The sequence below is a fragment of the Nonomuraea sp. GTA35 genome (genome assembly GCF_041950525.1).
In the GTDB taxonomy this organism is placed as follows: Bacteria; Actinomycetota; Actinomycetes; order Streptosporangiales; family Streptosporangiaceae; genus Nonomuraea.
Genome location: NZ_JBGNUV010000002.1, coordinates 1,077,890 through 1,189,023 on the forward strand (window position 1 = coordinate 1,077,890; position 111,134 = coordinate 1,189,023).

Annotated in this window: 114 protein-coding genes and 2 riboswitches (1 of these 116 cut by a window edge); of the genes, 35 read left to right on the forward strand and 79 right to left on the reverse strand. The window is 72.4% G+C overall.

Features of this window, described 5'->3' with window-relative positions; all coding sequences use genetic code 11:
• On the forward strand, positions 1-29 hold the 3' end of the coding sequence (locus ACBJ32_RS11560; protein WP_357865984.1) for a helix-turn-helix transcriptional regulator. It extends 181 nt beyond the left edge of the window; only the last 29 of its 210 coding nucleotides appear in the window; the start codon falls outside the window, past its left edge; its stop codon occupies positions 27-29.
• 74 nt (positions 30-103) lie between these two features.
• On the opposite strand, the gene ACBJ32_RS11565 is transcribed toward ACBJ32_RS11560, so the two are convergent.
• From ACBJ32_RS11565 to ACBJ32_RS11575, 3 genes are all read right to left on the reverse strand, one after another.
• Entirely contained in the window at positions 104-1,384 is a 1,281-nt protein-coding gene (locus ACBJ32_RS11565) for a dicarboxylate/amino acid:cation symporter (protein ID WP_375126689.1), read from the reverse strand.
• A 75-nt stretch (positions 1,385-1,459) separates the two neighbouring features.
• Positions 1,460-1,543, reverse strand: a complete 84-nt coding sequence (locus ACBJ32_RS11570) for a putative leader peptide (RefSeq protein ID WP_375126954.1) — start codon at positions 1,541-1,543, stop codon at positions 1,460-1,462.
• Positions 1,544-1,602: 59 nt separating this feature from the next.
• Positions 1,603-2,643: an LLM class F420-dependent oxidoreductase gene (locus ACBJ32_RS11575; RefSeq protein WP_375126690.1), complete on the reverse strand. Its 1,041-nt coding sequence runs from the start codon at positions 2,641-2,643 to the stop codon at positions 1,603-1,605.
• A 93-nt stretch (positions 2,644-2,736) separates the two neighbouring features.
• Between ACBJ32_RS11575 and ACBJ32_RS11580 the strand changes: the two genes are divergently transcribed.
• Positions 2,737-3,624 (forward strand): endonuclease/exonuclease/phosphatase family protein, encoded by an 888-nt coding sequence (locus tag ACBJ32_RS11580; RefSeq protein WP_357865979.1) that lies wholly within the window; start codon positions 2,737-2,739, stop codon positions 3,622-3,624.
• Between the two features lie 125 nt (positions 3,625-3,749).
• On the opposite strand, the gene ACBJ32_RS11585 is transcribed toward ACBJ32_RS11580, so the two are convergent.
• Genes ACBJ32_RS11585 through ACBJ32_RS11600 form a run of 4 tightly spaced genes read right to left on the reverse strand, consistent with a single transcriptional unit; the run spans position 3,750 to position 7,338 of the window.
• Entirely contained in the window at positions 3,750-4,322 is a 573-nt protein-coding gene (locus ACBJ32_RS11585; RefSeq protein WP_375126691.1) for an NTP transferase domain-containing protein, read from the reverse strand.
• On the reverse strand, positions 4,319-5,410 hold the full coding sequence (locus ACBJ32_RS11590; protein ID WP_357865975.1) for an XdhC/CoxI family protein: 1,092 nt from the start codon (positions 5,408-5,410) through the stop codon (positions 4,319-4,321). The genes ACBJ32_RS11585 and ACBJ32_RS11590 overlap by 4 nt, the downstream gene beginning before the upstream one ends.
• Positions 5,403-6,479: a VWA domain-containing protein gene (locus ACBJ32_RS11595; protein ID WP_375126692.1), complete on the reverse strand. Its 1,077-nt coding sequence runs from the start codon at positions 6,477-6,479 to the stop codon at positions 5,403-5,405. The genes ACBJ32_RS11590 and ACBJ32_RS11595 overlap by 8 nt, the downstream gene beginning before the upstream one ends.
• The gene (locus tag ACBJ32_RS11600; RefSeq protein WP_375126693.1) at positions 6,472-7,338 is read right to left on the reverse strand and encodes an AAA family ATPase; all 867 of its coding nucleotides are present in this window, start codon (positions 7,336-7,338) and stop codon (positions 6,472-6,474) included. Before ACBJ32_RS11600 ends, ACBJ32_RS11595 begins: the two co-directional genes overlap by 8 nt.
• 202 nt (positions 7,339-7,540) lie before the next feature.
• On the opposite strand from ACBJ32_RS11600, the gene ACBJ32_RS11605 reads away from it, so the two are divergent.
• Entirely contained in the window at positions 7,541-7,789 is a 249-nt protein-coding gene (locus tag ACBJ32_RS11605; protein WP_357865970.1) for a hypothetical protein, read from the forward strand.
• On the opposite strand, the gene ACBJ32_RS11610 is transcribed toward ACBJ32_RS11605, so the two are convergent.
• The 29 genes from ACBJ32_RS11610 to pyrR all read right to left on the reverse strand — a co-directional run bounded on the left by ACBJ32_RS11610 (position 7,786) and on the right by pyrR (position 38,795).
• Positions 7,786-8,238, reverse strand: a complete 453-nt coding sequence (locus tag ACBJ32_RS11610; RefSeq protein WP_375126694.1) for a PH domain-containing protein — start codon at positions 8,236-8,238, stop codon at positions 7,786-7,788. The genes ACBJ32_RS11605 and ACBJ32_RS11610 overlap by 4 nt on opposite strands.
• A gap of 19 nt (positions 8,239-8,257) precedes the next feature.
• Positions 8,258-8,725, reverse strand: a complete 468-nt coding sequence (ribH, locus tag ACBJ32_RS11615) for a 6,7-dimethyl-8-ribityllumazine synthase (protein ID WP_357865966.1) — start codon at positions 8,723-8,725, stop codon at positions 8,258-8,260.
• Between the two features lie 13 nt (positions 8,726-8,738).
• Positions 8,739-9,956, reverse strand: coding sequence for a bifunctional 3,4-dihydroxy-2-butanone-4-phosphate synthase/GTP cyclohydrolase II (locus ACBJ32_RS11620; protein WP_375126695.1), 1,218 nt, complete (start codon positions 9,954-9,956; stop codon positions 8,739-8,741).
• A complete protein-coding gene (locus tag ACBJ32_RS11625) occupies positions 9,953-10,615 on the reverse strand; it encodes a nicotinamide riboside transporter PnuC (RefSeq protein WP_375126696.1) in 663 nt (220 codons plus the stop codon). Before ACBJ32_RS11625 ends, ACBJ32_RS11620 begins: the two co-directional genes overlap by 4 nt.
• A complete protein-coding gene (locus tag ACBJ32_RS11630; RefSeq protein WP_357865960.1) occupies positions 10,612-11,202 on the reverse strand; it encodes a riboflavin synthase in 591 nt (196 codons plus the stop codon). Before ACBJ32_RS11630 ends, ACBJ32_RS11625 begins: the two co-directional genes overlap by 4 nt.
• A gap of 2 nt (positions 11,203-11,204) precedes the next feature.
• A complete protein-coding gene (gene ribD, locus ACBJ32_RS11635) occupies positions 11,205-12,542 on the reverse strand; it encodes a bifunctional diaminohydroxyphosphoribosylaminopyrimidine deaminase/5-amino-6-(5-phosphoribosylamino)uracil reductase RibD (RefSeq protein WP_375126697.1) in 1,338 nt (445 codons plus the stop codon).
• 112 nt (positions 12,543-12,654) lie between these two features.
• Positions 12,655-12,785, reverse strand: a riboswitch (FMN riboswitch).
• Positions 12,786-12,862: 77 nt separating this feature from the next.
• Positions 12,863-13,672: an oxygenase MpaB family protein gene (locus ACBJ32_RS11640; protein ID WP_375126698.1), complete on the reverse strand. Its 810-nt coding sequence runs from the start codon at positions 13,670-13,672 to the stop codon at positions 12,863-12,865.
• Between the two features lie 35 nt (positions 13,673-13,707).
• A complete protein-coding gene (gene rpe, locus ACBJ32_RS11645; protein WP_375126699.1) occupies positions 13,708-14,370 on the reverse strand; it encodes a ribulose-phosphate 3-epimerase in 663 nt (220 codons plus the stop codon).
• A 12-nt stretch (positions 14,371-14,382) separates the two neighbouring features.
• Positions 14,383-15,387, reverse strand: a complete 1,005-nt coding sequence (locus ACBJ32_RS11650) for a phosphatase PAP2 family protein (protein ID WP_375126700.1) — start codon at positions 15,385-15,387, stop codon at positions 14,383-14,385.
• 117 nt (positions 15,388-15,504) lie between these two features.
• Positions 15,505-17,076, reverse strand: a complete 1,572-nt coding sequence (locus ACBJ32_RS11655; RefSeq protein ID WP_375126701.1) for an RsmB/NOP family class I SAM-dependent RNA methyltransferase — start codon at positions 17,074-17,076, stop codon at positions 15,505-15,507.
• Between the two features lie 63 nt (positions 17,077-17,139).
• Positions 17,140-18,066, reverse strand: coding sequence for a methionyl-tRNA formyltransferase (gene fmt / locus ACBJ32_RS11660; RefSeq protein WP_375126702.1), 927 nt, complete (start codon positions 18,064-18,066; stop codon positions 17,140-17,142).
• A 4-nt stretch (positions 18,067-18,070) separates the two neighbouring features.
• Positions 18,071-18,619: a peptide deformylase gene (gene def / locus ACBJ32_RS11665; protein WP_357865948.1), complete on the reverse strand. Its 549-nt coding sequence runs from the start codon at positions 18,617-18,619 to the stop codon at positions 18,071-18,073.
• Positions 18,620-18,691: 72 nt separating this feature from the next.
• The gene (locus ACBJ32_RS11670) at positions 18,692-20,029 is read right to left on the reverse strand and encodes a hypothetical protein (RefSeq protein WP_375126703.1); all 1,338 of its coding nucleotides are present in this window, start codon (positions 20,027-20,029) and stop codon (positions 18,692-18,694) included.
• A gap of 37 nt (positions 20,030-20,066) precedes the next feature.
• Positions 20,067-21,536: a hypothetical protein gene (locus tag ACBJ32_RS11675; protein ID WP_375126704.1), complete on the reverse strand. Its 1,470-nt coding sequence runs from the start codon at positions 21,534-21,536 to the stop codon at positions 20,067-20,069.
• 49 nt (positions 21,537-21,585) lie between these two features.
• Entirely contained in the window at positions 21,586-24,000 is a 2,415-nt protein-coding gene (locus tag ACBJ32_RS11680) for a primosomal protein N' (RefSeq protein WP_375126705.1), read from the reverse strand.
• Positions 24,001-24,344: 344 nt separating this feature from the next.
• Entirely contained in the window at positions 24,345-25,532 is a 1,188-nt protein-coding gene (gene metK, locus ACBJ32_RS11685; RefSeq protein ID WP_375126706.1) for a methionine adenosyltransferase, read from the reverse strand.
• Positions 25,533-25,660: 128 nt separating this feature from the next.
• Positions 25,661-25,984, reverse strand: a complete 324-nt coding sequence (locus tag ACBJ32_RS11690; RefSeq protein ID WP_357865941.1) for a hypothetical protein — start codon at positions 25,982-25,984, stop codon at positions 25,661-25,663.
• 138 nt (positions 25,985-26,122) lie between these two features.
• On the reverse strand, positions 26,123-27,313 hold the full coding sequence (gene coaBC, locus ACBJ32_RS11695; protein ID WP_375126707.1) for a bifunctional phosphopantothenoylcysteine decarboxylase/phosphopantothenate--cysteine ligase CoaBC: 1,191 nt from the start codon (positions 27,311-27,313) through the stop codon (positions 26,123-26,125).
• A gap of 8 nt (positions 27,314-27,321) precedes the next feature.
• Entirely contained in the window at positions 27,322-27,591 is a 270-nt protein-coding gene (rpoZ, locus tag ACBJ32_RS11700) for a DNA-directed RNA polymerase subunit omega (RefSeq protein WP_080041099.1), read from the reverse strand.
• Between the two features lie 4 nt (positions 27,592-27,595).
• Positions 27,596-28,204, reverse strand: coding sequence for a guanylate kinase (gene gmk, locus ACBJ32_RS11705; RefSeq protein WP_357865938.1), 609 nt, complete (start codon positions 28,202-28,204; stop codon positions 27,596-27,598).
• Positions 28,205-28,304: 100 nt separating this feature from the next.
• Positions 28,305-28,628 carry an integration host factor, actinobacterial type gene (mihF, locus tag ACBJ32_RS11710; RefSeq protein WP_020541698.1) on the reverse strand — a complete coding sequence of 108 codons (324 nt, stop codon included), beginning with the start codon at positions 28,626-28,628 and terminating at the stop codon, positions 28,305-28,307.
• Between the two features lie 460 nt (positions 28,629-29,088).
• Entirely contained in the window at positions 29,089-29,781 is a 693-nt protein-coding gene (pyrF, locus tag ACBJ32_RS11715) for an orotidine-5'-phosphate decarboxylase (RefSeq protein WP_357865936.1), read from the reverse strand.
• Between the two features lie 25 nt (positions 29,782-29,806).
• Positions 29,807-30,784 (reverse strand): dihydroorotate dehydrogenase, encoded by a 978-nt coding sequence (locus ACBJ32_RS11720; protein ID WP_052424271.1) that lies wholly within the window; start codon positions 30,782-30,784, stop codon positions 29,807-29,809.
• Positions 30,774-31,625, reverse strand: coding sequence for a dihydroorotate dehydrogenase electron transfer subunit (locus ACBJ32_RS11725; RefSeq protein ID WP_357865935.1), 852 nt, complete (start codon positions 31,623-31,625; stop codon positions 30,774-30,776). The genes ACBJ32_RS11720 and ACBJ32_RS11725 overlap by 11 nt, the downstream gene beginning before the upstream one ends.
• A 38-nt stretch (positions 31,626-31,663) precedes the next feature.
• A complete protein-coding gene (gene carB / locus ACBJ32_RS11730) occupies positions 31,664-34,951 on the reverse strand; it encodes a carbamoyl-phosphate synthase large subunit (RefSeq protein ID WP_375126708.1) in 3,288 nt (1,095 codons plus the stop codon).
• Positions 34,938-36,044 (reverse strand): glutamine-hydrolyzing carbamoyl-phosphate synthase small subunit, encoded by a 1,107-nt coding sequence (carA, locus tag ACBJ32_RS11735; RefSeq protein WP_375126709.1) that lies wholly within the window; start codon positions 36,042-36,044, stop codon positions 34,938-34,940. Before carA ends, carB begins: the two co-directional genes overlap by 14 nt.
• Positions 36,041-37,327, reverse strand: a complete 1,287-nt coding sequence (locus ACBJ32_RS11740; protein ID WP_375126710.1) for a dihydroorotase — start codon at positions 37,325-37,327, stop codon at positions 36,041-36,043. The genes carA and ACBJ32_RS11740 overlap by 4 nt, the downstream gene beginning before the upstream one ends.
• A complete protein-coding gene (locus ACBJ32_RS11745; RefSeq protein ID WP_375126711.1) occupies positions 37,324-38,241 on the reverse strand; it encodes an aspartate carbamoyltransferase catalytic subunit in 918 nt (305 codons plus the stop codon). Before ACBJ32_RS11745 ends, ACBJ32_RS11740 begins: the two co-directional genes overlap by 4 nt.
• Positions 38,238-38,795, reverse strand: a complete 558-nt coding sequence (gene pyrR, locus ACBJ32_RS11750) for a bifunctional pyr operon transcriptional regulator/uracil phosphoribosyltransferase PyrR (RefSeq protein WP_375126712.1) — start codon at positions 38,793-38,795, stop codon at positions 38,238-38,240. Before pyrR ends, ACBJ32_RS11745 begins: the two co-directional genes overlap by 4 nt.
• A 275-nt stretch (positions 38,796-39,070) precedes the next feature.
• Here pyrR and ACBJ32_RS11755 point away from each other — a divergent pair, with 275 nt between their 5' ends.
• The 6 genes from ACBJ32_RS11755 (at position 39,071) to ACBJ32_RS11780 (ending at position 45,378) form a co-directional block, all read left to right on the forward strand.
• Complete coding sequence (locus ACBJ32_RS11755) at positions 39,071-40,315, forward strand: arginine deiminase (protein ID WP_375126713.1); 1,245 nt, start codon at positions 39,071-39,073, stop codon at positions 40,313-40,315.
• Between the two features lie 11 nt (positions 40,316-40,326).
• Positions 40,327-41,331, forward strand: a complete 1,005-nt coding sequence (argF, locus tag ACBJ32_RS11760; RefSeq protein WP_375126714.1) for an ornithine carbamoyltransferase — start codon at positions 40,327-40,329, stop codon at positions 41,329-41,331.
• Position 41,332: 1 nt separating this feature from the next.
• Positions 41,333-42,268 (forward strand): carbamate kinase, encoded by a 936-nt coding sequence (arcC, locus tag ACBJ32_RS11765; protein ID WP_357865922.1) that lies wholly within the window; start codon positions 41,333-41,335, stop codon positions 42,266-42,268.
• Between the two features lie 10 nt (positions 42,269-42,278).
• The gene (locus ACBJ32_RS11770; protein ID WP_375126715.1) at positions 42,279-43,700 is read left to right on the forward strand and encodes an amino acid permease; all 1,422 of its coding nucleotides are present in this window, start codon (positions 42,279-42,281) and stop codon (positions 43,698-43,700) included.
• The gene (locus ACBJ32_RS11775; RefSeq protein ID WP_375126716.1) at positions 43,701-44,582 is read left to right on the forward strand and encodes a universal stress protein; all 882 of its coding nucleotides are present in this window, start codon (positions 43,701-43,703) and stop codon (positions 44,580-44,582) included.
• Between the two features lie 301 nt (positions 44,583-44,883).
• A complete protein-coding gene (locus tag ACBJ32_RS11780; protein ID WP_026214021.1) occupies positions 44,884-45,378 on the forward strand; it encodes a transcriptional regulator in 495 nt (164 codons plus the stop codon).
• 551 nt (positions 45,379-45,929) lie between these two features.
• On the opposite strand, the gene ACBJ32_RS11785 is transcribed toward ACBJ32_RS11780, so the two are convergent.
• From ACBJ32_RS11785 to ACBJ32_RS11795, 3 genes are all read right to left on the reverse strand, one after another.
• Positions 45,930-46,253: an SAV_6107 family HEPN domain-containing protein gene (locus tag ACBJ32_RS11785; protein ID WP_375126717.1), complete on the reverse strand. Its 324-nt coding sequence runs from the start codon at positions 46,251-46,253 to the stop codon at positions 45,930-45,932.
• A gap of 585 nt (positions 46,254-46,838) precedes the next feature.
• Positions 46,839-47,030 (reverse strand): ferredoxin, encoded by a 192-nt coding sequence (locus tag ACBJ32_RS11790; protein ID WP_148434761.1) that lies wholly within the window; start codon positions 47,028-47,030, stop codon positions 46,839-46,841.
• A 6-nt stretch (positions 47,031-47,036) separates the two neighbouring features.
• The gene (locus ACBJ32_RS11795) at positions 47,037-48,233 is read right to left on the reverse strand and encodes a cytochrome P450 (RefSeq protein ID WP_375126718.1); all 1,197 of its coding nucleotides are present in this window, start codon (positions 48,231-48,233) and stop codon (positions 47,037-47,039) included.
• A 96-nt stretch (positions 48,234-48,329) separates the two neighbouring features.
• Between ACBJ32_RS11795 and ACBJ32_RS11800 the strand changes: the two genes are divergently transcribed.
• Both ACBJ32_RS11800 and ACBJ32_RS11805 read left to right on the forward strand, forming a co-directional pair.
• Positions 48,330-48,935: a TetR/AcrR family transcriptional regulator gene (locus tag ACBJ32_RS11800; protein WP_375126719.1), complete on the forward strand. Its 606-nt coding sequence runs from the start codon at positions 48,330-48,332 to the stop codon at positions 48,933-48,935.
• 166 nt (positions 48,936-49,101) lie between these two features.
• Entirely contained in the window at positions 49,102-49,647 is a 546-nt protein-coding gene (locus tag ACBJ32_RS11805) for a hypothetical protein (RefSeq protein WP_375126720.1), read from the forward strand.
• Positions 49,648-49,659: 12 nt separating this feature from the next.
• Here ACBJ32_RS11805 and ACBJ32_RS11810 read toward each other — a convergent pair whose 3' ends face one another.
• Positions 49,660-50,541 (reverse strand): NmrA family NAD(P)-binding protein, encoded by an 882-nt coding sequence (locus ACBJ32_RS11810; protein WP_375126721.1) that lies wholly within the window; start codon positions 50,539-50,541, stop codon positions 49,660-49,662.
• Between the two features lie 81 nt (positions 50,542-50,622).
• On the opposite strand from ACBJ32_RS11810, the gene ACBJ32_RS11815 reads away from it, so the two are divergent.
• Complete coding sequence (locus ACBJ32_RS11815) at positions 50,623-51,024, forward strand: helix-turn-helix domain-containing protein (protein ID WP_357865907.1); 402 nt, start codon at positions 50,623-50,625, stop codon at positions 51,022-51,024.
• Here ACBJ32_RS11815 and ACBJ32_RS11820 read toward each other — a convergent pair.
• Positions 51,021-52,814 (reverse strand): hypothetical protein, encoded by a 1,794-nt coding sequence (locus tag ACBJ32_RS11820; protein ID WP_375126722.1) that lies wholly within the window; start codon positions 52,812-52,814, stop codon positions 51,021-51,023. The genes ACBJ32_RS11815 and ACBJ32_RS11820 overlap by 4 nt on opposite strands.
• An 87-nt stretch (positions 52,815-52,901) precedes the next feature.
• Positions 52,902-53,732, reverse strand: coding sequence for a L,D-transpeptidase family protein (locus ACBJ32_RS11825; protein ID WP_375126723.1), 831 nt, complete (start codon positions 53,730-53,732; stop codon positions 52,902-52,904).
• A gap of 92 nt (positions 53,733-53,824) precedes the next feature.
• Here ACBJ32_RS11825 and ACBJ32_RS11830 point away from each other — a divergent pair, with 92 nt between their 5' ends.
• Together ACBJ32_RS11830 and ACBJ32_RS11835 are read left to right on the forward strand one after the other, a co-directional pair.
• A complete protein-coding gene (locus ACBJ32_RS11830; protein ID WP_357865902.1) occupies positions 53,825-54,301 on the forward strand; it encodes a YbaK/EbsC family protein in 477 nt (158 codons plus the stop codon).
• A 10-nt stretch (positions 54,302-54,311) separates the two neighbouring features.
• Positions 54,312-54,884 (forward strand): GNAT family N-acetyltransferase, encoded by a 573-nt coding sequence (locus ACBJ32_RS11835; protein ID WP_375126724.1) that lies wholly within the window; start codon positions 54,312-54,314, stop codon positions 54,882-54,884.
• A gap of 148 nt (positions 54,885-55,032) precedes the next feature.
• On the opposite strand, the gene metF is transcribed toward ACBJ32_RS11835, so the two are convergent.
• On the reverse strand, positions 55,033-55,953 hold the full coding sequence (gene metF, locus ACBJ32_RS11840; protein WP_375126725.1) for a methylenetetrahydrofolate reductase [NAD(P)H]: 921 nt from the start codon (positions 55,951-55,953) through the stop codon (positions 55,033-55,035).
• 92 nt (positions 55,954-56,045) lie between these two features.
• On the opposite strand from metF, the gene ACBJ32_RS11845 reads away from it, so the two are divergent.
• Positions 56,046-57,113 (forward strand): polyprenyl synthetase family protein, encoded by a 1,068-nt coding sequence (locus ACBJ32_RS11845; protein WP_375126726.1) that lies wholly within the window; start codon positions 56,046-56,048, stop codon positions 57,111-57,113.
• Positions 57,114-57,363: 250 nt separating this feature from the next.
• On the opposite strand, the gene thiE is transcribed toward ACBJ32_RS11845, so the two are convergent.
• Genes thiE through ACBJ32_RS11860 form a run of 3 tightly spaced genes read right to left on the reverse strand, consistent with a single transcriptional unit; the run spans position 57,364 to position 59,548 of the window.
• The gene (gene thiE, locus ACBJ32_RS11850) at positions 57,364-58,002 is read right to left on the reverse strand and encodes a thiamine phosphate synthase (RefSeq protein ID WP_357865896.1); all 639 of its coding nucleotides are present in this window, start codon (positions 58,000-58,002) and stop codon (positions 57,364-57,366) included.
• Positions 57,980-58,354: an Rv2175c family DNA-binding protein gene (locus ACBJ32_RS11855; RefSeq protein WP_225273880.1), complete on the reverse strand. Its 375-nt coding sequence runs from the start codon at positions 58,352-58,354 to the stop codon at positions 57,980-57,982. The genes thiE and ACBJ32_RS11855 overlap by 23 nt, the downstream gene beginning before the upstream one ends.
• Before the next feature lie 30 nt (positions 58,355-58,384).
• Positions 58,385-59,548: an FAD-dependent oxidoreductase gene (locus ACBJ32_RS11860; RefSeq protein ID WP_357865895.1), complete on the reverse strand. Its 1,164-nt coding sequence runs from the start codon at positions 59,546-59,548 to the stop codon at positions 58,385-58,387.
• 58 nt (positions 59,549-59,606) lie between these two features.
• Positions 59,607-59,723: riboswitch (TPP riboswitch) on the forward strand.
• Here ACBJ32_RS11860 and ACBJ32_RS11865 point away from each other — a divergent pair.
• From ACBJ32_RS11865 to pknB, 4 genes are all read left to right on the forward strand, one after another.
• A complete protein-coding gene (locus tag ACBJ32_RS11865; protein WP_375126727.1) occupies positions 59,713-61,125 on the forward strand; it encodes an FAD-dependent oxidoreductase in 1,413 nt (470 codons plus the stop codon). It overlaps the preceding riboswitch by 11 nt.
• Positions 61,122-61,322: a sulfur carrier protein ThiS gene (gene thiS / locus ACBJ32_RS11870; RefSeq protein ID WP_357865892.1), complete on the forward strand. Its 201-nt coding sequence runs from the start codon at positions 61,122-61,124 to the stop codon at positions 61,320-61,322. Before ACBJ32_RS11865 ends, thiS begins: the two co-directional genes overlap by 4 nt.
• Positions 61,315-62,070, forward strand: coding sequence for a thiazole synthase (locus ACBJ32_RS11875; RefSeq protein ID WP_375126728.1), 756 nt, complete (start codon positions 61,315-61,317; stop codon positions 62,068-62,070). The genes thiS and ACBJ32_RS11875 overlap by 8 nt, the downstream gene beginning before the upstream one ends.
• Before the next feature lie 209 nt (positions 62,071-62,279).
• Positions 62,280-64,205 carry a Stk1 family PASTA domain-containing Ser/Thr kinase gene (gene pknB, locus ACBJ32_RS11880; RefSeq protein WP_375126729.1) on the forward strand — a complete coding sequence of 642 codons (1,926 nt, stop codon included), beginning with the start codon at positions 62,280-62,282 and terminating at the stop codon, positions 64,203-64,205.
• Between the two features lie 12 nt (positions 64,206-64,217).
• Here pknB and alc read toward each other — a convergent pair whose 3' ends face one another.
• From alc to ACBJ32_RS11895, 3 genes are read right to left on the reverse strand one after another with little or no spacing between them, the layout of a single operon-like run.
• Entirely contained in the window at positions 64,218-65,162 is a 945-nt protein-coding gene (gene alc, locus ACBJ32_RS11885) for an allantoicase (RefSeq protein ID WP_375126730.1), read from the reverse strand.
• Positions 65,163-66,485, reverse strand: coding sequence for an allantoinase AllB (gene allB, locus ACBJ32_RS11890; RefSeq protein WP_357865888.1), 1,323 nt, complete (start codon positions 66,483-66,485; stop codon positions 65,163-65,165). It lies immediately after the preceding gene.
• Complete coding sequence (locus ACBJ32_RS11895; protein ID WP_375126731.1) at positions 66,482-67,639, reverse strand: glycerate kinase; 1,158 nt, start codon at positions 67,637-67,639, stop codon at positions 66,482-66,484. Before ACBJ32_RS11895 ends, allB begins: the two co-directional genes overlap by 4 nt.
• 216 nt (positions 67,640-67,855) lie before the next feature.
• On the opposite strand from ACBJ32_RS11895, the gene ACBJ32_RS11900 reads away from it, so the two are divergent.
• The gene (locus ACBJ32_RS11900; RefSeq protein WP_375126732.1) at positions 67,856-69,025 is read left to right on the forward strand and encodes a winged helix DNA-binding domain-containing protein; all 1,170 of its coding nucleotides are present in this window, start codon (positions 67,856-67,858) and stop codon (positions 69,023-69,025) included.
• A gap of 70 nt (positions 69,026-69,095) precedes the next feature.
• Here ACBJ32_RS11900 and ACBJ32_RS11905 read toward each other — a convergent pair whose 3' ends face one another.
• From ACBJ32_RS11905 to uraD, 7 genes are all read right to left on the reverse strand, one after another.
• Positions 69,096-69,308, reverse strand: a complete 213-nt coding sequence (locus ACBJ32_RS11905; protein ID WP_253746971.1) for an EF-hand domain-containing protein — start codon at positions 69,306-69,308, stop codon at positions 69,096-69,098.
• 78 nt (positions 69,309-69,386) lie between these two features.
• Positions 69,387-70,754, reverse strand: coding sequence for an 8-oxoguanine deaminase (locus ACBJ32_RS11910; RefSeq protein ID WP_375126955.1), 1,368 nt, complete (start codon positions 70,752-70,754; stop codon positions 69,387-69,389).
• A gap of 2 nt (positions 70,755-70,756) precedes the next feature.
• Complete coding sequence (locus tag ACBJ32_RS11915; protein WP_375126733.1) at positions 70,757-71,227, reverse strand: (2Fe-2S)-binding protein; 471 nt, start codon at positions 71,225-71,227, stop codon at positions 70,757-70,759.
• Between the two features lie 34 nt (positions 71,228-71,261).
• A complete protein-coding gene (locus tag ACBJ32_RS11920) occupies positions 71,262-72,122 on the reverse strand; it encodes an FAD binding domain-containing protein (protein ID WP_375126734.1) in 861 nt (286 codons plus the stop codon).
• Between the two features lie 5 nt (positions 72,123-72,127).
• Positions 72,128-72,991, reverse strand: a complete 864-nt coding sequence (gene pucL / locus ACBJ32_RS11925) for a factor-independent urate hydroxylase (protein ID WP_375126735.1) — start codon at positions 72,989-72,991, stop codon at positions 72,128-72,130.
• A complete protein-coding gene (gene uraH / locus ACBJ32_RS11930) occupies positions 72,992-73,291 on the reverse strand; it encodes a hydroxyisourate hydrolase (RefSeq protein ID WP_357865876.1) in 300 nt (99 codons plus the stop codon).
• Entirely contained in the window at positions 73,288-73,779 is a 492-nt protein-coding gene (uraD, locus tag ACBJ32_RS11935) for a 2-oxo-4-hydroxy-4-carboxy-5-ureidoimidazoline decarboxylase (RefSeq protein WP_375126736.1), read from the reverse strand. The genes uraH and uraD overlap by 4 nt, the downstream gene beginning before the upstream one ends.
• Positions 73,780-73,942: 163 nt before the next feature.
• On the opposite strand from uraD, the gene ACBJ32_RS11940 reads away from it, so the two are divergent.
• The gene (locus ACBJ32_RS11940) at positions 73,943-74,782 is read left to right on the forward strand and encodes a deoxyribonuclease IV (RefSeq protein WP_375126737.1); all 840 of its coding nucleotides are present in this window, start codon (positions 73,943-73,945) and stop codon (positions 74,780-74,782) included.
• A gap of 410 nt (positions 74,783-75,192) precedes the next feature.
• Here ACBJ32_RS11940 and ACBJ32_RS11945 read toward each other — a convergent pair whose 3' ends face one another.
• From ACBJ32_RS11945 to ACBJ32_RS11965, 5 genes are all read right to left on the reverse strand, one after another.
• Positions 75,193-76,695 (reverse strand): cation acetate symporter, encoded by a 1,503-nt coding sequence (locus ACBJ32_RS11945; protein ID WP_375126738.1) that lies wholly within the window; start codon positions 76,693-76,695, stop codon positions 75,193-75,195.
• Positions 76,692-77,018: a hypothetical protein gene (locus ACBJ32_RS11950; RefSeq protein ID WP_375126739.1), complete on the reverse strand. Its 327-nt coding sequence runs from the start codon at positions 77,016-77,018 to the stop codon at positions 76,692-76,694. The genes ACBJ32_RS11945 and ACBJ32_RS11950 overlap by 4 nt, the downstream gene beginning before the upstream one ends.
• Complete coding sequence (locus ACBJ32_RS11955) at positions 77,015-77,755, reverse strand: LytTR family DNA-binding domain-containing protein (protein ID WP_168010174.1); 741 nt, start codon at positions 77,753-77,755, stop codon at positions 77,015-77,017. Before ACBJ32_RS11955 ends, ACBJ32_RS11950 begins: the two co-directional genes overlap by 4 nt.
• 66 nt (positions 77,756-77,821) lie before the next feature.
• On the reverse strand, positions 77,822-78,982 hold the full coding sequence (locus tag ACBJ32_RS11960; protein WP_375126740.1) for a sensor histidine kinase: 1,161 nt from the start codon (positions 78,980-78,982) through the stop codon (positions 77,822-77,824).
• Positions 78,983-79,036: 54 nt separating this feature from the next.
• The gene (locus ACBJ32_RS11965; protein WP_375126741.1) at positions 79,037-79,633 is read right to left on the reverse strand and encodes a molybdopterin-dependent oxidoreductase; all 597 of its coding nucleotides are present in this window, start codon (positions 79,631-79,633) and stop codon (positions 79,037-79,039) included.
• Between the two features lie 297 nt (positions 79,634-79,930).
• Here ACBJ32_RS11965 and aroF point away from each other — a divergent pair, with 297 nt between their 5' ends.
• Entirely contained in the window at positions 79,931-80,953 is a 1,023-nt protein-coding gene (gene aroF, locus ACBJ32_RS11970) for a 3-deoxy-7-phosphoheptulonate synthase (protein WP_375126742.1), read from the forward strand.
• Positions 80,954-81,064: 111 nt separating this feature from the next.
• Positions 81,065-81,352: a YiaA/YiaB family inner membrane protein gene (locus tag ACBJ32_RS11975; RefSeq protein ID WP_375126743.1), complete on the forward strand. Its 288-nt coding sequence runs from the start codon at positions 81,065-81,067 to the stop codon at positions 81,350-81,352.
• 14 nt (positions 81,353-81,366) lie between these two features.
• On the opposite strand, the gene thiI is transcribed toward ACBJ32_RS11975, so the two are convergent.
• From thiI to macS, 3 genes are all read right to left on the reverse strand, one after another.
• Complete coding sequence (gene thiI / locus ACBJ32_RS11980; protein WP_357865861.1) at positions 81,367-82,563, reverse strand: tRNA uracil 4-sulfurtransferase ThiI; 1,197 nt, start codon at positions 82,561-82,563, stop codon at positions 81,367-81,369.
• A gap of 68 nt (positions 82,564-82,631) precedes the next feature.
• Entirely contained in the window at positions 82,632-83,273 is a 642-nt protein-coding gene (locus ACBJ32_RS11985) for a response regulator (RefSeq protein WP_375126744.1), read from the reverse strand.
• A 20-nt stretch (positions 83,274-83,293) separates the two neighbouring features.
• Positions 83,294-84,394 carry a MacS family sensor histidine kinase gene (gene macS / locus ACBJ32_RS11990; protein ID WP_375126745.1) on the reverse strand — a complete coding sequence of 367 codons (1,101 nt, stop codon included), beginning with the start codon at positions 84,392-84,394 and terminating at the stop codon, positions 83,294-83,296.
• 111 nt (positions 84,395-84,505) lie between these two features.
• On the opposite strand from macS, the gene ACBJ32_RS11995 reads away from it, so the two are divergent.
• Together ACBJ32_RS11995 and ACBJ32_RS12000 are read left to right on the forward strand one after the other, a co-directional pair.
• A complete protein-coding gene (locus ACBJ32_RS11995; RefSeq protein WP_357865855.1) occupies positions 84,506-85,357 on the forward strand; it encodes an MHYT domain-containing protein in 852 nt (283 codons plus the stop codon).
• A gap of 61 nt (positions 85,358-85,418) precedes the next feature.
• Complete coding sequence (locus tag ACBJ32_RS12000) at positions 85,419-86,234, forward strand: MHYT domain-containing protein (RefSeq protein ID WP_375126746.1); 816 nt, start codon at positions 85,419-85,421, stop codon at positions 86,232-86,234.
• Between the two features lie 140 nt (positions 86,235-86,374).
• Here the strand turns inward: ACBJ32_RS12000 and ACBJ32_RS12005 are convergent, their stop codons facing one another.
• Positions 86,375-87,400, reverse strand: coding sequence for a 6-phosphofructokinase (locus tag ACBJ32_RS12005; protein ID WP_375126747.1), 1,026 nt, complete (start codon positions 87,398-87,400; stop codon positions 86,375-86,377).
• 132 nt (positions 87,401-87,532) lie between these two features.
• Between ACBJ32_RS12005 and glpK the strand changes: the two genes are divergently transcribed.
• Positions 87,533-89,002: a glycerol kinase GlpK gene (glpK, locus tag ACBJ32_RS12010; protein WP_375126748.1), complete on the forward strand. Its 1,470-nt coding sequence runs from the start codon at positions 87,533-87,535 to the stop codon at positions 89,000-89,002.
• A 48-nt stretch (positions 89,003-89,050) separates the two neighbouring features.
• On the opposite strand, the gene ACBJ32_RS12015 is transcribed toward glpK, so the two are convergent.
• Together ACBJ32_RS12015 and ACBJ32_RS12020 are read right to left on the reverse strand one after the other, a co-directional pair.
• The gene (locus ACBJ32_RS12015; RefSeq protein ID WP_375126749.1) at positions 89,051-90,445 is read right to left on the reverse strand and encodes a N,N-dimethylformamidase beta subunit family domain-containing protein; all 1,395 of its coding nucleotides are present in this window, start codon (positions 90,443-90,445) and stop codon (positions 89,051-89,053) included.
• Between the two features lie 52 nt (positions 90,446-90,497).
• Positions 90,498-91,403: a lactonase family protein gene (locus ACBJ32_RS12020; RefSeq protein ID WP_375126750.1), complete on the reverse strand. Its 906-nt coding sequence runs from the start codon at positions 91,401-91,403 to the stop codon at positions 90,498-90,500.
• A gap of 94 nt (positions 91,404-91,497) precedes the next feature.
• Here ACBJ32_RS12020 and ACBJ32_RS12025 point away from each other — a divergent pair, with 94 nt between their 5' ends.
• Positions 91,498-92,346, forward strand: a complete 849-nt coding sequence (locus ACBJ32_RS12025; RefSeq protein WP_375126751.1) for a GNAT family N-acetyltransferase — start codon at positions 91,498-91,500, stop codon at positions 92,344-92,346.
• Here the strand turns inward: ACBJ32_RS12025 and ACBJ32_RS12030 are convergent.
• The gene (locus ACBJ32_RS12030; protein WP_375126752.1) at positions 92,315-94,501 is read right to left on the reverse strand and encodes an MMPL family transporter; all 2,187 of its coding nucleotides are present in this window, start codon (positions 94,499-94,501) and stop codon (positions 92,315-92,317) included. The genes ACBJ32_RS12025 and ACBJ32_RS12030 overlap by 32 nt on opposite strands.
• Positions 94,502-94,593: 92 nt before the next feature.
• Between ACBJ32_RS12030 and ACBJ32_RS12035 the strand changes: the two genes are divergently transcribed.
• Positions 94,594-95,187, forward strand: coding sequence for a TetR/AcrR family transcriptional regulator (locus ACBJ32_RS12035; protein WP_375126753.1), 594 nt, complete (start codon positions 94,594-94,596; stop codon positions 95,185-95,187).
• Positions 95,188-95,348: 161 nt separating this feature from the next.
• On the opposite strand, the gene ACBJ32_RS12040 is transcribed toward ACBJ32_RS12035, so the two are convergent.
• Complete coding sequence (locus ACBJ32_RS12040) at positions 95,349-96,371, reverse strand: alkaline phosphatase PhoX (protein ID WP_375126754.1); 1,023 nt, start codon at positions 96,369-96,371, stop codon at positions 95,349-95,351.
• 507 nt (positions 96,372-96,878) lie between these two features.
• Positions 96,879-97,346, reverse strand: a complete 468-nt coding sequence (locus ACBJ32_RS12045) for a Dps family protein (protein ID WP_375126755.1) — start codon at positions 97,344-97,346, stop codon at positions 96,879-96,881.
• A gap of 116 nt (positions 97,347-97,462) precedes the next feature.
• On the opposite strand from ACBJ32_RS12045, the gene ACBJ32_RS12050 reads away from it, so the two are divergent.
• Together ACBJ32_RS12050 and ACBJ32_RS12055 are read left to right on the forward strand one after the other, a co-directional pair.
• Complete coding sequence (locus ACBJ32_RS12050) at positions 97,463-98,455, forward strand: MerR family transcriptional regulator (protein ID WP_375126756.1); 993 nt, start codon at positions 97,463-97,465, stop codon at positions 98,453-98,455.
• A complete protein-coding gene (locus tag ACBJ32_RS12055) occupies positions 98,452-100,881 on the forward strand; it encodes a VIT domain-containing protein (RefSeq protein WP_375126757.1) in 2,430 nt (809 codons plus the stop codon). The genes ACBJ32_RS12050 and ACBJ32_RS12055 overlap by 4 nt, the downstream gene beginning before the upstream one ends.
• A 59-nt stretch (positions 100,882-100,940) precedes the next feature.
• Here the strand turns inward: ACBJ32_RS12055 and ACBJ32_RS12060 are convergent, their stop codons facing one another.
• Positions 100,941-101,204, reverse strand: coding sequence for a YciI family protein (locus tag ACBJ32_RS12060; RefSeq protein ID WP_375126758.1), 264 nt, complete (start codon positions 101,202-101,204; stop codon positions 100,941-100,943).
• Positions 101,205-101,278: 74 nt separating this feature from the next.
• Here ACBJ32_RS12060 and ACBJ32_RS12065 point away from each other — a divergent pair, with 74 nt between their 5' ends.
• Together ACBJ32_RS12065 and mmuM are read left to right on the forward strand one after the other, a co-directional pair.
• The gene (locus ACBJ32_RS12065) at positions 101,279-101,947 is read left to right on the forward strand and encodes a Crp/Fnr family transcriptional regulator (protein ID WP_375126759.1); all 669 of its coding nucleotides are present in this window, start codon (positions 101,279-101,281) and stop codon (positions 101,945-101,947) included.
• A gap of 117 nt (positions 101,948-102,064) precedes the next feature.
• Positions 102,065-102,931: a homocysteine S-methyltransferase gene (mmuM, locus tag ACBJ32_RS12070; protein WP_375126760.1), complete on the forward strand. Its 867-nt coding sequence runs from the start codon at positions 102,065-102,067 to the stop codon at positions 102,929-102,931.
• A 99-nt stretch (positions 102,932-103,030) separates the two neighbouring features.
• Here mmuM and ACBJ32_RS12075 read toward each other — a convergent pair whose 3' ends face one another.
• Positions 103,031-103,456, reverse strand: a complete 426-nt coding sequence (locus tag ACBJ32_RS12075) for a DoxX family protein (protein ID WP_357865831.1) — start codon at positions 103,454-103,456, stop codon at positions 103,031-103,033.
• 83 nt (positions 103,457-103,539) lie between these two features.
• Here ACBJ32_RS12075 and ACBJ32_RS12080 point away from each other — a divergent pair, with 83 nt between their 5' ends.
• Positions 103,540-104,001, forward strand: coding sequence for a MarR family transcriptional regulator (locus ACBJ32_RS12080; protein ID WP_357865830.1), 462 nt, complete (start codon positions 103,540-103,542; stop codon positions 103,999-104,001).
• Between the two features lie 12 nt (positions 104,002-104,013).
• Here ACBJ32_RS12080 and ACBJ32_RS12085 read toward each other — a convergent pair whose 3' ends face one another.
• Complete coding sequence (locus ACBJ32_RS12085; protein WP_357865828.1) at positions 104,014-104,733, reverse strand: lysophospholipid acyltransferase family protein; 720 nt, start codon at positions 104,731-104,733, stop codon at positions 104,014-104,016.
• 178 nt (positions 104,734-104,911) lie between these two features.
• On the opposite strand from ACBJ32_RS12085, the gene ACBJ32_RS12090 reads away from it, so the two are divergent.
• Both ACBJ32_RS12090 and ACBJ32_RS12095 read left to right on the forward strand, forming a co-directional pair.
• On the forward strand, positions 104,912-105,670 hold the full coding sequence (locus ACBJ32_RS12090) for an alpha/beta fold hydrolase (protein ID WP_357865826.1): 759 nt from the start codon (positions 104,912-104,914) through the stop codon (positions 105,668-105,670).
• A 46-nt stretch (positions 105,671-105,716) separates the two neighbouring features.
• Positions 105,717-106,187, forward strand: a complete 471-nt coding sequence (locus ACBJ32_RS12095; RefSeq protein ID WP_375126761.1) for a hypothetical protein — start codon at positions 105,717-105,719, stop codon at positions 106,185-106,187.
• Between the two features lie 3 nt (positions 106,188-106,190).
• Here ACBJ32_RS12095 and ACBJ32_RS12100 read toward each other — a convergent pair whose 3' ends face one another.
• Genes ACBJ32_RS12100 through ACBJ32_RS12125 form a run of 6 tightly spaced genes read right to left on the reverse strand, consistent with a single transcriptional unit; the run spans position 106,191 to position 111,088 of the window.
• Complete coding sequence (locus ACBJ32_RS12100) at positions 106,191-107,300, reverse strand: hypothetical protein (RefSeq protein ID WP_375126762.1); 1,110 nt, start codon at positions 107,298-107,300, stop codon at positions 106,191-106,193.
• Positions 107,301-107,338: 38 nt separating this feature from the next.
• The gene (locus tag ACBJ32_RS12105) at positions 107,339-108,034 is read right to left on the reverse strand and encodes an endonuclease/exonuclease/phosphatase family protein (protein WP_357865823.1); all 696 of its coding nucleotides are present in this window, start codon (positions 108,032-108,034) and stop codon (positions 107,339-107,341) included.
• Between the two features lie 9 nt (positions 108,035-108,043).
• On the reverse strand, positions 108,044-108,976 hold the full coding sequence (locus ACBJ32_RS12110; protein WP_375126763.1) for an ROK family glucokinase: 933 nt from the start codon (positions 108,974-108,976) through the stop codon (positions 108,044-108,046).
• A gap of 13 nt (positions 108,977-108,989) precedes the next feature.
• On the reverse strand, positions 108,990-109,397 hold the full coding sequence (locus ACBJ32_RS12115) for a hypothetical protein (RefSeq protein ID WP_375126764.1): 408 nt from the start codon (positions 109,395-109,397) through the stop codon (positions 108,990-108,992).
• 46 nt (positions 109,398-109,443) lie between these two features.
• Positions 109,444-110,652, reverse strand: coding sequence for an ArsA family ATPase (locus ACBJ32_RS12120; protein ID WP_375126765.1), 1,209 nt, complete (start codon positions 110,650-110,652; stop codon positions 109,444-109,446).
• 1 nt (position 110,653) lies between these two features.
• Positions 110,654-111,088: an SRPBCC family protein gene (locus ACBJ32_RS12125; protein WP_357865815.1), complete on the reverse strand. Its 435-nt coding sequence runs from the start codon at positions 111,086-111,088 to the stop codon at positions 110,654-110,656.
• Positions 111,089-111,134 lie beyond the last annotated feature (46 nt).

Genomic DNA, 111,134 nt, shown 5'->3' on the forward strand with positions numbered 1-111,134 from the left:
AGCCCGGAGACCTGCTGACATACGAATGAGGGGGGGCGGCCGGAGCCCCCCCCCCTCAAGGTCGAGCCGGATCAACCGGCGGCCGGATCAGGCAGCGGCCGGATCAGGCAGCGGCCGGCTCGGGCACGCGCGGCGCGGGCGCGCGGTCGAGCGACTGCGGCGGCGCGTTGAAGACCGCCGTGTCCAGGCGCCCCTCGGAGCGCGCCACGAGCACCGGCACCACCATCTGGCCGGTCACGTTGGTCGCGGTGCGGATCATGTCGAGGATGGGGTCGATCGCCAGCAGCAGCCCGACGCCCTCCAGCGGCAGCCCCAGGGTGCTGAGCGTGAGCGTCAGCATCACCGTGGCGCCGGTCAGGCCCGCCGTGGCGGCCGAGCCGACCACCGAGACGAACGCGATCAGCAGGTAGTCGCCGAACCCGAGCGGCACCCCGAACACCTGGGCCACGAAGATCGCGGCCAGCGCCGGGTACACCGAGGCGCAGCCGTCCATCTTGGTGGTGGCCCCGAACGGAACCGCGAACGAGGCGTAGTCGCGGTCCACCCCGTTGCGCTCGACCGTGACCCGCTGCGTCAGCGGCAGCGTGCCGACCGAGGAGCGCGAGACGAAGGCCAGCTCGATGGCGGGCCAGGCGTTGCGGAAGAACGTGACGGGGCTGACCTTGCCCCACACGGCCAGCAGCGTCGGGTACACGGCCAGCAGCACGACGAAGCAGCCGACGTAGACGCCGGCGCTGAACTTGGCCAGCGGCGCCAGCAGCTCCCAGCCGTACGTGGACACGGCCTTGCCGATCAGGCCCGCCGTACCGATCGGCGCCAGGCGGATGACCCACCACAGCGCCTTCTGCACCAGCTCCAGCACGGAACGGGCGAGGTTCAGGAACGGCTCGGCCTTCTCGCCGACGGCCATCGCCGCCGCACCGAGGACGACTCCCAGAAACACGATCTGGAGGACGTTCACCTCGGTGAAGGCGGTCACGACGTTGGTCGGCAGGATGCCGGTGACGAAGTCGAGCCAGGTGCCCTGGGTGTCGGAGGGCTTGGCCCCGGCGGTGTCGAGGGTGACGCCCTGGCCGGGGTTGATGAGCAGGCCCAGCCCGATCGCCAGCGAGACCGAGACGAACGCCGTGATCAGGAACCACAGCAGCGTCTTGGAGGCGAGCCGGGCCGCGCCGTTGACGTTGCGCAGGTTGGCCACGCTGACCAGCACGGCGGTGAAGACGAGCGGCGGCACGGCAAGCTTGAGGAGCTGGACGAAGATCTGACCGACCTGCTTCAGCGTCTCAGCGAGCCAGGCCACGTCCCAGATCTTGGCGGCGAAGCCGAGCGCCACGCCGACGAGGAGGCCCAGCAGGAGCTGCAGGGAAAAGGAGAATCTCTTCACGGATGAGGAAGCCTTCGCGAGAAGGGCATGCCGAAGGGGCACGCCTGGTGAGGGGTGTGGACGGACGGGCAGCCGTCAGCTACAGAGCGAGCCGTGCAAGCGGCACAGATCGATGTGCAGCCGCTCTACGAGCCACACGAACACCAGGGAAAACCTCACGAGCTGCTACAACAGCCGCGAAAAAGGGAGCATTCCCCCAATCCGGGTGATCTACCTCACTATGCGGCAAACTCCTTGATCGTCTCGATCAGCCGGAGCCGCTCCTCGTGCGTCCTGCCGAGCGGCGTCACGTTCAGGGTCGTCACGCCCGACTCCTTCATCGCCTGCACCCGATCGCGCACGTAGCCCTCGCTGCCGACCAGCGACATCTTCTCCAGCAGCTCGGCCGGCACCTGCGCGGCGGCCTCCTCCTTCTTGCCCTCCAGGTAGAGGTCCTGGATCAGCTCGGCCTCCTTCTCGTAGCCGTAGCGCCTGGCCAGGTCGTTGTAGAAGTTCCTGCCCTTGGCGCCCATGCCGCCGATGTAGAGGGCCGCCACCGGCCGCCCGAACTCCAGCAACCCGGCCACGTCGTCACCGATCGCCAGGCTGGCCTGGGCGATCACGTCGAGCTCGCCCAGCTCGGGATCGCGCTTGGCCTTGCCCGCGGCCAGCGCGGGGCCCCAGACCTCGGCGGCCTTCTCGGGCACGTAGAAGATCGGCTCCCAGCCCTCGGCCAGCTCTGCGGTCAGCTCGACGTTCTTGGGCCCGATGGCGGCCACCACGATCGGGATGCGGGGGCGTACCGGGTGGTTGATGATCTTGAGGGGCTTGCCCAGGCCGGTGCCCTGGCCTGCCGGGAGCGGCACGGTGTAGTGCCTGCCCTCGTACTGGACGCGCTCGCGCCGCCAGACCTGGCGGCAGATCTCGATGACCTCCCTGGTACGCCCCAGCGGCGCGGTGTACGGCACCCCGTGGAAGCCCTCGATCACCTGCGGCCCCGAGGCGCCGATGCCCAGCGTGAAACGCCCGTCGGAGACGTAGTCGAGGCCCGCGGCCGTCATGGCCATCAGCGTCGGCGTGCGCGAGTAGATCGGCAGGATGCCCGAGGCGATCTCCAGCCGCTCGGTCTTGGCCGCGATGTAGCCCATCTGGCTGACCGCGTCGAAGGAGTAGGCCTCGGCCACGAACACGATGTCGAGCCCGGCCTTCTCGTAGTCGGCCAGCTCTGCCACCGACTCCTTGAAACCACCCGAGTACTTGAGTGCCATACCGATGCGCATGCCGGGCTCCCGCTGGACCGAATGATGTTCTGTTACGACTCGGACATGTTATCGCGTCGGCGATGCGGGGTGGGAGCCGCTAGCCTGGTTCGGGTGCTGAGTCGGCTCGTCATCGTCGTGTCCGTCGTGGTGGCCGCGGCCCTGGCGGGGCACGGGTTGATCCCCGCTCTCGGCGGGTTCACGCCCGTCCTCGAGAGCCTGCTGCCCTGGATCGGGCTCGCCGTTCCCGTGCTGCTCGCCGCCGCCGCGGTGGCACGTTCCACCGCTGCCGCCGCCGCGGCGCTGGTGCCGGGGCTGGTGTGGGCCGTCATGTTCGGCTCCACGCTCTTCCGCACGCCGCCGGGCGGGCCCAGCGACCTGGCCGTCGGCACCGTCAACGTGGGCGTGCGCAACAGCGCGTCCGGCGAGGCCGTACGCGTGATCGCCAAGGACCTCGACGTACTGGCCGCGCAGGAGCTGACCAAGGGCGGGCCCGCGGCCAAGCAGCTCAACAAGATGTTCAAGTACCACTACCCGGTCAGCACGGTCGGCCTGTGGAGCCGCTACCCGATCAGCGAGACCGAGCCGCTCGACATCGGCCTCGGCTGGCCGCGCGCGCTGCGCGCGGTCGTCACCACCCCCAAGGGCAAGGTGACCGTCTACGTCATGCACCTGGCCTCGGCCAGGCCCGGCCAGACCACCTCGCGTGACGCCTCGCTGGCGCACGCGCGCAAGCTCATCGACGCCGACCGCAGCAAGCGCATCCTGCTGCTCGGCGACCTCAACACCGCCACCACCGACCGCGGCATGCGCGGCCTGACGCCGCCGCTGACCGACGCGCAGGTCGCGGCGGGCGACGGGTTCGGCTTCACCTGGCCGGCCGAGTTCCCCGTCACCCGGCCCGACCACATCCTGTTCAAGGGGATGACCGCGACCAAGGCGGGCGTGGCCCCGGCGACCGGCAGCGACCACCGGGCCGCGATCGCCTCACTGCGCCTCTAGACGAACGGCCCAGAACGGCTCGGAACGGCTCGGACGAACGGCCCGGACGGACAGCCCTGGGCTGACGGCCCGGGACGGACCTGCCTGGACGAGCCTGCCTGGACGGACCCGCCTGGACGGACGGCCTACGCGGACGGCTCCAGGCGAGCGAGGTCCTCCGGCGTGTCGATGTCGGCCGGGTCGCCGTGCTCGTCGCACGGCACCTCGGTGACCAACCCCGGATGCGCCTTCATGAACGGCCGCGCCCCGACGTCGCCCACGGCCAGCTCGGCCACGCCGGCGAAGTGCGGGCGGGCGATCAGCACGGGATTCCTGCGCCGGCCCCCGTAGGTCGCGACCGCCAGCCCGGTGGCGCCCGCGGCGATCAGCGCGCGTACCGCGCCCGGCCCGATCAGCGGCTGGTCGATCAGCGCGACCACCACCGACTCGGCCTCCTCGGGCAGCGCGGCCAGCCCGACCCGCAGCGACGACCCCATGCCGGAGGCCCAGTCCGGATTGCGTACGGTGACGGCCCCGCGCACCTGCACCGTGGCCGCGCCCAGCACGACCACGACCGGGTGGCAGCCGCCCTCCTCCAGCATCCGCACACCCCGGTCCACCAGCCGCTCGCCCGCGAACTCGACCAGCGCCTTGGGCCTGCCCAGCCGCGTACCCTCGCCGGCCGCGAGCAGCAGCCCGGCCGTCCTGGACGCCCTCATGGCGCCTCGTGGTGGATGCGGCCCCGCGTCGTGGACAGCGGGCGGCCGGAGCCGCCCCACCGGAGCTGGATCAGTTCGGCGGCGATCGACACGGCCGTCTCCTCGGGCGTGCGCGCGCCCAGGTCGAGGCCGATCGGCGATCTCAGCCTGGCCAGTTCGGCCTCGGTGAGCCCGGCCTCGCGCAGGCGGGCCAGGCGGTCGTCGTGGGTGCGGCGCGAGCCCATCGCGCCGACGTACCCGGCTCCGGTACGCAGCGCCACCTCCAGCAGCGGCACGTCGAACTTGGGGTCGTGGGTCAGCACGCAGATCACCGTACGCTCGTCCACCTGCACGGAGGCCAGGTAGTCGTGCGGCCACTTGACCACCACCTCGTCGGCGTCGGGGAAACGCTTGGCGGTGGCGAAGATCGGCCGCGCGTCGCACACCGTGACGTGGTAGCCGAGGAACTTGCCCACCCTGGCCACCGCCGCGGCGAAGTCGATCGCCCCGAACACCAGCATCCGCGGCGGCGGCGCGAACGAGTGCACGAACACCGCCAGGTCGTCCAGCCGCCGCTCCCCCTGCCCGCCGTAGTGCCGCAGGCCGGTCAGGCCCTGGGCGAGCATGCCGCGGGCGTCGTCGTCCACGGCGTCGTCGAGGCGTTCGAGGCCGAGCGTGCCCTTGGTGCGGTCCGGCCAGATGATGCGGCGGGCGCCGGCCTGGCCGGGACCGGAGACGATGGTGGCCACGGCGACCGGCTCGTGCGCCTCCACCGACGCCGCGATCTCGCCCAGCTCGGGGAAGGTCTCGATGGAGACGGGCTCCACCAGGATGTCGATGATGCCCCCGCAGGTGAGCCCGACGGCGAAGGCGTCGTCGTCGCTCACGCCGTACCGCTGCAGGACGGGCGTCTCGATCCCGGCGGCCAGCTCGAACACCGCGCCCTCGACGCAGCCGCCCGAGACGCTGCCGACCACCTCGTCCCCGCGCACCGCCATCGCCGCGCCCGGCGGCCTGGGCGCGCTGCTCCAGGTGCCGACCACCGTGGCCAGCCCGAACCTGAGCCCCGACCGCCACCACTTCATGATCTCCGGCAGCACGTCACGCATGCGCGAGCCTTTCGCTGAGTTGCTCGAAGGCGGCCAGGCTGTGCCCGGCCACCAGGTCGTCGAGGTACGGCAGGGCGGCCCGCATGCCACCGGTGAGCGGCTGGTAGTCCTCGTACCCCTTGTGCGGGTTGACCCAGATCACCCGGTACGCCTGCCTGGCCAGCCTCGCCAGCTGCGTACCCAGCAGCTCCGGGTCACCTCGTTCCCACCCGTCCGATGCGATCAACGCGATCGCGCCCCTTGCGCTGAAACGGGCGAGATATTCCTTGAGTTCCTCCCCCAGCCGGGTGCCGCCGCTCCAGTCGGGGATGACCTTGGACACCTCGTTCAGCGCGGTGCCGGGGTCGCGGTGGCGCAGCTCGGCGGTGATCGGGGTGAGCCGGGTGCCGACCGAGTAGACCCTGGTGGCCCTCGGCTCGCTCCTGACCAGCGCGTGGGCGAAGCGCAGCAGGGTCTCGGCGTACGGGGCCATCGAGCCGCTCACGTCCACGAACATCACCACCGTGCGCGGCCTGGTGGTGTGCCTGCGGTGCCGGAGCCTGGCGACCTCGCCCTTCCTGAGCGCGTCGCGGATGGTGCGGCGCTGGTCCAGGCTGCCCCGGTGGGCGCTCTCGAAGCGCCGTGACCGCCGCCGCGCCCGGCCGCCCTTCAGCAGCGCCATCATGCGGTGCACCTCGGCCCGCTCGGCCTCGGTGAGCCTGGCGACGTCCCGGTGCCGCAGGACCTCGATCCGGCTCGCGGTGGCGGGGGCCGGCGTGCCGGCGTCGCCGCCGCTCTCGCCGTCGCCCGGCCGCTCGGCGAGGTGGCGGGTGACGCTCGTCGTCGCCGTACGCTGCAGCGCCGCCTTCCGCCCGCCGAAGTAGGCGGCGAAGCACCGGTCGTAGCGGGGCAGGTCGTCGGGGCCGGCGCACAACGTCAGCCGGCCGGCCCAGTACACCTCGCCCGGGTCGGTCACGTCGAGGTGGTCGAGCGCCCTGAGCAGGTTCTGCGTACGCTCGTGGTCGGCCGCGACGCCCGCCGCGCGCAGCGTCCTGGCGAACCCCGTCATGGTGGCGGCGAGCTCATCCATGGGAGAGCAGCCCGTTGCCAATCACCGCCGCCACGTCCTCCCGGTACTTCAGCGCCGCGCCGAGCGTGGCGGCCGCCCGGTCGGGGTCGAGCTCCTTGGCCCCCAGCGTCAGCAGCGCCTCCGTCCAGTCCAGCGTCTCGGCCACGCCGGGCGGCTTGACCAGATCGGCCTGCCGCAGCCGCTCGGCCGCCCGCGCCACCTGCATCGCCAGCGTCTCGGTGCAGCGGGGCAGCCGCCGCAGCAGGATGGCTACCTCGCGGTCGAAACTCGGGTGCTCCAGCCAGTGGTAGAGGCAGCGCCGCTTGAGCGCGTCGTGCACCTCGCGCGTCCTGTTCGAGGTCACCACGACCACCGGCGGTGTCCTGGCCTTGATGGTGCCCAGCTCGGGGATCGAGATCGTGAAGTCGGAGAGCACCTCCAGCAGGAACGCCTCGAACTCGTCGTCGGCCCGGTCGATCTCGTCCACCAGCAGCACGCTCGGCTGCGTCTCGATCGCCTTCAGCAGCGGCCTGGCGATGAGGAACCTGCGGTCGTAGATCTCCCCCTCCAGCCTGCTCACGTCGGTGATCCCGGCGGCCTCGGCGGCCTTGAGGTGGAGGAGCTGGCGGGCGAAGTCCCAGTCGTACAGCGCCTGGGCGGCGTCCAGGCCCTCGTAGCACTGGAGCCTGATGAGCGGCGCCTTCAGCAGCGCGGCGAGCGTCTTGGCCAGCTCCGTCTTGCCGACCCCCGCCTCCCCTTCGAGGAAGAGCGGCCGCCCCATCCGCAGCGCCAGGAAGGCGGCCGTGGCCAGCCCTTCGTCGGCCAGGTAGGCATGCCGGTCGAGGAGCTCGATGAGCTTGTCCGGCGACTCGATGTCCATTGCCCTGATTGTCCGCCGCAGCACGCCTTCAGGCTACGTCGACACCAGCTTCGGCGATATTGACCCGGAGCGACCATGACAGAGTGTAAGATCTTGATCACCGAGTGAGAGGATGTCAAGGCATGCCCCCTCGCCTTGCTACCGACATGACCCCGCGTGCCGTCTCCGCCACCACGGCGGCCGAGATCCCGGTCGAGGACTGATGCCCGTTCCCCCCGGCATGCCCGAGTCGTGGGAAGACCACCACGTCTCGCCGGCGACCAGAGAACAGCGCAAGATCACCGCCGCTCGCAGGGCGATCGACGTCGCCCTGCAGACCCGCTTCCTGTGGATCTGCCCGGAGAAGCGGGAAGCGATCGCCACCTGCGAAGACTTCGAGCTCCTGCAGCAGTGGCTGATCCGCATCCTCACCGTCGACACCGTCGACGAGCTCTTCGCCGAGCCGGGTTAGCCCTCGGGCGCCTCGCCGCGCTCCCGGATCAGCGCTCGCAGCTCCGCCGTCGCCTGACGGGCGCGGGCCTTCTCCGAGCCCTGGATGCCCATGACCCCGACCGTACGCCCGTCCGACAGGTCGAGCCGCGGCCACGGATCGCCCACCACCATCGTGACCTCCAGCACCTCCGGCCACGTCACCCGCTGGGTGCGGACGGCGTTGACGATCGTGAGCCCCTTCTCGTCCGCCTCCACCCGCACCCGGCCCAGCAGATGCAGCACCCACGCCACCGCGCACCCGAACGCCACGATCGCCACCCGGTCCGGCAGCTTGAACGGCTGCGCGATGAAGACCGCCATCACCACCGCCCCCAGCACGATCACGGCCGCGAAGCCGTAGGCGACGACGCGGCCCCGGCGCGGACGCCAGGTGACGGGCAGGGGCGGAGGGGATACGGGCTCTGGCACGAAGGAAACCTACCGTAGGTCAGTGGAGGGTCCTGAGCAGGAGGGCGGTCTCGAGCGCGGCGATGGCCGACTCGTACCCCTTGTCCTCCTTGCTTCCCGGCAGCCCCGACCGGTCGAGCGCCTGGTCCATGTTCTCGACGGTGAGCACGCCGTTGCCGATCGGTGTCTCCTCATCCAGCGAGATCCTGGTCAGACCCGACGTCACCGAGTCGCACACGTAGTCGAAGTGGGCCGTCTCGCCGCGGATGACCGCGCCCAGCGCCACCACCGCGTCGCAGCGGCGGGCCAGGGCCTGGGCGACCACCGGGATCTCCAGCGAGCCGGGCACCCGTACCACGGTCGCGCTGGCGCCGCTGTCGTCGCACGCCTGCACGGCCCGCGAGACGAGCTGATCGGTGATCTTGGCGTGCCAGCTCGCCGCGACCACGCCCACCGTCAGCCCCGACGCGTCGGGCACCGCGACGCCCGGCCTTCCTTCCCCGCTCATTCGTTCTCCCCGATCATGACGCCTCCGAGATGTCGTGGCCGAGGCGCTCGCGCTTGGCCTTCAGGTAACGCTCGTTGTATGGGTTCATGGCCACCGGCATGGGCTCGCGGCCGAGCACCTTGATGCCGTAGCCGTCCATGCCCTTGAGCTTGGCCGGGTTGTTGGTGAGCAGCCGGATGGACTTGACCCCGAGGTCGGCCAGGATCTGCCCCGCGTTGGAGAACTCCCGCGCGTCGATCGGCAGCCCCAGCTCCACGTTGGCGTCGACGGTGTCGCTGCCGTTGTCCTGCAGGCTGTACGCCTTGAGCTTGGCCAGCAGGCCGATCCCCCTGCCCTCGTGCCCGCGCAGGTAGACGATCACGCCGCGGCCCTCCTGCGCGATGGCCGACATGGCGTTGTCGAGCTGCACCCCGCAGTCGCACCGCATCGAGCCGAACACGTCGCCCGTCAGGCACTCCGAGTGGGCCCTGACCAGGATGTTCTCGCCGCCTGTCAGGTCGCCGTAGACGAGCGCGACGTGCTCGCCGCCGTCGAGCGCGCTGGCGTACCCGTACGCCCGCCACATCCCGTACGTGTTCGGCAGCCGCGTCTCGGCGACCCTGGTGACCATGCTCTCGGCCCGCCGCCGGTAGTCGACGAGCTGCTCGATGGAGACCAGAGCCAGATCGTGCTCGTCGGCGAAGCGGCGCAGCTCGGGCAGCCTGGCCATGGTGCCGTCGTCGTTGACCACCTCGGCCAGCGCGCCGGCCGCCGACAGCCCGGCCAGCCTGGCCAGGTCGACGGCCGCCTCGGTGTGGCCGCGCCGGGCCAGCACGCCGCCCTCGTGGTAGCGCAGCGGGAAGACGTGACCGGGGCGGACCAGCTCGTTGGGCTCGGTGGCCGAGTCGGCGAGCGTGCGGATGGTCTTGGCCCGGTCGGCCGCCGAGATGCCCGTGGTGACGCCGTCGCGGGCGTCCACGGTGATCGTGTACGCCGTGCGCATGCGCTCCTTGTTGTGGAAGACCATGAGCGGCAGGCCGAGCCGGTCGAGCTCCTTGCCCTCCATGGCCACGCAGATCATGCCGCTGGTGTGCCTGATGGTGAACGTGCACAGCTCCGGCGTGGCCTTGGCCGCGGCGAAGATGAGGTCGCCCTCGTTCTCCCGGTTCTCGTCGTCCACGACCACCACGGGCCTGCCGTTGCGGATGTCCTCGATCGCACGCTCGATCGGGTCGAGCTTGATGTCGTTCACTGCGCCACCGCCGCCACGCCCAGGGGTCCCGTACGGTATTCGCGCAACCACTTCACGAACCCGACCAGGACCAGCACGAAGAACACCCCATACACCGCTCCGGAGACCACCAGCCCCGAGCTGAACGCCAGCGGCACCCCGACCAGGTCCACCGCCACCCACACGATCCAGAAGTCCACGAGCGCCCTGCCCTGCGCCCAGGTGGCCATCGCGCTGCCGACGAAGATGTAGGCGTCGGCGGCCACCAGCGCCATACCCTTGACCCCCGGCACCGAAGCACCCCAGGACAGGCCCGTCACGTAGAACAGCAGCCCGATGACGGCCGTGCCCACCAGCATGACCGCGATCAGCATCGACCGCTCCCCCCAGTGGGCGGGCCTGATCGCCAGTTGCCCGCCGTTCTGGGTGCCGCGCCGCCAGGCCCACCAGCCGTAGACCGCCAGGCCCGCGAACAGCGCCTGCTTGAGCGCGTTGCCGGTGACGTGCGCGTTGATCGAGGCGGCGAACAACAACACCGCCCCGGCGAACTGCACCGGCCACGTCCACATCGACGTGCGCATGGCGAGCAGGACCGTGGCCAGGGCGGCGATGTTGCCCACCAGGTCGGTCCAGAGCACATGCGTGTTGAACATCTCGAATCCGGCGTTGAGCCAGTTCATCGCCTGACCACCAGCCTCTCCACGTATTTCGCGATCACGTCCACCTCGATGTTGACCACGTCACCCACCCGCCGCTCGCCCATCGTGGTCAGCTTCAGCGTGGTCGGGATGAGGCTCACGCCGAAGCTGTCGTCGTCAACCGTCGTCACCGTCAGGCTGATTCCGTCGATGGCGATCGAACCCTTCTCCGCGACGTAGGGGGCGATCGGCTCGGGCAGGGAGAAGCGCAGGTCGTCCCAGCTCTCGCCGGGGTCGCGGGACATCAGGACGGCGGTGCCGTCCACGTGGCCCTGCACGATGTGCCCGCCGAGGCGCTGGTCGGCGCGTACGGCGCGCTCCAGGTTCACCGCGGAGCCCTCGGCGAGGCCGCCCAGGGAGCTGCGGTCGAGAGACTCCTTGATCACGTCCACGGTGAACACGTCGTCCTTCACCTCGACGACCGTGAGGCACACGCCGTTGACGGCGATCGAGTCGCCGTGCTTGGCGTCGGAGGTGACGATCGGGCCGCGCACCGACAGCAGGGCGCCGCCGCCCGCTTGCTCGATGGCCACCACTTCGCCCTTTTCCTCAATGATTCCGGTGAACATCACTACTCCCTGCCTCGTTGGGTGAGGGGCCGGGCAATAAGCCGTACATCCGGCCCTATGGGGGAAATTTCGTCAAATGTCAGGCGGTGGAGCTCGCCGATCGTGCCCACCCCGGCCGCGCCCAGCGCGGCCCGCCCCGAGCCCAGCAACGCCGGAGCCAGGTACGCCACCACGCGATCGATCAGCCCCTGCCGCACGAACGAGCCGGCCAGCGTCGGCCCGCCCTCCAGGAACACGCTCACCACGTCGCGCGCGGCCAGCTCCCGCAGCAGCGCCTCCAGGTCGAGACCGCCGTCGCGGCGAGGCAGGCGAAGCAGATCGGCCTTCAGCCGGGTGTCGGCGTCGTCGGCCACGGCGATGAGGGTGGGCGCCTGGTCGTCGAGGACGCGGGCCGACCGGGGCGTCCTGGCGTCGGCATCGACCACCACCCGCAACGGCACCCGCCCGCCCGGTCCCGCACCCCTGCCCGCGCCTCCAGGCCACCCGCCATCGCCCCCAGGTCGCTCGCCATCGCCTCCGGGCCGCCCGGCCGCGGCGGCGTGCCCATCGGCGCCTCCCGCACCGCCCTCGCTCCCGTCACGGCCGTCAGGCGCCTCGGCGGCCTCCCGCCCCGCGGCGCCCGATCCCGGGACGCCGCCGGAGCGCTCCAGAGCCTCCTGCGCCGCCACGGCCGGGAGCTCCCCAGCTCCCCGCACCTCGGCGGTGGGGCGGGCGGTGAGCTGGGGGTCGTCGGCCAGCACGGTGCCGATCCCGGCGACGATCGCGTCGGAGGCGGCCCGCAGCCGGTGCACGTCCGCCCGGGCCTCGGGTGAGGTGATCCACTTGCTGGTGCCGTCCTGGGCCGCCGACCGCCCGTCGAGCGTGGCGGCGAACTTCCAGGTCACGTGGGCCCGCCCGAGCCGCGCGCAGGTCAGCCACTCCTCGTTGACCCGCTCGGCCACCCCGGCGAGGACCCCGGCCGTGACGGCCACGCCATGGTCCCGCAGCCGTGCCGCTCCACCGGCCGCCTTCGGGTTGGGGTCGGACACGGCGATCACCACCCGCGCCACCCCCGCCGCCAGCAGCGCGCGGCTGCACGGCCCCGTCCTGCCGGTGTGGTCGCAGGGCTCCAGCGTCACGTACGCGGTGCCGCCGCGCGCCCGCTCCCCCGCCTGTGCCAGCGCGACGACCTCGGCGTGCGGCCCGCCGGCGTAGGCGTGGAAGCCCTCGCCCACGACCTGCCCGGCGGCGTCGAGCACGACGCAGCCGACGACGGGGTTGGGGCTGGTGGTGCCGTGCCCGTGCGCGGCCAGCTCGACGGCGCGCGCCATGTGGGCGGCGTCCTGCGCGGGTGTCTCCAACCCCGGGTCTCCTACTCGCCAGTAGCTCCAAGCCACGGCGGGCCCCGGGGGATTTCTCGCCACGATGCGGCACACGCATCACGGCAGGCGCCCGGCTGGGACACCGGACACCTCGCGCGCTTCCTCCCATCCGGACTTTAACCGTCGGTCCCGGAATTTCACCGGGTCAACCGGCCGATGGCATCGGCCGGGTCGCGGACTGTCACCGCCGGTTCGGAATTTCACCGACCCCGGAGCACGCTAGCTCTCTTCGCATACCAGTTTGCCATGCCGGTGGCCGAGCACGCGACCACCCCCGCAAAAACAACCAAGCGCTCGCTTCAGGCAGCCATCAGCCGGTGCGCGCGCCGCGCCGCCGGGCTGTAGCGGACATGCCCCGGGACCAGGCCGAGCCCGGTGTGCAGGGTCCGCAGCGTGGCGGTCGCCCACAGGTCGCCGACCGGCGTGGCGGGCAGCCCGTACAACCTCCTCGCCCAGCGCGGCAACGTCGCGAACGCCAGCAGCGTCAGCGCGGGCATCGCCGGCTTGAGCGGCGTGAGCAGGCGCGGCAGCGGGGCGTTCAGCGACAGGCGCAGCGGATGCGCGGCCTCGGGCACGAAACGCAGCCCGGGACGCTCGGCCTCGATGTAGTCGCGCAGCTCCGCCACCGAACCGGGCACGTCCGCCGCCGCCAGCCCCACCACCTCGGCGGCCCTGCGCCACTCCGCCACGAACGTGTCGGCCTCCTCGTCCGACAGCCCGACCCCGGCCCGGCGGGCGACCGACAGGTACGAGTCCACCTCGCCCACGTGCACCCAGCGCAGCGCGTCGGGGTCGTCGAGGTGGAAGGTGACCCCCGTGTCGGGGTCGTACGCGGTCAGCTTGGCATGGATCTTCCGTACGCGGCGGCCGGCGCGTTCGACCTCGGCGTGGGTGCCGTAGGTGCGCACGCGGACGAACTCGGTGGTCCGTACGAACCGGGACCAGGCCTCCTGCGGATCCATCAGCGCGGAGTTCTGCAGCACCCCGCGCATCGCCCTCGGATGCAGCCCCTGCATGAGCAGCGCGCGGATGCCGCCCACGAGAAGGATCGGCTCGCCCATCACCCGCCACGTCACCGAGCGGGGCCCGAAGATCCCATGGTCGCTCATAAGTGAAGAATTACCCAGGTGATGCCGGGTTCATGTCAGGAAATGGCGCGATCGGCGGCGGCGCGCAACTCGTCGATCGCGGCCACCGGATCGGAGGCCCCGTACACGGCGCTGCCGGCCACGAACACGTCGGCCCCCGCCTCGGCGCACCGCTCGATGGTGCCGGCGTCCACGCCCCCGTCGACCTGCAGCCAGACCCGGCCGCCGTGCCGCCCGATCAGCTCGCGGGCCCGCCGGATCTTCGGCAGCACCACGTCGAGGAACTTCTGCCCCCCGAACCCCGGCTCCACGGTCATCAGCAGCAGCATGTCGACCTCGCCGAGGAGGTCTTCGTACGGCTCGACGGCGGTGGCGGGGTTGAGCGCGAGCCCCGCCCTGGCGCCGAGCGAGCGGATCTCGCGCAGCGTGCGGATGGGCGCCTTGGCCGCCTCCGCGTGGATGGTCACGCTGCCCGCCCCCGCCTCGGCGTACTGCGGCGCCCAGCGGTCGGGATCGGCGATCATGAGGTGGCAGTCGAGCGGCGTGTCGGTCGCCTTGCGCAGCGCCTCGACCACGGGCAGCCCAAGGGTCAGGTTGGGCACGAAGTGGTAGTCCATGACGTCGACGTGCAGCCAGTCGGCGTTCGGCACGGCGGCGGCCTCGTCGGCGAGCCTGGCGAAGTCGGCGGCGAGGATGCTGGGCGAGATCTGTACGGCCATGATCCCCCTAGTCTAGTGACCCGCGCCGCCCCGCCCTCGCCCGGAGCCCTGAGACTCCTTCTCCCTCCGGGCCATCAACCCGAGCCTGATGAACAGTACCGGCGCCCCCACCTGCACCCACAGGGTCAGCACCGCGTACCCCGCGTACGTGCCGACGGCTCCCTCCGGCAGCACTTCGCGCTCGGCGTACCAGATGAGCACCGCCACGACCGTCCCGATCACCCACCGCCCGGCCCGCGCGCCGAGCGACCCGCCCGCGTCGAACCACCCCAGCCGGTACATGATCGACGCCCCGGCCAGCGTGCCCAGCAACACCCCCGCCAGGGTCACGACGGTGTCCATGCTCTCGGGGTCGATCGTCCCCGCGGAGCTCCAGCCCGCCGGCACCACCCACCCGGCGTACGGCGCGTTGGCCAGCGCCGCGCCGCCGATCATCGCGCCGGACAGCACCGCGGACGCGGCGAGCTGCACCCACAGCGGCCGCCCGCGCCACCACGCCGTCGCCGGCCGTTCCAGCCGCCGGACGAGCAGCAGCACCACGAGCCCGAGCAGCACGCCGGCGACCACGTCCGAGATGAAGTGCACGCCCAGATACACCCGGCTCAGGCACACCAGCACGACGATCGCCCCGGCCGCCCACCACGCCCACGGCCTCGCCACCGCCACGGCGAGCCGCCCCAGGCCCGCGGTGCCGGTCTGCGCGTGCCCGGAGGGCAGCCCGAAGGCCCCCTCGACGGAGAACGGGTGGATCCTGGGGTCGATCCAGTACGGCCTGGGCTGGTGGACGGCGAGCTTGCCGATCGCGTTCGTGGCGGCGGCCGCCAGGACGGTGAACCCGAGCCGCAGCGCGAGCGCCGGGTTGACGCACCAGTAGAGCAGGGGCAGGCAGAGCAGGAAGAACGTGTCCGTGCCGAGCACCGAAACCAGCTCCAGCACGGGCCGGACGGCGTCGGGCCAGCTCTGGAGCCAGATGATCGGTCCCAGCTCCGCCAGGTGAAGGTCGTCCAGAAAATCCACGTTTCCGATCGGATCACACGGACGGGCGGCGCGTCAGGCGATCTTGCGCAGCGGGACCAGGAAGCAGCGGGATCAGGAACACGTCAGGCGATCGCACGCAGCAGGGCCACGAACACGTCAGGCGATCTTGCGCAGCAGGGCCAGGAACATCGCGTCGGTGCCGTGCCGGTGCGGCCAGAACTGGGCGTGCGGCCCGTCGCCGAGCCCCTCGATCCCGGGCAGGTAGTCGCGGGAGTCCAGTTGCTCGACGTCCTTCCTGCGCGCCAGGACGTCGCCCACCACGACCCTGGTCTCTGCCAGGTGCGGGGAGCACGTCACGTAGGCCACGACGCCACCCGGCCGCACGGCGTCGAGCGCCGTCTCCAGCAACCGCCGCTGCAGCTTGCCCAGTTCGGCGATGCCCGCCGGATCGCGCCGCCAGCGTGCCTCGGGCCGCCGCCGCAGCGCGCCGAGCCCGGTGCAGGGCGCGTCGAGCATGACCCGGTCGAAGACTCCCGGCCGCCACGCGGGCTCGGTGCCGTCGGCGGTGACCACGGACGCGTTCCTGGTCGTCTCCCAGACGAGCCGCGCCCGGTGCCGCTGGACGTCGGCGGCCAGCAACCGCGCCCCGCCGGGGAAGGCCTCGGCAGCAGCGCCGTCGCCCGCCGACCCCGCCTCGGCGGCGGCGTGCATCGCAGAGCCCGCTTCAGCGCCGGCGGGCATCGCAGGGCCCGCCTCGGCACCGCCGCTGCTCGTGCCGCCGGCCGCGCGCCGGCGGGCCTCCTCGTCCAGCCCGGCGAGATCACCGTGGGTGGCGATGGCGTCCAGGAGCCCGGCCTTGCCGCCGGGCCCCGCGCACATGTCGAGCCACAGCTCGTCGCCGTCGCCGTCCACCGAAACCCGGGTGAGGGCGAGCGCCACGAGCTGACTGGCCTCGTCCTGGACGGCCGCGCGCGTCTCGGCCACGGCCTCGATCTGGCCGGGGTCGCCTTCGCGCAGGTAGGCGGCGTACGGGGAGTAACGTCCCGGGACGGCGCCGGCCTCCTCCAGCTCCTCCACCGAGCTGCGCCCCGGCCGCGCGACGAGCGTCACCAGGGGACGGGCGTTGTCGGCGTCGAGCAGGTCGGTCATCTCATCGGCCGTGCCGAGCGCGTCGCGGAAGGCGGAGACGATCCAGCGGGGGTGACCGTAGGCGACCGCGAGGTGCCCGACCGGGTCGTCGGCCGGGTCGGGCGCCACGATGGGCACCCACTCCTCCAGCGTCCTGGAGCCGATCTTGCGCAGCACCGCGTTGACGAACTTGGCGGCCCCCTGGCCGATACGCAGGCGTACCAGATCGACGGTGGTGCCGACGGCCGCGTGCGGGGGCACGCGCATGCGCAGCAGCTGGTGGGCGCCGATTCGCAGCGCGTCGCGCACGTCGGGGTCGGGCGCGCGGTCGCTGCACATCTCGATGATGGCGTCGTAGGTGCCGAGCCCGCGCAGCGTCCCGTACGCGAGCTCGGTGGCCAGTGCGGCATCGCGGCCCTTGATGCCGCGCTCGCGAAGCAGCCGCGGCAGGAGCAGGTTGGCGTACGCGTCGCGCTCGTCCACCGCGCGTACCACGTCGTAGGCCGCGTTGCGCGCCGGGTCGCGCGACGGCCTGCGCGGCCTTCCCGCACGGTTGTCGCCGCCCCTGCCGCCGGCGCCCTGCTGCCCCCTGGTCTTCATCGCCTCAAACTCTCGCTCGCACCCGGTCGCCACGCCGCCGGCACGATGATCCGGCCCGCTCGGTCACTTGAAGGCCTCATCGCCTTCGGGGCGAACCCCGCGGGCCCACTCCACGGCACCCATCAACCGCTTGCCCTGCGGCTGCACCTCATCCAGCTCCACCGCGTCGCTGGCCGTCCCGACCAGCACAGCGGTCTTCGTGGCGAGGACCTGCCCGGGCGCCAGCCGCTCCCCGGCCACCACCCGCACGGGCCCCACCTTCATCCGTTGCCCCCGGAACTCGCTCCACGCCCCCGGGTTGGGGGTGCAGGCCCGGATCAGCCGATCGACGTGCATGGCGGGCTTGGCCCAGTCGACCCGCGCGTCGCCCACCGCGATCTTGGGAGCGATCGTGACGCCGTCGGCGGGCTGCGGGCGGGCCTCCAGGGCGCCGTCCTCGACCCCGTCGAGGGTGGCGGCGAGCAGCCCGGCGCCCGACACCGCCAGCCGCTCCAGCAGCGCCCCGCTCGTGTCGGAGGGGCGGATCTCCTCGGTCACCACGCCGTAGACGGGCCCGGCGTCCAGCTCCTTGACGATCTGGAACGTGCTCGCCCCGGTGATCTCGTCACCGTGCAGGATCGCGTGCTGGACGGGCGCGGCGCCGCGCCAGGCGGGCAGGATCGAGAAGTGCAGGTTGATCCAGCCGTGCCGGGGCACGTCGAGCGCCGACTGCGGCAGCAGGGCGCCGTAGGCGACCACGGGGCAGCAGTCGGGCTCCAGCGCCCGGAGCCGGTCGAGGAAGGCGGGGTCGCCGGCCTTCTGCGGGCGCAGCACCTCGATGCCCGCCTCCTCCGCGAGCTCGGCCACCGGCGAGGGGTGGACCTTGCGGCCGCGGCCCGACTGCGCGTCGGGGCGGGTGACGACCGCCACCACCTCGTGCCGGGGCGAGTCGATCAGGGTGCGCAGTGACGGCAGTGCCGTCTCGGGCGTGCCCGCGAAGACCAGACGCATGCTCTCAGAGTGCCTTTCCGCCGGTGGCGTGGGGCGAGACCTTGATCACGGGAGCGGACAGGCCGCTCCACTCCGCCTCGCGTACGGCCTTCATGGCCAGCTTGCGCTGCTTGGGATCCATGCGGTCGATGAACAGGATGCCGTCGAGGTGGTCGGTCTCGTGCTGGAAGCAGCGTGCCATGAGGTCGGTGCCCTCCAGCGTGACCGGCTCGCCGTGCATGTTGAAGCCCTTGGCCACGGCGCGGATCGCGCGCGGCGTCGGGAACGACAGGCCGGGGAAGGACAGGCAGCCCTCCTCGCCCTCCTCGTCGAGCTCGGCGGACAGATCGAGGTCGGGGTTGATCAGGTGGCCGAGCTGGTCGTCCACGTAGTAGGTGAACACCCGCAGCCCGACGCCGATCTGCGGGGCCGCCAGGCCCGCGCCCGGGGCGTCCATCATCGTGTCGGTCAGGTCCTTGACCAGCTTGCGCAGCTCCTTGTCGAAGTCGACGACCGGGGCCGCCGGGGTGCGCAGCACCGGATCTCCGAACAGCCGGATCGACTGGATCGCCAAGGGGGTTCACTCCGTTCTCAAGCGTGGATCAGCCCAGTTTAGTGCAGGTGCGGGCCCGATCAGGTGGGCCGGCTACCCGCTCTGGCGGGCGTGCTCCAGCGAACGGGCCTTCATCGCGGCCTTGCGCGCCGCCTTGACCACGGCCTGGTCGTCGTGGGCGGCGGCCAGCATGTCGAGGACGGCGATCGTGTCGGGATGGCCGACCGCCGGCATGTCGCCGACCAGCTTGATCAGGTCCTCGCCCGGCTCGGGCGGGTCGATCCGGCCGGCGGCGGGGCCCGACAGGTGCATGAGGGCCGCCAGCGAGTCGACCGCGATCCAGGTGTGGTCCTCGGGGCTGAGCGTGGGGGCCTCGAGGTCGCGGATGTGCAGCCAGGACGCGGCGTAGCGGCGCATCAGCGGATGCTCCAGCGCCTGCCTGACCGGCGCCTCGGCCTCCGGCCCGAGCTCCTCCAGAATCGCGCCGACGGCGCCGCGCTGCCCGGCCGTGCCGGAGGCGGCGATCTCGATCAGGTCGCGGGCGGCCGACTCGGGCGAGCGGCGCTCCAGCCAGCCGGCCACCGCGCTCTGCGTGGCGCTGCCCTTGACCAGCGCCTCCACCAGCTCGGCCGCCGACAGGTCGGCGAACACCTCCACCTCCGCGGTGGTCGGCGCGTCGTGCCCCTCGCGCAGCAGGTCGCGGCGGATGGCCCAGACGCCGAGCGGGGTGAGCGCGGTGCGGCCGGCGGCGGTCTGCTCGACCAGCCCGCAGTACGTCAGCAGCGACAGCGCCTCCAGCAGCTCCGCAGGCAGCGCGGCGGCGATCTTGCGCATCTCGGCGGGGCCGGGCGCGCAGGCCACCTCGTGGGACTGCAGGATGCCGCGGGCGAGGTTGGCGGTGGCCACTCCCGACCGTACGGAGTAGATCGTGGCCAGCATCTCGGCCAGGTGACCGTCGACCACGGCCGAGCCGGTCAGGCCCTCGTCGGCGCGGTCGAGCACGTCCATGACCACGCCGTCCCAGAACTCCAGCGTGGCCTCGACCGTGAGCTGCATCGACAGCGGCCCCCGCGAGGCCCGGCCGCCCAGGATCTGCAGCAGGCCGGTGTTGACCGCGACGATCCAGATCAGGCGCAGGCGGGAGGCCGGCAGGCCGAGCTCCTGCGCGGCGGCGTCGGCGTCGGCCTCGGTCAGGTGCCCGCCGGGGGTGACCTGGCGCTCGCCCGTCCACGTGGTGAGCCTGATGGCGTCGGCCACGAGCGGCACGACGGGCACCGCCCTCGCCAGCTCGGCGTCGGGCGCCAGCAGGACCGGCGGGAACGTCAGCGCCTCATGCTCCACGTGAGTCTCCTCAGGGGGCCGTGGAGGCACGGCGGCCTGCTCATCGATCAGCTTGCGCAGCTCGGCGAGGTCGAAGACGTTGTTTGCCACCCACGAAACTTACTGCACACCGGTCACATGAGCGTACTCAACGGATGCCTCGGGAGCGGGCCTTGAACGCCGCCTTGCGCGCCGCCTTGGACACCGTGCCGTCGGGGATGGACCGTCCGAGCAGCTCCAGGACCTCGACGACGTCGGGATGGTCGACCCGCCACATCTCCTCGATGAGGTGGGCCGGCGGGCCGGAGGCGGCCATGTTCTCGGCGAAGATCTCGGGGTCCTCCTCGGCCGCGGGCATGGCCAGGGCCAGCATGTCGACGCTGACCCAGAGCAGCTCCTGCTGGGTGAGCGGCGGCGCGGGCAGCTTCCTGGCGGCCAGCCAGTGTATGGCGTGCGGGCGCAGCTCCTGGTCCTCCAGGTAGCCGCGGACGGCGGGCTCGGCCTCGGCACCCAGGCGGTCGACGATGGTGATGGCGATGCCGCGGGCCACCGCGGGCGCGCCGGAGGCGGCGGCCAGCAGCTCCGCGGCGGCCTCGCCGGGCTCCTTGCCGGACAGCCAGCGACTGATGTCGTCCTCGGCGATCTCGGTGGGCACGCCGTCGAGCAGCCCCTCGATGAGCCCGCGCGCGTCGGCCTCGGCCAGGTCCGGCGCCTCGGGGGCGTCGACGCCGAGCGAGAGGTAGTGCTCGCGCAGCGCCCAGACGCCCAGGGGCGTCAGCTCCGCGCAGTCGCCGTCGACCCTGATCATGCCGGTACGCTCCAGCCGGCCCAGCACGGTGGCCAGGTCGACATCACCCTCACCGGCGATCTCGTCGAGGTACTCGCCGATCACGGTGACGGGCACCCGCACCTGGAGCCGGTAGATCATGTCGAACAGGTCGTAGAGCCCCTCGTCGAGCTCCGCCGAGCCGGTGACCGCGCCGCCGGTGTCCTGCTCCAGCAGGTCGGCGACGCGCCGCGCCCAGGCGGCCAGCGGATCGCCGCCGCCGGGCAGCGGCTCCTCCGCCAGCATCGGAACGCTCTCCAGCGCGGCACGCAGCTCCTCCGGCGCGGCCAGCCGCACGGCGGGCAGCGGCGTGCAGCCGGGGCAGTCGCAGGGTGCCTCGCCCAGGTCGGGCAGCTCGCCGGAGGGGATGGGGATCGACTGCTCGAGCGACTCGGGGCCGATGGAGCTGAACAGGCTCTTGGCCATGCCGAAGTTCGAGGTGTCGGCGAGCGCCTCGGCCATGCGTGGCGCGATGTCGTCGAGCCGCTCGCGCATCCGCGTGGCCGTCTCGCCGCTCACCTGGGCGGCCTCGTCGAGGAAGTCGACGAGGGTGCGGGCGGCGGCGATGGTCTCCGGCGCGCTCTCCGGAGGGGCGATGACCTTGCGCGGGTAGATGGACAGCAGCAGCTCGTCGAAGGTCTCAGGTGTGAAATCACCCAGTTCGTTGACGTTGAGGTAGTCGCTGGCGTAGTCGCAGAGCAGGCGGACCTCGTCCGCGTCCACCTCGACTTCCCGCGCACGCCCCCATGCACGCAGGTCGTCGATGGCCCGGTTCACCCATTCGATCGACACAGGGGCACGCTAACGGCTGACCAACAGATGAGCGAATCGGGGAAACGGTCTAAATCAGGTCGAGCGGGTCGACACTCACCCTCACGACATCTGGTGTCTTTCTGGCCGCACGCACCCCACTGGCCCCTTTGAGCGCGGCGGCCAGCGCCGCTCCCCCTGCCCTCCGTACCCGGATCATGGCGCGTTCCTGGCCGGACTCGTCCACCGGCACCGGGCCGAGCACCTGGGCGTCGGGCGGGAGGCGGACCTCGTCGAGCATCTGCCTGACCGCACTGGCCGCGCCGGTGAGCGTGGCCATCCGCACCGCCGGCGGGAACCCCAGCTCGGCGCGGTCGCCGAGCTCGCGCTCCGCGTGCGTGATCGGATCCCACCTGAGCAGCGCCTGTACGGCCGGCAGCGCCGCGTCGCCGAGCACGACCAGCTCGGCGGCGGGGCGCAGCAGGGCCGCGGCGTTCATCCAGCGGCGCACGGTCTCCTCGGCCGCCCGCAGATCCGCCCGCCCCAGCAGCGCCCACCCGTCCAGCAGCACGGCCGCCGCGTAACCGCCCTCCACCACGGGCTCCGCGCCCGGGGTCGCGACGACCAGCGCGCGGGTGGAGGGCACGGTGGCCAGCACGCCGTCGCGTCCCGAGGTCCGCACCGGCACGGAGGGGAAGGCCCTGCCGAGCTCCTCCGCCGTACGCCTGGCACCGGTGACGACGGCACGCAGGCGCGGGCTGCCGCACGACGGGCACCGCCAGTCGGCGTCCACCCTGCCGCACCAGCGGCAGTACGGCGCCGCGTGGCCGCCCCTGAGCGCCAGCGGGCCATGACACCGCGGTCCCTGCCCACCGGACCCACCGGACCCGCCGGACCCGCCGGATCCGCCTGGCCCCTGCTCCGGGCTGCCCAGCGCGATCTGTGCCTGCCCTGCCGGCGAGGCACCGGCCTGCGCGCCCGGTGCGGCGTGCGCATGGGCGCGAGCCGGCTCAGGGGACCGGGGGCCGGTGCGGGTCGGGGGCAGGACGCAGCGGGCGGGAGCGCGGCAGTGCTGGCAGGCCAGGGCGGGCAGGTAGCCGCGCCTGGGCACCTGCACCAGCACCGGGCCGCTCTCCAGGCCGACCCGCAGGGCGCGCCAGGCGATGCTGGGCAGGCGGGCCTGCCGGGCGGCCTGGTCCTTGGCCAGCTCGGCGTCCTCGCCCGCCGGGCGTACGCGGGGGGCCAGGGTCCTGAGCGTCGTGCGCGCCGCCACGATCGGCCTGGCCCAGCCGCTCGCGACGAGCTGGGTGGCCTCCGCCGTGCGGGCGTAGCCGCCGATGAGCATGGCCGCGCCGGTCCTGTGGGCGCGCAGGCCGAGCACCTCGCGAGCGTGCGGGTACGGGGCCAGGCGCTCGGCGTGCAGGTCGTCGCCGTCGTCCCAGATGACCACCAGGCCGAGCTCCGCGACGGGGGCGAACATGGCGGCCCTGGTGCCCACCACGGCCCGCACCTGGCCCCGCAGCACCCTCAGCCACCGCCGGTACCGCTCAGCGGGGCCCAGGTCGGCGGTGAGCGCCACGTGCCTGCCGGGACCGAGCAGCCGCCCGAACTCGGCGTCGGCCAGCGCCACGTCCTTGCCGTCGGGGACCACGACGACCGCTCCCCTGCCGCCGTCCAGCGTGGCCCGCACCGCCTCCGCCACGGCTTCCGCCCATCCCCGCGCCCCGGGCAACGCCGACCACACGGCCCGGGGCGCACGGCCGTGTCGCAGGGCGTCGAGGAAGGAGGGCCCGGTGGGGTACGCGTCCCACGCGCTCGCGGCCTGGGCCGCGCCGGCCTCGCTCGGGGCCTGGCCCGCCGAGCGCCCAGGCGCGGGGGGCAAGGCTGCGGCCTGGGCCGCGGAACGCTCAGGCGTCGGCTGGGACGCGGGCGCCGGGGCCGCAGCGCTCGCAGTCGTGGGCTGGGCCGCGCCGGCCGCGCTCGGGGTCGGGGCCGGGGCCGCTGATGGACGTGCTGACGGGTCCGGGGCCTGGCCCTGGGGGCCTGCGGGCACGTCGGTCTTCGGGGGCTCCGACTCGGCCTTGGCGTGGCGGGGCGGGATGGCCAGGCGGAGCACGTCGGTCAGGGTGCCCGCGTACCGGTCGGCCACCGCCCTGGCCAGGCCGGCGATCTCCGGGGTGAGCACCCGCTCGGGCGAGACCACGCGTTCGAGCGGGGTGAGCCTGCCTTCGTGCTCGCTCTCCGGCACCCGCTCCAGCAGGAACCCGTCCACGAGCTTGCCCGCGAACCGTACCCGCACCCGCACCCCCGGCTCGGCCGTCTCGTGCATGGGCTCGGGGACGAGGTAGTCGAAGGGCCGGTCGAGGTGCGGCAGCGGGCTGTCCACCACGACCCTGGCCACGGGGTTCTCGGGGGCGGGGACGGGCGCCCCCTTGGTGTCCTTCGACGAGGGCGCGGGCCGCACGGCTTCGAGCGGCAGGAGCGCGTCGTCGGAGGAAGGGGTCACGCAAAAGGTCTACCAGACCCATGCCCGCGCCCACGCCCACGACGTGAGCGCCGAGCCCGAGCCCGCGCGACGGCGAAGCCACCGCGGCAGCAATCACGGGGCCGCACGCCCGCCGAAGAGCGCACGCTGGAAGACGCGCACACGAGGACCGGAACCGCCCTTCAGGCACGCCCAGAACCGGTGCGCCCTCAGCCACACCGATCGGTACGCCCTCGGCCGCACCACTCCTGTAGGCCCTGGGTCACGCCACCCGGCGCTCCCCCGGTCACACCACCGGGTGCTGCCTCGGTCACGCGAACGACCGGTGCCGCCCTCAGGCGGCACCGGTCAACGAGCGTGAGCCGTCACAGACCCGCGGCGGTCCGCAGGGCCTCAGCGCGGTCGGTGGACTCCCAGGAGAAGCCCTCGCGCCCGAAGTGCCCGTACGCGGCGGTCTCCGAGTAGATCGGCCGCAGCAGGTCGAGGTCGCGGATGATCGCGGCGGGCCGCAGGTCGAACACCTGCAGCACGGCCTCCTGGATCTTCTCCACCGCCAGCTTCTCGGTGCCGAAGCACTCAACGAACAGGCCCACCGGCTGCGCCTTGCCGATCGCGTACGCCACCTGCACCTCGCACCGGTCGGCGAGCCCGGCCGCGACGACGTTCTTGGCGACCCAGCGCATGGCGTAGGCGGCCGAGCGGTCGACCTTGGACGGGTCCTTGCCGGAGAAGGCGCCGCCACCGTGGCGGGCCATGCCGCCGTAGGTGTCGATGATGATCTTGCGACCGGTGAGGCCGGCGTCGCCCATCGGGCCGCCGATCTCGAAGCGGCCGGTCGGGTTCACCAGCAGGCGGTAGCCCTCGGTGTCGAGCTCGAGGTCCGCGAGCACGGGGTCGACCACGTGCTCCTTGATGTCGGGCGCCAGCATCTCCTTGAGGTCGATCTCCGCGGCGTGCTGCGTGGAGACCACCACGGTGTCGAGGCGGACGGGCGTGTCGCCGTCGTACTCGATCGTGACCTGGGTCTTGCCGTCGGGGCGCAGGTAGGGGACCGTGCCGCTCTTGCGCACCGCCGACAGGCGCTGGGCCAGCCGGTGGGCGAGCGTGATCGGCAGCGGCATCAGCTCGGGGGTCTCGCGGCAGGCGTAGCCGAACATGAGGCCCTGGTCACCGGCGCCCTGGCGGTCGAGCTCGTCACCGTCACCGTCGACGCGGTGCTCGTAGGCGTCGTCGACACCCTGGGCGATGTCGGGCGACTGCGCGCCGATGGACACCGACACGCCGCACGAGGCGCCGTCGAAGCCCTTGTGGGAGGCGTCGTAGCCGATCTCCAGGATCTTCTCGCGGATGACGCCGGGGATGTCGACGTAGGTCTCGGTCGTGACCTCGCCTGCGACGTGAACCTGGCCGGTAGTGATCATCGTCTCGACGGCGACCCGGCTCTTGGGGTCGTCCTTGAGCATGGCGTCGAGAATCGCGTCACTGATCTGGTCGGCGATCTTGTCCGGGTGGCCCTCGGTGACCGACTCGGATGTGAACAGGCGACGTGACAACTCAGTGGCTCCTCATGCAGCGGCTGCTGACGGATGTAAGGCCCGGGACCAATGGGCACGGCTGGGCCTCGCCGAAGTCTAGCCCTACCAGGCGCCAGGTCGCGAAACTGTCCACCATATGTCTCCCATCAGAGCTCGGGCAGGGGATCGGCCGGCAGGATCTCCGGGGCGAAGATCTCCGCGTCCGCGGCCGACACCACAGCGGCGTACTCCTCATCAAACTCGAACACGATCGAGCCGAGCTCGAGAACGTGTCCCGGCAGGATCGGACCGAGCCTGGTGTGCCGGGGAAACTCCGCGAAAACCGACACCGGCCTGTCGGTCCTGAGCGTTCTCGTGGCCAGCACGGAGATGGCCGTGCCGGTCACCACGATCAAGAAGTTGCCCGTCCCCGCCGGACCCTCGGAGAACGCGGGGAAGACGTAATGGATCTCCCCTTGGTCACCGAGCAACGTTCTGCAACGCTCCCTGACAGCGGAACCCACCGGCATCCCAACCCCCTTGCCCCCAAGTATCCGCAGGCACAGAGGTTTGTTGCAACAGGTGATCGAGTAATCGGATCTGTACGCTTTGTACGATTTTCCGCCGACTCAGCCGAGGCGTACGGCGACCAGATCCCACACGGCGTCGGCGAGATCCTCCTTGGGCCCGAACGGCACCTCCACCGGATCCCCTCCCGCCACCAGCACGGTGGCCGCGTTGTCAGGGGTGCCGAAGGCGAGACCTTCTCCCACCTGGTTGACGACCAGCAGGTCGCAGCCCTTGCGGGCGAGCTTGGCCTGCCCGTTGGCCAGCACGTCGTGCGTCTCGGCCGCGAAGCCCACGATCACCGGGGGGCCGGGCTCCAGGCGGTGGCGCTCGCCGAGCTCGGCGAGAATGTCGGGGTTCTTGACGAGGTGGATGGCCTCGGGCTCCCCGTCGGTCTTCTTGATCTTGGCGTCGTGCCGGGTCGCGGGGCGGAAGTCGGCCACCGCGGCGGCCATGACCACCACGTCGGCTCCCGTGGAGGCGGCGAGCACGGCGTCGCGCAGCTCGGCCGCGGACTCGACCCGCACCACCTTCGCACCGGCGGGGTCGGGGAGCGTGACGTTCGCCGCCACCAGCGTGACCTCGGCGCCCCGGGCGGCCGCCGTGCGGGCCAGGGCGTAACCCTGCAGCCCGGAGGAGCGGTTGCCGATGTAGCGCACGGGGTCGATGGCCTCGCGGGTGCCGCCCGCGGAGACGACGACCTTGCGGCCGGCCAGGTCGCGGGGCCTGCCACGGAGCACGCGCAGGCAGACCTGGAAGATCTCGGCGGGATCGGGCAGCCGGCCGGGCCCGGTGTCGGCGCCGGTGAGCCGGCCCACCGCCGGGTCGATCACGATGGCGCCCCGCTCGCGCAGCGTCGCGACGTTGGCCTGCGTGGCGGGGTGCTGCCACATCTCGGTGTGCATCGCGGGCGCGAACACCACCGGGCACGTCGCCGTCAGCAGCGTGTTGGTGAGCAGGTCGCCCGCCAGCCCGTGCGCGGCCTTGGCCAGCACGTCGGCGGTCGCCGGCGCCACGACGACGAGATCGGCCCGCTTGCCGATCCGTACGTGCGGCACCTCGTGGACGTCGTCCCACACCTCCGGCGACACGGGGTTGCCGGACAGGGCGGCCCACGTGGGCGCGCCCACGAACTTCAGGGCCTCGCGGGTCGGCACGACCCGCACCCCGTGGCCCGACTCGGTGAACAGCCGCAGCAGCTCACACGCCTTGTACGCGGCGATGCCGCCGCTGACGCCCAGGACGACCTGCATCGAAGGGGTCAGGCCGCGCCTTCGATGGGCTCGGCGTTGAGCAGGCCCTCGGAGACCTCTCGCAGCGCGATGGACAGCGGCTTCTCCTGGGCGTGCGTCTCGACCAGCGGCCCGACGTACTCCAGCAGGCCCTCGCCGAGCTGGGAGTAGTAGGCGTTGATCTGGCGAGCGCGCTTGGCGCCCATGATCACCAGGGAGTACTTGCTGTCGACGATGTCGAGCAGCGCGTCGATCGGCGGGTTGGTGATGCCCTCCGCGGCCGGGGTGGTGCCTGCCACGATGTCAGACCTCTCGGTTGGTGGTTGTCGTGACCCCCTGAGGGTCAGTCATCAAGGCTATCAGCCGGTGGCACACGTCTTGGACGCTCGTGTTCACCAGTGTGAGGTCGAATTCCGACTCGGCGGCCATCTCGACCCGCCCGGCCTCCAGCCGGCGCGCGATGACGTCCTCCGGCTCGGTGCCGCGCCCGCGCAGCCGCTTCTCCAGCTCCTCCCAGGTGGGCGGGGCCAGGAACACCAGCAGCGCCTCCGGCATGCTCCTGCGTACCTGCCTGGCGCCCTCGAGGTCGATCTCGAGCAGGGTCGGCACGCCTTCGGCGAGTTTCTTCAGCACCGGCTCGCGTGGCGTGCCGTAGCGGTTGCCCGCGAACTCCGCCCACTCGAGCAGCTCGCCCGACTCCACGAGCCGGTCGAACTCCTCACCGTCGACGAAGAAGTAGTGGACCCCGTTCACCTCGCCGGGACGGGGCCTCCTGGTGGTCACCGAGACCGACAGCCACACCTGGGGGTGCGCCCGCCGGAGCTCGGCGACGACCGTGGACTTGCCGACGCCCGACGGCCCTGAGAGGACCGTCAGCCGCCGTTCGCTCAAGGGCGGGAAGTCGACTTCCACTTCCGGTCCGACCGCCTCGTGGGCACTGACTTCGCCGGACCAGGACCTGTCGGTCACTTCCTACCCCCCGTTGAACCTGCGCTTTCGTGTGGAACAGAGATTAGCTCTCGTTGCCACCGAACTCGCGCTCGAGGGAGGCCCTCTGGTTCGCGCCGAGGCCCCGCACGCGGCGGGACTCGGCGATGGCAAGCCGCTCCATGAGCTGCTTGGCGCGGACCTTGCCCACGCCGGGGAGCGATTCCAACAGGGCCGACACCTTCATCTTGCCGATGACGTCGTCGGTCTGCCCATCCTTGAGCACCTCAGCCAGAGAAACCGCGCCATGCTTGAGCCGGTTCTTGACCTCGGCACGCTCTTTACGGGCCTTGGCAGCCTTCTCCAGGGCTGCGGCGCGCTGCTCAGGGGTCAGGGGAGGAAGAGCCACGCCGGGTCACCTCGAATTTCTGTCGATGTACTCGGACGGGAAGGGAAACTAGCTGGTCATCGCCCCCTAAGCAACGTCAAGAGCGGTTTCTCTCGCCACAAAATCCACTTCATCACTGTGCGTGTTCGTAAAATCACATTGTGCTGATCAAATCGCCCTCACTTCCCCCTTCGCGCGTCGGCTCGCGCCGGTGTCGCGAAACGCAAGGGCGCCCGCCGGCTCGCCCCACGCCGATGTCCGAAACCCGCCCTACACCTGGGCCGAAACCACGTCACGCGATCGTCCGCGGATGCATTATGATCTTGTGAGCAGGGCCCGGCAGGCGTGGCGCAGGCGGCGCGCGACGCATGCCCGGGCGACGCGCTTCCCGGCCGGGCGCTTCCCAGCCGGCGTGCGCCTCAGATGGCGCACGGCAGATGGCGCACGGCTCAGATGGCGTGCGCCTCGGACGGCGCGTGCCTCAGACGGCGCGGCGCAGCGAGGCGGCGATGGCCGCCGCCGCCGCTCCCGGGTCGGCCGAGCCCGTGATGGGCCGTCCGATCACGAGCAGGTCGGCGCCGTCGGCCAGGGCCTGCTCCGGCGTGGCGACGCGCATCTGGTCCTGCGTGGCGGCCCCCGTGGGGCGCACGCCGGGGGTGATGAGCGTGATCTCCTCGCCCACCTCGGCACGCACCGCCGAGACCTCGTTGGGCGAGCACACGAGCGCCGTGGCGCCCGCCTCGACCGACAGCGCTGCCAGGCGGCGCACGGCGGAGTCGGCCGGCCCGGCGAGCCCGATGCGCTCCAGGTCGCCCTCGGTGAGCGAGGTCAGGACGGTCACAGCGGCGATCTGGGTGTGCGGCGCTGCCTCCACGGCCGCCCTGATCATGGCGGGCCCGCCGGCGGCGTGCACGGTCAGGATCGAGGGCCGCAGCCGCGCCACCGCCCGCGCGGCCCCGGCCACGGTGTTGGGGATGTCGTGCAGCTTGAGGTCGAGGAACACGCGTACGCCGCTGGCCCCGCGCACGGAGGCGATCACGTCGGGCCCGTAGCGCAGGTAGAGCTCCAGGCCCACCTTGACCGTGCTGACGTGCGGCGTGACCAGTGCGGCCCACCGGGCGGCGGTCTCCAGGTCGGGAGCGTCGAGAGCGACGGCGATCGGTGCGGGGGTCAAGACGTGCTCTCCAGGATCTCGGGAGTCAAGGCGTGCTCTCCTCGGTGTCGACTAGCAGGTGCCGGGGCGCGCTCCCCGGCGGGCGGTGCGCCAGGCCGACGGCGTCGGCCAGCCGCTGGAAGCCACGGGCCCTCAGGAGCTCCTCAAGCTCGCGTTCGATGCGCAGGCAGGCGTAGGGGTCGTGGAACAGCGCCGTGCCCACTCCGACCGCGCAGGCGCCCGCCAGGACGAGCTGGAAGGCGTCCCTGCCCGTCATGACGCCGCCGACGCCGATCAGGGGCACCCCGGGCAGGGCCGCGTGCACCTGCCAGACGCACCGCACGGCCAGCGGCAGGATGGCCGGCCCCGACAGCCCGCCGGTGACGGCGGCGAGCGAGGGGCGCAGCGCCTCGGTGTCGATGGCCATGCCCAGCGGATTGTTGATCATGGACAGCGCGTCGGCCCCGGCGTCCACGCAGGCGCGCGCGACGGAGACGATGTCGGCCACGTCGGGCGCGAGCTTGGCGACGACCGGCACGTCGTAGCGCATGATGGAGCGCACGGAGGCGATCACCTCGGCCGCGGCGCTGCCCTCGCGGGCGAAGACGCGCCCGCGGTCCTCCATGTTCGGGCAGGAGAGATTGACCTCCAGCGCGGTCACCCCGGGCGCGTCGGCGAGCCTGCGGGCCAGCTCGGAGTACTCGGCGACGGTGCCGCCGCCGATCGAGACGATGGTCTTGATGCCGCGCTGGGCCAGCCAGGGCAGCTCCCGCTCCAGGAACGCCTCGATGCCCGGCCCCTGCAGCCCGACGGCGTTGAGCATGCCCGAGGGCGTCTCGGCCATGCGCGGCGTGGGCCGGCCGGCGCGCGGGGCCATGGTGATCGAGCGGGTGGTCAGCGCGCCGAGCCGGTGCAGGTCGAAGAACTGGGCCAGCTCCCGCCCCGAGGAGGCGCAGCCGGCGGCGGTGGTGATGGGGTTAGCGAGCTCCACATGCGCCAGAAATGTCCGCATATCAACTGACATGTCGTGCACCGCCTCCGGGGGCGCCGAGCGCGTCGAACGGGATCGTTCCCACGTCCTCGAAGCGCACCCGCTCCCCCCGGAACACCGGCCCTTCGGCGCACGCCCTGACCATCCTGGTCGCCCCGTCGTCGCCGATGACGGGCAGCACGCACGTCATGCACACCCCGATCCCGCAGGCCATGGCCTCCTCGACCGCCACCTGCACCGGGATGTCGAACTCCATCCCCACCGCCGTCACCGCCCGCAGCGTCTCCATGGGCGCGCAGGCGTACACGGCGTCGGCCCGCGTGTCGGCGATCACCGCGGGCAGCGCGTCGGTGACCCTGCCGCGCAGCCCCAGCGAGCCGTCCTCGGTGGTCAGCGTGGTCGTCTCGGCGATCCTGCGTGCCCGCATCGCGCCGAACACCCGCTCCGCCCCGGCCCCGCCGAGCACGAAGTCCACCCGGCAGCCCCGCGCCAGCAGCGCGTCGGCCAGCGGGAACAGCACGGCGGAGCCGTACTCGGAGCCGACCAGCACGCAGTGGACGGGGTCGCGCGGCAGCGGGAAGGGCCGCCCGAGCGGCCCTACCAGGTCGAGCGTGTCACGGGCGCGCCGCTCGGCCAGCCAGGCCGTGCCGGACCCGCGGACGGTGAAGACGAGCTCGACCGTCCCGCCGTAGTCGGCCTTCACGTCGTGGATGGACAGCGCGCGGCGCGTCACCATCGACGTGTACGGCCCGCCCACCGCCACGGAGACGAAGTGGCCGGGGCGGTAACGCTCGGCGATGCCGGGCGCCACCACCGTCAGCGCATGGTAGGCGTCGACCCGGCGCGTCGTCAGCACCGTGCCCGTCACCTGCACCGGTGTGCCGGCCAGACGTCTTCACCTCCCGTGCGGGGTCAGCCCCGGAGTGCCTGTGCGTGCTCCTGGAGAGACCGTACGCCGACGTCGCCGCGCACGATCGCCTGGATGCCGGCCGCGGCGGCGGCCAGGCCCGAGACCGTGGTGATGCACGGGATGCCGCGCAGCACCGCGGCCGTGCGGATCTCGTAGCCGTCGAGCCGGGGCCCCGACTGGCCCGGGCTGCCGAAGGGCGTGTTGACGATCAGGTCGACCTCACCGTCGAGAATGGCCTGCACGCTCGTGGGTTCACCTCCGGGACCCGTCCCCTCGCTGTGCTTTCGCACGATCTTGGCATGGACGCCGTTACGGCGCAGCACCTCGGCGGTCCCCTCGGTGGCCAGGATCTCGAATCCGAGATCCGCGAGCGCCTTCACAGGGAAGATCATCGCACGCTTGTCCCTGTTGGCCACGGATACGAACGCGCGTCCCTTGGTCGGGAGCTGCCCGTACGCGCCCGCCTGCGACTTGGCGTAGGCGGTGCCGAAGAACTCGTCGATGCCCATGACCTCGCCCGTGGAGCGCATCTCGGGCCCCAGGACGATGTCCACGCCGCGGAAGCGGTTGAACGGCAGCACCGCCTCCTTGACCGCGATCGAGGCGTCGAGGGGCAGCGTGCCGCCGTCGCCCTCGGCGGGCAGCATGCCCTCCTCGCGCAGCGAGGCGATCGACGCGCCGAGCATCACCCTGGCCGCCGCCTTGGCCAGCGGGGTGCCCGTGGCCTTGGACACGAACGGCACCGTGCGGCTGGCGCGCGGGTTGGCCTCCAGGACGTACAGGACGCCGGCGGACATGGCGTACTGGACGTTCAGCAGGCCGCGCACGCCCACCCCGGCGGCGATGGCCCGCGTGGCGGCGCGGATGGCCTTGATGTCGGCGCCGCCGAGCGTGATCGGCGGCAGGGCGCACGCCGAGTCGCCGGAGTGGATGCCGGCCTCCTCGATGTGCTCCATGACGCCGCCCAGGAACAGCTCCTCGCCGTCGTAGAGGGCGTCCACGTCGATCTCGATGGCCTCGTCGAGGAACTTGTCGACGAGCACCGGGTGGCCGCCCTCCTGGGCCGCCATGTACGTGGTGAGCGTCCGCTCGTCGTACACGATGGCCATGCCGGCCCCGCCGAGCACGTACGAGGGGCGCACGAGCACGGGGTAGCCGATCTCCTCGGCGATCTCCACGGCCTCGGCCACGGTCAGCGCCGTGCCGTGCTTGGGCGCGGGCAGCCCCGCCTCGGCCAGCACCCGCCCGAACGCGCCGCGCTCCTCTGCCAGGTGGATGGACTCGGGCGAGGTGCCGACCACGGGCACGCCGGCGTCCTTGAGCGCCTGCGCGAGGCCGAGCGGCGTCTGGCCGCCGAGCTGCACGATCACGCCCACGACCGGTCCGGTCTGCTGCTCGGCGTGCACGACCTCCAGGACGTCCTCCAGCGTGAGCGGCTCGAAGTAGAGCCGGTCGGAGGTGTCGTAGTCGGTGGAGACGGTCTCGGGGTTGCAGTTGACCATGACGGTCTCGAACCCGGCCCGCGACAGCTCGAACGAGGCGTGCACGCACGCGTAGTCGAACTCGATGCCCTGCCCGATGCGGTTGGGCCCGGAGCCGAGGATGATGACCTTCTGCCGCTCCCCTGCCGGGACCTCGCTCTCCTCGTCGTAGGTGGAGTAGAGGTAGGGCGTCTTGGCGGCGAACTCGGCGGCGCAGGTGTCGACCGTGTTGTAGACCGGCCGCAGCCCCAGCGCGTGCCGCAGGTCGCGCACCCTGGCCTCGTCGATGCCGCGGATCTCGCCGATCTGCACGTCGCTGAACCCGAGGTGCTTGGCCCGCTCGAGCACCTCGGCGGTCAGGTCGTCCGCCTCGGCGACCGCCTGGGCCTCCTCGTGCAGCAGGAAGAGCTGGTCGATGAACCACGGGTCGACGCTGGTGGCCTCGTACAGCTCCTCGGGCGTGGCGCCGGCCCTGATGGCCTGCTGCATCGTGCGCAGCCGGCCGTCGTGCGGGGTGCGGCAGGCCGCCAGCAGCTCGTCCTTGGGCTCGACGTCGCCGGCCCAGGTGAAGGAGGAGTTCTTCTTCTCCATCGAGCGCAGCGCCTTCTGCAGCGCCTCGGGGAACGAGCGGCCGATGGCCATGGCCTCGCCCACCGACTTCATGTGCGTGGTGAGGGTCTGGTCGGCGCCCCTGAACTTCTCGAACGCGAAGCGCGGCACCTTCACCACGATGTAGTCGAGCGTCGGCTCGAAGGAGGCCGGGGTCTCCTTGGTGATGTCGTTGGGGATCTCGTCGAGCGTGTAGCCGATGGCCAGCTTGGCCGCGATCTTGGCGATCGGGAAGCCGGTGGCCTTGGAGGCCAGCGCCGACGAGCGCGACACGCGCGGGTTCATCTCGATGACGATCATGCGCCCGGTGCGCGGATCCACCGCGAACTGGATGTTGCAGCCGCCGGTGTCGACGCCGACCTCGCGGATGACCGCGATGGCGACGTCGCGCATGTTCTGGTACTCGCGGTCGGTCAGGGTCAGCGCGGGCGCCACGGTGACGCTGTCGCCGGTGTGCACGCCCATCGGGTCGATGTTCTCGATGGAGCAGACGATGACGACGTTGTCGGCCTTGTCGCGCATGACCTCCAGCTCGTACTCCTTCCAGCCGAGGATCGACTCCTCCAGGAGCACCTCGGTGGTCGGGGAGGCGTCGAGCCCGGCGCCGGCGATGCGGCGCAGGTCCTCCTCCGTGTACGCGAAGCCGGAGCCGGCGCCGCCCATGGTGAAGGAGGGCCGCACGACCAGCGGGTAACCCAGCTCGCCCGCGGCGGCCAGGCACTCGTCCATGGTGTGGCAGATGACGGACCTGGCGGACTCGGCGTTGAGGCCGTGCTCGCGGGCGACCTTGGCGACGATCTCCTTGAACTTCTCGCGGTTCTCGCCCGCCTGGATCGCGTCGAAGTCGGCGCCGATCAGCTCGACCTCGTACTTCTCCAGCACGCCGGACTCGTGCAGCGCCACGGCGGTGTTGAGCGCGGTCTGGCCGCCCAGCGTGGGCAGCAGCGCGTCGGGCCGCTCCTTCGCGATGATCTTCTCGACGAACTCGGGGGTGATCGGCTCGACGTACGTGGCGTCGGCGAACTCCGGGTCCGTCATGATCGTGGCGGGGTTGCTGTTGACCAGGATCACGCGGAAGCCCTCGGCCCGCAGCACGCGGCACGCCTGGGTGCCGGAGTAGTCGAACTCGCACGCCTGGCCGATCACGATCGGCCCCGAGCCGATCACCAGGACCGACTGGATGTCCTCACGCTTTGGCACGGGTCATGACCTCGCAGAACTCGTCGAAGAGATAGGCGGCGTCGTGCGGGCCGGCGGCGGCCTCCGGGTGGTACTGGACGCTGAAGGCGCGGCCGTCGAGCAGCCGCAGCCCTTCCACGCAGCGGTCGTTGAGGTTGACGTGGCTGACCTCGGCCTGCCCGTACGGGGTCTCGAACGGCCCGTCGAGCGGCGCCTCCACCGCGAACCCGTGGTTGTGCGCGGAGATCTCCACCTTCCCGGTGCGCACGTCCTGCACCGGCTGGTTGACGCCCCGGTGGCCGTAGCGCAGCTTGTACGTGGACAGCCCCAGGGCGCGCCCGAAGAGCTGGTTGCCGAAGCAGATCCCGAAGAACGGCACCCGGGCCTCCAGCACTCCCCGCAGCGCCGACACGTCGGCGGTGGCGGGGTCGCCGGGCCCGTTGGAGAAGAACACGCCGTCGGGCTCGACCGCCATGATCTGCTCGTAGGTGGCGTCGGCCGGCAGCACGTGCACCTCGCAGCCGCGCTCGGCCATCCGGTGCGGGGTCATGCCCTTGATGCCCAGGTCCACGGCTGCGACCGTGAAACGCTTCTCGCCGATGGCGGGCACGACGTAGCTCTCCCCCGTGGCCACCTCGCGCGCCAGGTCCGCGCCCTCCATCCGGGGCGACTGCCGCACGCGCTCGACGAGCTCCTCGACCGGCGCCTCGGTCGCGCTGAAGATGCCGGCGCGCATGGCGCCGCGCTCGCGCAGGTGGCGGGTGAGCGCGCGGGTGCCGGAGATGGCGATCCCGACGACGCCCTGCTCCTTGAGGTAGTCGTCGAGCGAGCGGTTGGCCCGCCAGTTGGAGACCACCCTGGACGGCTCGCGCACGACGTAGCCGGCCACCCAGACGCGCCGGGACTCCGGGTCCTCGTCGTTGACGCCGGTGTTGCCGATGTGCGGCGCCGTCATGGCGACGATCTGCCGGTGGTAGGAGGGGTCCGTGAGGGTCTCCTGGTAACCGGTCATGCCGGTGTTGAAGACCATTTCGCCGAACGTCTCGCCTTCGGCGCCGTATGGAGTGCCATGGAAGACGCGGCCGTCTTCCAGGACGAGCACCGCAGTGTTCAAACCAGCTTCCCTTCGAGAACGGTCGGCCTGCCGCGCAGGAACGTCGCCACTACCCTGCCGGGCAGCGTCATCCCCTCGTAAGGGGTGTTCCGACTCTTGGACGCGAAGGCGGACGGGTCCACCTTCGTGCGCACGGACGGGTCGTACAGCGTGATGTTGGCCGGGGCGCCCACCTCGATCGGCTGCCCCTGGCCGGCGAGCCGCCCGATGCGGGCGGGCACGACGGACATGCGCTGGGCGACGCCCGCCCAGTCGAGCAGCCCGGTCTCGACCATGGCCTCCTGGACCACGCTGAGCGCGGTCTCCAGGCCTACCATGCCCATGGCCGCGGCCGACCACTCGGTCTCCTTGTCCTCGACCGGGTGGGGCGCGTGGTCGGTGGCGACGATGTCGATCGTGCCGTCGGCCAGGGCGGCGCGCAGCGCCTCGACGTCCGCGTGGGTGCGCAGCGGCGGGTTGACCTTGTAGATCGGGTTGTAGGCGCCCACCGGCGAGTCCTCCACGAGGTCGTCGGTGAGCAGCAGGTGGTGGGGGGTCACCTCGGCGGTGACGTTCCAGCCCTTGGACTTGGCCCAGCGGATGATCTCGACCGAGCCTGCCGTGGAGACGTGGCAGACGTGCAGCCGGGAGCCGACGTGGGCGGCCAGGAGGCAGTCGCGGGCGATGATCGCCTCCTCCGCGACCGCGGGCCAGCCGGTCAGGCCGAGCCTGCCGGAGACGACGCCCTCGTTCATCTGGGCGCCGGAGGTGAGCCTGGGCTCCTGGGCGTGCTGGGCGATGACGCCGTCGAACGCCTTGACGTACTCCAGGGCGCGGCGCATCAGCACCGCGTCGTCCACGCACTTGCCGTCGTCGGAGAAGACCCGCACGCGGGCGGCGGAGTCGGCCATCGCGCCCAGCTCGGCGAGCTGCCTGCCCTCCAGGCCGACGGTGACGGCGCCGACCGGGTGCACGTCGCAGTGGGCGAACTCGCGGCCCAGCCGCCAGACCTGCTCGACCACGCCGGCGGTGTCGGCGACGGGCGAGGTGTTGGCCATGGCGTGCACGGCGGTGTAGCCGCCGCGGGCGGCCGACTGGGTGCCGGTCTGCACGGTCTCGGCGTCCTCGCGGCCGGGCTCGCGCAGGTGGGTGTGCAGGTCCACGAGGCCGGGCAGCGCGACGGCGCCCGCGCCGTCGATCGTGTCGTCGCCGGCCAGGCCGGGCCCGATCTCGGCGATGGCGCCGCCCTCGACCCGGATGTCGGCGGGCTCCGCGCCCAGGATCCTCACGTTGCGGATGATCATGCGGTCTCTCCCCCGAGCAGCAGGTACAGGACGGCCATGCGGATGGTCACGCCGTTGGCGACCTGTTCGACGATCGTGGATCGCGCCGAGTCGGCCACCTCGGCGGCGATCTCCATGCCCCGGTTCATCGGCCCCGGGTGCATGACGATCGCCTCGTCGGGCATCTTCGCGAACCGGTCCCTGTCGAGGCCGTAGCGGCGGGAGTACTCGCGCTCGCTGGGGAAGTACGCGGCGTTCATCCGCTCCTTCTGCACCCTCAGCATCATCACCGCGTCGGACTTCGGCAGCACCGCGTCGAGGTCGTAGGACACCTCGCACGGCCAGGTGCCGACGGAGACCGGCAGCAGCGTGGGCGGCGCGACCAGGGTGACCTCGGCGCCGAGCGTGTGCAGCAGCAGCACGTTGGAGCGGGCGACCCGGCTGTGCAGCACGTCGCCGACGATGGTGACCCGGCGGCCCTCCAGGCTGCCCAGGCGGCGGCGCATGGAGAAGGCGTCGAGCAGCGCCTGCGTGGGGTGCTCGTGGGTGCCGTCGCCGGCGTTGACGACGCTGCCGCGCACCCAGTTGGCCAGGCGGTGCGGCGCGCCGGAGGCGCCGTGGCGGATGACGACCGCGTCGGCGCCCATGGCCTCCAGGGTGAGCGCGGTGTCCTTGAGCGACTCGCCCTTGGACACGCTCGACCCCTTGGCGGAGAAGTTGATCACGTCGGCGGACAGCCGCTTGGCCGCCGCCTCGAACGAGATCCGCGTGCGCGTGGAGTCCTCGAAGAACAGGTTGACCACGGTGCGCCCGCGCAGCGTGGGCAGCTTCTTGATGGAACGTTCCGAGACCCTCGCCAGCTCCTCGGCGGTGTCGAGGATGAGCAGCGCGTCGTCCCGGGTCAGGTCTCCGGCGGAGATCAGGTGCCGCTTCACTTCGCGCCCTCCTTCATGAGCAGGACGGCGTCGCGGTCGTCGATCTCCTGCAGGTAGACCTTGACCTTCTCGCTCTTGGCGGTCGGCAGGTTCTTGCCGACGTAGTCGGCGCGGATGGGCAGCTCGCGGTGGCCGCGGTCGACCAGCGTGGCGAGCTGCACGGCGGTGGGCCGGCCGAGGTCGTTGAGCGCGTCGAGCGCGGCGCGCACGGTGCGGCCGGAGTAGAGGACGTCGTCGACGAGCACCACGACCTTGCCGTCGATGCCGTCGGAGGGCAGCTCGGTGGGGCCGAGCGGGCGCACGGGCCCGCGCCGCAGGTCGTCGCGGTACATCGTGATGTCGATCGAGCCGACGGGGATCTTGACGCCTTCGAACTGCTCGATGCGGTCGCCGAGCCGGCGGGCCAGCGTGGCGCCGCGGGTCGGGATGCCGAGGAGGACGACGTCGCCTGCGCCCTTGGTGCGCTCGAGGATCTCGTGCGCGATCCGGGTCAGTGCCCGGTGGATGTCCGGGGCTTCCAGGACGGCCCTGGAATCACCCGTGGGTGCGGACATGGCGAAGCTCACCACCTTTCCCGCCTCACGGGACGGGTCTTAAAAGGGTGTTGGTCGGGACACACAGTACCAGGGGCTACCAGGTACAACGCGAGAGCCCTCCCGCGCAGCCCGTACGGGGAGCGACGGCGCGGTCGCGGATCAGGGGGATCGTCTGGATCAGGTAATTTCCCGCGCCCCGCCGTGTCGGGACGGCCCGCGCCGGGCACGTCTACCCGGCGCGCGGGGCGGGAGTCGGGCGTGACTTCCGCTTCCTGGAGGGGGATACAGGACAGATGACGTTCCATGTCGATTCCGAGGTCGGGCACCTGCGGCAGGTCCTGCTGCACAAGCCCGACCTGGCGCTGAAACGGCTGACCCCCACCACCAAGGACGCGTTCCTCTTCGACGACGTGCTGTGGGTGCAGCGCGCGATCGAGGAGCACGAGGAGTTCCAGCAGGTGCTGACGGACCGCGGCATCCGCGTCCACCTGCTGGCGGACCTGCTCAAGGAGACCGTCGACATCCCCGAGGCGCGCAAGCACATCCTCGACGCGGTCATCGACGAGCGCTGGCTGGGCCCGGTCGCCATCGACGACATCCGCAACACGCTCGACGGGATGGACAGCGCGACCCTGCAGGTCTACCTGACCGGCGGCATCACCAGGCGCGAGCTGGTCGCGATGGGCTGCGACCCCAGGTCGGTGACCTTCCACGCCACGGGCGAGGACGACTTCATCCTGCCGCCGCTGCCCAACCACCTGTTCACGCGGGACACCTCGTGCTGGATCTACGACGGCGTGTCGATCAACGCGATGAAGAAGAAGGCCCGCATGCGGGAGACGGTCAACATGGAGGCCGTCTACATGTACCACCCGACGTTCGCCGGCGGCTTCGACCGGCCGGGGCAGGGCGGCTACCACTGCTGGATGCCCGGCCAGTCGGTGGCCCCCGCCACCATGGAGGGCGGCGACGTGCTGGTCATCGGGCGGGGCGCGGTGCTGGTCGGGATGAGCGAGCGCACCCAGCCGCAGGCCGTCGAGATGCTGGCGCAGCGGCTGTTCAGCGCCGGGTCCGCGCGGCGGATCGTGGCGCTCGACATGCCGAAGGCGCGGGCGTTCATGCATCTCGACACGGTGATGACGATGCTCGACGTGGGCGTCTTCACCAAGTACGCCGGCCTGGGCATGCTGCCGGCGTACACGATCGAGCCGGGCGAGACGTCCAAGGAGCTCAAGGTCACCGACCATCCGCCCGAGGACATGCACAAGGCCATCGCGCACGCCCTTGAGCTGCCCGACATCAAGGTCCTGACGCCCACCCAGGACGTCTACGCCGCCGAGCGGGAGCAGTGGGACGACGGCTGCAACGGGCTGGCGCTGGAGCCCGGCGTGGTCGTGGCCTACGAGCGCAACGCCACCACCAACAACTACCTGCGCGACAACGGCATCGAGGTGATCACGATCAGGGGCAGCGAGCTCGGCAGGGGGCGCGGCGGGCCGCGGTGCATGAGCTGCCCGCTGGAGCGCGACGCCGTCTAGGGGGACGACACATGGCGGTGGACCTGCGGGGCCGCAGCTTTCTCAAGGAACTCGACTTCACCCAGGAGGAATTCGGCCATCTGCTGCGGCTGTCGGCCGAGCTGAAGGCCGCCAGGCACGCCGGCGCCGAGCGGCAGCGGCTGCGGGGCAGGAACATCGCGCTGATCTTCGAGAAGACCTCCACGCGGACGCGCTGCGCGTTCGAGGTGGCCGCCCGCGACCAGGGCGCGCACGTCACGTACCTGGACCCGGCCGGCGCCCAGCTCGGGCACAAGGAGTCGGTCGGCGACACCGCGCGGGTGCTGGGGCGGATGTTCGACGGCATCGAGTACCGCGGCTCCCGGCAGGCCCACGCCGAGGAGCTGGCGGCCCTGTCGGGGGTGCCGGTGTGGAACGGGCTGACCGACGAGTGGCATCCCACGCAGACGCTGGCCGACATGCTCACCATGCGCGAGCACAGCGACCGGCCGCTGCGCGAGGTGTCGTTCGCCTACCTGGGCGACGCGCGCAACAACATGGGGCACTCGCTGCTGGTCACGGGGGCGATGCTGGGCATGGACGTACGCCTGGTCGCGCCGAGGGCCCTGTGGCCGGACCCGGAGCTGGCGGCCGGGCCGGCCGAGAAGCTGGCGGCCGGCACCGGGGCCAGGATCACCGTCACCGACGACCTGGGCAAGGGCGTCAAGGGCGTGGACTTCCTCTACACCGACGTGTGGGTGTCGATGGGCGAGCCGGCCGAGATGTGGCAGGAGCGGATCAAGCTGCTGCTGCCGTACCAGGTCAACGACGCGGTGGTGCGGGCCACCGGCAACCCGTCGGTGCGGTTCATGCACTGCCTGCCCGCCTTCCACAACAGGGAGACGCAGGTCGGGCGCGACCTGTACGACAAGACCGGGCTCGACGCGCTGGAGGTGACCGAGAGCGTCTTCGAGTCGCCGCGCTCGATCGTCTTCGACCAGGCCGAGAACCGGCTGCACACCATCAAGGCCGTCATGGTCGCGACGCTGGGGGACTGACATGCGGGTCATCGTGGCGCTGGGCGGCAACGCGGTGCTGCGGCGCGGGCAGCGGCCCGACGCGGACGTACAGCTCGCCAACGTGCGGGCGGCCGCCAGGGCGCTCGCCGGGCTGGCGGACGAGCACGAGCTGGTCATCACCCACGGCAACGGCCCGCAGGTGGGCCTGCTGGCCATGCAGAGCGCCGCCGACCCCGACCTGAACGGGCCGTACCCGTTCGACGCGCTCGGCGCGCAGACGCAGGGCCTGATCGGCTACTGGATGCAGCAGGCCCTGCAGAACGCGCTGCCCGGCAGGCAGGTGCTGGCCATGGTGACGCAGACGCTGGTGTCGGCGGTCGATCCGGCCTTCGCGGAGCCGGCGAAGTTCGTCGGCCAGGTCTACGAGCAGGAGGAGGCCGAGAAGCTGGCCGCCGAGCACGGCTGGACGGTGCGGCAGGACGGCCGGCACTGGCGGCGGGTCGTGCCGTCCCCGGCGCCGCAGCGCGTGGTCGAGACCCGGCTGATCCGGCGGATGGTGGGCGAGGGCGTGATCGTGGTGTGCGCGGGCGGCGGCGGGGTCCCCGTCGTACGCGACGAGCGCGGCCGGCTGACCGGCGTGGAGGCCGTGGTCGACAAGGACCTCACCACGGCGATGCTGGCCGAGGCGCTGGAGTGCGACGCGTTCCTCAGCCTGACCGACGTACCGCGCGTCATGCGGGGCTTCGGCACGCCGCACCAGAGCGAGATCGGCCACACCACGCCGCACGAGCTGCGCGCGCTCGACTTCCCCGCCGGGTCGATGGGGCCGAAGGTGGAGGCGGTCTGCCGGTTCGTGGAGACGACCGGCGACATGGCGGCCATCGGCAGGCTGGAGGACGCCGGGCGCATACTCGGCGGCTCAGCGGGCACCATCGTCACACCCAACGGCCGGTGGCCGCTGACGAGCACGTTGTAGGGGGTGTCCGATGACACTGGCCCGGCGGCTCCTGCGTACCAAGCCGACGGAACGCATCGTGGCCGAGGGCGGTCACGGCGAGGGCGGCGAGCTGCGGCGCACGATGTCACTGTGGCAGCTCACGCTGTTCAGCGTCGGCGCGACGCTGGGCACCGGGATCTTCGTGATCCTCGGGCAGGCGGTGCCCAAGGCGGGGCCGGCGGTGGTGCTGGCGTTCGTGCTGGCGGCGATCACGGCGCTGCTCTCCGCGCTGTCGTACGCCGAGCTGGCCGGCACGATCCCGGTGTCCGGCTCGTCCTACTCCTACGCGTACGCGACGCTGGGCGAGCTCGTGGCCTGGGTCTGCGGCTGGTGCCTGATGCTGGAGTACGCCGTCTCCGTGGCGGCCGTGGCCGTGGGCTGGGGCGAGTACCTGAACTCGTTCCTGCGCGCGCTGTTCGGCTTCACGCTGCCGGAGGCGATCACCCGCTCCCCCGGCCAGGACGGCGGCGTGGTGAACGTCACCGCGATCGTCATCGTGCTGCTGGCCACGTGGCTGCTGCTGTACGGGGCCTCCGAGAGCGCCAGGGCGAACGCCTTCTTCGTGCTCATCAAGATCGCGGTGTTGCTGTTCTTCTGCGCGGTGACGTTCACGGCCTTCCAGTCGGGGAACCTCGCGCCGTTCGCCCCCATGGGCGTGGCCGGCATCACGGCGGCGGCCTCGCAGGTCTTCTTCTCCTACATCGGCTTCGACGCCGCCTCCACCGCCGGTGAGGAGGCCAAGAACCCCAGGCGCGACCTGCCGCTGGCGATCATGCTGTCGCTGGCCATCGTGACGGCCGTCTACGTGCTCGTGGCGCTGGCCGCCGTCGGCGCGATGCCGTGGACCGAGTTCGACCCCGACAACACCGAGGCCAGCCTGTCGTACATCGCCGACCTGGCCGTGGGGGCCACCTGGCCCGGCCTGATCGTCTCGTTCGGCGCGGTCATCGCCATCGCCAGCGTCGTGCTCACCGTCATCTACGGGCAGACGCGCATCCTGTTCGCGATGTCGCGCGACGGGCTCATCCCCCGGATCTTCCAGAAGGTCAACCCCCGCCGGCAGGTGCCGATCGCCAACACCCTCATCGTGGCCGCGTTCATCTCCGTGCTGGCCGGGCTGGTGCCGCTCGGGCAGCTCGCCGAGGCGACCAGCATCGGCACGCTGTTCGCCTTCGCCATCGTCAACGTCGGCGTGCTCGTGCTGCGTTACCGCAGCCCCGAGCTGCCGCGCAGCTTCCGCACGCCGCTGTTCCCCGTCACGCCGGTGCTGGGCGCGATCATGTGCGTGGTGGTCATGGCGGGGCTGGCCGGGGTGACCTGGCTGGCGTTCGGGCTGTGGATGCTCGCGGGGCTGATCTGCTACTTCCTGTACGGCTATGGCCATTCGCGGCTGAATGCCGAGGTGCGCTGAATGAAGCTCGACGACGTGCTGGCCGGATACGTCCCCGGATCGCGGGGACGGGACGGGCTGGCGCTGGCCGTACTGCTCGCGGAGCAGGCGCACGCGCGCCTGACGGTGGCGACCGTGCAGCCGCCGGCCCGCTCCACGCCGGGGCCGGCCAGGGCCGAGGAGAGCGCCTGGCGCGCCTACCTGCGCGAGCAGGCGGAGGCGACGCTCGCTCAGGCCCGCGAGCTGGCGGGCGACGAGGCCGAGTACGTCGCGCACACCCACAGGGGCAGCGGGCGCGGGCTGGTGGAGCTGGCGCGCAGGCGCGGCGCCGGCGTCGTGGTGATCGGCTCGGCCCCGGGCGGCGGCAGGGGACGCATCTCGGTGGGCAGCACCGCCGACCAGCTCCTGCACTCCTCCTCCGTTCCCGTCCTGCTCGCCCCGCGCGGCTACGGCGACCTGCCGCCGTCCGCCATCGACCGCCTCACCGTCGCCTACCGCCGCGGCCCCGGCTGCGACGCGGCCGTCAGCGACGCGGCGCGGACCGCCGCGGCGCTCGGGGTGCCGCTGCGGCTGGTCACTCTGGTGATCAGCAGCGGCAGGCGGGCGAGGATCGAGGAAGAGATGCTCGTACGCCTGCGCGACCAGGCGGCAGCCGACCTCCACGCGGCGGCGCGGGGACAGCGGCCGGCGGGACGGCCCGCGGGGCGGCCCGTGGAGGTCGAGGTGCTGGAGGGCCGCAACGTGGCCCAGGCACTCGGGACGACCTCGTGGCTGCCCGGCGAGATGATCATATGCGCTTCCAGCGACACCGGGCCACTCAGGCGGGTCTTCCTCGGGGACACCTCGATCAAGATCGTCCGGGCCTCGACCTGCCCTGCCATGATTCTCACTCGAGAGCCCTGACCGCCGGAATTTCTCGTCAAAACCTGACGAAGTCATCGTTGCCAGTGGGACATGAGGGATGATTGTGGCGATCCCTACCGGACCGGATTCGGCATCTTTTTTCCAATCAGCTTGACCTTAGGCGTCCACCCCTTTACCGTCACTGTGCGTAACCACACCGCGCGGCGTTCCGGGGTAAACCCAGAGCCATGGCTACCGATGGTGCCGAGCCAGGCACCAGACCCCCCGGTGGCCCGGGCATACGCCGCAAGGGAGCACAATCTACTGAGAGCGATACATACGAGAGCCGGGGGGCCACACGATGCCGTCTGAGTACGCAAAGTCGCTGGGTGCACGACTCCGCGCCATCCGCACCCAGCAGGGCCTGTCCCTGCATGGAGTCGAAGAGAAGTCGCGTGGCAGGTGGAAAGCCGTAGTCGTGGGCTCTTACGAGCGTGGCGACCGAGCGGTGACCGTGCAGAAGCTTGCCGAGCTTGCCGACTTCTACGGGGTGCCCGTATCCGAGCTGCTGCCGGGCGGAGCCGCCCCCAGCCCGCTCGGGCCGACACCCAAGCTTGTGATCGACCTGGAGCGGCTCGCGACGCTGCCGAAGGAGAAGGCCGGCGCCCTGGCCCGGTACGCCGCCACCATCCAGAGCCAGCGTGGCGACTACAACGGCAAGGTGCTGTCGATCCGCCAGGAGGACCTGCGCTCCCTGGCCGTGATCTACGACAAGTCGCCGAGCGAACTGACCGAGGAGCTCATCAGCTGGGGCGTCCTCGACGCCGAGGCCCGCCGGGCCGTGGAGTCGTTCTGACGTCCTGAGGTCGTCCAGGCCTCGGGACTTCGTGGTCCCGAGGCCGTTTGCGGGTCTCGGCTCCCGTTCGCGGGGCGTTCCGCTCCGGAACGCCGTGTTCGAGGCCCGTGGTTTTGAGGTCACCCGCTCCAACCGAGGGCTCGCCGCACTCCGGCGAGCCCATCGGCGTTTCTGCCCGCACCGCGACGAGCCACCGAAACCGCACCACCCGCCGGGCCGGGTGCATGCCGAGCCGAGCTAATGTCAAGCGGGCGCACGCCAGGGCGAGCGCATGCCAGGGCGAGCGCATGCCGACCCGAGCGCACGTCGATCAAGGCGGACGCCGATCCAGGCCCATCAGGAGCTTGGCGCACGCCGATCCAGACCCATGCCGAACAGGCCGCGCACGTCGGCCGCGCCATGCTCGACCGGCACAGCGTTCAACGCCCCAGCGCCCGCCGCCGCAGTACCGGGCTTCGTGGCCGCACAGCGTCAGGCTTCCTGGCGGCGCGAGGCCGCGCCTCCGGCCCCCGCCAGCCCTTCATGGCCGCGGGATCATGCCTCCGGGGCCGTCAGCCCGCCAGGGGCACGTCCACCGGGAGTTGTGGCTGGCTAGGGACCCCGAGGATGCCCTCGACGGTCGAGACGAACGTCTCCGCCTCCGCCAGGATCTCGTCCGCGTCCGCCGCGCTGATCCGGCGGACCATCCCCGCCTCCGCGGCGGCGCGCTTGGCGGCGGTCATCGCGAAGTAGGCGGCCCACTGCGCCAGCTCGGGCTCCGCCTCGGGCAGCAGCTCCCAGGCGCTGCGCAGCCGGCGACGGCGGCCCTCCGTGGGACGGGGGTGGGCGGCGAGGATCGCCGCTGCCGCTCGCAGGGCCGCCAGGTGGGCGGCCACGTATCGGGATGCCGGGGTGCGAGCGCCGGTCGCCTCCGCCAGGCAGGAACGTGAATCGGTCAGGTGTGCCCGAACCGCAGGCGACAGCCGGGGCCCGGGCGTTTCTCTAGGCCGTGGTGCCATCTTGCGCGCCTCCTCTGGAGTCGTGGGCGGCGTCCGGCTTCTGCGCCGATGGAGCCAACAATCGCAGACGCCACCGACATTTCCGCCGGGCAGGCCGGACGAGGAGCTTCCCCTCTCCCCGTCCGGCCAGGACACGCCCACTCGTCTCCGCCGACGACGAGGACGAGCCCTTCGCCCGGGAACCTGGCCGCGGGAATCGCTTGAGGAAGCGAACGGCCCGCGACCAGGTCCTGGTGACGTTGAGCCGCGAGCCTCACCGCCACTAGGTCGAACATAATTTCGATCACGCCCTGTTGTCAACCGATCCACGAACATAGGTTCGATGACCATGAAGTGAAAGGAGCCACACGCGGCGGAGGCCGTCCGGTTGACGGCGGCGCAGACGAAAGAGCCGCCGCCGCGGTTCGGGATGCGGCGACGGCGAAGTGGTGCTGTCAGGGCAGTGTCAAGACGGGGCCCGCATCAGGAGACCGAGATGGCCCCTGACGGGCAGAGGGTCACGGCCCGGCGAACGGCCTCCTCCAGCTCCTGCGGTGGCTCGTCCTGCAGCAGGACGACCGTGCCCTCGTCCTCGCTCTGGTCGAACACCTTCGGCACCGTCAGCGCGCACATGCCCGCACCGATGCACACCGTCGTATCTGCCTTGATTTCCATCGCGACCTACCAAGTGACAGGGAGGCGGTGCACTCCGTAAATACTCATGTCCGAGCGCATCGGCACCTCCTCGGGTGTTACCGCCAAGCGTAGGCCAGGGAACCGGCGCAGCAGCGCAGGGTAGGCGATGCGCATCTCGGCGCGGGCGAGCTGCTGGCCGAGGCACTGGTGGATGCCGTGGCCGAAGGTGAGGTGCCCGCCGGCGGGCCGGGTGACGTCGAGCCGCTCGGCGTCGGCGAAGCGGGCGGAGTCGCGGTTGACGGCGGGCAGGTGGATGGTGACGGTCTCACCGGCCCCGATCATGACGCCCTCGATCTCCACGTCCTCCAGCGCCGTACGCATCGGGCCGAGATGGATGATCGTGAGGTGGCGCAGCAGCTCCTCGACGCCGTTGTCCACCACCGCGGGGTCGTCGCGCATGGCGGCGAGCTGGTCGGGGTTCGTGAGCAGCGCGTACGTCCCCAGCCCCAGCATGTTGGCGGTCGTCTCGTGCCCCGCGATGAGCAGCAGGACGCCGACGCCGGTGAGCTCCTCGTCGCTCAGCTCCCCGCCCTCGATGAGACCGCTGAGCAGGTCGTCGCCCGGCTCCTTGCGCTTGCGCTGGACGAGCCCGTAGAGGTAGGACGAGATGCCGCCGAGCGCCGCGATCGCCTCCTCGGCCTTGGCCTCGAGGCTGGCCAGCACCTTGGTGTCGGCCTGGAACTGCGCGCGTTCGTCGTACGGCACGCCGAGCAGCTCGCAGATCACCAGCGAGGGGATCGGCAGCGCGAACTCCTGGACGAGGTCCACGGGCGGGCCGGCGGCCTCCATGGCGTCGAGGCAGGCGCCGGTGATCTCCTCGATCCGCGGCTCCAGCATCTTCATCCGCCGGACCGTGAACTGCCCGGTCAGCAGCCTGCGGAAGCGCGTGTGGTCGGGCGGGTCCATGCGCAGGAAGAAGCCGGGCGGCACGCGCAGCTTCTCCGGCCGGGTGGCCAGCTCCATCCTCGCGGACGGGATCGGCGGGTGCATGTGCTCGGGCCGGTTGCTGAAGTGCGGGCTGGCGAGCACGGCGCGGGCGGCGGCGTGGCCGGTCACGAGCCAGCCCTGGTGGCCGTCGGCGTACGTCATGCGGTGGATCGCGCCCTGTTGTCGCAGCGCGGTGACTTCGTCGGGCGGGTCGAGGGGGCGCTGGCGGGCGGTGGGCAGGGTCAGTTCTGACATGTTCCGCTCCTTTCCGAGCTCTCCCCTCCAGAAAACCTCAACGGATGCAAAATTTCAATGGATGAAAACAATTAGGACGTGCAGTATAGTTCCGGCATGGTGGAAGGGCTCCGGGAACGCAAGAAGCAGCGCACGCGCCAGGCGCTGATCGAGGCGGCGCTGCGGCTGTTCCAGGAGAAGGGCTTCGAGGAGACCACGCTCGCGGAGATCGCGGAGCAGGCCGACGTGTCGACCCGCACGTTCTTCAGCTACTTCGCCAGCAAGGAGGACGTGGTCTTCTACGACACCGCGGCCCGGCGGGAGCTGGCGCTCAGGGTCATGGAGGGCAGGCGGCCCGACGAGACCGTGACCGACGTGCTGATGAGGATCGTCGAGGAGAGCTTCGAGCAGGCCGTCTCCTACCAGGACATCTCGAGCGAGGACGCGGTGCTGCGGGTGCGGCTGATCCTCACCGAGCCCGCGCTGCAGGCGCGGGCGCTGCTCCTGCTGTTCGACACGCAGCTCAAGCTGGCCGAGGCGCTGCACGAGGCGTTCCCCGAGCTGACGCTGGTGGACGCAGCCGCGGCGGTGGGCGGGCTGATCGGGGCCGTCAAGCTGGGCGTCATGGCCACCCTGGAGGAGGAGCAGTCGCTGGGCGACATCCTGGCCAACGCGCGCCGCGCGGCCGAGGTCGCCATCTCCGGCCTGCACACCCTCGGCTAGCGCAGGCCCGCTCGCGCAGGTCCGTTCTGGGGCATGCCCGCTCTGCGCAGGACCGTTCTGCGCGGGTCTGCTCTGCGCGCGTCCGCTCTGCGCGATTTCGCGTGGAGGGTGCCCGGATCCTTCTGAGAAGCTGTCTCACGGAAACCGCCGCGGGAAGGGAGAGCGGATGGCGGGAAGCGGTCGCCCGGCGGGGATCGTGCTGCTGGCTCTGGGTCCGGTGCTGGCGGCGGCGTACGCGGGCGCGGGCCACCTGGCCGTCCGGGCGGCGGTACGCGCGCAGACCGCAGGCCCCGAGTGGGAGGGCGGCAGGATCGACGGCTCGGGGCTGACCTCGCTGGGCGTGGACACGTGGCGGCTGACCTGGTGGACCGCGATGGTCGTGGGCCTGGCGGCGGTGGCCTACCTGGTCTTCGGGGTGCTGCTGCTACGGGAGCGGCGGGGCCGGACGCTGATCCTCGTGGTGTCGGGCGTGCTCATCGTCCCGTACGCGCTGGGGTTCGGGGTCGCGCTGTTCAATCCCGTCGAGCTGCTGGCGGGCCTGTACGACTCCCCCGACTTCCTCGCGGGCCTGCCCGCGTGGCAGCCGTACACGGCCTGGCTGCTGCTGGCGGGCGGGCTGGCGCAGGCCGTGGGGATGGTGATGGCCGCCGCGCACGGCAAGCGCGCGGCCCCGAAGCCCCCGGAGGTCGCGGAGGCCAAGGGCCAGAGCTGACGCCCGCCGGAATCAGCGGGCGGAGTTGACGCCCGCCCGTACGGCCGCCGCGATCAGGTCCCGGGCCGGCCGGGGCGCGTCCAGGAACGCGGGCAGGTCGCTCCGCCCGGCCTCCATCAGGCCGGCCCCGATGTTGGAGAAGGTCGAGATCGTGTGGCCCGCCTGGTACGCCTCCAGCCCGGCCAGCCCCGCCCGCGCGTCCCGCAGCGGCACCGGGTGGTAGGCCACGGGCCGCCCCAGCACCTCGGAGAGCACCTCGGCCAGGTCGTGCCCGCCGACCGCGCTCAGGCCCTCCAGCTCGTACGTCCTGCCCGCGTGCCGGCGCGCCCCGCCCGACACGACGTCCTGCCAGGCCTCGGCCGCCACGCGCACGGCCACGGCGGCCAGGTCCTGCCTGGCCGCCACCGGCACCCGCCCCGCGCCGAGGGGCGCCGCGAACACCCCGCTCTCCGCCGCCGCGGGCACGCCGGCCAGCGCCAGCCCGGCGGGGATCTCGGCGTACAGGGCGTTGCGCAGCACCGTGACGTCGAAGGGCGCCTCGGCCAGCCGCGCCTCGGTCCAGCGATGGGCCAGGGCGATCGTGAGCCGCTCCCCCGAGCCTGCCAGGCTGGTGTAGATCACGTGCTCGACGCCCGCCGCGTCGGCCGCCCGCACGACCGCGCCGTGCCGGGCGAGCACGACGTCGTCCTCGGCGTACCCGGCGGACACGAACACCAGCACCCGCGCCCCCTCGAACGCCCGCTCCAGCGTGTCCGGCCGGTCGAAGTCGGCGTGCCGCACCCCGGCGCCGTCGCCCGAGCTGCTGGCCCCGGCCACCACCGGCCCGCCGGCGGCCCGCAGCCCGCCGAGGATCGCTCCGCCCAGTGCACCGGACACGCCCGTCACGACAATCATGGGTCCCCCTAATGTGGATCTGCCAGGTGAAACGAACCCAGCATGGGCGAGGCCCCGCGCTCGCCGTAAGGAGGCACTCTCATGTCAGTCGCGCACACGGAGGTAACCCCCCAGGCCGCCGGGCCGTGCGGGGACGACGACTGCGGCATCAGGGACGTGCTCGACCGCATCGGCGACAAGTGGACGGTGCTGGTGATGGTGGAGCTGGCCAAGGGGGTGCGGCGGTTCAGGGAGCTGCACCGGGCGGTGCCCGGCATCTCACAGCGGATGCTGACGCTGACGACGCGGCGGTTGTGCCGGGACGGGCTGGCCGAGCGCACGGCGTACGCGACGATCCCGCCGCAGGTGGAGTACCGGCTGACGCCGATGGGCCGCAGCCTCGCCGAGGCCGTGCAGCGGCTGGCCGACTGGTCGCGCGAGCACAAGGACGCCATGGAGGACGCCCGCGCCCGCTGGGACGCCGGGCATCCCGGCGAGGGCTAGCAGCGTGACCAGGTGGCCCAGCCGTGCCGGGCGCCGGTGGCGGTCCAGCCCATCGGCGGCGGCCCGGCGGCCTGAGGGACGACGGCGGTGCAGACGCCCTCGGGTGGCGTGCCGCGGAAGCGCTCGATATCCGTCCACCACACGCGGTACGACAGCGGGACCCAGACGTTCCACTTGACTCCTGCCTCCACCGCCACCCGGCCCGGCGGCGACGGCGCGGGCAGCCAGTCGGGGCCGGGCGCGGGCGGGGCGGGCGCCAGGTGGGCGACGAACGCCACCTGGATCAGGCCCAGGACGCCTGCGGCGAGCATCGCGGGCCGCCGGACCAGGGCCGCGCCCGCCAGGCAGGCCAGCAGCGCCAGGGCGGACAGGGAGGCCGCGACCAGGTCGAGCGAGTCGGATACCCGGGTGAGGAAGATCACTTCGGGGAAGTCGAAGGCGATGAAGGCGTGCCGGTGGAGCCGGTCCCCCGCGTACCAGGCGGTCACGCCACCGGTCACGGCGAGCAGCCCGGCGGCCGCCAGCACGTGCCGCACCACGGCGCACAGCCCGGTGGCCGCCACGACGTGCCGCACCACCGCGAACCGCCCGGCCCCGCCCACCGCGAACCGCCCGACCCCGTCCAGCGTGATCCGCCCGACCCCGTCCGGCGCGGGACGCGCTGCCCCAGCAGGCAGCCGCCTCGCGCGCAGCAGGACGAGCATGCCCGCCAGCGTCCACACCACCGCGACGCACGCCAGGTAGCGGCCGTAGGCGAAGTTGCCGACCCGGTGCTCGTCCGGCAGGGCGGCCGAGGAGGCGTACGCGATGCCCAGGGTCAGCATCAGCAGCGCCCCTGCCAGGACGCGCGGCACGAGCGGCGCCGATCTCCGCGCCAGCAGGGCCACCGCGCCCGTCAGCCCCACGCCCGCCAGGCCCCACGTGCCGGCGATGAGGTACCAGATCTGCCCGGCCGCCCCCGACAGCGCCCACGCCTGCCCCTCCAGGCTCGTCAGACGCTCCAGCAGCAGCCCTGACAGGTCACGGGGCCCGCCGGGGTAGAGCGCGGCCTGCAGCGCCCCGTTGAGCGCGTCGCCGGCCACCGCGCCCGCGACCGCGCTCACCAGCGTCGCGACCAGGGCGGCGCGCGGCAGCCTGCGCCACATCGCGACCAGCACGAGCAGGCACACCGCCACGATCACGGTCCCGCGCAGGTGCACCGCCATCGCGTACGCCGCCAGCCCGCCCGCCGCGATCCCGGCCAGGACCCGCCGGCGCCCGGGCCCGTCCGCGACCAGGTCGTGCAGCGCGACCAGCCATCCCAGCACGATCACCGGCAGGACCGCGTCGGCCAGCGCGTACCCGGAGAACACCACCAGCGGGGGCGACATCCCCGCCGCGAACGCCGGCACCAGCGCCGCCCGCCTGCTCACGCGCAGCCGCCGCAGCAGCACGTACGCCAGCGGGAACGCGCCCGCCGCCGCCACCGCCCCCACCCCGACGGCCAGCCGGTACGCGAGCCCGGGGTCGGCGGTCAGCCAGAAGATCGGGACGAGCAGCAGCGCGTACCCGGCCTGGTAGAAGGTCGAGCCCGACAGGTCGGCTCCCGCGCCGCCTGCCAGCCATCGGGCGGCCAGGAGGTAGCCGGTCTCGTCCGGGTTCGCCACGGGCATCGTGTGATAGCGGTTCAGCCACAGCCGCAGCGCCACCTGCGCGGCCCACCCCGCGGCGAGCAGCCACCGCACCCGCGGATCCGCCCCGCTCCGGCGTACGGGCGGAGCGGGCGTCCTCAGCATGAAAGCCGTAGTCATGAGATCCCCCAGAAGTTCGGGGAAAGCTCACCAGACCACGGATAACCGGCCTGTCACCGATTTCGGTTATGCGGGGGTTATGCGGGCTCAGGCACGCTTGTACGCGCCCGTGACGTGCACCGGGACGCCCTTGCCCAGCAGCCCGGGCAGCTCCTGCGCCACGTTCATGGGCATGCGCACGCACCCGTGCGAGGCCGGGTAGAGCGGCACCGACAGCGCGCCGTGGAAGGCGATGCCGCCGTTGAAGAAGATCGGGTTGTACAGCTCGCCCAGGTACGACTTGTGCCAGCCGCTCGCCCGCCAGGTCGTGCGGTAGTTGCCCGTCGGCGTGCGGGCCGAGCCGCAGAAGCGCTGCTCCTTGCCCTGCCAGGTGGTGGTCTCGCAGTACGGGACGCCGCTGCCGGAGGAGATGTGGGTGATCAGCTTCACCTCGCCGCGCACGTACAGGACCATGACCTGCTTGCTGAGGTTGACCTCGGCGCGGGTCGCCTTGCCGTTCGGGGCCAGGACCTTCGGCGTCCGCGGCGTCTCCAGCGCCTCCCACGTGCGCCTGGCGATCGTGCTGGTCGGCTTGATGCCGTTGACCTTCTGGAACGCCCAGACGGCGGCCAGCGTGGTGCCGCCGTACTGGCCGTCGGCCTTGCCGGGACGGTACCCGAGCTCGACCAGCCGCTTCTGCATCCAGGTGACGGCCTTGCCCTTGGCGCCGAGCCTGAGCGTCTTGCGCGGCGCGGTGACGGGCTCGGGAGTGACGGCGGACGGGCCCTGCTGGGCGGCGGCCGCTGGAGGGGACGCGGTCGGGGACGCGGGCAGGGACGTCTCGGCCCGCCGTTCCACGGGCTGCGTGCCGCAACCGGAGACGACGACCGCGCCGGCCGTCAGAAGAGCAGCCACCCCGGGCAGCCGTCGAACCTGCACCCGTACCACCTCTCCTAAAGGACGGATCAGGGGACCCTACACCACTTACCAGGAATGGGTAATAGAGGCGTCAACCTGTTTAGAGTGTCTCCATGTCTGAGAAGTTGCCTGCGAACGCCGTCGTCGTGGAGTCCGCCCTGCGCGCGCTCGGGGCCGGCGGCGAGATCGTGGTCCTGCCCGAGAAGGCGCCCACGGCCGCGACCGCGGCGGCGCAGCTCGGCTGCGAGGTGGGCGCGATCGCCAACAGCCTGATCTTCGACGCCGACGGCGCGCCGCTGCTCGTGCTGACCAGCGGCGCGCACCGGGTGGACGTCGACCTGATCGCCCGTACGGCGGGGGTCCAGCGGGTACGCCGGGCGACGCCGGAGTTCGTCAGGCAGGCCACCGGGCAGCCCATCGGCGGCGTGGCCCCGGTCGGGCACCCCGCGCCCGTGCGCACCCTGGTGGACAACTGGCTGGGCAAGCACGAGGTGGTGTGGGCCGCGGGCGGGCATCCGCACACCGTGTTCCCGACGACGTTCGACGAGCTCGTGCGGATCACCGGGGGCACGCCGGTGGACGTCGAGTAGTGTGCGACGGGTGATCGAGTTTCGCGGGGCGGGGCCGGCAGAGTTCACCGAGCGGCTGGAGACGGTGATCGACATTTACACGGCGGCCATGAACCCGCCGGAGGAGCAGATCACCGGCCGCAAGACCATCATGCGAAATCACGCGACATATCCCCATTTTCAGTGCTATTTCGCGGAATTGCGTGATTCATCACCAGATATGCCTGCTCCGGAACCCCGAACCGTCGGCTTCGCGTACGGGTTCCGCGGCGCGCCCGGGCAATGGTGGCACGACGTCGTCCTCCGGGGCCTGGCCGACCGGCTGGGCGAGGAGGCGGCGAACGCCTGGATGGGGCACGCGTTCGAGCTGGCCGAGATCCACGTGCACCCCGACTACCAGGGCAAGGGCATCGGCCGCGCCATGATCACGACGCTGTGCGCCGGCCGCCGCGAGCGCTCGGCCGTGCTGTCCACCCACGACCAGCCCACGGCCGCCCGCCACCTCTACGCCAGCATGGGCTTCAACGACCTGCTGACGAGGTTCCTCTTCCCCGGCGGCTCGGAGGAGTACGCGATCGCGGGCCGCCCGCTCCCCTTGACCTGAGCTGGTAAAGCTGTGACCTGTGGGTTTGCCGTGCCATGACATCGGGCACGATCAATGACAGAAAGTAGCCGACCCTTTACCCGCTGTCCCGTCCTTCCCCTGCCCGTCACCCGCCCGGTCCCCCTGCGGGCGGGTGGCGGGCATCCGCTCACGCGGAGGCGGGCAGCGGCTCCAGCCGCTGGAACACCTCGCGCGACGCGCTCGACCGGTTGAACGTGATGAAGTGGATCCCCGGCGCGCCCTCGTCGAGCAGCCGCTGGCACAGCTCGGCCCCGTGCTCGATGCCCAGCCGCCGCACCGCGGCCGGATCGTCCTTGACCGCCTCGAACCTGGTCGCCACGTCGGGCGGGAACGGCGCCCCGGAAAGCTGCTCCGACCTGGCGATCGTGCTCATCTGCGTGACCGGCATGACGCACGGGATGATCGGCGTGTCACAGCCCTGGGCCACCACCCGGTCGCGCAGCCGCAGGTAGTCGTCGGCCTGGAAGAACATCTGGGTGATCGCGTAGTCGGCCCCCGCCCGGCACTTGCGGACGAAGTAATCGGTGTCGGACTCGATGGACGGCGAGCGCGGGTGCTTGTACGGGAAGGCGGCCACGCCGACGCAGAAGTCGCCCGCCTGCCGGATCAGCCGCACCAGCTCCTCGGCGTAGAGCACGCCGTCGGGGTGCTGCACCCACTCGCCCATGGGGTCGCCGGGCGGGTCGCCGCGGACGGCCAGGATGTTGCGCACCCCGGCGTCGGCGAAGCGCCCCACGAGGTGACGCAGCTCGCGGATCGAGTGGTTGACCGCGGTGAAGTGCGCCACAGGGGTGAGCGTGGTGTCGTGGGCGATCCGCTCGACGATGTCGACCGTGCGGTCGCGGGTGGAGCCGCCGGCGCCGTACGTCACCGACACGAAGGTCGGCCGCAACGACTCCAGCTCCCTGATCGCCCGCCACAGCTGCCGCTCGCCCTCGTCGGTCTTCGGGGGGAAGAACTCGAACGAGAACGACCGGCCACCGGAGGCGAGCATCTCGCGGACGGTGGGAACACGATCGGGCCGGATGGAGGATCGACCAAGCGCCATGAGGCAAGGTTACAGTCACATCCTCGAACCGGCGGGTGAGAGGAGCCACCTGGAGATCCGGACCTGTCCCCGGGGCCACTAGTCTCAGGGGCATGACCACTGACGCCGCCGGCATGGAGACCCTGCGCGCCCAGGTGGAGCGTGCCCTCGCCGAGTTCGTCGAGCGGAAGCTGCCCTCCGCCGACGACTCCGAGTTCGCTCCGCTGCGCACGGCAGCCGACGAGCTGCTGTCCGGCGGCAAGCGGCTGCGCCCGGCGTTCTGCTACTGGGGCTGGCGCGGCGCCGGCGGCACCGACGTGCCCGGCATCTTCACCGCCGCGGCCTCGCTGGAGCTGCTCCAGGCCAGCGCCCTCGTGCACGACGACGTGATGGACAAGAGCGACCTGCGCCGCGGCATGCCGTCCGCGCACCGCCGCTTCCAGGCGATGCACGAGAAGTCCGGCTGGTACGGCTCGGCCGAGCAGTTCGGCGAGGGCGCGGCGATCCTGCTCGGCAACCTGCTGCTGATCTGGTCGGGCGAGATGTGGCGGGCCAGCGGGCTGCCGCGCGAGTCCCTGGAGGCGGCCCAGCCCGTCCACGACCACATGCGCAGCGAGCTGATGTGCGGGCAGTACCTCGACCTGCTGGAGCAGGCCAACGGCGAGAACACGTTCGAGTCGGCGCTGCGGGTGGCGCTGTTCAAGAGCGGCAAGTACTCCGTGGAGCAGCCGCTCAGGCTCGGCCTCGCGCTCGCCGGCGGCGAGCTCGCGCCGTGGATGGACGAGCTGTGCACCGGGTACGGGCGGCGGGTCGGGATCGCCTTCCAGCTCCGTGACGACATTCTCGGGGTGTTCGGCGACCCGGCGCAGACGGGCAAGCCCGCGGGGGACGATCTGCGGGAGGGCAAGCGCACGATGCTCGTGGCCCGCACGCTGGCCGCCGCCTCGCCCTCGGACGCCGAGACCGTGCGGCGCCTGCTCGGGGATCCCGAGCTGGACGAGGCCGGGGTCGCCACGCTGCGGGAGATCATCGACGGCACGGGGGCGCTGCAGGAGTGCGAGGACCTGATCGGCGACTACCTGGGCCAGGCGCTGGCGGCCCTCGAGACTGCCCCGGTCACCCCGGAGTCCCGGGCGGCGCTCACCGAGCTCGCCATCGCCGCCACCTCCCGCAAGACCTGACCCGCCACGCGCCCGCCGCTGCCCGCGTGCACCACATGTCAGGCTGACGCTGCTCGCGGGCCATACGCGTCACGCGAGCCTCACGTCACGCGAGCCTCACGTCACGGATGCCTCCCCTGTCACGCTGGCCTCGCCGGTCACGAAGGCTTACCGGTCACCCGCGCACCGCGAGTCTCGCGGGCACCGCGCCTCAGGAGGTGCGGGGCGTGCAGGTTGGAGGCGCCCGCGGCGAGAGCGGGCGCCCCGGTACTCAGCCGGCCGACAGCCGCTTGGCGAACTCCGCCGCCGCCGCCCCAGGGTCGTCGGCATCGGTGATCGCCCGTACCACCACCACGCGCCGCACCCCGTACGACATCACCTCGTCCAGGTTGCCGAGGTCGATGCCGCCGATCCCGAACCACGGCCGCGAGGTCTCCAGGGCCGCCGCGTGCCGCAGCAGTGACGGGCCGGGAGCCGGGCGGCCCGGCTTGGTCGGGGTGGGCCAGACGGGGCCGCAGCAGAAGTAGTCGACGCCCTCCTCCACAGCCGCGGCGGAAGCCTCGGCGGCGGAGTGGGTGGACCTTCCGATGACGATGTCGTCGCCGAGTATCTCTCGCGCGACCGTCACAGGAAGGTCGTCCTGCCCCAGATGGAGCACGTCGGGCCGGGCGGCGTAGGCGATGTCCGCCCGGTCGTTGACGGCCAGCAGCTTGCCGTGCCGGTCGCAGGCGTCGCGGAAGACTTCGAGGAGCGCGAGTTCTTCGCCGGCCTCCAGGCCCTTCTCCCGCAGCTGGATGATGTCCACGCCCCCGGCCAGCACCGAATCGAGGAACTCTGCCAGATCGCCGCGGTCGCGGCGGCCGTCTGTGCAGAGATAGAGGCGGGCCTCAGAAAGCGAGGGCTTGGGCACGCCGCTTGACCTCTGTGTGACGGCCGGCCTTGATCGCCTCGATGGGCGACCCTGGCAGGGACTCGTCTGGGGTGAAGAGCCAGCGCAGCGACTCGACATCGTCGTAGCCGGCGTCCTGCAACACGGTCAGTGTGCCGGGCAGGCCCTTCATCACGTCCTTTCCATCGAGGAACACCGCGGGCACCTGCGGCCCGCCGCTGCCCCGGCGCACGCCGAGGAGCTTGTGGTCCCGGAGGAGTTGCTTGGCCCGCCCGATCGGGAGATCCAGGCGCGAGGCCACTTCGGGGAGCGTGAGCCACTCGTCAACGAGCTGGTCGGTCTCCCGGTCGATCTGTGCAACAGAAAGCGTCACGAAACCACAACTACCACATGCCGTGCTTGCTCAAACAACACAATCTCGTAGGGGTACTTGTGGATCTACCAGGCGTTCCGCGTCGAGGCGCGCGCCCGCGTCGATGAGCCGGCGCCCCTGTACGAGGTCGCGGGGCCGGTCCACGGCCAGCACAGCGGCCAGAGTGCCGTCGCCGGCGAGCCACACGGCCGACCACTTGCCCTCGGGCTCGCCGCGATAGACGAGCCGGTCACCCGCGGGATGGTGGCCGGCGTACTGGAGCATGTGACCGAACTGCTCCGACCAGAAGTACGGCACCGGGTCGTAGACCGCCTCCTCCCCCAGGAGCGTCGCGGCGGCGACCTCGGGGGCGTTGAGCGCGGTGTCCCAGTGCTCCACCCGCAGCCTGGTCCCCCAGCGGCGCGACCACCAGGCGGCGCAGTCGCCGACCGCGACGACGCCGGGCAGCGACGTGCGCAGGTGCTCGTCGGTGACGACGCCGTTGTGCAGGTCGATGTCGGCGTCGGCGAGCCATTCGACGGCCGGGCGCACGCCGATGCCGGTGACCACCACGTGGGCCTCGACGAACTCGCCGCCCACCAGCCGCACGCCGCCCTCGTCCACGGAGTCGACCATGGTGCGCAGCCGCAGGTCGATGCCGTCGTACCAGGGCAGCGTGCGCCCCCCGAGCTCGGCGCCAACGGCGGTCGAGAGCGGAGCGGGGGCGGACTCGACGACCGTCACCGCGCAACCGGCGCGGCGGGCCGCCGTGGCGACCTCGGCGCCGATCCAGCCGGCGCCGATGATCGCGACGCGGGCGCCAGGGACGAGCATGGCGCGCAGCTCGTGGGCGTCGTCGATGGTGCGCAGGACGTGCTGGGGGCCGTCGCCGGGCAGCCGGATCGGGTCGGCGCCGGTGGCGATGACCAGGCCGTCGTAGGCGACCTCGCCCTCGGTGGTCTCCACGACGCCCGCGCGCAGCGACTTGGCGCCGACGCCCGGCCAGAACTCGACGCCGAGCCCGTCGAGGTCGGTGTCGACGAAGCTGCTGTCGGCCTCGCCCTTCAGCACCGCCTTGGACAGCGGCGGGCGGTCGTAGGGCCGATGCCGCTCCTGCCCGATCAGCGTGATCCGGCCGGTGAAGCCGCGCCCGCGCAGGGCCTCCACCGTACGCACTCCGGCCAGGCCCGCTCCCACCACCACGACATGGTTCACGGTGATGACCATAACGGGGGGCGTGCTCGGACGTCGCACCGAGGCCGTAGGCTGTTCGGGTAAGACGCGCGGGAGTCCGGCCGTAACCGGGCTGAGAGGAAGGCTTTGCCGGGCCTTCGACCGCAAGACACCTGATCCGGATCATGCCGGCGAAGGGAGCGCAAGTGGATGTGATCGTGGGTGGCGGAGTCGTCGGGCTCTCCGTGGCCTGGCGGATGGCACGCGCGGGGCGGCCCGTCACCGTGGTCGACCCGGCCCCCGGCAGGGGGGCCTCGTACGCGGCGGCGGGGATGCTGGCCCCGGTCAGCGAGGTGACCTACACCGAGGCGCCACTGCTGCGGCTGGGGGTGGCCTCGCTGCGCCGCTGGCCCGCCTTCGCCGCCGAGCTGGCCGCCGACGCCGGCCTGGCCGGGGATACCGGGCCGGGACCAGGCGACGGGCCGGGATCCGCCGGGCCGGGATCGGGCGACGGGCTGGGATCCGCCCGGCCGGGATCGGGCGACGGGCTGCGGTTCCCCGAGGTGCGCGGGCTGGACCTGCGGGCGGACGGGACGCTGGACGTGGCGTTCGGGGCCGACGACATGGCGGCGCTGGACGAGCTGGCCGCGTACATGGAGAAGCTGGGGCTGCCGGTCGAGCGGCTCACCGGGCGCGAGTGCCGCCGCCTGGAGCCCATGCTGGCCCCCTCCGTGCGCGGCGGCCTGCTGGCGCCCGGCGACGCGTGGGTGGACCCGCGCCGCGTGACGGCGGCCCTGCTGGCCGCGCTGGAACGGCTGGACGTCCCTCTGGTGCGGGCCCGGGCGACCGAGCTCCTGTACGAGGGCGGCCGGGTCGTGGGGGTCCGCCTCGCGCCCCCGGGTTCCGAGGACGGCCCTGACCGCCAAGACTCCCCGGCCCACCCGTACACCACCGGCCCGGACACGACCGACGCGGACACGGCCGACGCGGACATGACCGACCCGGACGCCACCTGGCGGGACCCCACCCGCCGCGACGCCACCGGGCGGGAGACCACCGGGCGGGCAACCACCGGGCGGGACGCCACTCATCGGGACGCCTGTCCCCGCGAGGTGCGGGGCGAGCGGGTCGTGCTGGCGGCGGGGGCGTGGAGTGCCGAGCTGGCCGAGGTGCCGGTGCGGCCGGTCAAGGGGCAGATCATGCGGCTGCGCTCGCCACAGCCGCTGCTCAGCCGGTGCGTACGCGGCACCGTGCACGGCTCGTCCGTCTACCTGGTCCCCCGGGGCGACGGCGAGCTCGTGGTCGGGGCCACGCAGGAGGAGATGGGGTTCGACACCAGGGTGACGGCCGGCGGGCTCTACGAGCTGCTGAGGGACGCCAGGGAGCTGGTGCCGGGCGTCACCGAGCTGGAGGTCGCCGACGTGGTGGCGGGGCTGCGTCCGGGGACGCCGGACAACCTGCCGCTGATCGGCCCGGGCGGTACGCCGGGGCTGGCTTACGCGACCGGGCACCACCGGGGCGGCGTGCTGCTCGCCCCGCTCACGACCGCGATCCTGCTGGGCGAGGAGAGCGAACTGGCGGCGCTGTGCGCGCCGGGGAGATTTCGGGAAATTTCATGATTGTTGTCATCAACGGCTCCACCCACGAAGTGGCCGACGGCACGACCGTGGCGCAGGCCGTACATACGCTGACCTCGGCCACCACCGGAGTGGCCGTGGCCGTGAACGACGAGGTGGTCACGCGCGGCGCCTGGGAGACGACGGCGCTGCGCGACCGTGACCGCGTGGAGGTTCTGACGGCGGTGCAAGGTGGATGATCTGATCATAGCCGGGGAGAAGTTCTCCTCCCGGCTCATCATGGGGACGGGCGGCGCGCCCTCTCTGGAGGTGCTCGACCAGGCGCTGGTGGCGTCCGGCACCGAGCTGACCACGGTGGCGATGCGCAGGCTCGATCCCGGCGCCCGCGGCTCCGTGCTGGACGTGCTGCGCGAGCGCGACATCAAGGTGCTGCCCAACACGGCGGGCTGCTTCACCGCGGGCGAGGCCGTGCTGACGGCCCGGCTGGCCAGGGACGCCCTGGGCACCAACTGGGTCAAGCTCGAGGTCATCGCCGACGAGCGCACGCTGCTGCCCGACCCGATCGAGACGTTCGACGCGGCCGAGCGGCTGGTGGCCGACGGGTTCGTGGTGCTGCCGTACATCGGCGACGACCCGGCGCTGGCGCGGCGGCTGGAGCAGGCCGGCTGCGCGGCCGTGATGCCCCTGGGCGCGCCGATCGGCTCGGGCCTGGGCATCCGCAACCCGCACAACATCGAGCTCATCGTGGAGGCCGCCTCCGTGCCGGTGATCCTCGACGCCGGCATCGGCACGGCCAGCGACGCCGCGCTGGCGATGGAGCTGGGCTGCGACGCCGTGCTGCTGGCCACGGCCGTCACCAGGGCGCAGCGGCCCGACCTCATGGCGTCGGCCATGAAGGCGGCCGTGGTGGCCGGTCGGCTGGCGCGGCAGGCGGGCCGCATCCCGCGCCGCCGCTACGCCGAGGCGTCGTCCCCGATGACGCCGTAAGGCCCGAGGCGTCGCACTCGCGACGCTGTGAGGCCCGAGGCGTCGCACCCCGCGGCGCCGTGAAGCCGGGAGCACCACCGATGCGGCCGTGGCCTCAGGGGCCGATGGGGCCGTGAGGCCGGGGCGGAGGCGTTCGGACGGGAACGTCTCCGCATCGGTTTCGGGCGCCGAGGCCATGCCGGTGGCAAAACGCCCGTAAACTCAGCGGGGTGGATACGACGACTGCGGACCCCCTGGTCGGGCGGCTCCTCGATGGGCGCTACCGCATCGAGAGCCGGATCGCCCGGGGCGGTATGGCGACCGTCTACCTCGCGCTGGACATCCGGCTCGACCGGACGGTGGCGCTGAAGGTCATGCACCGCTCGCTCGCCGAGGACCCGGCGTTCGTCAGAAGGTTCATCGGCGAGGCCAAATCGGTTGCCAGCCTCTCGCACCCCAACGTGGTGCACGTCTTCGACCAGGGCACCGACAACGACGTCGTCTACCTGTCGATGGAGTACGTCCCGGGCCGGACCCTGCGCGACATCCTGCGGGAGCGCGGCAGGCTGCCCGCCCGCGAGGCGCTCGAGATCATGATCCCGGTGCTCGCCGCGCTCGGCGCCGCCCACCAGGCCGGGATGGTCCACCGTGACGTGAAGCCCGAGAACGTCCTGATGACCGACGACGGCCGGGTCAAGGTCGTCGACTTCGGCCTGGCCAAGGCGATCGAGGCGACCAACCAGACCCGTACCGGCGTGATGATCGGCACGGTCGGCTACATGGCGCCCGAGCAGGTCATCACCGGCGCCGCCGACGTGCGCAGCGACGTCTACGCCGCGGGCATCATGCTGTTCGAGCTGGTGACGGGACAGCAGCCGTACGACGGGGAGACCCCGATGTCGGTGGCCTACCGGCACGTCCACGACACGGTCCCGGCGCCGTCGTCGCTGGTGCCGGAGGTGCCGCCGCTGATCGACACGCTGGTGGCGAGCGCGACCGCCCGCGAGCCGGAGCACCGGCCCGCCGACGCGACCGCGATGCTCGTGGCCGCCGTCGACGCGCACCGCATGCTGCCGCGCACGACCATCCCGCCGGGCACCGGCCCGGTCATGTCGCACTCCCAGCCGCTCGCCGCGCCCCCGGGCACGGCCTCGATGCCGTTCGGCGCGCCGTCGATGCCGCAGCCGGCGCCCGCGCACACGCTGATCCAGCCGCGGGCCGAGGCGGCCGAGCGGCGGCGCGGGTTCCGCCCCAACTGGTTCCTGGTCACGCTCGCCGCCGTGATGGTGGTGGCGGTCGGCCTCACGGGGTGGTACTTCTCCCAGCCCGAGTACGTCATCGTGCCGAACCTGGTCGGCAAGGACCTCACCGCGGCGGAGAAGAACCTCGCGGGCGCCGGGCTGCTGATGCGCAAGGCCGAGGGCCGCTACGACGAGAAGGTGGCGGAGGGTCTGGTCCTCAGCACCGACCCGGCGGCCGACGTCGAGCTGGAGAAGGGCTCCACGATCACGCTGGTGCTCTCGCTCGGGCCCAAGCGCATCGTGGTGCCCAACGTCGAGGGCAAGACCCCCAACGAGGCCCGCGCCGAGATCGCGGGGGCCGGGCTGACCGTCGGCGTCGTCAAGCGTCTGGCCAACCAGGAGGTCGAGCGCGACAGGGTGATCCGCACCTCGCCGCAGTCGGGCGAGAGGCTCAAGGAAGGCGCCAAGGTCAACATCTACGTCAGCGCCGGGCTCACCATGCCCGACGTGGGCGGGATGCCGAAGGACCAGGCCGCCGAGTTCCTCAGCCGTCAGGGCTTCCAGGTGCAGGTCAACGAGGTCGACGACGACGCGGAGCCGTGCACGGTCATCGCCCAGGCGCCCAAGGCCAAGGCGGAGGTGGACAAGGGCGCCCCGGTCATGGTGACGGTGGCGCGCTGCCAGACCGACATCTGGGACTTCTTCCGCAGGCACGGCGAGGCCAGGGACGGCGACCAGTTCGCCCTGGTGCCCGGGGTGATCGGCAAGAACGTCAACGACGCCAAGGCCGAGCTGGAGGCGCTGGGCTTCCGGGTGCAGGTGCAGCGGCTGGGCGGTGGCGGCGTGGTGCAGTACCAGCGGCCGCTCCCGAACAGCGAGCGCCCGGCCGGCAGCACCGTCTACCTCTGGCAGTGAGCCCGGCGCGCGTCAGGCCAGGTGGCCGTGCAGGCGGACCCTGGCCAGCCCGCCGTCCGGGTAGATGTCCACGCGCACGTGCGTGACCGGCTCCCCGGGCTCCAGGCGGAAGCGGTGCGGCGTGTCGGGCTGGAGGCGGGTCCTGGGCAGGAGCTCGACCTCGCGCTCCCCGTCCAGCCCGGTCAGCGCCACCGCGGCGGGCGCGTTGAACAGCAGGTTGGTGGTGTCGATCTCGGCCAGCCTGACGACGCCGCGCCCGGCCAGCCGGATGACGAGCCAGTCGTTGCCCCCGCCCCGCCGCCGGGCGGTCTCCCACCCTTCCGCCTGGTGCCTGGCCAGGCCGGGCGCGATGACGTTGTTGGGCGCGGAGTAGAACTCGTCGGAGCAGGCGGTGACGAGCCCGCCGTTGGCGAGCGCGGCCAGGTCGAGCCCGAGCCCGTCGTGGACGGTCAGGTCGGGGCGGGCCTCCCCGTGCACGCGCAGCCGGGCGACGCCCCCGTCGGGGTGGATGTTGAGCCGTACGTGGGTGTACCGGCCCTCGTCGAGCACCTCGAAGGCGTGCTCGGCGTCCCCTCCGAGCTTCGACAGCGGCACGATCTCCGTCCACGGCGCCGCCAGCACCTCGGCCGGTGACGGATGCCCGCCGACGGTGGCGGCCTCCACGGAGGCGTGGGTGGGATAGTTGCCCTTGAACCAGGACGTGTCGATCACCACCCCGCGGATCACGCCCGGCATCCCCAGCCGCACCAGGGCCCAGTCGTGCCCGGGCGCGCGCCTGCGCCGGGTCTCCCAGCCGTCGTACACCTGCCCCTTGTTGCCGAACGTCTCCGGCCGGAAGCCGGGCCTGCCGGGCCTGATCAGGCTCTCCTTCTCGGCGAACGACTCGTCGCTGGCGGCCACCACCGAGCCGCCGAAGGTGCGCAGGGCCAGGTCGGGCAGCGTGGTGAAGGAGCTCATCTATCGCCTTTCCAGGAGCAGTCGTCCGTGCGGCCGGCCGTCCACCGGCCGCCCGCGCAGCCAGGTGGTCAGGACGGCGCCCTTGAGGGTGCGGCCGTGGTAGGGGGTGACGGGGTTCTTGTGGTGCAGGCGGGCGGCGTCGACGAGCGTGTCGGCGGCGGGGTCGAAGGCCACGAGATCGGCATCGTTCCCGGCCTTGATCCCGCCTTTCCCGGGAATGGCCGCCAGGGCGGCCGGGTTGGCCGACATCCAGCGGACCACGTCCCCCAGCCCGTGCCCGCGGCGCGCGGCCTCCGTCCAGACCGCCGTCAGCCCGAGCTGGAGCGAGGCGATGCCGCCCCACGCGGCGGCGAAGTCGGGCACCTTGAGCTCGGCCGTCGAGGGCGAGTGATCGGACACGACGCAGCTCAGCACGCCCCGCGCCAGCCCGTCCCACAGCAGGTCGCGGTTGGCCCGCGAGCGGATCGGCGGGCAGCACTTGTACGCGGTCTCCCCCTCGGGCACCTGCTCGGCCGCCAGCGTCAGGTAGTGGGGGCACGTCTCGGCGGAGACCGGCACGCCGCGGGCCTGGGCCGCCTCCAGCACCTCCAGGCACTCGGCGCTGGAGACGTGCAGGATGTGCACCCGGCACCCGGTCTCCTCCGCCAGCCGCACGACCCGGGCGACGGCGCTGCGTTCGGCGGCGCCCGGCCGCGAGGCCAGGAACTCCCGGTAGCCCGGCCCGCGGGGTTCGGCCAGCAGCTCGGGATCCTCGGCGTGCACGATCACCATCCCGCCGAACCCGGCGACCTCCTCCAGCGCGGCCCGCAACTCGGCGGGGCCGAGCGGCGGGAACTCCTCCACTCCCGACGGCGACATGAAGCACTTGAACCCGTAGACCCCGCGCCCGTGCAGCGCCGCGAGCTCCTTGACGTTCCCCGGCACGGCCCCGCCCCAGAATCCGACGTCCACGTGGCACTGCCCCTCGGCGGCCCGCAGCTTGGCGTCCAGCGCCTCGCAGGAGACGGTGGGCGGCAGGGAGTTGAGCGGCATGTCGACGATCGTGGTGACGCCTCCGGCCGCCGCGGCCCTGGTCGCGCTGGCGAAGCCCTCCCAGTGGGTGCGGCCGGGCTCGTTGACGTGGACGTGCGTGTCGACCAGGCCGGGCAGCAGCGCCAGGTCGCGCAGGTCCACCTCCTCGGCCGCGGGCAGGGGCGTGGCGTAGTCGTGCAGGGCGGCGATCCGCTCGCCCCGTACGGCGACCGCGGCGGCCCGCTCCCCCTCGGGCGTGACGGTCCTGCGGGATCTGACGACGAGATCGAACGGTGTACCGGACGGGGTCATCCATTGCCCTCCAGGTGACGGTCGGCGGCGAGCCGGGTGGCCAGGCGTTCGAGCAGGGGGCCGGCCTCCGCCATGCAGCGGGCCGGGTCGGGCTCCAGGTCGGTCAGGGCGTAGGCGGCCTCGATGCCCGCCGCCTTCAGCTCGGCGTCGGTGAGCGTGCGGCGCCCGCAGACGGCCACCACGGGCACGCCCGCCCTGGCCGCGGCCTGCGCCACCCCGACGGGGGCCTTGCCGCGCAGCGACTGCCCGTCCAGCGACCCCTCGCCGGTGATCACCAGGCGGGCGCCCTCGACCAGCTCGCCGAACCCGAGCAGGTCGAGCAGGTAGTCGATGCCGGGCCTGATCTCGGCGTGCAGGAACGCCAGCGCCGCGAACCCGACCCCGCCGGCCGCGCCCGCCCCCGGCGCCCCCGCCACGCCCATGGCGCGCACCACGTCGTCGTGCTCCACCGCGCCCATCAGCCCGTGCGTGGCCGTCGCGACGGCGGCCAGGCGGGCCAGCGCCGCCTCCAGCGTCTTCACGTCGTCGGGCGTGGCGCCCTTCTGAGGGCCGTAGACGGCGGCGGCGCCGTGCGGGCCGAGCAGCGGGTTGTCCACGTCGCTGGCCACCACGAACTCCACGCCGGAGACGTTCAGGAAGCCCGACAGGTCGATGCGGGCCAGTTCCTTCAGCGCCGCCCCGCCCCTGGGCAGGTCGTCGCCGCCGGCGTCGAGCAGGCGGGCGCCGAGCGCCTGGGCCATGCCCGCTCCCCCGTCGGTGCAGGCGCTGCCGCCCAGCCCGAGCACCACGCGCTTGGCGCCGCGGCGCACGGCGTCGGCGATCAGCTCTCCGGTGCCGTAGCTGGTGGCGGTCAGGGGCTCGCGGTCGCCGGGCAGGCGGCGCAGGCCGGACGCCTCCGCCAGCTCTACCACGGCGGTGCCGGCGGGCTGCCAGGCGTACGAGGCGGGGATACGCTCGCCGGTCGGCCCGGTCACCTCGATCGTGATCCGGTCGAAGCCGCAGGCCACGGCGGCGTCCACGGTGCCGTCGCCGCCGTCGGCGACCGGGAGCTCCACCGTGGGCACACCCAGCCCGGCCGACACCCGGGCGGCCACCTCGGCGGCGGTCAGCGACCCCTTGAACTTGTCCGGGGCGACCAGAACATGCTGAACCACTACGAACTCCCACCTGATGATGAACAATGTCCAGACACGCCTTCCTGCCCGGTGCGAGCGGGCAGGAAGGCGTGACTCATCATCACATCCCGCGCTCGGCGGGGGCAGACCGCAGGTGGCCGAAGACCAGGCCGTGGTTGCCACGGGTCCGCCGACCGGCGTCTCCGGACATGCGGTCCTCCGGCTAGGCTCGCCGCAGGAAAAAAAGGGACGTTTATGCGGATTTCTCAGGCGCAGCGGCGAGCGCGGCTCGGAGCCCGGCACCGGCTGGCCGGCAAGGCGGCCGGCCCGGAGGAGGCGGCGGCGGCCGTGGTGGCGCTGCACGGCACGGACCCGGCGACGGTGTTCCTGTCGGCGGGCGCGCGCCTGACCGCGCCGGGCCCCGAGCCCGTCGAGCGGGCCCTGTACGCCGACCGCACGCTGGTGCGGATGACCGGCATGCGGCGCACGGTGTTCGTGGTGCCGGCGGAGCTGGTGCCGGTCGTGCACCACTCCTCGGCGCTGGCCATCGCCCGCAAGGAACGCGCGTCGGTGCTGCGGACGTTCGGCGAGGGCGGCTGGGACGAGGCGCGCCTGAAGGACGTGGAGGCGTCCGTGCTGCGGCTGCTGGCCTCGGGCGAGGCGACGGCTGTCGAGCTGGGCAGGCTGGAGCCGCGGCTGCGCGAGCAGGTCAGGGTGGCCGTGGGCAAGCCGTATGAGGGCGTGGTGAGCATCGGCTCGCGGCTGCTGCCCCTGATGGCGATGGACGGCCTGCTGGTACGGCGGGCCCGCTCGGCCGGCACCTGGGTCAACGGCACCCACTACTGGGCACTGGCGCCGGAGATGGCCGAGCTGACCGTGCACGAGGCGCAGGCGGAGCTGGTGAGCCGGTGGCTGGCGGCGTTCGGGCCCGGCACGGAGGCCGACCTGAAGTGGTGGACCGGCTGGTCGCTCAAGGACGTGCGCCGGGCGCTGGCGGCCGTCGGCGCGGTGACCGTGGAGCTGGACGAGGGCACCGGTCACGTGCTGCCGGGCGACGCGGAGGAGGTCGCCGCGCCCGAGCCGTGGGCGGCGCTGCTGCCCGCGCTCGACCCGACGCCGATGGGCTGGCAGGCGCGCGACTGGTACCTGCCGCGGGAGCACCGGGCCGAGCTGTTCGACCGCAACGGCAACGTGGGGCCGACGGTGTGGTGGGACGGCCGGGTCGTGGGCGGCTGGGCGCAGCGGCCGGACGGCGAGATCGTCTGGCGGCTGCTGGAGGACGTGGGAGGGGAGGCCGTGGCCGCGATCGAGGCCGAGGCGGCCGGGCTGGCCGCCTGGCTCGGCGAGGTCAGGGTGACCCCCCGCTTCCGCACCCCGCTGGAACGCGCGCTGTCGTCCCCGGTAGGAGACCGCGCGGATCCGTAGGAGACCGTGCGGATCCGTAGGAGACCGCGCGGATCCGTACGACCTACGAGACCGTGCGGATCCGCAGAACCTACGAGACCGTGCGGACGAACTCCTCGAAGGAGTAGCGGCCGTCCTGATCGGAGTCGGCCTCCTGGCTCATCGCGCCGAGCGCCTCCGCCGGGAGGTCGGGGAAGTGCCGCTTCAGCTCGGCCTCGCTGATGTAGCCGTCGCCGTCGGTGTCGATCGAGGCGAACGCAATCTTGAGCTCCGCCAGCCGCTCGTCTGGGAGTTCCGCCGACACGGGACCGCCTTTCCTACTCGTTTCGGACATTCCCACCCTAGTGGGCCCGCCCACCGAGGTGACGTGGCCGTCGGCGGCCTAGTGGATCTGCTCGGCGGCGGTGAAGCCGCGTTCCTCCGCCAGCCGCGCCAGCCGCCGCCGCGCCCGCAGCCCCGCGCGTCCCGCCTCGTCCTGGGGAAGCGTGCGCAGCTCGCCGTCGGCCACCACCGTGCGCCCGCCGACGAGCACCCTGGCCAGCGGCGGCACGGGCCCGAAGACGAGCGCGCAGACCGGGTCGGCGACGGCGGCCGTGTAGGGGCCGTCCACCCGCCACAGGGCGATGTCGGCCAGCTTGCCGGGCTCCAGCGAGCCGAGCTCGTGATGACGCCCGAGGTTGCGGGCGCCGCCCAGGGTGGCCAGCTCCAGGGCCTGCCGGGCGGTGAGGGCGCGCGGCCCGTACCTGGCGCGCTGGTACAGCAGGGCCTGCCGCATCTCCCCGGCCAGCGGCGTCAGCTCGGAGGAGGCGCTGCCGTCCACGCCGAGGCCCACGTTCGCGCCACGCCTGAGCATCTCCGACACCCGGGCGATGCCCGCCCCGAGCCGCCCGTTGGAGGAGGGGCAGTGCGCGGTGCCGGTGCCGGTGGCGGCCAGCTTGCCGATGTCGGCGTCGCTGAGGTGCACGGCGTGCGCCAGCCACACGTCCGGGCCGAGCCAGCCCAGCTTCAGCATGTAGTCGACGGGGCGCAGCCCGAACTGCTCGCGGCAGTGCTCGTCTTCGTCGACGGTCTCGGCGAGGTGCGTGTGCAGCCGTACGCCCTTCTCCCTGGCCAGGGCGGCCGACTCGGTCATCAGCTCGGCGCTGGCCGAGAACGGCGAGCACGGCGCGACCGCCACGCGCAGCATGGAGGAGAACGACGGGTCGTGGTAGGCGTCCACGGCCTCGGCGGTGGCGCTCAGGATGTCGTCCAGCTCCTCGACCACCACGTCCGGCGGCAGGCCGCCCTTGGACTGCCCCCGGTCCATGGAGCCGCGCGCCGGGTGGAAGCGCAGCCCGACGGCGCGGGCGGCCTCGATCTCGGCGGCCAGCAGGTCGCCCCTGCCCTTGGGGAAGATGTAGTGGTGGTCGCTGGTGGTGGTGCAGCCCGACAGCGCCAGCCAGCTCAGCCCTGCGGTGGCCGCGCCCTCGACCACGTCGGCGTCCATGGCGGCCCACACCTGGTAGAGCGCCACCAGCCATTCGAACAGCGTGGCGTCCTGGGCCAGCCCCTGCGAGGCCCACTGGTAGAGGTGGTGGTGGGTGTTGACCAGGCCGGGGGTGGCCAGGCAGCCGGTGCCGTCGATCCGGGTGACGCCCGGGGCCTCGGGGGCCGGGCCTGCCGCCACTTCGGCGATCAGGTCACCATCGATGCGGATATATCCTGATTCGTACTCGGGGCCGACGACGGGGGCCACGTGGACGTTCTCGATGATCACCGGGCCTCCTTGCGGGAGGCGGCCAGGCGTACCGCGTCGAGGATCTTCTCGTAGCCGGTGCACCGGCACAGGTTGCCCGCCAGCGCCTCCCTGATCTCGGCGTCCGACGGGCGCGGGCAGCGTTCGAGCAGGTCGTGCGCCTGCACGATCAGCCCGGGCGTGCAGAAGCCGCACTGCACGGCCCCGCACTCCACGAACGCCTCCTGCACCGGGTCGAGCCGGTCGCCGTCGGCGAGCCCCTCGACGGTGCGCACCCGCCGCCCCTCCACCTGCCCGGCGGCGACCAGGCAGGCGCAGACCGGCACGCCGTCCAGGTAGACCGTGCAGGAGCCGCACTCGCCCTGCTCGCAGGCGTTCTTGGAGCCGGGCAGGCCCAGGCGCTCACGCAGCACGTACAGCAGGCTCTCGCCCTCCCAGACGCCGTCGGCGCTCTCCTCGCGGCCGTTGACGGTGAAGTTCACGCGCATCAGGCGGCCCTCCTCCCCCCATGACGTGCCGGCATCAGGCGGCCCTCTTCTCCAGGTGGTCGTTCCAGGCCCAGGTGAGCGTGCGGCGGGCCAGCACGCCGATGGCGTGCACGCGGTAGGCGGCGGTGCCGCGCACGTCGTCGATCGGCGCGGCGGCCCGCGCGCACAGCTCGCCGAACCGCTTGACCAGCGCGGGGGCGAGCGGCGCTTCCCAGTCGAGCTCCGCGGCCAGCAGCTCCTCGGCCTCCAGGGCGCGGCGCGGGGTGGGCGCGGCCGAGCCGAGGCCGGTGCCGACCCGCCGCTCGCGCGGGTGCAGCGCGATCGCGAACGAGCACACCGCGATCACCATGGCGTTGCGCGTGCCGACCTTGGAGAAGTACTGCGGCCCCGTGGCGGGGGGCACGTGCACGGCCCTGATCAGCTCGTCCGGCTCCAGCGCGCTGCGCTTGACCCCGCGGTAGAACTCCGTGGCCGGGATCATCCTGACGCCCCGGTCGCGCGACTCCACCTCGACCACCGCCCCGGCGGCCAGCAGCGGCGGATGGCTGTCGCCGGCGGGCGAGGCCGCGCCCAGGTTCCCGCCGACGGTGCCGCGGTTGCGGATCTGCGGCGAGCCGACCGTGCGCGAGGCCTGCGCGAGCCCCGGCAGCGGGCCGCCGAGCTCGTCGACGACCGCCGCGTACGGCACCCCGGCCCCCACCCGGCACAGGCCGCCGGTCATCGACCAGTCGCGCAGCTCGGCCACCTGGTTGAGGTCGAGCAGCGCGGGCGGCCTGCGCACGTCGAAGTTGATCTCCACCATCACGTCGGTGCCGCCCTGGATGGGCACCGACTCCGGCTGGTCCGCCTTGGCGGCCAGCGCCTCCTCCCACGTCGTGGGTCGCAGAAAGTCCATCTTCCCTACTCCCAGGCGAATCCGGCGTCGGGGGCGTCGTCGCGCAGCACGCCGCCCTCGATGAGCCCGTACGGCCGGTCGGCGGCGTGGAAGACCTCGTTGTCGTTGTCCAGGCCGAACGGCGCGAGGTCCACGGCGAAGTGGTGCTTGTTCGGCATGGACAGCCTGACCTCGCAGATCTCGGGGCAGGTGGTCAGGGCGCGCTCGCCCATGGCGTACAGGGTCTGCTGGAGGGAGAGGCTGTGGGTGCCGGCGAACGCGTCGATCAGGCACCGCCTGACCTCCTCGTACGACTTGGCGTAGGAGGAGGCCTCGGGCGCGGCGTGCCGCCACCGGGCGTTGACGGCGGTGGCCAGGATGCGGTCGGTCGTCGGCTGGAGCGTGGTGTACTCGTCGGTGATGTAGCCGTGGAACTCCGAGCCCGTCGAGTTCAGCACCACCAGGTCCCGGAGGCCGGACAGCACGGTGGTGCGGCCGTCCTCGTCGTGGTGGACCACGCACGTGCGCACCTCGCCGCCGTCGCGCACGAACGAGTGCGGGCCCGCGCGGTTCCAGCCGTACTCCTCGATCGTCACCCTGGCGTGCCGGATCGTGGGCTGCGCGGCGACGAAGTGCCTGGCCAGGCGGAGGGCGAACTCCTCGATCTGGCCGACGCCGTACCGCCTGGCGAAGGCGTACACGGTGTTCTTCTGCGTGTCGGTCGGCAGGACGGCCGAGTTGTCGCCGATCAGGTGCGCGGCCTCCATGTCGCCCGACAGGGAGGTGCTGACGTTGACGTCCTTGACGTGGTGCACGGGGCCGTCCCTGAGCACGTGGACGAGCCTGGTCTCCGCCTTGCCGTAGCGGTTGGCGCCGAGCTTGACGATCATTCAGCTCCCTCGGTAGGTGGAGTAGGCGTACGGGCTGAGCAGCAGCGGCACGTGGTGATGCCGGTCGGGGTCGGAGATCACGAAGGTGACGACGACCTCGGGGTAGAAGGTGTCCTCCAGGTATCCCCCGGTGTCGAAGACGACCCGGTGCACGCCGGCGCCCGGGTTCCAGCCCTTGATGCGGCCGTCGTCGTCGGTGCGGCCCTCGGCCACGACCTCGCCGTCGTGCTCCAGGCGTACGCGCAGGCCGGCGGCGGGCAGGCCGGTGACCGCGTCGAGCACGTGGGTGGAGAAGCTCATGGTCCCTCCCCCACGAGCCTGCGCAGCCGCAGCCGGGTGATCGCGGCCAGCTCGGCCCGGACGACCGCGCGCTCGCGCTCCTCGTCGTTGCCCAGCCGCTCGCGCAGCCGGGCCAGCATCTGGGCGCCGGTGAGCCCGGTCGCGCAGACGAGGTAGACGTGCCCGAACCGCTCCTCGTAGGCCCGGTTGCCCTCGGCGAGCGCCGCGCGCAGCCCGTCCTCCACGCCCGACTGCTCCTGCCGGGACCACGACGCCTCCCTGCCGCCCCCGCCAGGGCGCTCCCCGATCCTGGGATGGGCGCTCAGCGCCTCCAGGACGTCGTCCCAGGCCAGTTCCAGCACCGCCGCCCCGGCGGCGTCGAGCAGCCGCTCCGGATCGGCGTATGGCCGCAGCGCGGCCACCTTCCCGGCGAACGCGCGGGAGGCGCAGCAGGCCAGCAGGTCCGCCTCGGCCTCGGCCGGGGGCCGGGCGTTGAAGTCGGTGAGCATGTCAGAAGTACACACACGCGCTTCGTGCCCGGTCCATCCGCCAGAACTCCCAACTCGCGGTCCGGATGCCGGACACTTTTCGTGTCATGCTCCAATCACGGCCGGTGGGCGCGTGTCGCCGCGACGGAAACGGTCAGGGGCTGCGCCTACACTGAGAGCCATCATGACCCCAACTTCCCTGATCGGCGGACACGTGTCCGTGACGGGCGGCCTGGCGACGGGCGGCCTCAAGTACATGGCCGAGATCGGCGCCGAGATGATCCAGGTCTTCGTCACCAACCCGCGCGGCTGGGCGCTCAACGACGGCAAGCCCGACGAGGACGCCAAGCTGGCCGAGTCGGGGGTGGCGGCCTTCATCCACGTGCCCTACCTGGTCAACTTCGGCTCGCCCAGCCCGGAGACGCTGGCCAACTCCATCGCGGTCGTACGCCACGCGCTGCGCCGGGGGGTGGAGACCGGCGCCAAGGGGGTCGTGGTGCACACCGGCTCGGCGGTGACGCAGTCGCGTGACGACGCCCTGCGGCAGCTGCACGACAACCTGCTGCCGCTGCTCGACGAGATCCCCGAGGGCGGGCCCGACCTGCTGCTGGAGCCGATGGCCGGCCAGGGCGCCATGCTGTGCGCCACCGTCCAGGACCTCGAGCCCTACCTGGCCGCCCTCGACTGGCATCCGCGGGCCTGCGTCTGCCTCGACACCTGCCACGCCTTCGCCGCCGGTCACGACCTGGCCGCCGAGGGCGGGGTACGGGAGACGTTCGACGCGCTGCACGCGATCGCGCCGGGGCGGCTCAAGCTGATCCACGCCAACGACTCCAAGGACGTGTGCGGCGCCAAGAAGGACCGCCACGAGAACATCGGGGCGGGGCACATCGGCGCCCAGCCGTTCGCCGACATGATGCGGCACCCGGCGGTGGCCGGCGTGCCGATCTGCATCGAGACGCCGGGCAAGGCCCCCAAGCACGCCGAGGACATCGCGCTGCTGAAGAAGCTCAGGGACGGCTGAGCCGAACAAGCCCGCGAGCGGGCGGTGACCACCGGGAGCCCGGGGCCGCCGATGCGCCGGGGATAAATCCCCCACCGAAGCGACAACCGTGATAGGGGCACCCGCTCACGCGATCCGACCGCCCCCGAAGGCCGGATCGCGGGGCCGCCGGCAGCGGCCTCAGCGGGCGCCCCTTCACGTTCGGCATGGCGGGCCCCACCCCCCGGTAAGGGGCCCGACAGCCGCGGCGACCTGCGCGTCGCCGGTGAACCCCGCGCACCGGACCTCTCGATGAGCCTCGCGGCCCGTCCCCCCGATGCGCCGGGATGGCTTCCGATGCCGAAACACTACGGTTGCGATCTTGTGGGCGAAACCCTGTTTACGGACAGCTCGTCGAACGGTCCGTAGTCATCGACATACGGAGAGTGGTGTTACGACGAGCGGTCGGCGCCACGCGACGAGCGGTAGGTCAGGGGGCCCGCAAGATGCTCGGGCACATGCATCCTGGTCATCATCCGGTCCACCACTCGCGGCACTCGACCCGGTGTGACCAGGGATATCACCACCATGGTGGCGAAGGAGACCGGCACCGCGACCGGCGCGGGGCAGGAAGTCAGCGCGCCCGTCTTCACGCCTGCCTCCTCCGCGATCACAAGCACCGCCGTCACACCCCCACCGGCCGCGAACCCGGCCGCGACGCCCACGTCCGTCAGCCGCCGCCACCAGATGCCGAGCACCAGCATCGGGCAGAACGTGGCCGCGGAGAGGCTGAGGCCCAGGAGCACGAGCGCCACGGACACGCCCGGGCCGGTGACCGCCGTCAGGGCCAGCCCGGCCAGCATGACGGCGAGCACGGCCGCGCGGAACGACCGCATCCCCGGCCGCGGCACGCACGCCGACAGCGCGCCCCCGACGGCCACCAGCACGCCGCCGGAGGTGGCCAGGAAGGCCGCGAACGCCCCCGCCGCCAGCAATCCCGTCAGCACGTCCCCCACGGCCCCGGAGAGCAGCCTGGCGGGCAGCAGGAGCACGATCTCGTCCGCCGCGGCGCCCCGCACGTGAACACTCCCCAGGATCCCGTACAGCGGCGGCACGACGCCGAACAGGGCCAGCATGACCTGGGTGGCCACGATGGAGCGCCGGGCGCCGCGCCCGTCCCTGCTGGTGTAGACGCGCACGATCACGTGCGGCAGCCCCATCGTGCCCAGCGCGCAGGCCACCAGCACCGACAGCACCCCGGGCAGCGACGGGTCGCCGGCCCCCGCCAGCCCCCCGCCGCCGGCCCGGTAGGCCCCCTCCAGCCAGGTGACGGGCCCGGTGAGGAGCGAGGTGCCGGCCATCCCCCAGCACACGGCTCCGACCCCGAGGAACACCGCCAGCTTCAGCCAGAACTGCGCGGCCTGCACGCTCGTCACGCTCCCCAGCCCGCCGGCGAGCGCCATGGTCAGCGCCGCCACCGCGACGGCCGCCCAGCCCAGCCACGGCGGCAGCCCGGTCAGCAGCCGCACCACCACCCCGGCGGCGTGGAGCTGGGCGACCAGGAACGCCAGCCCGACGGCGAGCACCAGGCAGGTGGCGAATCGGCGCAGCGGCGCCGAGCGCAGCCGCCATTCGGCGAAGTCGGGCAGCGTGTACGTCCCCGACCGCCGCAGCGGCGCGACCACCAGGGCCAGGATGACGACGAACCCGGCGGCGGCCCCCGCCGGGTACCACAACATCGGCGAGCCGTGCGTGGCGATGAGCCCGGCCGTGCCCAGGCAGGCGGCGGCCGAGGTGAACTCGGAACTGATCGCGGCGCCGTTCCACCAGGGGGGAACCGCCCTGGCCGCCACGTAGAAGTCGCAGGCGCCGCTGGAGCGGCGCGGTCGCGCGGCGCCCACCATGACGCCCAGAACCAGCACGTAGGCGATCCCGGTCAGCACCGCGACGGTCATCTCTCCAGCCGCTCCGCCCGCCTGAGCTGCAGCAGGGACAGGCCCACCCAGGCGCACTGGACCGCCACCGACAGCGCCACCCAGACCCAGAGCCCGGGCATCCGCGCGGCGAGGACCGGCACGCCCACCAGCAGCCCGGCCACGGCGCCCACGGTGCGCAGCGCCTGCCGTAACTGCAGGCCGACGATGGCGGGCACGCCGGGCAGGTCACCGGGCAGGTCACCGGGCAGGTCACCGGGCAGGTCGCCGAGCGGGCACGGCGTGCCGCGGCCGGCGAGTGCGGGAGGCCGCCGCGCCACGACGACGCGGCGCCCGCCCGTCACGAGATCACTCCCCTGTGCTGGCGCACGAGCTGCTCGCGCACCTGACGGCTGTGCCTCCTGCTGACCTGCAGCGTCTCGGTGCCGACGGTCAGCGTCACCCGCCCGCCCTCGAACCTGAGCTCGCTGACGTGCCGGCCGGAGACGAGCGTGCTGCGGTGGATGCGGATGAACCCGGCATCCGACCAGCGCCGCTCCAGCGCGGCCAGCGACATGCGCACCAGGTAGCTGCCGTCGACCGTGTGCAGGCGCACGTAGTCGCCCTTGGCCTCGGCGAACCAGACGGCCTGCTGCGGCACGAACCTGGTGCGCCCGCCCAGCTCGACCGGGATCACGTCGTCCTGGCCCGGCTCGGGGGCCGGGCTGGTGGCGGCCTCCAGCCTGCGCACCGCCTCGGACAGGCGCTCGGCCCTGACGGGTTTGAGCAGGTAGTCGACCGCCTCCAGCTCGAACGCCTGCACCGCGCACTCCTCGTGCGCCGTGACGAACACCAGCCTGGGCGGGCTGGGGAAGCCGCCGACCAGCCTGGCCAGGTCGAGCCCGTCGAGGCCGGGCATCCGGATGTCGAGGAACACCCCGTCGAGCCGTTCCCCGCCGCCGATCATCTGGACCATGTCCTGCAGCGCCGTGACGCCGTCGGCCGCGGTCGTGACGTGTTCGATTCGGTCGTCCTGGCGCAACAGGTAGGCGAGCTCTTCCAGAGCAGGCACTTCGTCGTCAACGGCCAGAACTCTCAGCATGTCCACCACGCTGTCGTATGAAAGCAGAGGTTACCGGCGCCACGCTAGCACAGGGTAAGGAATTGACTACAAAGAGCTGAGTTGTGCCTTGGGTACGCGCAGCCGGACCTTGGTGCCGGCGCCCAGCGCCGTCTCCACGACGAGGCCGTAGCCGTCGCCGTAGATCTGGCGCATGCGCAGGTCCACGTTGGCCAGGCCGATGCCGCTGCCCTCGCGCGCCGGGTCCTCGTCCAGCATGCGCCGCGCGCACTCGGGGTCCATGCCGGCGCCGTCGTCCTCGACCGTGATGTGCGCCTCGGGGCCCGCGTCGCGCACCACGACCCGCACCTCGCCGGGGCCGCCGCGCCCGGCCATGCCGTGCTTGATGGCGTTCTCGACCAGCGGCTGCAGGCACAGGAACGGCACCGGCACCGGCAGCACCTCCGGGGCCACCTGCATGCTGAAGCGCAGCTTGTCGCCGAAGCGGGCACGTTCCAGCAGCAGGTAGCGGTCCACGCAGGTCAGCTCGTCGGCCAGGGTGGTGAAGTCGTGCGCCCTGCGCAGCGCGTACCGGGAGAAGTCGGCGAAGTCGAGCAGCAGCTCGCGGGCGCGCTTGGGGTTGGTGCGGACGAACGAGGCGATCGTCGTGAGCGCGTTGTAGACGAAGTGCGGCGAGATCTGCGCGCGCAGGGCGCGCATCTCCGCCTCCAGCGCGCGCCGCCTGGAGGCGTCGAGCTCGGCCAGCTCGAGCTGGCCGGAGACCCAGCGGCCGACCTCGCTCACGGTACGCACGAGCGCGGCGCTCACCTCGCCGTCGAAGGCCGCCAGCACGCCCACCACGGTGCCGTCCACCGTCAGCGGCACCGCCACGGCCCCCAGGTCCGGCCCCTGCGGCTGCCCGGGGAAGACCTGGGCCCGCCCGGCGGCCAGCGTGGCGCGGGCGTAGGTGAGCACGTCGTCGGTGCACGGCCCGTCCCACGCCAGTGCGGCCTCCGTCGAGGTGATCGCGACGGCGGAGGTGCCGAGCAGGGTGCGCAGGTGCCGCACGGCCTTGCGGGCGGAGTCGCGGTCGAGCCCCGAGCGCAGGGCCGGGGCCGCCATCGCGGCGATGTGCAGCGTGGTGTACGTCGCGTCGTCCGCCCTGTGGGCCTCTGCCGGCACCGCCCGGCCGCGCCACGGCGCGCGGGCGAGCCCGTAGCCCAGGAGGAAGGTCAGAGAGCACAGCGCCACGCACACGGTGGTCAGCATGCTGGAAACCGTAACCAATAACGGAGCGTCCCCGGGGGAAAACCGGGAGTTGCGTCAGGGCGGGCCCTCTCCGGGTTCTTCCTGGTAGGAGTAGCGCTGCTCGCGCCAGGGGTCGGCCACGTTGTGGTAGCCGCGCTCCTCCCAGAAGCCCCTGCGGTCCTCCAGGAGGTATTCGATGCCGCGCACCCATTTGACGCTCTTCCACGCGTACAGGTGGGGCACCACGATGCGCAGCGGGAACCCGCGCTCGGGGCTGAGCGGCTTCTCGTCCAGCTCCATGGCGAACAGCGTGCCGGGCGCGGTGAAGTCGGACATCCGCAGGTTGGCGCTGTAGCCGTACTCGGCCCAGATCATCACGTGGCGCACGCCGGGATCGGGCGGGGCGGCCTCGATGATCGTGGCAGGGGTGACGCCGCGCCACTCGTTGGCCATCAGGGAGAACTTGGTGACGCAGTGGAAGTCGTCGATGTGCGTGGCGCGCGGCAACCGCTCGAACTCGCCCCAGTCGAAGCGGTGCTCCTCGCCCGAGGCCGTGGCCCCGAACACCCGGAAGTCCCAGCTCTCCGGCTTGAACGCGGGCACCCTGCCGTAGTGGATCACGGGCCGGCCGCGCGGGACGTACTGGCCTGGAGGCAGGCGCGACTCCTCCACGATCACTCCCCTCACCGGTCTCGCGGTCTTGGGCCATCCTGCCATCGGGCCGTGAGTGGTTCGCGAGCGGGTGCGGTGCGGTAGGCTTGCGCACTATGCACGCAGCGTTCCTGTTTTCCTATGGCGGCGGACCCGAGTCCGTTCGCCATCTGGTGCTGCGCTAGCAGACAGGCGAACGAAGGCCCCGGGTCCGATCGGACCCGGGGCCTTCTTGTTTTTCCGGCAGAAGTTTCCCGGCAGAAGTTTCCCGGCAAGAGTTTCCCGCCGGCGGAGTTTCCCTCCAGAAGGAGCAAGCAGATGGTGATCGTGATGGGGCCCGAGGCCACCGCCGCCGACATCGAGGCGATCGTGTCCGTCGTCGAGGCGGCCGGGGTGGAGGCGTTCGTCAGCAAGGGGGTGCGGCGCACGATCGTCGGCCTGGTCGGCGACGTGACGCAGCTCGACGCGGCGAGCCTGCGGGGCATGGCGGGGGTGCGCGACGTCATGCGCGTGTCCACACCGTACAAGCTGGTCAGCAGGGAGAACCATCCGGAACGTTCCACGGTCCACGTGGGCGGCGTGCCGATCGGCCCCGACACCGTGACGCTGATCGCGGGGCCGTGCGCGGTGGAGACGCCCGAGCAGACGCTCGCCGCGGCCAGGATGGCGCAGGCGGCCGGGGCGGTGCTGCTGCGCGGCGGGGCCTTCAAGCCGCGTACGTCCCCGTACGCCTTCCAGGGGCTGGGCGAGAAGGGGCTGCGCATCCTGGCGGACGTGCGCGAGGAGACGGGCCTGCCGATCGTGACGGAGGTCGTGGACGCGCGGGACGTGGAGATGGTCGCCTCCTACGCCGACATGCTGCAGGTCGGCACCCGCAACATGCAGAACTTCGCGCTGCTGCAGGAGGTCGGCGCGGCCGGCAGGCCGGTGATGCTCAAGCGCGGCATGACCGCCACGATCGAGGAGTGGCTGATGGCGGCCGAGTACATCGCCCAGCGCGGCAACCTCGACATCGTGCTGTGCGAGCGGGGGGTGCGGACCTACGAGACGGCCACCCGCAACACCCTCGACGTCTCGGCCGTGCCGGTGGCGCAGCGGCTGTCGCACCTGCCGGTGATCATCGACCCGTCGCACTCGGGCGGGCGGCGCGACCTGGTGCTGCCGCTGACCCGGGCGGCCATCGCGGTCGGCGCCGACGGCGTCATCATCGACGTGCACCCGCAGCCCGAGCAGGCGCTCTGCGACGGGCCGCAGGCGCTGGTGGACGCAGACCTGGGCGAGCTGGCCCAGGTCATGACCGACTTCCCGCCGCTGCTCGGCAAGACGGCCGCGACCGCCTGAGCCTTCCCCGGGTGAGGCCGGCCGCCACAAGCCACTCGCCGGTTGTACTCATGGGTAACTTGAGTACGAACCCTCATGTGCCGGGCTTCGCCCGCGCCGCACCATGGCCACATGACGAAGCCCATTCAACCCACGCAGACCACCGCGTTCTACGTCCAGGCGCTCCTGTCGTTCGCCGTCTCGCTGACCTCCGTGGTGATCGCCCTGGTCTACCTGCCCGTCCAGGGCTGGATCAGGGCGTTCCTCGGGCTCGGCCTCCTGTACGTCGTCACCTCCACGGTCACCCTGTGCAAGGTCGTGCGGGACCGGCAGGAGCTGTCGGAGGTCAGCAACCGCGTCGACCAGGCCAGGCTGGACAAGCTCCTGGCCGAGCACGACCCGTTCAAGGTCGACGCCTAGCTGCGGACGCCTAGCTACAGGGTGTACTCCTGGATCGAGTCGGCGAGCTGCACGCACAGCTCCTCGGCGTCGAGCCGCTTCTCGATCAGCTTGAGGTCCTCGATCTTGGCCCGCGTCTCGGCGCGCTTGGGAGCCAGCAGCGAGCAGCAGTCCTCGTCGGGCAGCTCCGAGATCTCCAGCGTGCCGATGCGCCGGGCCTCGGCCATGATCTCGGTCTTGTCCCAGCCGACCAGCGGCCGCAGGATCGGCAGGTCCACCGCGTTGTCCTGGGCGGTGATGTTGGCCAGCGTCTGCGAGGAGACCTGCCCGAGCGCGTCGCCGGTGATCAGGGCGGCGGCGTGGATGCGGTGGGCGACCTCCTCGGCCGTCTTGAGCATCAGCCGCCGCTGCGCGATCACCGCCAGCCGGTCCTGCCCCGAGGTGCGGATCGACTGCTGCGCCTTGCCGAACGGCACCACCCACAGGCGGGACTTGCCCTGGAACCGGTCGAGCTTCCTGACCAGCGCGTACGCCTTGTAGATCGACTCCGACGTGGTGAACGGGATGCCGGAAAAGTGCAGGAAGTCGACGTGCAGGCCGCGCCGCATCATCCGGTACGCCGCCACGGGCGAGTCGATGCCGCCCGACATGAGCACCAGGGCCCGGCCGCTGCTGCCGACGGGCAGGCCGCCCTGGCCGGGGATGCCGCCGGTGAAGACGAACACCTCGTCCCTGTCGACCTCGATGAAGACCGTCAGCTCGGGGTTCTTCAGGTCGACCGGCAGGCCGTACTCGTCGTTGATGGCGCCGCCCACGAGCCGGTCGAGCTCGTTGGAGCGCAGCGGGAAGCGCTTGTCGCGGCGGCGGGAGCGGACCGCGAAGCGGGCGCCCCGCTTGGCCTCCTCGCTCTCGCCGACCAGCTCGAGGCCCGCCTTGAGCACGGCGTCGGGGTCCTTGGCGACCCGCCAGGCGCGGTGGATCCAGACCAGCCCGGGCACGTCGGCGACCCGCTGCGCCACGGCCTCCGCCTGCTCGGCGGTGGCGCCCTCGGGCAGGAAGATCGCGATCACGCCGTGCCGCTTGCGCACGTCGACCTGGACGCCGACCGTCTGCAGGGCATCGCGGATGTTGGCGATGAGGCGGCGTTCGAACAGCTCGCGGTTCTTGCCCTTGAGGACGATCTCGCCCAGCTTGAGCAGAACGCACGGCTCGCCCAGGGCGGACATCGTCATGGTGGAACCTCCGGGAAGATGGGGACGGGCGCAGCGGTTGACGGTTCCAACGCCGCGACCACCCGAGTTTAGTCCGCGTCGAGCCCGCGCTCGATCGCATATCGCACCAGCTCGACCCGGTTGTGCAAGTGAAGCTTGCCGAGGGTGTTCTGGACGTGGTTCTGCACGGTGCGGTGGGACAGCACGAGCCGTTCGGCGATCTGCCTGTACGACAGCCCCTTGGCCACCAGCCTGAGCACCTCGGTCTCCCGCTCGGTCAGCCGGGGCCCCTCGGTGGGCTCGAGCTGGACGGCCAGCCGCCGGTACTCCCCCAGCACCAGCCCGGCCAGCCCCGGGGTGAACACGGCGTCGCCGTCGGCGGTGCGGCGCACGGCGTCGAGGAACTCCTCCCGGCTGGCCGATTTCACCAGATATCCGCAGGCGCCGGCCTTGACCGCCTCCAGCACGTCGTCCTGCTCCGCGCTCGCCGACAGCACCAGCACCCTGGGGGCCGGGTCCACCTGCGCCAGGCGGGCGGCCACCTCGGGCCCGGGCAGGTCGGGCAGCCTCAGGTCGAGCACCACGACCTCGGGCAGCACCGCGGCGGCCACCCTGACCGCCTGCCGCCCCTCCCCCACGGCGGCCACGACCTCGTAGCCGGCCTCCGCGAGATCCCTGGCGACGCCGTCGCGCCACATGGGATGATCGTCCACCACCATGACCCGCACCATGGCGCAACTGTAAGCGTTGGTCAGGCGGACAGGGTGATCTCCACCTCGGTGCCCTGCCCGGGGACGCTCACGATCGACACCCGCCCGCCCAGCTCGGCCATCCGCCCCCGGATCGACCTGGCCACCCCCATGCGCCCGTCCGCGGCGGCCTGCTCCAGCCGGCCCTCCGGGATGCCGGGCCCCTCGTCCCTGACAGTGACCGTGACCGCACCGTCCAGGAATTCGGCCAGCACCCAGGCGCGCGCCTGGTGACCGCAATGCGCGCGGACGTTGTCCAGGGCCGCGCCGACGGCGGCCGAGACGGAGGCGGCGGCCTCGGCGGGCAGGAGCAGCGGCGTGGCCGGGGTCGAGACCGTCACCGCGGGCGAGCCGTACCGGGCCAGGAGCGAGCGCAGGTCGATCGTGCCCAGGGGAGGCGGCGGCCCGACCGAGACGAGCTCGCGCAGCGCGGCCTCCTGCTCCCCCGCCAGGCGGCCCAGCTCGGCCGCCTCGCCACCGAGCTCCCGCCCGCGCCGCTGCACCAGGGCGAGGACCTGCAGGACCGAGTCGTGGATGTCGCGGGCCAGCCGCTCCCGCTCCCGCTGGGTGGCCTCCATCTCGGCGGCCCGCTGCATGCGCTCCTCCGCCCGCTTGGCCAGCCGGACCATGTGGCCGACCAGCCAGCCCGCCATGAGCAGGAGCACCGTCTCGTTGATGAGGACGGACGCCTCGTCGACCCGCGACCGTGACCACAGCTCGCCGGCCGCGACCACGCACGCCGCGAGCGTGCCCGCGCGCCTGCCGTGGTGCACGGCCCAGGCGAGCACGGGTGCGGCGATCCAGGTCGCGGGCACGGGCATGGCGCCGATCGTCACCTGCTGGGCGCCCTGCACGTACGGGGTGGTGAGCAGGCACGCCGTCGTCACCGTCAGGTCGGCGGTCAGCAGCGGCCACCGGCGCAGCGGCTCGGCCGCGTAGGCGAACGTCGCCGCGGCGGTCCACAGCGCCATCACGCCGATCACCAGCCAGCCGAGCAGCGGCTGCTCGTAGCCGCGGTGCTGGGCCATCAGCACGGCGGCGTACACCAGCGAGGCGACGCGGAAGACCGCGATCGCCCGCCAGAACGGCCCCTCGATAGCCATGAGCCTTTCTCATGTTTCCGACACGGATGTTGACAGATAGTTCGGGTATCCATGCGAAAGGGACATCCGGGATGGCACAATCCGGGAACCCCTAATGCAAGGAACCGATAGATGACCTCCGCTGTGAATCATTTCACCTACGGACTGATCACGCCGTTGCTCGCATACGTCATGTCCTGCATCGGCTCGATGCTCGGACTGCGGCTCACCGCGCAGGCTCACGCCTCCCGCGGCGGCGCCCGCGTGCGCTGGCTGCTGGGAGCGGCCGTCTCCATCGGCGGCACGGGCATCTGGGTCATGCACTTCATCGCCATGATGGGCTTCGAGGTGGAGGGCACCCAGATCAAGTACGACGTGCTGCTCACCGTCGCCTCGGCGGTGGTGGCCATCGTGGTCGTCGGCACCGGCCTGTTCCTGGTCTCGTACGGCGGCGGCCGGATCCTCGCGTTGCTCGGGGGCGGCCTGCTGACGGGGCTCGGCGTGGCCTCGATGCACTACCTCGGCATGTACGCGATGAACATGTCCGCCCACGTCTCCTACGACCGGCTCACCGTGGCCGCCTCCGTGGGCATCGCCGTGGTCGCCGCGACCGTGGCCCTGTGGTTCACGCTGCGCGTCAAGAAGCCCATCTGGATCACCGGCGCCGCCCTCGTCATGGGCGTGGCCGTCGCGGGCATGCACTACACCGGCATGTACGCCATGCACGTCTCGGTCGACGGCGAGCCCGGCGTCGTGGCGGGCGCCGAAGCGCTCGACTTCCTCGTGCCCCTCATGACCGTGATCAGCCTCATCACCCTGACCATGCTCCTCATGGTCATCCTGTCGCCCTCGGAGGAGGAGCTGCACGAGGACGCGGAGCTCGTCGCGAAGCTGGAACTGCGCCGCCGCACCGCTCATCAGCAACAACTCACCTACCCCACGCCGATGCCGCGCCAGCAGCCGATGCAGGCTCGGCGAAGGTAGTTGCGCGGGCGACGAATCCCCACTCATACTCCCTTATCGGTGCGTAAGGGGATGGTGGGGTATGTCGCCGATCGATCATTTCTCCCACGGGCTCTTGACACCCGTGCTCGCGTACATCATGTCCAGCGTGGGCTCCATGCTCGGCCTGCTGCTCACCTCGCGTGCGAGGCTGATCGGCGGGCGTGAGTCCAAGTGGTGGCTCGTCGGCGCGGCCTTCGCGATCGGCGGCACCGGCATCTGGACGATGCACTTCATCGCCATGCTCGGCTTCTCCGTGGACGGCCTGGCGATCAGGTACGACGTGCCGCTCACCGCCGCGTCCGCCTTGCTCGCCGTCGTCGTCGTGGGCATGGGGCTGTTCCTGGCCGCCCACGGCGGCGAACGGCTGGGCTTCCTGATCAGCGGCGGCGTCCTGACCGGGCTCGGCGTGGCCGGCATGCACTACCTGGGCATGGCGGCCATGAACATGTCCGCCCACGTCGACTACGACCCGGTGGTCGTCTCGCTGTCGGTGCTGATCGCGGTGGCGGCGGCCACGGTGGCGCTCTGGTTCACGCTGCGGGTCAGCGGGGCGCTCAGGATCGGCGGGGCGGCGCTGGTCATGGGCGTGGCGGTCTCGGGCATGCACTACACCGGCATGTACTCGATGTCGGTCTCGTCGCATCTGGAGATGGCGGCCGTGCCCGGCGCGCGGGCCATCGACTTCCTGCTGCCGCTCATCGTGGGCATCAGCGTGATCACGGTGGGGCTGCTGCTCACCGTCATCCTGTCGCCCTCGGAGAAGGAGCTGCGCAGCGAGGCGGAGTACAGGGAGCGGCTGCGCGGACGCGACGAGGGCGCGCCGGAGGTCGATCTCTTCGGCACGCCCCGCGGCTGAGCCATGTGTGCTGGGTACGGCTTGCGACGCAAGGTGGGCCGCCGACTCTCTGCGGCGCAAGCCGTACCTTGAGGGGGTTGTAGCGGTAACCCCGCTGACTCGAAGGTACGGCCGCCCGCTTGCAAGCCGCTTTCAGCCGGTTATCCGAAGAACACCTCGGCCTCGGAGTAGCGCTCCACCGGCACGGTCTTCAGCTCGGCCGTGGCCTCGTCGAGGCCGACGCGCACGATGTCGGTGCCGCGCAGCGCGACCATCTTGCCGTAGTCGCCCTCGTGGGCCGCGTCGATCGCCTGCAGCCCGAACCTGGTCGCCAGCACCCGGTCGTAGGCGGTGGGGGTGCCGCCGCGCTGGATGTGGCCGAGCACCGTGGTGCGGGCCTCCTTGCCGGTGCGCTTCTCGATCTCCTTGGCCAGCACCTCGCCGATGCCGCCCAGGCGGACGTGGCCGAACGCGTCGAGCGTGCCCGCCTGCAGCTCCATCTGCCCCTCGATCGGGTGCGCGCCCTCGGCGACCACGATGATCGGCGAGTAGCGGGTGCGGAAGCGGGACTCGACGTACTCGCAGACCCGGTCGATGTCGAACGGCTTCTCCGGGATGAGGATGACGTTCGCGCCGCCGGCCATGCCCGCGTGCAGCGCGATCCAGCCCGCGTGCCGGCCCATGACCTCGCAGATCAGCGCCCGGTGGTGGGACTCGGCGGTGGTGTGCAGCCGGTCGATGGCCTCCATCGCGATGTTCACCGCGGTGTCGAAGCCGAAGGTGTAGTCGGTGCCCGACAGGTCGTTGTCGATGGTCTTGGGCACGCCCACGACGTTGACCTCGCGGTCGTAGAGCTGCTTGGCGACGCCCAGCGTGTCCTCCCCGCCGATGGCGATCAGAGCGTCCACGCCGGTGGCGGCCAGGTTCTCCTTGATCCGGTCGACCCCGTTCTCGATCTTCATCGGGTTCGTCCTGGAGGAGCCCAGAATGGTGCCGCCGCGCGGCAGGATGCCGCGTACGGCCTGGATGTCCAGTGGCATCGTGTCGCCTTCGAGGGGACCGCGCCAGCCGTCACGGAAGCCGACGAACTCATGACCGTAGACGCTCACCCCCTTACGCACCACTGCCCTGATCACGGCGTTGAGCCCGGGGCAGTCGCCGCCTCCGGTCAGCACTCCAATACGCATGGCGGGTTCCTCCCAGATAGGGGTCACGAACCAGACCTTGATGTCAGACTCGCATTGTGCCCGGCATCCCGCGCAGTGGTCTAGACCAAACGCCAGCCCGAAAAACTAAACCCTTACCCCGGAGGAATTTTCATGGTTGTGCTCGCGATTGATGCCGGAACAACTGGGGTGACAGCGCTGCTTGTCACAGAAAACAGGCAGATCATCTCCAAGGGGTACGAGGAATTCGCGCAGCATTTCCCCGAGCCCGGCCGGGTCGAGCACAACCCCGAGGACATCTGGCAGGCCACCCTGTCGGCCTGCGCCACCGCACTGCGCGGAGCCGCGCAACCGCCCTCCTGCGTGGGCATCACCAACCAGCGCGAGACCGCCGTGTTGTGGGATCGCCGCACGCTGGCCGCGCCGCGGCGGGCGATCGTCTGGCAGGACCGCCGCACGGCCGGGCTGTGCGGGCGGCTGCGCGAGGCGGGGCACGAGCCGCGGGTCTCGGAGCTGACCGGGCTGCGCCTCGACCCCTATTTCACCGCCACCAAGCTGACCTGGCTGGCCGAGAACGACCCCCGGGTCTGGGAAGGGGTCGAGTCCGGAAATGTGGCCATAGGGACGGTGGACTCCTACCTGATCGCCAGGCTGACGGCGGGCGCGCGGCACGTCACCGACCCGTCCAACGCCTCCCGGACCCTCCTGTACGGGCTGGCGTCCGGCACCTGGGAGCCGGAGCTGTGCGAGCTGTTCGGGGTGCCGCGGGAGGCCCTGCCGGAGATCGTGCCGAACTACGGGCCGATCGGGCGTACGGACCCGTCGGCGTTCCTCGGGCTGGACGTGCCGATCAGCGGGGTCGCGGGCGACCAGCAGGCGGCGCTGTTCGGGCAGACCTGCTTCGACGTGGGGGACGTGAAGTGCACCTACGGTACGGGCTCGTTCGTGCTGACCAACCTCGGCGGGGAGATCGTGCGCTCGGAGTCGGGGCTGCTGACCACGGTGGCCTGGCAGACGCCGTCGGGCGAGCGCACGTTCGCGCTGGAGGGGTCGATCTTCGTGACCGGGGCGGCGGTGCAGTGGCTGCGTGACGGGCTCGGGGTGATCGGGACGGCGCCGGAGTCGGAGGCCGTGGCGCGTACGGTGCCCGACAGCGGCGGGGTGGTGTTCGTCCCCGCGCTGACCGGGCTGGGGGCGCCGCACTGGGATCCGCAGGCGCGCGGGCTGATCACCGGCATCACCCGCGGCACGACGCGGGCGCACCTGGTCAGGGCCACGCTGGAGGCGATCGCGTTCGAGGTGCGGGACGTCGTCGAGTCGATGACCGGCGGTTCGGTGCCCGTGCTGAAGGCCGACGGCGGGGCGAGCGCCAACGACCTGCTCATGCAGCTCCAGGCCGATCAGCTCGGGGCGGCGGTGGAGCGGCCGGCGATCCAGGAGACGACGGCGCTCGGGGCGGCGTTCCTGGCCGGGCTCGGCGCCGGCGTGTGGGGGTCGCGGGCCGAGCTGCGCAAGACCTGGCACCTGGACCGGCGCTTCGAGCCTGGCGAGCGCGACGACGCCGCCTACGAGCGCTGGCGCGCGGCCGTCCGGCTCGCGACGGCGGGCACCCACGGCTCCTGAACTCCTGGCGTCACGGCTCCTGAGCGGCCGGCTCCTGAACGCCCGGCGTCACGGCTCCTGAGCGGCCGGGTGCGGCGGCTGCGCGCCTTCCTTCTGGGCGCGGCCGGCCGGGCCCTTGGCGAAGCGGGTGAGGAGGTTGAGCGTGGCGCGGCGGGTGAAGGCGGCGGCGGAGTCGGTGACGCCGTGCCCGCACCGCCGCCCGCGCAGCGCGCACACCCAGCGCATCGTGCCGGAGGCGAACACCCCGGCCCCGCTCGGCGCCGTGTAGTACGTGCTGTGCGTGACGGCGGCCCGGCCGCCGCACGAGAACGGCGACTCGGCCAGCACCTGGACACCGGGCGGCGACCCCCGCGACACCCGGTCGGTCTCCACGCCGACCATCCCCGGGAAACGCCGCCCCTTCGTCCCGGCGAAGATCCAGTGCCCTGGCCTGCTGACCCGGTAGACGCCCTCGGCGGGGAAGCAGTCGTACATCTGCCCGATCAGCGAGCTCTCCGGCTCCGACTCCCGCCACAGCTCGCAGACCCGCTCCTTGTCGCACAGCACCTGCCTGCCGCGCATGGCGATGCGCCAGTAGACGGCGTTGGCGCCGAGGAAGGCGAGGTTCGTGCCCCGGTCCCTGGCCCTGGTGACGGCCCTGCGCATGCCGGGCGACCAGTACTCGTCGTGGCCCAGCGAGATCACCGCGCGGGCGCCGTCCAGCGCGCCCGGCACGAGGTCCAGGTTGGTCAGGTACGCCAGCGGCACCCCGCTCTGCTCGGCCACGGCCAGCGCCTCCTCCTCGAAGTCCAGGAAGAGCCGGGCGCCGGTGCCGTCGTAGGGGCGGTCGAAGGTGACCGCGCGCGAGCGGTACCCGTACCCGCCGGGGCCCGTGTAGAGGCTGCGGCCGCCCCACAGGTTGTACGCCTGCCAGGTGGTGACCGCGTTCACGATCACCACGCGACCGGCGGTGGAGGCCGAGCGCACGGTGATCGGGACGTAGCGCTGGGCGCCGGTGGAGGCGTCGAGCCTGACGAGGTAGGCGCCCTCGGGCCAGCCGGCGGTGTCCACGGTCAGGGACGGGTCCCAGTGGGCGGCGGTCACCGTGCCGTCCACGACCCGCGCCGCCGCCTGCCGCGTCCCCCGCACCCACGCCGACTCCCACACCTTCGACGGGTTGGCGCCCATGCGGAAGGCGCGGGCGGAGAAGCGCGGCGCGGTGGTGGAGACGTGCAGCCGGAACCGCTCCCCCGGCAGCACGCTCACCTCGTCGGCGTAGCCCTCGATCTCGTGCGCGGCGCCGTGCCGGGTGATCCGCCACGACTCCTGCACGTCGGCGACCGGCGGCTCGGCGACCTGCCGCGTGACGGGCGGATCGGCGTGCTGGTCGACGGGCGGCTCGACGGCGGGCGCCTCGCCGCAGCCGGCGGCCAGCAGGACGAGGGCGAGCAGGATCTTGCGCACGTGCCCATGGTCGGGACCGGACGCCCGGGCGGGCCCCGACTTGGCGAACTCCTTACATGATCAGCACACAGGCCGGGCTTTCCACCTCGTACGACTCCCCGTCCGGCGCCGGCACGCCGTCCTCGATCCGGAATGAGGTGACGGTGTTCGCGTACTGGTTGGCCACGTACATGCGCTCGCCGTCGATGGCGAAGTGCCTGGGCCAGTTGCCGCCGGAGGGCACCTCGGCCACCGGTGACAGGTCGGCGGCGCGCAGCACGGAGATCGTGTTCGGGCCGCGGTTGGCGACGTAGACGAGGTCGCCGTGGAGCTGCAGGTGGGAGGGGGCGTTCTCGCCCTCCTGGCGGGAGGCGCGGACGACCGTGCGGCGCTCGCCCTCGATCAGGGTGACGGTGCCGTCGAGCTCGCCCGCCACGTACAGGCGCGAGCCCGCGAAGGCGAAGTGGCGCGGGCCGGTGCCGGGGGCCAAGGCGATCGGCTCCAGCGGGGTGCCGTCGTGGCGGTAGCGGCGGATCTCGTCGGTGCCGAGGTCGGAGACGTGCAGCAGGCCGTCGTGGAAGACGGCCTGGTGGGCGTGCGGGGCCTCCTGGCGTTCGGCGTCCGGGCCTGAGCCCGTGTGGCGCAGCACGATGGGATCCCCCGTGAACGCGCCCCGCTCGTCCAGCCGGTAGAGGGTAGCCGTGCCGTCGCCGTAGTTGGCCACCGCGAGCAGGCCGCCCTCGGGGTCGACGGCGACGTGGCAGGGGCTGTGGCCCTCGCTGGGGCGCTCGTCCAGCGGGCCGAGCTCCGCCCCCCGGGCCTGGTACGCGGTGAGCCAGCCGCGTTCGAGCTCGCCCACGGCGTACAGCACCGGCAGCGAGGGGTGGGCGGCCAGGAACGAGGGCGCCGTCACCCGGGTGAGGCCGCCGCCGATGGTGACGATGCCGGGACCGTATCCGCCTATGCGCACGTGCTTCACAGCGGGGATCCTCCTATGGTTGACTACGGCAATGAGTTCGTTGACAGAGGCAAGGATTTCTGAGGTCAGAGCCTTCAACCGGTTCTATACGAAGGTGATCGGCGCGCTCCAGGTGGGGATGCTCGAATCGCCGTACTCGCTGACCGAGGCCAGGGTGCTGTTCGAGCTGGCGCACGCCGAGCGCAGGGAGACCGGCGAGCTGCGCGCGCTGCTCGGCCTGGACGCGGGCTACCTCAGCCGGATCCTGGCCCGCTTCGAGGGCGACGGGCTGGTCACCCGCGAACGCTCGGCGGCCGACGCGCGCAAGCAGCTCGTCGGGCTCACCCCGGCGGGGGCCGAGGTGTTCGCGGCGCTCGACCGGCGCTCGTCGGAGGAGATCAGGACGCTGCTCGGCGGCCTGCCCGAGGCGGACCAGGAGCGGCTGGTCTCCAGCATGGCCGCGATCAGGCGGTTGCTGGGCGGCGGGCAGGAGCGCGCGCCGTACGTGATCAGGCCGCCGCGCACCGGCGACCTGGGCTGGGTCGTCCACCGGCACGGCGCGCTCTACAGCGCCGAGTACGGCTGGGGCACCGGGTTCGAGCAGCTCGTCGCCAGGATCGTGGGCGACCTCGACTTCTCCCGCGACGCCGGATGGATCGCCGAGGTCGACGGGGAGCGGGCCGGATGCGTGTTCTGCGTGCGGCAGGACGACACCACGGCCAAGCTGCGGATGCTGCTGGTCGAGCCGTCCGCCCGCGGGCTGGGCATCGGGCGGCGGCTCGTGGACGAGTGCCTGCGGCACGCGCAAGCCGAGGGGTACAAGCGGATCGTGCTGTGGACGCGCGACTGCCTGGAGAGCGCGCGGCGCATCTACCAGGCAGCCGGGTTCGAGCTGGATTCGGAGGAGCAGGGGGTGGAGAACGGGGTCGAGGTCACCGAGCAGATGTGGTCGCGCGACCTCTAGGCGTGTGCGGCCACCAGTTCAGCGGGCCCGCCAGGCGCATCAGGCTCGGCACCAGCACCGCCCTGATCACGGTGGCGTCCACCAGCACCGCCACCGCCATGCCGACACCCAGCATCTGCACGAACGTCACCGACGCCGTGGCGTACGCGGCGAACGTCAGCGCCAGGATGCCTCCGGCCGCCGTGATCAGCGGCGCCCCCGCCTGCAGGCCGGTGGCCACGGCCGACTCCGTGTCGCCCGTCCTGTCGTACTCCTCCTTGATCCGGGAGAGCAGGAAGACCTCGTAGTCCATCGACAGGCCGTAGGCCACGCAGAGCATCAGGATCGGGATGCTCGGGTCGAGCGTGCCCGTCGGGGTGAAGCCCAGCAGGCCCGACAGGTTGCCGTCCTGGAAGATCCAGACGATGGCGCCGAACATCACGCCGAGGCTGAGGACGTTCAGCAGGGTCGCCTTGATCGGGATGATCACGCTCCTGGTCATGAGGAACAGGACGGCGCACGTCACGCCCAGCATGAGCGCCAGCACCAGCGGGAGCCGGTCCACGACGGAGGAGCGGTAGTCGGACAGCTCGGCCGGGTAGCCGCCGACCAGCACCTCGAAGGGCGGCCGCACCGTGCGTACGGCCTCGACCAGGCGTACGGGGTCGTCGGCCAGCGCCGCCGCGGACGGGACCACGGACAACCACGCGCCCCGGCCCTGGCTCTGGAACCTGGCCGGGTCGCCGTCGCCCACGCGCGTGCCGCCCGCGTACGAGCCGGCCGCCGAGTCCACCTGTGCCACGCCGGGCAGCCTGGACAGGCTCGCGGCGTACCCGGAGACGTCGCCGGCGCGGGCGTCCACGGAGACGAGCTGGATGGCGTCGGTCTCCTCGGCAGGGAAGGACTGGCGGATGACCTCCTGGGTCTGGCGGGAGGAGGCTTCCGGCGGCAGGATGCGGTCGTCGGCCACGCCGAAGCGCAGCCCCAGGAACGGTGAGGCGAGCACGAGCAGCAGCACCGTGGCCAGCCCGCCGAACACCAGCGGCCGGCGCATCACCCGGGTGGCCAGGCCGTGCCAGAAGCCGTCCGCCCGCTCGGGCCTGTCCCGCCTGGGCAGGATCGTGCCGCCGATCGTGGCCAGCACGGCGGGCAGCACGACCACCGCCGCCACCAGGCCGCCCAGGACGACCGCGATCCCGGCGTAGGCGAAGGAGCGCAGGAAGTCGAACGGCAGCGCGAACAGCACGGCCAGCGACGAGGCCACGGTCAGGCCGCTGTACAGGACCGTCCTGCCCGCGTGCTCGACCGCCCCGGCGACCGCGGCGGCCCGGTCGGCGCCGCGCCGCGTCTCCTCGCGGAAGCGCTGGATGACGAACAGGCAGTAGTCGATGCCCAGGCCGAGGCCCATGGCCAGGGTCAGGTTGAGGGCGAAGGTGGAGATCTCGGTGAACAGCAGGACGCCGCTGAGCAGCGCCAGGCCGATCACCATGGCGTACACGCCGGCCAGGATCGGCACCAGGGCCGCCATGGCGCGCCGCTGGTAGAGCCAGAGCAGCACGAATGCCAGCGGGAAGATGACCAGCTCGGCCCGGACGAAGTCCTGCCTGGCCAGCGGCACGGTCTCCCTGAAGACCTCCTCCCCGCCTCCGGCCCGCACCTGGAGCAGGTCCGTACCCCTGGTGATCTCGGGGACGAGCCTGGGCAGGACCTCGGCGCGCACGTGGTCGGCGTCCCCCGGGATGCGCACGACGATCAGCGCGTGCCTGCCGTCCTCGCTGCGCAGGGTGGCGGGCCTGCCGCGGGTCCAGTAGGAGGCCGACTCGGCCACGCCCTCATGGCGGCCGACGCGCTCGGTCAGCTCCCGGCCCGCCGCTTCGACGGCGGGGTCGTCCACGGTGCCGCTCCGCGCCGTCACCAGGAAGATCATGTCGGGGCTGCCGGTGCCGAACCGCTCCTCCAGCTCGGCCTGCGCCCGGTCCGACTCCGACCCCGGCGCCTCGAACCTGGCCAGCGACAGCCCCGACGCCGCCCCCGCCGCCAGCACGCCGGCGCCGATCAGCACGGCCAGGGCCAGCGCGAGCACCAGCCTGCGGCGGCGGACGAGCAGGAAGCCCAGCCTGCGCAGCGGCGGGCCGGCCGCGGCCTGGCGGGCGGGGCGGGCGCGGGTGGTCACCATGAGATCTCCCCGAAAACTCGGTAAACTGCTCGTGTTTTACTTCCGGACCCAGAAATACAAGTAAATGCTCGTATTTGTCAACGAGGAGACCCATGGCTGAACGCACGGTCCGCCGGCAGGCGCGCGGCCTCAAGCGCATGGCCGAGATCCTCGACGCCGCCGAGCTGGTGATCGCCGAGGTCGGCTACCCGGAGCTGACCACGAACCAGGTCGCCGCGCGGGCGGGGGTGTCGCCGGGGTCGCTGTACCAGTTCTTCAGGAACAAGGAGGAGATCCTGGACGGGCTGGTGGCCCGCTACACGGTCGACCGGCAGGAGTTCTGGGCCGGCCGGCTGGCCGCCGTCACGCCGGAGGTGCCCCTGGAGGCGCTGGTGGGGCAGCTCGTGGACGAGAGCGTGCGGTTCAAGAGCGCCTCGCCCGCGTACTGGTCGCTGCTGTACGGCTCGGCGACGGGCGACCAGCTCGCGGCGGCGTCCCAGCGGCTGCACGAGGACATCGCCGGGCACATCGCGGCCATGCTGCGCCGCCGCTCCCCCGAGCTGTCCGAGGAACGCGCGCTGCTGACCGGGACCATGGCGCTGGCCATGGTGAAGGCGGTGATGCCGATGATCACCTCGTCGGCGCCCGAGCGATCGGCCGAGCTCGTGGACGAGCTCAAGCTCATGCTCGTGCGCTACCTGGAATGAGCGAGCTCGGGCGCGGCAGGAGCCCCGGGCCCGCTACCGGCCCGGGCACGGGACGCGGGAGCCCGCTCCGGGCACGGGACGCGGGGGCCCGCTCCTGGCTCGGGCACGGGACGCGGGGCCTGCACCAGGCTCAGGCGCGGAAGGGGCTCTGGGGGCCTGGCTCAGGGACGGAAGGGGCCTCTCACCTCGAACGTGTGCCCCTCGGTGCGGCCGCGCCTGGCCGAGAAGTAGAGCCGCTCGCCGTCGGGCGAGAAGGCCAGCCCGGTCAGCTCGGCCCCGTCGTGCCCCTCCAGCCTGAGGAACGGTGTCACCGCCCGGTCGGGCGCGATGACGTCGATCTCGGGGCGCTCCCTGGCGACGTACAGGTCGCCGGAGGGGGCGGCGGTGATGGCGCGCACGCCCTCGCAGAGCCGGTCGAGGGTCGAGGTCTGCGCGTCGTACGCCCACAGCCCGGTGTCGCCCTTCGTGGTGAAGTAGCACACCCCTCCGGCGTAGTGGCAGCCGTCGCCGCCGTCGAAGTGACGGGCGTCCTCGACCTGGTGGCGGGCCTCCTTGAGCAGGGCGGCCGGCGAGGGCACGGCCTGCCAGTGGCCCGAGGCGCACAGCACCTCCAGCGTGCCCTCCGTCAGGTCGCCCCAGTCGCTCGGCCGGAACCGGTAGAAGCAGCCGTCGGGCTCGTCCTCGGTCATGTAGATGACGTGCCGTTCGGGGTCGCAGGCGGCGGCCTCGTGCTTGAAGCGCCCCATGGCCAGCCGGGGCCGGGCGGCGCGGGCGCCGTAGGGGTCGCACTCGAAGACGCGGCCCCGGTGGCCGAGCTCGCACGACAGCCAGGTGTGCCACGGCGTGGCGCCGCCGGCGCAGTTGAGATCGGTGCCCGACAGGATGCGGTAGGCGTCGCCGACGCTGCCGTCGGCGCGGAAGCGCAGCGCCGAGGCGCCGCCGAGCAGGGGCAGCTCGGAGTTGCTCACGTAGATCCAGCCGTCGCCGTCGGGGAAGCAGGCGCCGCCGTCGGGGGCGGCGTGCCAGGTCAGGCCGGCGACCTTCTCCCCTGAGCGGGCCACGACCCGGCCGGTGAACCCTGGGGGCAGCGCCAAGCCGCCCGTGCCTGCCAGGCCGAGCGGACCGTACGGGCTGACGCCGCCCGGCACGAGCGGGCCCGTGCGGAGGAGAGTCTTGCGCGACATCGTGGGGCCTCCCTCTAGGTGCCACGCTAGTCGACCGCACCGACATGAATGGCAGGGACTCGCGACATCAAACTCTGCGCAAACCCCGACTGCCGTTCGCCGGGCGGTCCGTGCGCGGTGACGTTCCGTACAGCTGAGGGCGGTACGCGAACCGGCGACCTGCCATCTCGTGACGGCCGGTGACGGCGGGACCGGTCGCGATGAGGCACCGCCCGCCTGCCGGAAACGGGGGCCGGTGACAGCACCGTGGCGGAGGCGGACACGTCAGTGCCGGCATGCCGGCATGCCGGCCTCCCGGCCTCCCGGGCTCCGGGCTCCGGGCTCCGGGCTCCGGGCTCCGGGCTCCGGGCTCCGGGCTCCGGGCTCCGGGCTCCGGGCTCCGGGGGGCCGACGTCACGGCCGTCAGACGCGATCCCGACATCGTGGCCGTCAGGCGAGACGCCGTCTTCGCGACGCTCATGACATGCGAAAGCCCGGGCTCGGGGCCCGGGCTCTCCTCGCGATGGGTCAGCGCTGCGCCTGGAACATCCAGTGCTGCTTGTCGATCTCCTGCGCCACGGCGATCAGCAGGTCCTGGGTGACGGGGTCGGCCTCCTCGGTGGCCCGGATGCGCTCGTACATGCGCTTGCTGATGCCGTCGAGGACGTCGGTGATCGTCGCCAGCACCTTCCCGTCCTCGATCCAGCCGCTCTCCGGCTGCTGGAGCCTGCTGGAGCGGGAGATCGTGGCGGCACGGCCGTCCGGGTTGACCCCGAGGGCGACGGCACGCTCGGCGATGGTGTCCATATGCGTTCTGGCCAGCGCGACGACCTCGTCGAGCTGGAGGTGGATAGAGCGGAAGTGGGTGCCGATGAGGTTCCAGTGTGCCTGCTTGGCGACCAGCGACAGGTCGATGAGGTCCACCAGGGCGCCCTGGAGGGCCTCCGCGACGGTGTTCCTGGCGTCGCCCGAGAGCGGGCCGGTGATGGTAGCCATGTCTACTTCCTCCCCAGCGGTCGGAATTTACACATTTGCAACAAAACCGCTCCGCCAGATCTTCCGCCGCCCCGGCGTCATTGACAGTGTAATAGTGACAGTGTCATCGTGGGTTCATGAGTGACACCTGGACGATCGGCGAGCTGGCCGAGCACGCGGCACGCGCCCTGCGCGCCGGCGCGCCGTCACCGCCCAACGGGCGGGTCCGCGACGTGCCGGGCGAGCGGCTGATCAGGTGGTACACGACGATCGGCCTGGTGGACCCGCCGCTCACGCGGCGCGGCCGGGTGGCCCGGTACGGGCGGCGGCACCTGCTGCAGCTCGTCGCCGTGAAGCGGCTGCAGGCGGCAGGCCGGTCGATCGCGGAGATCCAGGCGGCCCTGGCCGGAGCCACGGACCGGATGCTGGAGGCGGCGGCGCACCTGGAAGCCCCGCCCCCCGCGGACCTGGAGGCCCCGCCGCCCGCGCACCATTCGGACAGCCACCCCGCGACGCACCGCCCGGACGGCCGCCCTGCGACGCACCACCCGGACGGCCCTCCTGCGGCACACGGCCCGGGCGGGCCGTCGGTGGCCGAGCATCCGGACGTGACCGGTCACGTGCCGGCGGCGGCCGACGGGGCGCGCGCGGGGGCGGCCGGTGGCGGCGAGTCCGCGCGCGACCGGTTCTGGGCCGAGCGGCCGGGCAGTGGCGCGGCGCACGCTCGCGAAGTCAGCGGCTCCGAGCCTGAGCCGGGCGCGATGCGCATCAGCGGCGCCGCCCCCGAGGCGGGAACTCTGCGGCCCGGCGGCCCGGCGCGGCCATCGGCCGTGCACCCCGTCGACGACCGGGCGGACGGGACCAGCGCGCCACCTGCTCGCGGCCCGTCCCGCGGAGCGGGCTCGGCCCCCACGGCGATGCGGGCCGGCGAGGGTCAGGGGCGTGTCGGGGCGGCCGGAGGGGAGAGGACCGGCGGGTCACGTGGTGGGGTGGTGACGGGGGTCAGGCTGGGCGACGGGGTGCGGCTCGTGCTGGACGCGGGCCGGGTGCCGTCCGAGGAGGACGTTCAGGCGGTGCTGGCGGCCGCGCGGCCGCTGCTCGCGGTGCTCGAAGAGAGGGAGCTGACATGAGGATCACTTCGCTGGAGCCCGCACGGTGCCTGCCGGTGCCGGACGCCGGGTTCGGCGCGCTGCTGACCGAGCGCGGCAACCTGCCGCTGGAGAGCGTGGACGTGACCGCGGACATCTCGGGCCTGATCGCCGGGGTGGAGGTCACGCAGGGCTTCAGGAACCCGTTCGACGTCACGCTGGAGGCCACGTACGTCTTCCCGCTGCCCGACAGGGCGGCCGTCACCGGCTTCCGGATGGAGGCCGACGACCGGGTGATCGAGGGGGTGCTGAAGGAGCGGGGCCAGGCCAGGGCGGACTACGACCGGGCGCTGCGCGAGGGCAGGCGGGCGGCGATCGCCGAGGAGGACCGGCCCGACGTGTTCACGATCAGGGTGGGCAACATCCTGCCCGGCGAGCGCGTCTCGGTGAGGCTCACGATGAGCCAGCCCCTGCCGTACGAGGACGGCGCGGCCACGTTCAGGTTCCCGCTGGTCGTGGCCCCGCGCTACATCCCCGGCAGCCCGATCGACGGCCCGCCGGCCGGTGACGGCACGGCTCCCGACACCGAGGCCGTGCCCGACGCGTCGAGGATCAGCCCGCCGGTCCTGCTGCCGGGCTTCCCCGACCCCGTAAGGCTGTCGCTGGCCGCCACCGTGGACACGGCCGGGCTGGAGCTGCGCGAGCTGGCCTCCAGCCTGCACGTGGTCGAGGAGGAGGGCCACACCGTACGGCTGCGCCCCGGCGAGCGGCTCGACCGGGACTTCGTGCTGCGGCTGTCGTTCGACGCCTCCACGTCGTTGCAGCTCGACGGCCGGGGAACGTTCGCCCTCACCGTGCTGCCACCGCCGCTGGAGGCCACCCGGACGCCGCGCGACCTGGTGCTGCTGCTCGACCGCTCGGGCAGCATGGGCGGCTGGAAGATGATCTGTGCCCGCCGGGCCGCCGCGCGCATCGTCGACACGCTGACGCCGCAGGACAGGTTCGCGGTGCTGACCTTCGACTCGGTGGTGGAGCAGGCGTTCGAGGGGCTGGTGGAGGCGTCCGACCGCAACCGGTACCGCGCGGTCGAGCACCTGGCCAGGGTGGACGCCCGCGGCGGCACCGAGCTGCTCGAACCGCTGCGCCAGGCCACCACCCTGCTGGGCGGCGCCCAGAGCGGACGCGAACGCGTCGTGGTGCTGGTCACCGACGGCCAGGTGGGCAACGAGGACCAGATCCTGGAGCAGGCGGGCGGCGCGCTGTCGGCCATGCGCGTGCACACGGTCGGCATCGACCGCGCCGTGAACGCCGGGTTCCTGGGGCGGCTGGCCGGGCTGGGCGCGGGGCGGTGCGAGCTGGTCGAGTCGGAGGACCGGCTGGACGCCGCCATGGACGCCATCCACCGCAGGATCGGCGCTCCCCTGGTGACCGGCCTGTCGCTCAAGGACCTCGACGTCGAGCCCGGCACGGTCACCCACCTGGGCTCGATCTTCCCCGGCGTGCCGCTGCGCGCGTACGGGCGTTACCTCGAGGGCTCCTCGGTCACCGTGCGCGGGACGGCGGCGGGCGCGCCGTGGGAGGAGCGGGTCCCCGGCGTGACCGCGGACCATCCGGCCATCCGCGCGGTGTGGGCGCGGGCGCACCTGCGCGAGCTGGAGGACCGCTACGCCATGGGCGAGCACGACCTGGAGTCGCGCATCGTGCGTACGTCGCTGGAGTACGGCGTGCTCTGCCGGTTCACCGCGTACGTGGCCGTCGACACCAGGCAGGTCGCCGGCGAGGGGCCCGAGCATCGCGTCATCCAGCCGGTCGAGCCGCCGAGCGGCTGGGAGCTGCCGAGCGCGGCGCCGGCGGCGGGCACGTTCGCGGCCGGCATGATGCTGACCGCCGCCCCCATGTCGGCGCCCCGGATGCGGATGCCCGCGCCCGGGCTCGGCCAGGCCGACCTGGACCAGGGGTTCGTGGGCGGTGGCGGGCAGGAGGGCGGCGGTCCCGTGTTCGGCGGTCCCGCCGGTCCTGGCGGCGCTCCCGGTGGCGGACTTCCGCGTTCTGGCCCGGCTCCTCGGCCGGCCGCTCCCGGCGGGCCGCCGATGCCGGCTCCGGCCGCTCCCGGAGGCGGTCGCTGGGGCAGGCCGGGCGCGCGGCCCGCTCACCGGCTGGACTCGGTACGGCCGCAGCTCACCGCCGAGCTCGACCGGCTCAGGGCCCTCCCGGCGCCTGACCTGCTGTACCTGGCGGACCTGGGCACCCGGCTGGCGGCCCTGGCGGCCTTCCTCGGCGGGAACGAGGACCTGGAGACGCTGGCCCGCGAGCTGGAGGGCGCCGAACGCCCCGGCGCGGACGCGCAGGCGCTGCACGATCGCGCCGTCGAGGTGCTGACCGCGCTCACCGGCGGCGGCTCCTCCCCGTCCCCCGCGCCCGGGCCTGCCGGCGGCCAGCGGCGCGGCCCGTTCTGGAAGCGCGCCTGACCGTCCGGGGACCCGCGGGCGCCGCCACCGTCACCGCGCGGTGGCGACGCCCGCGGGCGTCACATGATCGGAGCCCACTCCCTCAGCAGCACGATCTCGTAGCCGTTCACCGCCGTGTACGGGTCCTCCTGGAGGATCGCCCGCAGCTCGGCCTCGTCCGCCACCTCGTAGACGTGCAAGGCCCCGCTGTCGTCCGCCCAGGGCCCGGCGGTCACCAGCCGCCCCTGCTCCTTGAGCCGCCGCAGGTGCTCCCGGTGCGCGGGGCGGGCCGCGAGCCGCCGGGGATCGCCGTCGAAGGCCAGTTGCAACACGTATCTCGCCATGCCCCCGCAGGCTAGGCGCCGGCCGCCCCCGCGCTCAGCATCGCGCGGCACGGGCATGGTGTATCACGGGATACATGACGTACACGCTGGCCGACCTGCCCATGCTCGGGGGGCTCGGTGAGGAGCGGCTGCGCGGGCTGGCGGCGCAGGCCCGGTGGCGGCGGTATGCGGCCGGGCAGGTGCTCTGCACGGAGGGGGATCCGGCCGACCACCTGATCGTGCTGCTGGGCGGGCGGGTCAGGGCGGCGCGGGTGAGCGCGGAGGGCCGGGAGGTGGTGCTGGCCGTGGAGGAGGCGCCGGTGGCGTTCGACAAGACGGGCCTGCTGGTGGACGGCACCCATCGCGCCACGCGGACGGCGCTGACGGCGGTGGAGGTGGCGTACCTGCCGCGAGCCGCCGTGCTGGAGCTCGTCGGCGCGGAGCCGTCCGTGGCGGCGCGGCTGCTGCGCACGCTGGCCACGACCGTGCGGGACCTCGACGAGCGGCTCCTCGACGCGTCGGTGCGGGACGTGCCGTCGCGGGTGGCCACCTGGCTGGTACGCCGCTGCGCCGCCGGACGGGTGCCGCTGCACGGCGGGCAGGCCGGTCTGGGGGCCGAGATCGGGGCGACCAGGGTGAGCGTCAACCGGGCCCTGCGGGGCTTCGAGCGCCGGGGGCTGATCGAGATCGGCACCGGCGAGGTGATCGTGCTGGACCACCCGGCACTCGCCCGCGCCGCCTCCCTCCAGACGCCCGTCCCCTGAGCCGCCCCACGCGAGCAGCTCACTCCCGCGAACGGCGCCGTCGTGGCGCGGCGCGGTGGAGCGGTGGGCCTCGACCACGCCATCCGCGCATTTCCGGCGGCCCCGTAGGCTGGATAAGTGACGACACTTGTCCTGGACGGCGGGCTGGCCACGCGGCTCGAGGAACTCGGCGCGGATCTGAGCGACGCGCTGTGGTCGGCGCGGCTGCTGCTGGAGGAGCCGGCGCTGATCCGGCGCGCGCACGCGGACTACTTCGCCGCCGGGGCCGACGTGGCGACCACGGCGAGCTACCAGGCGACGCTGCCGGGGTTCGCGCGGCGCGGCCTGGACGCGGTCGAGGCCGAGCGGCTGATCCGGCTGTCGGTGGAGCTGGCCGCCCAGGCGCGGGACGAGGCCGGGCACGGGCTGGTGGCGGCCTCGGTCGGCCCGTACGGCGCCTACCTGGCCAACGGCGCCGAGTACACCGGCGACTACGACCTCGACGAGGACGGCCTGTACGCCTGGCACCTGCCGCGCTGGGAGATCCTGGCCGCCGCCGGGGCTGATCTGCTGGCCTGCGAGACGATCCCGTCCTTCGCCGAGGCGCGGGCGCTGGCCGCGCTGCTGGCCCGCACGCCGGAGGTGAAGGTGTGGGTGAGCTTCTCGTGCCGCGACGGCGAGCGGCTCAACGACGGCACCCCGATCCGCGAGGCGGCGGCGCTGTTCACGGGAAACCCGCAGGTGGTGGCCGTCGGCGCGAACTGCACCGCGCCGCGCCACATCCCCGGCCTCGTCGCGTGCCTGTCGGGCGGCCTGCCCGTGGTGGTCTACCCCAACTCGGGCGAGGCGTGGGACGCCGCCGCCCGCCGCTGGACGGGGCTGGCCGACCCGGTCGAGTACGGCCGGGCCGCCCAGGAGTGGCAGCGGGCGGGGGCGTCGCTGATCGGCGGCTGCTGCCGTACGACGCCGGAGCACATCAGGCAGATCCGCGCGCACCTGACCTGAGCCCCCAGGCGGTCAGCAGGGGCTCGGGCGGCCTCCTCCCCGCTCCCGGGGGACCGCACCTGAGTGCGCCGGAAGAGGAGAGGCGGCGGCGGAACCCCGCTAGGCGGTCGCCGTGGCGGCGCTGCGGCGGCGGATCAGGACGCGGTCGAGCGCCAGCGCCCCGCCCCCGGTGAACCCGACGGCCAGGCTGGCCGCGGCCAGCGCCAGCACGAACTCGTAGCCACCGTCACCGGCCAGCCCGTTGGCGCCGTGCACGAAGGCGATCGCGCCCAGCATGTCGAGGGCGAGCAACGTGCCGGCGATCGGCAGCGCGGCGCCCAGGATCAGCGCCAGGCCGCCGGCGACCTCCAGCACGGCCACCGCTGGAGCGGCCAGGCCGGCCAGCGGGATGCCGACGGACTCGAAGAACTTGGTCGTGCCCGCGATCCCCATCGTCGCGAACTTCTGATAGCCGTGCACCAGGAAGATCACCCCGATGGCGACCCTCGCCAGCAACAGGGCGAAGGGACGCGCCTGATCCACCATGCGGACTCCTCGATGGTTGTTCAGATTTGAACAACGACTCTAGCAGTGATTTGTTCAAATTCGAACGACAGTACACTGAATCGGTGACGGACACCCGATGGCTGGACGCGACCGAGATGGCGGCATGGCGCGCCTTCGTGTCCACCTCCCACCTGCTCGAGCGGCGCATCGAGGAGCAGCTCAAGGCCGCCGCCGGCCTCACGCACCCGCAGTACGAGATCCTGGTGGTCCTGTCGGAGTCCCCCGGCCGCCAGATGCGCATGACGGAGCTGGCCAGGGACGTCGTGGTGTCGAAGAGCGCGCTGACGTACCAGATCAACCAGTTGGAGAAGGCGGGGCTGGTCGAGCGGGCGACGTGCCCGTCCGACGAGCGCGGCGTGCTGGCGGTGCTGACGGAGAAGGGCGCGCACTGCCTGGCGCGGGTGGCTCCCGGTCACGTGGAGGTCGTGCGCGCCTTCCTGATCGACCGGCTCAGCCGGGAGGAACTGCGCGCGATGACGAGCGCCATGCGCAAGACGGAAGAGGCCTTACGCTCCTCCGCCTGACCGCCCCCGCGATCACTCGCTCTTGTTGCTGCCCGCGGCGGCGGCGCGCGCGGCGCGCTCCATCTCGACGCGGGCGCTGGCGGCGTACTTGTCGACGTACTCCTGGCCCGACAGCTCCATCAGCGCGTACATGATCTCGTCGGTCACCGCGCGCAGCACCAGCCGGTCGTCCTCCATGCCGTAGTAGCGGGAGAAGTCGAGCGGCTTGCCGAACCGCACACCCGGCCTGATGCCCAGCTTGGGCAGCAGCCGCCCCGGCGGCATCATCTCGTACGTGTTGATCATCGCCCACGGGATCACCGGCACCCGCGACTCCAGGGCGAGCCTGGCCACGCCGGTCTTGCCCTTGTAGAGGCGGCCGTCAGGGGTGCGGGTGCCCTCGGGGTAGATGCCCAGGATGTTGCCCTCGCGCAGCACGCGCAGCCCCGTGCGCAGGGCGGCCTCGCTGGCCTTGCCGCCCGAGCGGTCGATCGGGACGGTGCCCACGCCGCTGAAGAACAGCCGGGTGAAGAAGCCCTTGATGCCGCGCCCGGTGAAGTAGTCGGCCTTGCCCAGCGAGATGACCTTGCGTCTGATCTGCAGCGGGCCGAAGAAGTGGTCGGCGAAGGACAGGTGGTTGCCGGCCAGGATCGCGGGCCCCTGCTTGGGCACGTTTTCCGCGCCCTCGGTCCACGGCCTGAAGACGAGGTGGAGGAACGGCCCCAAGATGGCCTTGACCACCCAGTAGAACACCCTGGCACCTCTTCCTGCGCACTTCTCGTCGGCGGGCATTGTCAGCAGCGGGCAGAGTCATCTTCCCATCTCGACGGCCATGCTCCTACATCAGCTCTCGCACAAATACCCCGGAACATGCGACGATCGGGCCGTTCCGGCGGAAATTGCCGGAATGAAACGGCACAGAGGAGCTGTTATGCCGCTCATGCCAGGCGCAGAGCCCTACCACCACGAAGCAGGCCAGATCGGCGTGCTGCTGTGTCACGGGTTCACCGGCACGCCGCAGTCCCTGCGGCCGTGGGGTGAGTACCTTGCCGGGCACGGGGTCAGCGTTTCGCTCCCCCGCCAGCCCGGGCACGGCACCAGGTGGCAGGAGATGAACAGGACGCGCTGGGAGGACTGGTACGCCGAGGTGGAGAAGGCGTTCGCCGACCTCCAGGGCAGGTGCGCGGAGGTGTTCGTGGCGGGGCTGTCGCTGGGCGGCTGCCTGGCGCTGCGGCTTGCCGAGGTGCACGGCCCGGCGATCTCCGGGGTGATGGTGGTCAACCCGTCGATCGCCAACGACGTGCCGTTACTGAAGCTGGCTCCGCTGCTCAAATGGTTCGTGCCGTCGGTGCCCGGCGTCGCCAACGACGTCAAGAAGCCCGGCGTGCGCGAGCTGGCCTACACCCGCACCCCGGTCAAGGCGGCGGCCTCGCTGCCCGGGCTGTGGTCGCTGGTGCAGGCCGACCTGGCGAAGGTGACGCAGCCGCTGCTGGTCTTCCACAGCACGGAGGACCACGTGGTGAAGCCGACGAGTGTCGCGATCATACGCGCGAAGGTCCCGCAGGCCACGATCGAGGAGCTTACCGATAGCTACCATGTTGCGACGCTTGACAACGATGCCGACAGGATCTTTGCCGGGAGCCTCGACTTCATCCGGACACATGCCTCGGTACCCTTGCAGAGGGACTGATCGCACCCAGGGGGAAGTCGCGATCGCTGCGGAGAGGCCCATCTAGGTGACGCCCCAGAGTGACGAGGACGAGGTCTGGCGGCAGATCGTCGCGTCCTTCAACGACACCGCCGAGCGCGACTCGGCCGACCAGCCATGGCCGGACAGCGAGAACGTGCCCGCCGAGCCGACCCGCCGGGTGGTCAAACCCCCGGAGGAGGAACCCGCGGCCGGCACCGTCCTGGACGACACCCCGCTGGAGCGCGGCGACGACGGCGAGGAGGAGGACGAGGGCCACTTCGAGCCTCCGCCGCCCCCTCCGCTGCCCAAGCTGGACCTGCCGACCAAGCTGGCGTGGGTGGCGCTGTTCGGCGGCCCCGCCTACCTGCTGGTCGCCGCCATGGCGAGCTGGCACATGGAGGGCTGGGCGCTGTTCACCGCGGTGGCGGCGTTCATCGGGGGGTTCGTGGCGCTGGTGGTCCGCATGGGCGACGGCCCGCCCAACGACTCCGGCTGGGACGACGGCGCCGTCCTCTAGCGGCTACGACTTCGACGTGGTGGTCCTGGGCGCGAACGACTCCACCACGTCGGTGTAGCGGTCCTTGGTGTCCACGGTGTGGCCGACCGCCCAGACCGTGCTCTTGCCCGCCAGGTACGCCACCGCCTGCAGCCGCACGCTGCTCCTGCCCTGCTGCGCGTCACCCCTGATGGTCTCGCACTCGCCCTTCTCGCAGCGCAGCATGAACGGCTCGGCGGCCCGCGCGGGGTCGTAGCCGGTCATCCAGTAGCGCCCCTTGCCGTCGCCGGTCACGCCGTACAGCCTGGCCTCGGAGCGGGGCAGGCGCAGCTCCCGCCACCGCTTGCCGTTCCAGGCCAGGGCGAGCGGCGAGATGTCGCCGGGGCCGCGGTAGATCCCTCCGACGGCCAGCGCCCGCTTGGAGCTGTCGACCTGGACGTCGCGCAGGTAGCCGCCGGGGACGGAGGGCAGCGGCATGGACTTCCACGAGCCGCCCGAGTAGTGCACGATCAGCGGCTCGGTGCCGGTGTCGCCGACGGCGAACCCGCCGGACACCGCGTACAGGGCCCCCTCCTCCTTGGTCTCGTGGACCGTCCAGGAGTTGCCCTGACCGGTGAGGATCAGCCCGTTCTTCTCGCGGCTGCCGACCGCCACCACCTTGCCCGGCTTGGCGTCGATGCCGCCCAGCCAGTCGCCGGCCCGCAGGGCGGGCGGTCTGACCCGGTCGAAACCGGCCGTGTCGCCGTGCGCCAGGTACGGCAGCCCGTCGTGCCCGTCCCCGACCGCCCACACGTCGGAGGAGGAGACGGCCGCCAGGCCGCGCAGGTTGCCCGCCGCCGTGTTGTCGCGGACGCCGACCTCGGCCCACCTGCTGCCGTTCCAGTGGCGGATGGTGCCGCGGTTCTTCCAGACGTCCCAGATCTCCTGCTGGCCCACCGCCCACACGTCGCTCGGCGAGATCGCCAGCACGTCGGAGAGCGAGCCGTCGGCCTGGAGGCGCACGCTGGTCGACTGCTGCCACGCCTCGATCTGCGCGGGGCGGGGATCGGCATGCGCGGCGGGCGTGACCTGCGTCCAGGCCACGAACGTCGCCAAGATCAAGGAGAGCGCACGCCGCTGAGAGCGACGGGTCATGAAGGAAATGCTACGGGCTGGAGAGCCTGACATGCCCGCTAGTGCCCAACTCGCAACTCCGCGACGACCGGCAGATGGTCGCTGGCCCCGGTCAGATCGGCGATCGAGGCGTCCACTCCGCCGCACGACACGACGTGTGTCCCGCGCGCGGCGAACACCCCGTCGATGCGCGCGGACGGCCTCGCGGCGGGGAACGTCAGCCCCTCGCCCTTGGGCGCCACCGCGTAGCAGTCGGCCAGCCGCCCGGCCAGGTAACGCCAGGCGGGCCGGTGGGGGTGCTCGTTGACGTCACCGGCGAGCACGACGGCGGCGCCGTACCGGGCCGCCACGCCCTCCATCAGCGCCACCGCCTCGGCGGCGTGATGCATCCTGGCGGGGTCGCTGAGGTCGAGGTGGAGCGATCCGACGGCCAGCCGGGCCCCCTCGGCCTGCACCACGGCGACGGCCAGCGCGCGCCGTTCCAGGCCGAGGAAGGCACGCAGCCTGTGGCTCCCGGCGTGCAGCACGCGGGCGCGCCGCCCGACGAGGACGGCCACGCCGCCCGCCCTGCCCGGCGTCGCCACGGCCAGGCCCGCCGCGGCGGCCAGCGCGGCGCGCCTGGCCCGCCAGCGGCCGAACCTGGGCGCCTCCTGCACGCACAGCACGTCGGCGCGCGCCGCGGCGATGACCCTGGTGAGCGCGGGCACGCTGTCGCGCAGCCCGTGCAGGTTGTACGTACCGACCCTGATCGTCACGTGCCCGGCTCAGCGCTGCCTGGCCAGGTCGGCGGCCCCCACCACCCCGGCCGAGGCGCCCAGCTCGGCCAGCCTGATCTCGGCGAGCGGCCGGTGCCCGCGGCCGGTGAGCCGCTCGGCGAAGGACTGCCTGGCCCGGTCGATGAACAGGTCGGCCGCGCGGGAGACGCCGCCGCCGACGATGAAGCAGCCGGGGTCGAGCACGGCGGCCAGGTCGGCCATGCCCTGCCCGAGCCAGTCGGCCAGGTTGCGGAAGGCGGCCAGCGAGGCCTCGTCGCCCTGCCGCGCGGCCTCGGTCACCTCCTCGCCCTCGATCTTGCCGCCGGCCAGCCCCAGCAGCGTGGCGGCCTGCTCAGGGTGCGCCGTGGCGATCTCCCTGGCCTCCTTGACCAGGGCCTGGCCGCTGGCGTACTGCTCCCAGCAGCCGATGTTGCCGCACCCGCACGGCCGCCCGCCGGGCAGGACCTGCATGTGGCCCAGCTCGGCGCCCATGCCCCAGCGGCCCCGGTAGAGCGCGCCGTCGATGACGATGCCGCCGCCGATGCCGGTGCCGAGGGTCAGGCACACCACGTGCGACTGGCCCCTGCCCGCGCCGAACCGGGTCTCGCCCCAGGCCATGGCGTTGGCGTCGTTCTCCACGACGACCGGCAGGCCGACCAGGCCGCTGATCTTCTTCTGCAGCGGCTCCTCGCGCCAGGCGAGGTTGGGCGCGAAGCGCACCACGGACCTGGTCTCGTCCACGAAGCCCGCCGCGCCGACGCCGACGGCCTCGATCGTCCTGTCCCTGGACAGCTCGCGTACGACGTCGGCCACCGTCTCGGCGACCACGTCGGGGCGGTCGGCGGCGGTGGGCCTGAGCGTGTGTTCGACGATCTCGCCATTGTCGTCGACCACACCGGCGGCCACCTTGGTCCCGCCGATGTCGACACCGATCGTGAGCATGCCCCGTGTCTCCCTAGTCCAGATCTATGCGTTCCACGTCGTCGCGCGGGTCGTCGTCGGGCCGGTCGTCGCGCGGCCTGCTGGTGCGCGGCGCGGGCTTGCCCAGTGCGTCGAGCGCGCCCTTGAAGGCGGCGAACAGCTCGCCGCCCGCGGCCATCAGGTGCCCGGTCACGTCGCCGCCGCCCGACTCGCGCTGCGCCGCGATCGCCCGGCAGACGGGGCAGGCGCGGCAGATGTACTCGTCGTGGGGCTCGGAGACGGCCTCCTCCCACACGTCCCGCTCCCTGCGGCCACCGCCGGTGAAGGAGTTGAACACGCTCCTGCCCACCTGGCGGGTGGCCCGCCCCTGGATCGAATCGAACAGCTTGCGCGCCTCGTCGGCTACGGTCCCGATGGGGTCTCTGTCCTGGCTCTCGCTCATCTTGGCCCTTCCTGGCGTTTGGGGTCGCTCCTCCATGTTCAACTCTTCAGGTGGCGGATTCGCTCCCCGAGCCGAACCGTAGTGCGGACCCCGCGCTCCCGGGCGGGCCCTCGTCGGCGGCCCAGCGCACGCGCAGCACGCCGTCGCGCAGCTCCGCCCCGCTGATCCTCCTGCGGGCCAGCGCCGCCGGCAGCGCCAGGATCCTGCGGTACGGACCGGCGGTGACGATCAGCTCGTCGCCCTTGCGGGCCAGGTCGACGTCGTCGCGATCGGCGCCGGGCAGGGCCAGCGTCAGCTCGTCGGCGCTCATCCGCAGCGGCGGCTCGACGGCGTGGGGGGCGAACGGGTCGGACTCGCCGTACATGGCGGCGCCCACACCGGCCAGGGCCTGCTTGCCGACGGGCTCGGCGGGCAGGTACGGCACGACGTGGATGGGCAGCGGCGCGAACGACTGCTCCGCCTCGGCCAGCAGCCGGGACTGCGCCGCCACCCACCGGGCACGCCACTCGTCGGCGCCCTCGCCGGGGAAGACCCGGTTGGCGATGACGGCGTCGACGCGGTAGCCGTACAGGTTGAGCGAGGTCAGGGTGCGCCTGGCCTCGGCGAGCACCACGGACTCGGGGGTGAGCACGAGGCGCACGGAGGCGTGGTCGCCGGTGAGCAGCTCGCGCACCTCCATGAGGCCGCGGTGGAAGCGCTCGCCCGCGCTCATCACGTCCTCGCCGGGAGCGCTCACGCGGGCCACGCCGCGCACGAACGGCGCGACGAGCCGCACCAGCTTGCGCCCGACCGGCATGAGCCGGTTGACGTGCCAGTCGAGCGCCTCGGGCAGGGCCAGCAGGCGCAGCGTCTCGGCGGTGGGCGCGCAGTCGACCACGATCACGTCCCAGCGGCCCTCGCGGGCGTGCTCGCGCAGCTCCAGCAGGGCGATGACCTCTTCCGCGCCCGGCAGGACGGTGATCTCCTCGGAGGTGATCTGGTCGAGGCCCAGCTCGACCAGCACGCCCCTGGCGTAGTCCTGCAGCTCGCCCCAGTGGCGTTCCAGCGTCTTCTGCGTGTCGACCTGGTGCAGGTGCAGGCCCGGCGCGATCTCCCCGGGCCCGGTCGCCAGCGCGTCGGACAGCGAGTGCGCCGTGTCGGTGGAGATGATGAGCGTCTTGAGGCCGCGGCCGGCGGCGAGCGTGGCGGTGGCCGCGGCGGCCGTCGTCTTGCCGACGCCTCCCTTGCCGGTGAAGAGCAGGACCCGCGGGCTCAACTCAGCGGCCTTCGACGCGCTTCTTGAGGCCCTTCAGCGCGGTGTCCACGATCACCTTTTCCGCCTTGCGCTTGATCAGGCCGATCATGGGCACGCTGAGATCGACCGTCAGCTCGTACGTCACCTCGGTGCCACTGCCCGCGCCGGCGAGCCGGTAACTCCCCCGGAGGTCGGAGACCATCTTCCCCGGCTCGGCCACCTGCCAGCGCACGCCGTCGCCCTCCCAGGTGTAGGCGAGGGTGTAGGTGTCGCTGATCGGGCCCGCGTCCAGGGCGAACCGCACCGTCCGCGGCCTGCCGTCGGTGTCGGTGCTGAGGACCTCGGCGCTCTTGACCTGCCCGGCCCATTCCGGGTACGAGGGGAAGTCCGCGATGACCGCCATCACGTCGGCCTGCGGGGCGCCGATGGTGATGCTCGAAGTGGTGCGATCAGACATGCGACCACCGTAATGCACAAACCACCGACCGCGGCGGACCGCTGCA

Excerpts from the sequence above, each read along its gene's own strand:
- ACBJ32_RS11575 (WP_375126690.1), bottom strand. The coding sequence starts at position 2,643 with ATGCGCATCGGTATGGCACTCAAGTACTCGGGTGGTTTCAAGGAGTCG.
- ACBJ32_RS11585 (WP_375126691.1), bottom strand. The coding sequence starts at position 4,322 with ATGAGGGCGTCCAGGACGGCCGGGCTGCTGCTCGCGGCCGGCGAGGGT.
- ACBJ32_RS11590 (WP_357865975.1), bottom strand. The coding sequence starts at position 5,410 with ATGCGTGACGTGCTGCCGGAGATCATGAAGTGGTGGCGGTCGGGGCTC.
- ACBJ32_RS11595 (WP_375126692.1), bottom strand. The coding sequence starts at position 6,479 with ATGGATGAGCTCGCCGCCACCATGACGGGGTTCGCCAGGACGCTGCGC.
- ACBJ32_RS11600 (WP_375126693.1), bottom strand. The coding sequence starts at position 7,338 with ATGGACATCGAGTCGCCGGACAAGCTCATCGAGCTCCTCGACCGGCAT.
- ACBJ32_RS11605 (WP_357865970.1), top strand. The coding sequence starts at position 7,541 with ATGCCCGTTCCCCCCGGCATGCCCGAGTCGTGGGAAGACCACCACGTC.
- ribH (WP_357865966.1), bottom strand. The coding sequence starts at position 8,725 with ATGAGCGGGGAAGGAAGGCCGGGCGTCGCGGTGCCCGACGCGTCGGGG.
- ACBJ32_RS11625 (WP_375126696.1), bottom strand. The coding sequence starts at position 10,615 with ATGAACTGGCTCAACGCCGGATTCGAGATGTTCAACACGCATGTGCTC.
- ACBJ32_RS11630 (WP_357865960.1), bottom strand. The coding sequence starts at position 11,202 with ATGTTCACCGGAATCATTGAGGAAAAGGGCGAAGTGGTGGCCATCGAG.
- ACBJ32_RS11640 (WP_375126698.1), bottom strand. The coding sequence starts at position 13,672 with ATGAGCGACCATGGGATCTTCGGGCCCCGCTCGGTGACGTGGCGGGTG.
- rpe (WP_375126699.1), bottom strand. The coding sequence starts at position 14,370 with ATGGCCGTACAGATCTCGCCCAGCATCCTCGCCGCCGACTTCGCCAGG.
- ACBJ32_RS11655 (WP_375126701.1), bottom strand. The coding sequence starts at position 17,076 with ATGAAGACCAGGGGGCAGCAGGGCGCCGGCGGCAGGGGCGGCGACAAC.
- fmt (WP_375126702.1), bottom strand. The coding sequence starts at position 18,066 with ATGCGTCTGGTCTTCGCGGGCACGCCCGAGACGGCACTGCCGTCACTG.
- coaBC (WP_375126707.1), bottom strand. The coding sequence starts at position 27,313 with ATGCAGGTCGTCCTGGGCGTCAGCGGCGGCATCGCCGCGTACAAGGCG.
- ACBJ32_RS11720 (WP_052424271.1), bottom strand. The coding sequence starts at position 30,784 with ATGTCAGTTGATATGCGGACATTTCTGGCGCATGTGGAGCTCGCTAAC.
- ACBJ32_RS11740 (WP_375126710.1), bottom strand. The coding sequence starts at position 37,327 with ATGATCATCCGCAACGTGAGGATCCTGGGCGCGGAGCCCGCCGACATC.
- pyrR (WP_375126712.1), bottom strand. The coding sequence starts at position 38,795 with ATGTCCGCACCCACGGGTGATTCCAGGGCCGTCCTGGAAGCCCCGGAC.
- ACBJ32_RS11755 (WP_375126713.1), top strand. The coding sequence starts at position 39,071 with ATGACGTTCCATGTCGATTCCGAGGTCGGGCACCTGCGGCAGGTCCTG.
- argF (WP_375126714.1), top strand. The coding sequence starts at position 40,327 with ATGGCGGTGGACCTGCGGGGCCGCAGCTTTCTCAAGGAACTCGACTTC.
- arcC (WP_357865922.1), top strand. The coding sequence starts at position 41,333 with ATGCGGGTCATCGTGGCGCTGGGCGGCAACGCGGTGCTGCGGCGCGGG.
- ACBJ32_RS11770 (WP_375126715.1), top strand. The coding sequence starts at position 42,279 with ATGACACTGGCCCGGCGGCTCCTGCGTACCAAGCCGACGGAACGCATC.
- ACBJ32_RS11775 (WP_375126716.1), top strand. The coding sequence starts at position 43,701 with ATGAAGCTCGACGACGTGCTGGCCGGATACGTCCCCGGATCGCGGGGA.
- ACBJ32_RS11780 (WP_026214021.1), top strand. The coding sequence starts at position 44,884 with ATGCCGTCTGAGTACGCAAAGTCGCTGGGTGCACGACTCCGCGCCATC.
- ACBJ32_RS11790 (WP_148434761.1), bottom strand. The coding sequence starts at position 47,030 with ATGGAAATCAAGGCAGATACGACGGTGTGCATCGGTGCGGGCATGTGC.
- ACBJ32_RS11795 (WP_375126718.1), bottom strand. The coding sequence starts at position 48,233 with ATGTCAGAACTGACCCTGCCCACCGCCCGCCAGCGCCCCCTCGACCCG.
- ACBJ32_RS11800 (WP_375126719.1), top strand. The coding sequence starts at position 48,330 with ATGGTGGAAGGGCTCCGGGAACGCAAGAAGCAGCGCACGCGCCAGGCG.
- ACBJ32_RS11805 (WP_375126720.1), top strand. The coding sequence starts at position 49,102 with ATGGCGGGAAGCGGTCGCCCGGCGGGGATCGTGCTGCTGGCTCTGGGT.
- ACBJ32_RS11810 (WP_375126721.1), bottom strand. The coding sequence starts at position 50,541 with ATGATTGTCGTGACGGGCGTGTCCGGTGCACTGGGCGGAGCGATCCTC.
- ACBJ32_RS11815 (WP_357865907.1), top strand. The coding sequence starts at position 50,623 with ATGTCAGTCGCGCACACGGAGGTAACCCCCCAGGCCGCCGGGCCGTGC.
- ACBJ32_RS11820 (WP_375126722.1), bottom strand. The coding sequence starts at position 52,814 with ATGACTACGGCTTTCATGCTGAGGACGCCCGCTCCGCCCGTACGCCGG.
- ACBJ32_RS11830 (WP_357865902.1), top strand. The coding sequence starts at position 53,825 with ATGTCTGAGAAGTTGCCTGCGAACGCCGTCGTCGTGGAGTCCGCCCTG.
- metF (WP_375126725.1), bottom strand. The coding sequence starts at position 55,953 with ATGGCGCTTGGTCGATCCTCCATCCGGCCCGATCGTGTTCCCACCGTC.
- ACBJ32_RS11845 (WP_375126726.1), top strand. The coding sequence starts at position 56,046 with ATGACCACTGACGCCGCCGGCATGGAGACCCTGCGCGCCCAGGTGGAG.
- thiS (WP_357865892.1), top strand. The coding sequence starts at position 61,122 with ATGATTGTTGTCATCAACGGCTCCACCCACGAAGTGGCCGACGGCACG.
- alc (WP_375126730.1), bottom strand. The coding sequence starts at position 65,162 with ATGAGCTCCTTCACCACGCTGCCCGACCTGGCCCTGCGCACCTTCGGC.
- allB (WP_357865888.1), bottom strand. The coding sequence starts at position 66,485 with ATGACCCCGTCCGGTACACCGTTCGATCTCGTCGTCAGATCCCGCAGG.
- ACBJ32_RS11900 (WP_375126732.1), top strand. The coding sequence starts at position 67,856 with ATGCGGATTTCTCAGGCGCAGCGGCGAGCGCGGCTCGGAGCCCGGCAC.
- ACBJ32_RS11915 (WP_375126733.1), bottom strand. The coding sequence starts at position 71,227 with ATGCGCGTGAACTTCACCGTCAACGGCCGCGAGGAGAGCGCCGACGGC.
- ACBJ32_RS11920 (WP_375126734.1), bottom strand. The coding sequence starts at position 72,122 with ATGGACTTTCTGCGACCCACGACGTGGGAGGAGGCGCTGGCCGCCAAG.
- pucL (WP_375126735.1), bottom strand. The coding sequence starts at position 72,991 with ATGATCGTCAAGCTCGGCGCCAACCGCTACGGCAAGGCGGAGACCAGG.
- uraH (WP_357865876.1), bottom strand. The coding sequence starts at position 73,291 with ATGAGCTTCTCCACCCACGTGCTCGACGCGGTCACCGGCCTGCCCGCC.
- uraD (WP_375126736.1), bottom strand. The coding sequence starts at position 73,779 with ATGCTCACCGACTTCAACGCCCGGCCCCCGGCCGAGGCCGAGGCGGAC.
- ACBJ32_RS11940 (WP_375126737.1), top strand. The coding sequence starts at position 73,943 with ATGACCCCAACTTCCCTGATCGGCGGACACGTGTCCGTGACGGGCGGC.
- ACBJ32_RS11945 (WP_375126738.1), bottom strand. The coding sequence starts at position 76,695 with ATGACCGTCGCGGTGCTGACCGGGATCGCCTACGTGCTGGTTCTGGGC.
- ACBJ32_RS11955 (WP_168010174.1), bottom strand. The coding sequence starts at position 77,755 with ATGCTGAGAGTTCTGGCCGTTGACGACGAAGTGCCTGCTCTGGAAGAG.
- ACBJ32_RS11960 (WP_375126740.1), bottom strand. The coding sequence starts at position 78,982 with ATGCTGACCACCGTGTGCGTGGCGCTGTGCTCTCTGACCTTCCTCCTG.
- aroF (WP_375126742.1), top strand. The coding sequence starts at position 79,931 with ATGGTGATCGTGATGGGGCCCGAGGCCACCGCCGCCGACATCGAGGCG.
- ACBJ32_RS11975 (WP_375126743.1), top strand. The coding sequence starts at position 81,065 with ATGACGAAGCCCATTCAACCCACGCAGACCACCGCGTTCTACGTCCAG.
- thiI (WP_357865861.1), bottom strand. The coding sequence starts at position 82,563 with ATGACGATGTCCGCCCTGGGCGAGCCGTGCGTTCTGCTCAAGCTGGGC.
- ACBJ32_RS11985 (WP_375126744.1), bottom strand. The coding sequence starts at position 83,273 with ATGGTGCGGGTCATGGTGGTGGACGATCATCCCATGTGGCGCGACGGC.
- macS (WP_375126745.1), bottom strand. The coding sequence starts at position 84,394 with ATGGCTATCGAGGGGCCGTTCTGGCGGGCGATCGCGGTCTTCCGCGTC.
- ACBJ32_RS11995 (WP_357865855.1), top strand. The coding sequence starts at position 84,506 with ATGACCTCCGCTGTGAATCATTTCACCTACGGACTGATCACGCCGTTG.
- ACBJ32_RS12000 (WP_375126746.1), top strand. The coding sequence starts at position 85,419 with ATGTCGCCGATCGATCATTTCTCCCACGGGCTCTTGACACCCGTGCTC.
- ACBJ32_RS12005 (WP_375126747.1), bottom strand. The coding sequence starts at position 87,400 with ATGCGTATTGGAGTGCTGACCGGAGGCGGCGACTGCCCCGGGCTCAAC.
- glpK (WP_375126748.1), top strand. The coding sequence starts at position 87,533 with ATGGTTGTGCTCGCGATTGATGCCGGAACAACTGGGGTGACAGCGCTG.
- ACBJ32_RS12030 (WP_375126752.1), bottom strand. The coding sequence starts at position 94,501 with ATGGTGACCACCCGCGCCCGCCCCGCCCGCCAGGCCGCGGCCGGCCCG.
- ACBJ32_RS12035 (WP_375126753.1), top strand. The coding sequence starts at position 94,594 with ATGGCTGAACGCACGGTCCGCCGGCAGGCGCGCGGCCTCAAGCGCATG.
- ACBJ32_RS12040 (WP_375126754.1), bottom strand. The coding sequence starts at position 96,371 with ATGTCGCGCAAGACTCTCCTCCGCACGGGCCCGCTCGTGCCGGGCGGC.
- ACBJ32_RS12045 (WP_375126755.1), bottom strand. The coding sequence starts at position 97,346 with ATGGCTACCATCACCGGCCCGCTCTCGGGCGACGCCAGGAACACCGTC.
- ACBJ32_RS12050 (WP_375126756.1), top strand. The coding sequence starts at position 97,463 with ATGAGTGACACCTGGACGATCGGCGAGCTGGCCGAGCACGCGGCACGC.
- ACBJ32_RS12055 (WP_375126757.1), top strand. The coding sequence starts at position 98,452 with ATGAGGATCACTTCGCTGGAGCCCGCACGGTGCCTGCCGGTGCCGGAC.
- ACBJ32_RS12060 (WP_375126758.1), bottom strand. The coding sequence starts at position 101,204 with ATGGCGAGATACGTGTTGCAACTGGCCTTCGACGGCGATCCCCGGCGG.
- ACBJ32_RS12065 (WP_375126759.1), top strand. The coding sequence starts at position 101,279 with ATGACGTACACGCTGGCCGACCTGCCCATGCTCGGGGGGCTCGGTGAG.
- ACBJ32_RS12075 (WP_357865831.1), bottom strand. The coding sequence starts at position 103,456 with ATGGTGGATCAGGCGCGTCCCTTCGCCCTGTTGCTGGCGAGGGTCGCC.
- ACBJ32_RS12090 (WP_357865826.1), top strand. The coding sequence starts at position 104,912 with ATGCCGCTCATGCCAGGCGCAGAGCCCTACCACCACGAAGCAGGCCAG.
- ACBJ32_RS12100 (WP_375126762.1), bottom strand. The coding sequence starts at position 107,300 with ATGACCCGTCGCTCTCAGCGGCGTGCGCTCTCCTTGATCTTGGCGACG.
- ACBJ32_RS12110 (WP_375126763.1), bottom strand. The coding sequence starts at position 108,976 with ATGCTCACGATCGGTGTCGACATCGGCGGGACCAAGGTGGCCGCCGGT.
- ACBJ32_RS12115 (WP_375126764.1), bottom strand. The coding sequence starts at position 109,397 with ATGAGCGAGAGCCAGGACAGAGACCCCATCGGGACCGTAGCCGACGAG.
- ACBJ32_RS12125 (WP_357865815.1), bottom strand. The coding sequence starts at position 111,088 with ATGTCTGATCGCACCACTTCGAGCATCACCATCGGCGCCCCGCAGGCC.